The sequence below is a fragment of the Faecalibacterium sp. Marseille-Q4137 genome, assembly GCF_017377535.1.
GTDB lineage: Bacteria > Bacillota > Clostridia > Oscillospirales > Ruminococcaceae > Faecalibacterium > Faecalibacterium duncaniae.
In genome coordinates this window covers 1-87,756 of record NZ_JAFREK010000009.1, presented here as the reverse complement: position 1 = coordinate 87,756, position 87,756 = coordinate 1, and the positions used below count along the sequence as shown (strand labels likewise).

Annotated in this window: 76 protein-coding genes, 3 tRNA genes and 1 pseudogene; 47 read left to right on the top strand and 33 right to left on the bottom strand. The window is 58.9% G+C overall.

Going from position 1 to position 87,756, the window contains the following annotated elements; translation table 11 throughout:
- The 4 genes from J3353_RS05725 to J3353_RS05710 form a co-directional block, all read right to left on the bottom strand.
- Window positions 1-960, bottom strand: a 960-nt coding sequence (locus J3353_RS05725) for an aldose epimerase family protein (protein ID WP_207684375.1), incomplete at its 3' end; no start/stop codon positions are given.
- Window positions 961-1,179: 219 nt separating this feature from the next.
- Window positions 1,180-1,785 (bottom strand): hypothetical protein, encoded by a 606-nt coding sequence (locus tag J3353_RS05720; protein WP_207684374.1) that lies wholly within the window; start codon window positions 1,783-1,785, stop codon window positions 1,180-1,182.
- A 221-nt stretch (window positions 1,786-2,006) separates the two neighbouring features.
- Entirely contained in the window at window positions 2,007-2,822 is an 816-nt protein-coding gene (locus J3353_RS05715) for a PD-(D/E)XK nuclease family transposase (RefSeq protein WP_223384584.1), read from the bottom strand.
- A gap of 131 nt (window positions 2,823-2,953) precedes the next feature.
- A complete protein-coding gene (locus J3353_RS05710; RefSeq protein WP_207684373.1) occupies window positions 2,954-6,880 on the bottom strand; it encodes an efflux RND transporter permease subunit in 3,927 nt (1,308 codons plus the stop codon).
- A 526-nt stretch (window positions 6,881-7,406) separates the two neighbouring features.
- On the opposite strand from J3353_RS05710, the gene J3353_RS05705 reads away from it, so the two are divergent.
- The 6 genes from J3353_RS05705 (at window position 7,407) to J3353_RS05680 (ending at window position 11,948) form a co-directional block, all read left to right on the top strand.
- On the top strand, window positions 7,407-8,345 hold the full coding sequence (locus tag J3353_RS05705) for a stage 0 sporulation family protein (RefSeq protein WP_035393233.1): 939 nt from the start codon (window positions 7,407-7,409) through the stop codon (window positions 8,343-8,345).
- A gap of 290 nt (window positions 8,346-8,635) precedes the next feature.
- Window positions 8,636-8,806, top strand: a complete 171-nt coding sequence (locus J3353_RS05700) for a DUF362 domain-containing protein (protein WP_005929040.1) — start codon at window positions 8,636-8,638, stop codon at window positions 8,804-8,806.
- Window positions 8,807-8,940: 134 nt separating this feature from the next.
- Complete coding sequence (locus tag J3353_RS05695; RefSeq protein WP_207684372.1) at window positions 8,941-9,615, top strand: tRNA1(Val) (adenine(37)-N6)-methyltransferase; 675 nt, start codon at window positions 8,941-8,943, stop codon at window positions 9,613-9,615.
- Between the two features lie 138 nt (window positions 9,616-9,753).
- On the top strand, window positions 9,754-10,593 hold the full coding sequence (rsmI, locus tag J3353_RS05690) for a 16S rRNA (cytidine(1402)-2'-O)-methyltransferase (RefSeq protein WP_207684371.1): 840 nt from the start codon (window positions 9,754-9,756) through the stop codon (window positions 10,591-10,593).
- A 102-nt stretch (window positions 10,594-10,695) separates the two neighbouring features.
- A complete protein-coding gene (locus J3353_RS05685) occupies window positions 10,696-11,184 on the top strand; it encodes a YfcE family phosphodiesterase (protein WP_207684370.1) in 489 nt (162 codons plus the stop codon).
- Window positions 11,181-11,948: a biotin--[acetyl-CoA-carboxylase] ligase gene (locus tag J3353_RS05680; protein WP_207684369.1), complete on the top strand. Its 768-nt coding sequence runs from the start codon at window positions 11,181-11,183 to the stop codon at window positions 11,946-11,948. The genes J3353_RS05685 and J3353_RS05680 overlap by 4 nt, the downstream gene beginning before the upstream one ends.
- Window positions 11,949-12,219: 271 nt before the next feature.
- Here J3353_RS05680 and J3353_RS05675 read toward each other — a convergent pair whose 3' ends face one another.
- Entirely contained in the window at window positions 12,220-12,756 is a 537-nt protein-coding gene (locus tag J3353_RS05675; protein ID WP_207684368.1) for a gamma carbonic anhydrase family protein, read from the bottom strand.
- Window positions 12,757-12,861: 105 nt separating this feature from the next.
- Between J3353_RS05675 and J3353_RS05670 the strand changes: the two genes are divergently transcribed.
- Entirely contained in the window at window positions 12,862-14,151 is a 1,290-nt protein-coding gene (locus tag J3353_RS05670; protein WP_207684367.1) for a D-alanyl-D-alanine carboxypeptidase family protein, read from the top strand.
- Window positions 14,152-14,301: 150 nt separating this feature from the next.
- On the opposite strand, the gene J3353_RS05665 is transcribed toward J3353_RS05670, so the two are convergent.
- The 3 genes from J3353_RS05665 to mgtE form a co-directional block, all read right to left on the bottom strand.
- Window positions 14,302-15,267: a hypothetical protein gene (locus J3353_RS05665; protein ID WP_207684366.1), complete on the bottom strand. Its 966-nt coding sequence runs from the start codon at window positions 15,265-15,267 to the stop codon at window positions 14,302-14,304.
- Window positions 15,264-15,902 carry a rhomboid family intramembrane serine protease gene (locus J3353_RS05660; protein ID WP_097769884.1) on the bottom strand — a complete coding sequence of 213 codons (639 nt, stop codon included), beginning with the start codon at window positions 15,900-15,902 and terminating at the stop codon, window positions 15,264-15,266. Before J3353_RS05660 ends, J3353_RS05665 begins: the two co-directional genes overlap by 4 nt.
- A gap of 596 nt (window positions 15,903-16,498) precedes the next feature.
- Window positions 16,499-18,070, bottom strand: coding sequence for a magnesium transporter (mgtE, locus tag J3353_RS05655; RefSeq protein WP_117476640.1), 1,572 nt, complete (start codon window positions 18,068-18,070; stop codon window positions 16,499-16,501).
- A gap of 555 nt (window positions 18,071-18,625) precedes the next feature.
- Between mgtE and J3353_RS05650 the strand changes: the two are divergent.
- Window positions 18,626-19,042 (top strand): annotated as a pseudogene (locus J3353_RS05650) (type II toxin-antitoxin system RelE/ParE family toxin).
- Window positions 19,039-19,326 (top strand): helix-turn-helix transcriptional regulator, encoded by a 288-nt coding sequence (locus J3353_RS05645; RefSeq protein WP_207684365.1) that lies wholly within the window; start codon window positions 19,039-19,041, stop codon window positions 19,324-19,326. Before J3353_RS05650 ends, J3353_RS05645 begins: the two are co-directional and overlap by 4 nt.
- A 466-nt stretch (window positions 19,327-19,792) precedes the next feature.
- Here the strand turns inward: J3353_RS05645 and nifJ are convergent, their stop codons facing one another.
- Complete coding sequence (gene nifJ / locus J3353_RS05640; RefSeq protein ID WP_207684364.1) at window positions 19,793-23,338, bottom strand: pyruvate:ferredoxin (flavodoxin) oxidoreductase; 3,546 nt, start codon at window positions 23,336-23,338, stop codon at window positions 19,793-19,795.
- Between the two features lie 345 nt (window positions 23,339-23,683).
- Here nifJ and J3353_RS05635 point away from each other — a divergent pair, with 345 nt between their 5' ends.
- The 3 genes from J3353_RS05635 (at window position 23,684) to J3353_RS05625 (ending at window position 25,814) form a co-directional block, all read left to right on the top strand.
- Entirely contained in the window at window positions 23,684-24,235 is a 552-nt protein-coding gene (locus J3353_RS05635) for an NUDIX domain-containing protein (RefSeq protein ID WP_117505979.1), read from the top strand.
- A complete protein-coding gene (locus J3353_RS05630) occupies window positions 24,232-24,936 on the top strand; it encodes an RluA family pseudouridine synthase (protein WP_207684363.1) in 705 nt (234 codons plus the stop codon). Before J3353_RS05635 ends, J3353_RS05630 begins: the two co-directional genes overlap by 4 nt.
- A 197-nt stretch (window positions 24,937-25,133) precedes the next feature.
- Complete coding sequence (locus J3353_RS05625) at window positions 25,134-25,814, top strand: GntR family transcriptional regulator (protein WP_207684362.1); 681 nt, start codon at window positions 25,134-25,136, stop codon at window positions 25,812-25,814.
- A gap of 83 nt (window positions 25,815-25,897) precedes the next feature.
- Here the strand turns inward: J3353_RS05625 and J3353_RS05620 are convergent, their stop codons facing one another.
- The 8 genes from J3353_RS05620 to dnaA all read right to left on the bottom strand — a co-directional run bounded on the left by J3353_RS05620 (window position 25,898) and on the right by dnaA (window position 35,948).
- Entirely contained in the window at window positions 25,898-26,482 is a 585-nt protein-coding gene (locus J3353_RS05620; RefSeq protein WP_156074230.1) for a manganese efflux pump, read from the bottom strand.
- A gap of 317 nt (window positions 26,483-26,799) precedes the next feature.
- A complete protein-coding gene (gene gyrA, locus J3353_RS05615; protein ID WP_005929111.1) occupies window positions 26,800-29,364 on the bottom strand; it encodes a DNA gyrase subunit A in 2,565 nt (854 codons plus the stop codon).
- A gap of 12 nt (window positions 29,365-29,376) precedes the next feature.
- Entirely contained in the window at window positions 29,377-31,371 is a 1,995-nt protein-coding gene (gyrB, locus tag J3353_RS05610; protein ID WP_005929115.1) for a DNA topoisomerase (ATP-hydrolyzing) subunit B, read from the bottom strand.
- Window positions 31,372-31,427: 56 nt separating this feature from the next.
- Window positions 31,428-31,679 carry an extracellular matrix regulator RemB gene (gene remB / locus J3353_RS05605; protein WP_005929118.1) on the bottom strand — a complete coding sequence of 84 codons (252 nt, stop codon included), beginning with the start codon at window positions 31,677-31,679 and terminating at the stop codon, window positions 31,428-31,430.
- Between the two features lie 87 nt (window positions 31,680-31,766).
- Entirely contained in the window at window positions 31,767-32,888 is a 1,122-nt protein-coding gene (locus J3353_RS05600; RefSeq protein WP_097769896.1) for a DNA replication/repair protein RecF, read from the bottom strand.
- Between the two features lie 3 nt (window positions 32,889-32,891).
- Window positions 32,892-33,107 carry an RNA-binding S4 domain-containing protein gene (locus tag J3353_RS05595; RefSeq protein WP_005937022.1) on the bottom strand — a complete coding sequence of 72 codons (216 nt, stop codon included), beginning with the start codon at window positions 33,105-33,107 and terminating at the stop codon, window positions 32,892-32,894.
- An 11-nt stretch (window positions 33,108-33,118) separates the two neighbouring features.
- On the bottom strand, window positions 33,119-34,225 hold the full coding sequence (gene dnaN / locus J3353_RS05590) for a DNA polymerase III subunit beta (protein WP_097773091.1): 1,107 nt from the start codon (window positions 34,223-34,225) through the stop codon (window positions 33,119-33,121).
- Window positions 34,226-34,625: 400 nt separating this feature from the next.
- Window positions 34,626-35,948: a chromosomal replication initiator protein DnaA gene (dnaA, locus tag J3353_RS05585; protein WP_005929139.1), complete on the bottom strand. Its 1,323-nt coding sequence runs from the start codon at window positions 35,946-35,948 to the stop codon at window positions 34,626-34,628.
- A gap of 386 nt (window positions 35,949-36,334) precedes the next feature.
- On the opposite strand from dnaA, the gene rpmH reads away from it, so the two are divergent.
- The 12 genes from rpmH (at window position 36,335) to serS (ending at window position 48,723) form a co-directional block, all read left to right on the top strand.
- Window positions 36,335-36,469, top strand: a complete 135-nt coding sequence (gene rpmH / locus J3353_RS05580) for a 50S ribosomal protein L34 (protein ID WP_005929142.1) — start codon at window positions 36,335-36,337, stop codon at window positions 36,467-36,469.
- A 247-nt stretch (window positions 36,470-36,716) separates the two neighbouring features.
- Window positions 36,717-37,115 carry a ribonuclease P protein component gene (gene rnpA / locus J3353_RS16570; protein ID WP_035393239.1) on the top strand — a complete coding sequence of 133 codons (399 nt, stop codon included), beginning with the start codon at window positions 36,717-36,719 and terminating at the stop codon, window positions 37,113-37,115.
- Entirely contained in the window at window positions 37,112-37,411 is a 300-nt protein-coding gene (gene yidD, locus J3353_RS16465) for a membrane protein insertion efficiency factor YidD (protein ID WP_207684361.1), read from the top strand. Before rnpA ends, yidD begins: the two co-directional genes overlap by 4 nt.
- Before the next feature lie 262 nt (window positions 37,412-37,673).
- Window positions 37,674-38,756 (top strand): YidC/Oxa1 family membrane protein insertase, encoded by a 1,083-nt coding sequence (locus tag J3353_RS05565; protein WP_117505974.1) that lies wholly within the window; start codon window positions 37,674-37,676, stop codon window positions 38,754-38,756.
- A gap of 5 nt (window positions 38,757-38,761) precedes the next feature.
- The gene (jag, locus tag J3353_RS05560) at window positions 38,762-39,883 is read left to right on the top strand and encodes an RNA-binding cell elongation regulator Jag/EloR (RefSeq protein WP_207684360.1); all 1,122 of its coding nucleotides are present in this window, start codon (window positions 38,762-38,764) and stop codon (window positions 39,881-39,883) included.
- Between the two features lie 129 nt (window positions 39,884-40,012).
- The gene (gene mnmE, locus J3353_RS05555; protein ID WP_207684359.1) at window positions 40,013-41,383 is read left to right on the top strand and encodes a tRNA uridine-5-carboxymethylaminomethyl(34) synthesis GTPase MnmE; all 1,371 of its coding nucleotides are present in this window, start codon (window positions 40,013-40,015) and stop codon (window positions 41,381-41,383) included.
- Window positions 41,384-41,557: 174 nt separating this feature from the next.
- Window positions 41,558-43,432 (top strand): tRNA uridine-5-carboxymethylaminomethyl(34) synthesis enzyme MnmG, encoded by a 1,875-nt coding sequence (gene mnmG / locus J3353_RS05550; protein ID WP_207684358.1) that lies wholly within the window; start codon window positions 41,558-41,560, stop codon window positions 43,430-43,432.
- Between the two features lie 138 nt (window positions 43,433-43,570).
- A complete protein-coding gene (rsmG, locus tag J3353_RS05545; RefSeq protein WP_207684357.1) occupies window positions 43,571-44,278 on the top strand; it encodes a 16S rRNA (guanine(527)-N(7))-methyltransferase RsmG in 708 nt (235 codons plus the stop codon).
- Between the two features lie 157 nt (window positions 44,279-44,435).
- Window positions 44,436-45,230 carry a ParB/RepB/Spo0J family partition protein gene (locus J3353_RS05540; protein ID WP_207684356.1) on the top strand — a complete coding sequence of 265 codons (795 nt, stop codon included), beginning with the start codon at window positions 44,436-44,438 and terminating at the stop codon, window positions 45,228-45,230.
- 193 nt (window positions 45,231-45,423) lie between these two features.
- Window positions 45,424-46,275: a ParA family protein gene (locus J3353_RS05535; protein WP_207684355.1), complete on the top strand. Its 852-nt coding sequence runs from the start codon at window positions 45,424-45,426 to the stop codon at window positions 46,273-46,275.
- 3 nt (window positions 46,276-46,278) lie between these two features.
- Complete coding sequence (locus J3353_RS05530) at window positions 46,279-47,148, top strand: ParB/RepB/Spo0J family partition protein (RefSeq protein WP_207684354.1); 870 nt, start codon at window positions 46,279-46,281, stop codon at window positions 47,146-47,148.
- 243 nt (window positions 47,149-47,391) lie between these two features.
- Window positions 47,392-48,723: a serine--tRNA ligase gene (gene serS / locus J3353_RS05525; RefSeq protein WP_156062311.1), complete on the top strand. Its 1,332-nt coding sequence runs from the start codon at window positions 47,392-47,394 to the stop codon at window positions 48,721-48,723.
- Window positions 48,724-48,854: 131 nt separating this feature from the next.
- On the opposite strand, the gene J3353_RS05520 is transcribed toward serS, so the two are convergent.
- The 8 genes from J3353_RS05520 to J3353_RS05485 all read right to left on the bottom strand — a co-directional run bounded on the left by J3353_RS05520 (window position 48,855) and on the right by J3353_RS05485 (window position 53,756).
- Window positions 48,855-48,929 (bottom strand) — tRNA-Glu (locus J3353_RS05520).
- Between the two features lie 91 nt (window positions 48,930-49,020).
- Window positions 49,021-49,097: transfer RNA gene (locus J3353_RS05515), tRNA-Met, on the bottom strand.
- 161 nt (window positions 49,098-49,258) lie between these two features.
- Window positions 49,259-49,927 carry a hydrolase gene (locus tag J3353_RS05510; protein WP_097769909.1) on the bottom strand — a complete coding sequence of 223 codons (669 nt, stop codon included), beginning with the start codon at window positions 49,925-49,927 and terminating at the stop codon, window positions 49,259-49,261.
- A gap of 150 nt (window positions 49,928-50,077) precedes the next feature.
- Window positions 50,078-50,734 (bottom strand): HAD family hydrolase, encoded by a 657-nt coding sequence (locus J3353_RS05505; RefSeq protein WP_207684353.1) that lies wholly within the window; start codon window positions 50,732-50,734, stop codon window positions 50,078-50,080.
- Between the two features lie 94 nt (window positions 50,735-50,828).
- A complete protein-coding gene (locus J3353_RS05500; RefSeq protein WP_207684352.1) occupies window positions 50,829-52,205 on the bottom strand; it encodes a PH domain-containing protein in 1,377 nt (458 codons plus the stop codon).
- Window positions 52,202-52,633 carry a PH domain-containing protein gene (locus tag J3353_RS05495; RefSeq protein WP_207684351.1) on the bottom strand — a complete coding sequence of 144 codons (432 nt, stop codon included), beginning with the start codon at window positions 52,631-52,633 and terminating at the stop codon, window positions 52,202-52,204. The genes J3353_RS05500 and J3353_RS05495 overlap by 4 nt, the downstream gene beginning before the upstream one ends.
- Complete coding sequence (locus J3353_RS05490) at window positions 52,630-53,295, bottom strand: TrkA family potassium uptake protein (protein ID WP_207684350.1); 666 nt, start codon at window positions 53,293-53,295, stop codon at window positions 52,630-52,632. Before J3353_RS05490 ends, J3353_RS05495 begins: the two co-directional genes overlap by 4 nt.
- 47 nt (window positions 53,296-53,342) lie before the next feature.
- Window positions 53,343-53,756: a TrkA family potassium uptake protein gene (locus J3353_RS05485; RefSeq protein ID WP_097769913.1), complete on the bottom strand. Its 414-nt coding sequence runs from the start codon at window positions 53,754-53,756 to the stop codon at window positions 53,343-53,345.
- Between the two features lie 252 nt (window positions 53,757-54,008).
- Between J3353_RS05485 and J3353_RS05480 the strand changes: the two genes are divergently transcribed.
- Together J3353_RS05480 and J3353_RS05475 are read left to right on the top strand one after the other, a co-directional pair.
- Window positions 54,009-54,839, top strand: coding sequence for an undecaprenyl-diphosphate phosphatase (locus J3353_RS05480; protein WP_005929199.1), 831 nt, complete (start codon window positions 54,009-54,011; stop codon window positions 54,837-54,839).
- A 157-nt stretch (window positions 54,840-54,996) separates the two neighbouring features.
- Entirely contained in the window at window positions 54,997-56,121 is a 1,125-nt protein-coding gene (locus tag J3353_RS05475) for a DUF362 domain-containing protein (RefSeq protein WP_097769914.1), read from the top strand.
- Between the two features lie 69 nt (window positions 56,122-56,190).
- Here the strand turns inward: J3353_RS05475 and J3353_RS16300 are convergent, their stop codons facing one another.
- Window positions 56,191-56,778: a hypothetical protein gene (locus J3353_RS16300; protein ID WP_242700865.1), complete on the bottom strand. Its 588-nt coding sequence runs from the start codon at window positions 56,776-56,778 to the stop codon at window positions 56,191-56,193.
- A gap of 259 nt (window positions 56,779-57,037) precedes the next feature.
- Here J3353_RS16300 and J3353_RS05465 point away from each other — a divergent pair, with 259 nt between their 5' ends.
- The 5 genes from J3353_RS05465 (at window position 57,038) to J3353_RS05445 (ending at window position 62,707) form a co-directional block, all read left to right on the top strand.
- Entirely contained in the window at window positions 57,038-58,579 is a 1,542-nt protein-coding gene (locus tag J3353_RS05465) for a PTS transporter subunit EIIC (protein ID WP_207684349.1), read from the top strand.
- Window positions 58,580-58,868: 289 nt separating this feature from the next.
- On the top strand, window positions 58,869-60,185 hold the full coding sequence (locus tag J3353_RS05460) for a M18 family aminopeptidase (protein WP_207684348.1): 1,317 nt from the start codon (window positions 58,869-58,871) through the stop codon (window positions 60,183-60,185).
- Window positions 60,182-61,126 (top strand): tRNA glutamyl-Q(34) synthetase GluQRS, encoded by a 945-nt coding sequence (gluQRS, locus tag J3353_RS05455; protein ID WP_207684347.1) that lies wholly within the window; start codon window positions 60,182-60,184, stop codon window positions 61,124-61,126. The genes J3353_RS05460 and gluQRS overlap by 4 nt, the downstream gene beginning before the upstream one ends.
- Window positions 61,127-61,243: 117 nt before the next feature.
- A complete protein-coding gene (locus J3353_RS05450; RefSeq protein ID WP_156076673.1) occupies window positions 61,244-61,555 on the top strand; it encodes a hypothetical protein in 312 nt (103 codons plus the stop codon).
- A gap of 123 nt (window positions 61,556-61,678) precedes the next feature.
- On the top strand, window positions 61,679-62,707 hold the full coding sequence (locus tag J3353_RS05445; RefSeq protein WP_207684346.1) for a leucine-rich repeat domain-containing protein: 1,029 nt from the start codon (window positions 61,679-61,681) through the stop codon (window positions 62,705-62,707).
- 58 nt (window positions 62,708-62,765) lie between these two features.
- Here the strand turns inward: J3353_RS05445 and J3353_RS05440 are convergent, their stop codons facing one another.
- The 3 genes from J3353_RS05440 to J3353_RS05430 form a co-directional block, all read right to left on the bottom strand.
- Entirely contained in the window at window positions 62,766-63,419 is a 654-nt protein-coding gene (locus J3353_RS05440) for a phosphatase PAP2 family protein (RefSeq protein ID WP_223384550.1), read from the bottom strand.
- 270 nt (window positions 63,420-63,689) lie between these two features.
- Window positions 63,690-65,048 (bottom strand): MATE family efflux transporter, encoded by a 1,359-nt coding sequence (locus J3353_RS05435; protein WP_207684345.1) that lies wholly within the window; start codon window positions 65,046-65,048, stop codon window positions 63,690-63,692.
- 114 nt (window positions 65,049-65,162) lie between these two features.
- Window positions 65,163-65,654 carry a hypothetical protein gene (locus J3353_RS05430; RefSeq protein ID WP_242700864.1) on the bottom strand — a complete coding sequence of 164 codons (492 nt, stop codon included), beginning with the start codon at window positions 65,652-65,654 and terminating at the stop codon, window positions 65,163-65,165.
- Between the two features lie 194 nt (window positions 65,655-65,848).
- On the opposite strand from J3353_RS05430, the gene J3353_RS05425 reads away from it, so the two are divergent.
- The gene (locus J3353_RS05425) at window positions 65,849-67,504 is read left to right on the top strand and encodes a putative manganese-dependent inorganic diphosphatase (protein ID WP_156059271.1); all 1,656 of its coding nucleotides are present in this window, start codon (window positions 65,849-65,851) and stop codon (window positions 67,502-67,504) included.
- 71 nt (window positions 67,505-67,575) lie between these two features.
- Here the strand turns inward: J3353_RS05425 and J3353_RS05420 are convergent, their stop codons facing one another.
- Window positions 67,576-68,244, bottom strand: coding sequence for a hypothetical protein (locus tag J3353_RS05420; RefSeq protein WP_207684344.1), 669 nt, complete (start codon window positions 68,242-68,244; stop codon window positions 67,576-67,578).
- Between the two features lie 314 nt (window positions 68,245-68,558).
- Here J3353_RS05420 and J3353_RS05415 point away from each other — a divergent pair, with 314 nt between their 5' ends.
- The 7 genes from J3353_RS05415 to J3353_RS05385 all read left to right on the top strand — a co-directional run bounded on the left by J3353_RS05415 (window position 68,559) and on the right by J3353_RS05385 (window position 76,878).
- Entirely contained in the window at window positions 68,559-69,032 is a 474-nt protein-coding gene (locus J3353_RS05415) for a hypothetical protein (RefSeq protein ID WP_097786483.1), read from the top strand.
- Between the two features lie 201 nt (window positions 69,033-69,233).
- A complete protein-coding gene (locus J3353_RS05410; protein ID WP_207684343.1) occupies window positions 69,234-69,758 on the top strand; it encodes a hypothetical protein in 525 nt (174 codons plus the stop codon).
- A gap of 152 nt (window positions 69,759-69,910) precedes the next feature.
- The gene (locus tag J3353_RS05405) at window positions 69,911-71,344 is read left to right on the top strand and encodes a Wadjet anti-phage system protein JetA family protein (RefSeq protein WP_117534272.1); all 1,434 of its coding nucleotides are present in this window, start codon (window positions 69,911-69,913) and stop codon (window positions 71,342-71,344) included.
- A complete protein-coding gene (locus tag J3353_RS05400) occupies window positions 71,328-71,933 on the top strand; it encodes a DUF4194 domain-containing protein (protein WP_005929221.1) in 606 nt (201 codons plus the stop codon). Before J3353_RS05405 ends, J3353_RS05400 begins: the two co-directional genes overlap by 17 nt.
- Complete coding sequence (locus tag J3353_RS05395) at window positions 71,930-75,268, top strand: ATP-binding protein (RefSeq protein WP_207684342.1); 3,339 nt, start codon at window positions 71,930-71,932, stop codon at window positions 75,266-75,268. Before J3353_RS05400 ends, J3353_RS05395 begins: the two co-directional genes overlap by 4 nt.
- A complete protein-coding gene (locus J3353_RS05390) occupies window positions 75,261-75,500 on the top strand; it encodes a hypothetical protein (protein ID WP_005929223.1) in 240 nt (79 codons plus the stop codon). Before J3353_RS05395 ends, J3353_RS05390 begins: the two co-directional genes overlap by 8 nt.
- Window positions 75,501-75,525: 25 nt before the next feature.
- Window positions 75,526-76,878 carry an MATE family efflux transporter gene (locus J3353_RS05385; RefSeq protein ID WP_207684341.1) on the top strand — a complete coding sequence of 451 codons (1,353 nt, stop codon included), beginning with the start codon at window positions 75,526-75,528 and terminating at the stop codon, window positions 76,876-76,878.
- A gap of 41 nt (window positions 76,879-76,919) precedes the next feature.
- Here J3353_RS05385 and J3353_RS05380 read toward each other — a convergent pair whose 3' ends face one another.
- A complete protein-coding gene (locus J3353_RS05380; RefSeq protein WP_207684376.1) occupies window positions 76,920-77,468 on the bottom strand; it encodes a histidine phosphatase family protein in 549 nt (182 codons plus the stop codon).
- Window positions 77,469-77,804: 336 nt separating this feature from the next.
- Here J3353_RS05380 and J3353_RS05370 point away from each other — a divergent pair, with 336 nt between their 5' ends.
- The 6 genes from J3353_RS05370 (at window position 77,805) to J3353_RS05345 (ending at window position 84,776) form a co-directional block, all read left to right on the top strand.
- Complete coding sequence (locus tag J3353_RS05370; protein ID WP_207684340.1) at window positions 77,805-78,725, top strand: LysR family transcriptional regulator; 921 nt, start codon at window positions 77,805-77,807, stop codon at window positions 78,723-78,725.
- A gap of 64 nt (window positions 78,726-78,789) precedes the next feature.
- Window positions 78,790-78,954, top strand: coding sequence for a hypothetical protein (locus J3353_RS05365; protein ID WP_207684339.1), 165 nt, complete (start codon window positions 78,790-78,792; stop codon window positions 78,952-78,954).
- Between the two features lie 72 nt (window positions 78,955-79,026).
- Window positions 79,027-80,532: a carbon starvation protein A gene (locus J3353_RS05360; protein WP_207684338.1), complete on the top strand. Its 1,506-nt coding sequence runs from the start codon at window positions 79,027-79,029 to the stop codon at window positions 80,530-80,532.
- Between the two features lie 411 nt (window positions 80,533-80,943).
- Complete coding sequence (locus tag J3353_RS05355; RefSeq protein WP_186851149.1) at window positions 80,944-82,449, top strand: carbon starvation protein A; 1,506 nt, start codon at window positions 80,944-80,946, stop codon at window positions 82,447-82,449.
- 159 nt (window positions 82,450-82,608) lie between these two features.
- A complete protein-coding gene (locus J3353_RS05350; protein ID WP_207684337.1) occupies window positions 82,609-83,625 on the top strand; it encodes an ATPase P in 1,017 nt (338 codons plus the stop codon).
- 125 nt (window positions 83,626-83,750) lie between these two features.
- On the top strand, window positions 83,751-84,776 hold the full coding sequence (locus J3353_RS05345) for an aldo/keto reductase (RefSeq protein ID WP_117477524.1): 1,026 nt from the start codon (window positions 83,751-83,753) through the stop codon (window positions 84,774-84,776).
- A 49-nt stretch (window positions 84,777-84,825) separates the two neighbouring features.
- Here the strand turns inward: J3353_RS05345 and J3353_RS05340 are convergent, their stop codons facing one another.
- Window positions 84,826-86,193 carry an MATE family efflux transporter gene (locus J3353_RS05340; protein WP_207684336.1) on the bottom strand — a complete coding sequence of 456 codons (1,368 nt, stop codon included), beginning with the start codon at window positions 86,191-86,193 and terminating at the stop codon, window positions 84,826-84,828.
- Window positions 86,194-86,427: 234 nt separating this feature from the next.
- Between J3353_RS05340 and J3353_RS05335 the strand changes: the two genes are divergently transcribed.
- A tRNA-Arg gene (locus tag J3353_RS05335) sits at window positions 86,428-86,504 on the top strand.
- 84 nt (window positions 86,505-86,588) lie between these two features.
- Here J3353_RS05335 and J3353_RS05330 read toward each other — a convergent pair.
- Complete coding sequence (locus J3353_RS05330) at window positions 86,589-87,368, bottom strand: type III pantothenate kinase (RefSeq protein WP_207684335.1); 780 nt, start codon at window positions 87,366-87,368, stop codon at window positions 86,589-86,591.
- 93 nt (window positions 87,369-87,461) lie between these two features.
- Between J3353_RS05330 and J3353_RS05325 the strand changes: the two genes are divergently transcribed.
- Window positions 87,462-87,713 (top strand): hypothetical protein, encoded by a 252-nt coding sequence (locus J3353_RS05325; protein WP_207684334.1) that lies wholly within the window; start codon window positions 87,462-87,464, stop codon window positions 87,711-87,713.
- Window positions 87,714-87,756: the final 43 nt, after the last annotated feature.

Here is an 87,756-nt window from a genome sequence, read left to right as displayed (position 1 = left end):
GAAATGCTGGGTCTCCAGCGCAAAGCCGCCGTATTTCTGCATCGGCACGCCTCCCTTGCCGGGGGCAGGGCAGTCCTGCAGGAAATTGCCGGTGTAGAGCTGCACGCCGGGCTGGGTGGTATAGACCTTCATGCTGATGCCGGTCTTATCGCTGGAAGCCCAGGCGCACAGGCTCTGGCTGGCACCGCGGCCCCTGTCGATGACAAAGCAGTGGTCATAGCCGCCGCCCACCATGGTGGTCTGGGAAAAGCCGGTGTCGATGTCCCGGCCAATGGGCTTGCCCGCCCGGAAATCCATCGGCGTGCCTGCCACGGGCAGGATATTGCCGGTGGGGCAGGTCTCGTTGTTGCCCTCCAGATAGCGGGACGCATAGATGCGCAGCTTCTGGCCCAGCACATCGCCGCCGCCATCCAGATTGAAGTAAGTGTGGTTGGTCAGGTTGATGATGGTGTCGGCATCGGAGGAGACACGGTAATCCATCCGCAGGGCGTTATCCTCGGTGAGGATATACCGCACCGAGATCTTCAGATTTCCCGGGAAACCATCCTCTCCATCGGGGCTTTCCGCCTCCAGAAGCAGGGTATCGCCAAAGGTCTTTACCTCATACAGCTTGCGCGGGAAGGTGCCGTGCAGGTGGTTTTTGCCGTTGTTGGCTTCCAGCTGATAGGTCTTGCCGCCCACGTTGAACACGGCATTCTCGATGCGGTTGGCGTACCGGCCCACGAACGCACCGCAGCAGGTACTGCCGGACGATTCAAAGTCCTTGACGTAATCGGCGTAGGTATCGTGGCCCAGCACCACATCCACCGGCCCGCGCTTGGTGGGCACCCAGATATTCTTGATGATACAGCCGTAGTTCAGCACACTGACCGCCAGCCCGCCGGGGTTCGAGATGATGTATTCATTGATCTTTTCGCCGTTTGGAGTCATGCCAAAGGGCTTGGAGAGAAACTGTGCCATAGGGCTCGCCTCCTTTTGTATTTTTTGGGGACAGCACACTCTCTGTTTTATCCTTTATTGTTTTGATTATATCACAATTTTCTCCTTCTGTGTTGGCATTTTTTAAGGGATTCTATCCAATATTTCGAGAGATTTTTTGTAAGTTCTGCCCCATAGGCAGAAAAAAGCCCCGGAGGGCCAGGGGTAGGCGCTCCGGGGCTTGTATGGTCAGATTAGATATTACTGCTGGGTATACTCTTTATAACCCTTCAGGTCAATCTTATTCTGAATTTCTTCAGGAATCTCATTGATCCATTTATTAACTTTCAGGGTTGTAGTCTTACCAGAAACAGTTTCCACAATGTATGCCAGTTTATCGCCGTTGAAGCAATAAACAACCTGCTGTCCATCAACTACAACAGACTCAGCATACATGGTTTCACCAGTTGCTTCAATCTTATATTCAGGAATAACCTTGATGCTCTTTACAATGTCTGCAGAAGGAACTGTGACTTTACCTGCACTCACAACATCTGCCGGCACCTCCATCTTCCGATATTGTCCCTGGCTTAAAATATAGCATGCGTTATCTTTAATAACGATATCATATGCTGTGCCAGTGTTAACGAACATCTTCTCACCATCAACAGCAAACTTCACAGTTGCAGGAGTTGCTCCCGTGTCATATACGACAACTTCGGAATAAACCTTTCCGGACTTCTGATTTGCTTCCACGATCTTCTGCAGACGGTAAGAAGGTGCGCTGTCCTCGCCGCAAGCGGTCAGCATCAGAGTTGCCATTGCCACAGCCATGATAGCTGCTGCGATTTTCTTGAGCATTTTCATTTGTAGAACCTCCAATGTAAAATGATATTTTACCACACAGAAAGCATACCCCTACACCTTCTGTATTGTGAACTCATTTTACATCTCCCCCCCCCCCTGTCAATATTTTTTATTGAATTCCCCAATTTTTGGAGACTGTGCCAAAGCTGCGGCAAATTTTTTAGCAGATTGACAAAAAGCACCCCTCACATGGCTGTGAAGGGTGCTTTGGGGAAGGTTTCTTATGCAGAACACGGTTCGGTAATTGCTTCCCGCACCTGTTCTAACGAAAGTTCTGTGGTCTGGGCGATCTTATCCAGATCATGCTCTCCGTTCTTCCAGAGATTGAGCGCAATGCGCTTTCCCTTTGCCACCTCGGCATCTTCTCGTTCCCGATCAACGATCACCTGCATTGTCTTGCACATAGCTGCCACTCCTTCCGTTTCTTCTTTAAAGTATTTTACTCTTGCCCTTATTTTGGGGTTCCGGATATCCCGATAGTCATCACAGCGGAAATCCTGCATCAGCGCGCCGACCTCATCCGTTCCCCGATATGCGCCGTTCACATATACGATATGTGCACGGTCGTGGAACAGTTTCCCGGTTTCCTGAATCGTCCGTTCAATATTGTAAACCGGCAGACCATCTCCCAAAACATCATTTGCCGTAATAAATATGATATATGTCTCAGGCAGGTCAGAATATTTTTCACCAGAAGTCGTCAGGCGGGAATCAAACATCGCACTGTTCAGCCGCGCCCGTTCCGGAGCGGCTCCCTTATCTTCCTGCTGTACTTCGATATCGTACTGCTTGCCTGCATCATCCGTTGCATAAATGTCCAGCCGCACAGAACGGCCAAACAGATTGCCGATCGTAAGCTGTGTTGCAGACCTTGCGACGGTCAGGTCCTTTCGTTTCAGGATGATGCGAAGCAGCTCCTGTGTGCTCTCTTTATCCCCTGAAAACACCTGTGTCATAAAGGTGTCATCCATCAGGGTGAATTTACGGATAGCATTCATGCGTTCTTCATTCTTCTCATCCAACTGTACGAACCGCATTTCCGCCATCCTTTCGTTTCAGAAAAAGAGTACTTTTCTACGTTTATATTTTATCATCATTTTATCTATACTGCAAGTATCAAAAAAGCACCCCTCACATGGCTGTGAAGGGTGCTTTGGGGAAAGTTTTCTTACTCCGGCTGAGCGGTGTTCTGGGCGATATACTCGGCGGCATCATCGGGGATGTCGTCAAGGTTCTCATCGCCGATATCCACGTTCAGCGGCGGTTTCTTGAAGAGGATGTCATACATCAGGGGCACAACGTACAGGGTCATCAGGGTGGCGTAGGTCAGGCCGAAGATGATGACGATGGCCATGCCGCTCATCAGCTGGCTGGCCATATCGCCGCTGAACACCAGCTGGAGCATGGCCAGAACGGTGGTCAGGGTGGTCATCAGGATGGGGCGCATTCGTGTTTTGCCGGTGGCGATCAGGGCCGCACGGCGCTCCATGCCGCCGATGCGCAGCTGGTTGGCGTAATCCACAAACACGATGCCGTTGTTGACGACCGTGCCCATCAGGACGATGAAGCCCATCAGGGAGATCATAGTCAGCTGCTGGCCGGTGAGCAGCAGGCCCAGCAGGCCGCCGGTAAAGGCCAGCGGAATGGTGAACAGAACGATGAAGGGGGAGAGCAGGCTCTGGAACTGGGCCACCATAACAAGGTAGACGAAGGGCAGAGCCAGGAACATCCACTGACCCATCTGATCCACCACCATGCCGTTGATCTCAGAGCCGCCGCCCATATAGAAGCTGCAGCCCTCGGGCATTTCATCGGACGCGGCAAACTCGTTCAGCTTCTTTTCCAGCGCGCGGGTCTCGGTGGTGGTATTGGTGCCCTCCACTGCGTCCGCCGTCACGCTGATATAGCGGGTCTGGTTCTTGCTGGTGATGGAGTCCGGGGTGGAGCCGGTGACCCAGGTGGCCATATCGCCCAGCGTGCAGGTGCCGGTCTCGGTGGTACCGTCGGCGGCCATAACGGAGGTCGTAAAGGTCATATCCATCATGTTTTCCTTGGTCATGGGGTCCAGATTGTTGCTGATCTGGACGTTCATGGTGGAGCCATCGATGGCAACGGGGGTCTGGGCCGTGGTGGTGGTGGTCAGCTTGGCGGCGATCTGCTGGTAGACCTGCGCCACGGTCAGGCCGTAGGAACGGACCTTATCCCGGTCGATCTGCAGGTTGATGGTGGCATCGCCGCTGCCCAGACCGTTGGTGGCATTGGTAAAGCCGTCCATCTCGTTGACCATATCCACCACCTTCTCGGAGAGGGCAGTCATGGTATCAATGTCGTTGCCGGAGATCTGAACGGTCAGGCCCATATCCAGCTGGCTGGTCAGCTCCTGCATTCCGCTGATCTCAACGGTGGCGGTGCAGTTCTCCACGCCGTTCACAGCTTCCTCCAGCGCCTCACGGGCCTGTTCGATCTGCCGGGAGGAGAGGCTCTCGTCCAGCATCACGTTGATCTGGTAGGTACCGTAGCTGTTGGCGGCTTTCAGCAGGTCGGTGATGGTCTGGGGCAGACCCAGCTGGCCGACATCCATTCCGGCCACGCGGCTGTCGGTGGTAACGCCCACCTCTTCCACGTTGTCCACAGCCAGCAGGGCATCAATGACATTCTCGGCCACAGCATAGGATTCTTCCTTGGTCAGATCCTTCTCGGTGGAGAGGGTGACGATGGCCTCGTTGCTGGTGATGGTGGGCAGCATCTCAACGCCCATGGACATCACGCGCCAGCCGCAGAACACCAGCAGCACCACTGCCGCGCCCAACGGTGCCCAGCGGTGCTGGAAGCACCATTCCAGGCTCTTGACGTACTTTTCCTGCACCTTGTCGAACCACTTGAGCTCTTTGGGCTTGGAGTTTTTCAGCAGGGTAGAGGAGGCCGCCGGGGCAACCGTCAGGGCTACGATGAGGGAAGCAGCCAGACAGTAGCCGATGCACATGGACATGGGCTGCAGCAGGCTCTTGATGACACCGGAGGTGAAGATGACGGGCAGGAACACGCAGACAGAGGTGAGGGTGGAAGCCATGATGGCCATGCCCACCTGCTTGGTGCCCTGGACCGCCGCGCGGGCAGCGGGCACGCCGCGGCTGCGCAGACGGTAGATGTTCTCGATGACGACGATGGAGTTGTCCACCAGCATACCAATGCCGAGAGACAGGCCCGCCAGCGTCATAATATTCATATCCAGGCCGGTGAAGTACATGAGCACCACGGCAAACAGCACCGACAGCGGGATACTGATGCCGACCACCAGCGTGGGCTTGATGTCCTTGAGGAAGATGGCCAGCACGATGATGGCAAGGGCCGCACCGATGAGCATACTGCTCAGGATGCTGCTGACGATGATGCTGATGTAGTTGCCCTGGTTGGACAGCACGACCACATGCAGGCCATCGTATTTCTGTTCCAGCTCCTTGAAGGCAGCCTTGCAGTTGCCGGAAACTTCACCGGCGCTGGAAGAATTGCTCTTGAAGATCTTCAGCACCACAGAGCGCTCGCCGTTCAGGCGGGTAAAGCTGTCCTCCGCGTTGTCGATGATCTGCACATCGGCCACGTCAGACAGGCGGACATCGCCAAAGCCGTCCACATGGAGCAGCAGGGCACCGGAGATATCCTCGATGCTGTCGTACTCCTCGCCGACCTTCAGCAGCCAGGACTTGTTGCTGGAATCCTTGACATAACCGGCGGGCATGGAGAAGTTCTGGGCATAGATCAGCTGTGCCAGCGTGTCGATATCCAGCATCTTGGCCACGTCGGAGTTCTCCATGGCCATCTGCTTGGCATCCTCATACTGCTGCTTGGCATCCTCCAGCTGCTTCTCGTAATCGTTCAGCATCTCGCGGGCCTCGGTGAACTTGATATAGGCCTGTAGCTGCTGCTGGGAATAGGAGCCCACGATCTGGGTAAACTGGTCCATCAGGCCGGGCACGTCGTCCATGGCCTTGATGGTGCTCTCCAGCGTGCTATAGATGTTGTTCAGGCTCTGCTGCACCTGCAGGTCATCGGCCAGCTCCCCGGCCGTTGTGCCGGCGGTGTCGCCCTGCGCGTTCAGGCGCTGCTGCAGCTCCTGCAAAGCGGTGGTCACCTTATCGGTGATATCGCGCAGCTCCGCAACGATCTCGATCAGAGAATCGATATCCTGCATTCCGGTCTCGTTGAACTTGTCCACGACCCGCTGCAGGCCGTCCCGCACATCGATCAGGGCCTGCTGGATCTCCGGCTCGTTGACCACGGCAATGAGCTGGTTGACGCTCTCCAGAAGGGCCTGTGCCTGCTTCTTGACCAGCATGAAGGAATCCTGCAGCTCGCCGGAGTACTGGCTGTTGATGGTATCGCTGACCAGCTTGTCGTAATTGGCCAGCTGGGTCTCGTACTCCTTTCTGCCTGCCTCGATCTGGGCCTCGGCATCATCCAGCTGGGCCTTTGCATCGGCCAGCTGCACGTCAATGACCTCCAGCAGCTTTTCGTTGATGGCATCGATCTTTTCCTGATCGAGCTGCACCTGCACCATCCGGGTGACCAGGCCATTGGCGGAAATATTGGAAACGCCGCCCTGACGCTCGATATAGGGGACCATGGTGTCGTTGACGAAATCGGCCAGCTCATAGGAATCGCTGCCCTCGCGGCTGACGGCCACGGTCATAAAAGCATTCATGTTCAGGGTATATTCAATGATGGAGGGGGTCATACAGGTGCTTGGCAGGCTGGCGGTGGTCTGATCCACCTTGTTGGACACCTTGACTACGGCACTGTTCATGTCCGTATCATCCTCAAACTCCATCAGCAGCAGACTGTAGTTTTCTGCCGAGGTGGCGGTGACGTTTTTCACGCCCGAGATGGTGCCCAGCGCGCTCTCCATCACGTCGGAGACCTCGCTCTCCACACGCTCCGGGCTGGCACCGGGATAGACCGTGACCACCATCAGGTACGGTGTGTTCACGTTTGGCAGCAGGTTGGTCTGCATATTCTGCACGGACACAAGGCCCAGCATGATGACCATGATGACTGCGACCAGAACGGTGAACGGTTTTTTGACGCTGAATTTTTCCATTTCTTCCTACCGTTTCTGTGTTTTCCCACGCATTGCGCGGCTGCTCTTTTTTTCAGAGCGGCTCAAAGTCGATACCCCTATTATACACCCGGTTCCGGGGCTTGCAAGGCTTGCCCGGAGATTCTTTAGCAAATCTTGAAAATCTTTTGTGAAATCCGGATGATACCTCAGTTTTTTGACGTTTTGGAGATCAAATTTCAGACGGAGTTCAAGTGGGATACGAATGAGCGGGGCGGAATGTTGCAGAGGATGAAAATTTTTTATCGGCTCCCCCTTTGGGGGCAATGACGACGACCGCCGCCAGTGGCGGATTGAGGGAGGAGTTGTTGGGGCAGTGGCCAGCAAGGTGCGAGTGCAATTGCACGAAGCAGCTGCTGGGAGCCACAACCTGGGCTGGCGAACGAAGTGAGCCTGAGAGGGCTGTTCAATTTTCAACGTTTATGCTATAATAATCCTCAGAATGGATCTATAGGCCCTTCTGCGGGCCTTTTTACGAGATAGGGGAGTTTCCCCTGTGAGGAACAGTATGAAAAAAGTCATCTCTGTCCGTTTCAAGGAAAACGGCAAAAGCTATTATTTCGATCCTGCCGGGGCCGACATCAAAACCGGCGAATACGTGATCGTGGAGACCGCCCGCGGCATTGAGTGCGGCGAGGTGGTGCAGGGCGTGAAAGAGATCGCCGACAGCGCCGTTTCCAAGGCGCTCAAGCCCATCACCCGGATGGCCGACAGCGTGGATGTGCGCCGGATGCGCCAGAACCGCGAGGATGAGAAGCGCGCCTACCACACCTGCCAGGAGTGCATTGCCCGCCACGGCCTGGAAATGAAGCTGGTGGAGGCCGAGTACACCCTTGACCGCTCCAAGATCATGTTCTACTTCACCGCCGACGGCCGGGTGGACTTCCGCGAACTGGTCAAGGATCTGGCCGGCATCTTCCACACCCGCATCGAGCTGCGCCAGATCGGCGTGCGCGACGAGAGCAAGATGATCGGCGGCCTGGGCATCTGCGGCCAGCCTTTCTGTTGCAGCCGCTTCCTCAAGGATTTCCAGCCCGTTTCCATCAAGATGGCCAAAGAGCAGGGCCTTTCCCTGAATCCCACCAAGATCAGCGGTGCCTGCGGCCGGTTGATGTGCTGCCTTTCCTACGAGGAAAACGCCTACGAATACCTGAACAGCATCATGCCCATGGTGGGCAGCACTGTGCGCACCCCGGATGGTCTGGGCACCGTGCTGGAAGTGAACCCCATCTCCGGCTACCTGCGGGTGCGCTGCGGCACCGAAGCCCTGACCCCGCGCTACTATAAGGTTGGCGTGTGTGAGTATATCAGCGGCGGCAAACGGGCACCCCGCCGCCCCGACCCGGACGACGATTATTCCGGTGTGCGCAACCCCGCCCCGGTGGTGGCAGCCGCCGATGAAAAGGGCAATGTGGGCTGCGGCAAATGCCCCAAAAAAGAGAAATAATTCCCAGAAAAATAGTGGGATATCACGGCAGTTAGTATCATAAAACTAACCTTTCTTCGTGATTTTCGCCAAAAAACTCTCTTAATTTTCCCGCAAAGTTAGGCCTTGCTTTTGTGCAACCCCACAAAAATAAAACTTTGGGCTTTTATGGCACACGGTTAGTCTTGCCTTTTCTTTTCCACTTTGTTAGAATGCAGACAAGGATGAATTCCGGGGAAGCCTGCTGGCACCGTGCGAGGGCAGACTTCTTCTTAAAGCTAGTGCACGGGTGATAAAAGGAGAGTTTTATTATGGCACACAAGGTTTCTGACGCATGTGTTGGCTGCGGCGCTTGCGAGGGCGCTTGCCCCGTTGGTGCTGTCACCATTGAGAATGGTGTTGCAGTTGTGAATGCAGACGCTTGCATCGATTGCGGCGCTTGCGAGGGTGCTTGCCCCACCGGTGCTATCGCTGCTGAATAATTTCACGGCGAACACTGAAAAAACGCATCAAAAGCAGCAGACCTGTCAAAAGCGGGTCTGCTGCTTTTCTTTCATGCACAATTTTCCCCGATTTTTCCGCCCGATATTTTGGCAGTGGATTTTAGGTGCTGTATATGGAACATTCCACCGAGATTTTGTATAATAGAACAAGAGTCTATTGTTCAGCCGTGCACCGCTTTGGCTCAGACGCGTTGCTGCTGGCCCGGTTTTCGGAGCCAAAGCGGGCCTGGCGCGCCGCCGACCTGTGCTCTGGCTGCGGCATCGTGAGCCTGGAATGGCACGACCGGGGCCACCGCGGCCCCTGCCTGGGGCTGGAGCTGCAGCCCGAAGCCAGCGCGCTGCTGGCCGCCGCCTGCACCGAACAGGGCATTGAGCACATCACGCCCGTCTGCGCCGACCTGCGCTCCTTCCGGGAGGGCGAGGGCAGCTACGACCTGTGCGCCTGCAACCCGCCCTATTTCACGGCAGGGGAGCAGGCCGCCGACAGGGCCCGGGCCACCGCCCGCCACGAGACGGACTGCGCGCTGGACGATGTCTGCAAATGCGCGTTCCGGCTGCTGAAGGATGGCGGGCGGCTCTCGCTCTGCCACCGGCCCGAGCGGCTGGCCGAGGTGCTGGCGGTCCTGCGGGTCAACCGGCTGGAGCCCAAGCGGCTGGCCTTTGTGAAGAACCGGCCGGATGCCGCCCCCTGGCTGTTTCTGGTGGAAGCACAGAAGAACCGAAAAACAGGGCTGCGGGTCGAGTCGGATGTACTCATCTCGGCAGGCGCGGCAATGTATGGACGCTGAACCTCTCAAACGCTGCGCGTCAAGTACGGGTTGCGGCTCCTAGTAGGAGAGCCAAATGTGCTTGCCTCTCCTATCAGGAGAGGTGGCATCCCGTAGGGATGACGGAGAGGTTTTGTACAAATCAAATGGGAGGATACTATGGCAGGTACTCTTTATATCGTTGCCACACCCATCGGCAACCTGGATGACATGCCGCCCCGTGTGGCAGCCACCTTTGGCGCGGCAGATTTTATTGCCGCAGAGGATACCCGCGTGACCATGAAGCTGCTCAACTTTCTGGGGCTGAAAAAGCCGATGGTGAGCTACTACGAGCACGCCCTGCAGAGGGGCGAGGGGATCCTGCGCCGCATTGAGGCAGGCGAGAACTGCGCCCTGTGCAGCGATGCCGGAATGCCCTGTGTCTCGGACCCGGGCGAGGTGATCGTGCGGGACGCGCTGGCCCGGGGCATCAAGGTGGTGCCCGTTCCGGCAGCCTCCGCCTGTGTGACGGCGCTGGCCGTCTCCGGTCAGGACACCTCCCGCTGGGTGTTCGAGGGGTTTCTGCCTGTGAACAAAAAGCAGAAGCGGGAGCGGCTGGCCGAGCTGCAGGGGGAAAAGCGGACGGTCATCTTCTACGAAGCGCCCCACAAACTGCGCACCACGCTGGACGACCTGACCGCCGCCTTCGGCCCCGAGCGGAGCATCACCCTCTGCCGGGAGCTGACCAAGCTCCACGAGGAGATCTGGAAAACGACGCTGGGCGAGGCCCAGACCCATTATGCCGAGAATGACCCCCGCGGCGAGTATGTTCTGGTGATGGCCGGTGCGCCCGCCGCCGAAGCCGAAGAAGAACTGACCCTGGAGCAGGCCGCCCAGCGGGCGCTGGAACTGACCCGGAACGGCTATGCGGCCTCTGCCGCCGCCAAGGCCGCCGCGCAGGGCACGCCGTATTCCAAGAGTGAAGTGTACAAGCAGTTGCTTGCTTTGCAGGCAGACTGACCTCTCTGTCCATGCTTCGCATTGCCCCCTCTCCTGACAGGGGAGCTGTCGCCGAAGGCGACTGAGAGGTTTCATACGTATAAATAAGGAGGACGTAGTCCCGTGACGAAACTTTTGATCCTGAGCGACAGCCACAACAGCGCCAGTGCAGTGGAGCGCATCCTGCACGCAGAAAGCGATGCAAATGCCGTTGTCTTTTTGGGAGATGGCCTGCGCGACCTGGAAGAGGCGCTGACCCTGCACCCCAAAATGAAGGTCTACGCCGTGGCCGGCAACTGCGATTTTGGCGCGTTGGAGCCGCTGGACGGGCTGGCCGCCTTCGATCAGGTGGTCGTTTTCTATACTCATGGTCACATGTACGGTGTAAAATACGATCTGGACACGCTGGCGGATGCCGCCGCCGCCCGCGGCGCTGAGGTGGCATTGTTCGGCCACACCCACAAACCCATCGCCCTCCAGAAAAACGGCGTGTTCCTGTTCAACCCGGGTTCCTGCGGCCGCTGCTACACCGGCCCCAACACCTACGGCGTGATGCTGTTGGACAAGGGCAGGATCACCAGCTTTGCACACAAAGAGGTACCGCAGCAATGAGCATCAATGAGGTGCGTTATCTGCCCGAATGCGGCAGCACCAACGCGTATATGAAAGAGCATTTTGAAGAGTTCGGCCCGGTGGGCGCGGTATACACCACCAACCAGACCGCCGGGCGGGGCCGCCTGGGCCGCACCTGGGTCAACGCCGAGGGCAAGGCGCTGTACTACACAGTCGCCATCCGGGAGCCGCTGGCGCAGCCCGCCACCCTGCCCCTGCTGGCCAGCCTTGCCGTGCGCAGACAGCTGGCCCTGCGCTACGGCGTGGACTGCCAGATCAAGTGGCCCAACGACCTGCTGCTGAACGGCAAAAAGATCGTGGGCATCCTGTGCGAAAGTGTCTGCTACGGCTACCAGCAGCAGGGCCGGGGCATCCTGTGCGGCATTGGCATCAACCTGGCCCAGCCGCAGAGTTATTTTGATGCCGCCGACCTGCCCCATGGCACCTCGCTGGCCCTGCAGGGTGCCGCGATCGATCTGGAGCAGGATCCCGGCTGGCTGGCCGAGGCCCTGACGGATTTCGGCTTTGATCGGCCCCTGTACACCTTTGCGCGGGATGGCTTTGCACCTTTCCGGGAGGAGTACAAGGCCGCCTGTGTCAACATCGGGCGGCGGGTGACCTTTGACCTGCCGGACGGCGGGCAGGGAGCAGGCGAGGCCGTGGATGTAGACGAGGAGGGCCGTCTTGTTGTCCGCACCGACAGCGGCGAGGAGCACGTGTTCACCGGCGAGGTCTCCGTGAGCGGCATCTACGGTTCCCTTTGAAACTTGATATAACACAGCGCCCCCGGCAGAGGATCGCTCCGCCGGGGGCGCTGTTTCAGACAAACAAAAGTCCCCTCCGGCGCTTGCGGTACACCGGAGGGGACTTTTGTTTTGGGGTATTGCTTTGGTGTGAGGAGGAATCATGTGCAAGGGAGACGGTTGCGGCCCCACTCCCTTGTGCTCATAGTATACCCGATTTCGGCGCAAAAGTCATTACTTTCTTGTGAAATCTTGTGAAAATTCTGTTAAGCTTCGCACGAAATTATTTCGCTCACTCGTTTTCACCTTTTTCCTCTTTCCGCAGGGCTGCGGCATGACGGCGGCCCTCCCCTACATAGTGGGCGGCATTGGCAAGGTTGGCAGCTGCCTGTTCGGGGCTGACCTGCTTGATGATCTTCCCCGGAACCCCCACCACAAGGGAATCGTCCGGGATGATCTTGCCTTCCGGCACCAGCGCACCGGCCCCGATGATGCAGTTTTTGCCCACAACACAGTGGTTGAGCAGGGTAGCGTGCATCCCGATCAGGGAACCGTCTCCCACGGTGCACCCGTGGACAAGGGCACAGTGGCCCACGGTCACGTTTTTGCCCAGCGTGACCGCCCCGCCCGGGTCACAGTGGAGCACCGCATTATCCTGCACATTGGTGTTCTCGCCCAGGGTCAGGGTACCGTCGTCACCGCGCAGAACCGCACCATACCAGACCGAGGATCCCGGCCCCAGCACCACATCACCCAGCACCGTAGCGTTGGGTGCCACGAACACCGCCCCCTCGTCCCGGGGGACTTTTCCACCAAAAGGCAACAACATTGTGAAAAACCACCTTTCTCTTTTCCGTCATTTATGGTATTCTTTTATATAGTGTTTTAGTTTTTGATTCAGGGAAGCCGGGAGCTTCCGTTGGAGGATACGCTTATGCAGAACTCTACTCTCTTCCGCCGGGCGGCGGCCCTGCTGCTGACGGCAGCGCTGGCCCTGACCCTTGTCCTGCCCGGTCTGGCCGCATACGAAATGCCCATCCAGACCGTGAACGAGGGCGAGTCGGTCTATCTGTTCAATGCGGACATCGACAAGCCCATTCTGGAGCAGAACGCAGACCAGCAGCGCTACATTGCCAGCCTGACCAAGATGATGACAGCCCTGCTGTTTCTGGAAAGCGGCAAGGACATGAATGCGGAGATCACCATCCCCGCCAGCCTGACCCAGGAGTTCAAGGATATTCAGAACGCCAACGGCAGCACCATCAACCTGCGCATCGGTGAAACGGTGCGCCGCATCGACCTGCTGTACGGCCTGCTGGTGGCCAGCGCCAACGACGCGGCCAGCGTGATCGCCAGTGATGTTTCGGACGGCGACCTGACCGCCTTTGTGGCCCGGATGAACCAGCGTGCCAAAGAGCTGGGCTGCACCAGCACCAGCTTTACCTGTGTGCACGGCCTGTATGATTACGGCAACGTCTCCTCGGCCCACGATCTGGCCCTGATCGCCAAGGCCTGCGCCGAGAACGAGACCTATATGCAGGTGGCAAACACCTTGAGCTATACTCTGCCTGCCACCAATCTGCACCAGAACGAGCGCACCATCACCTCCACCAACCTGATGCTCAACCCGGAGTACCCCTACTACCGGGATTACATCCGGGGCATGAAGACCGGTTTTACCACCCTGGCGGGCCGGTGCTATGTGACCTTTGCCCAGAAGGATGGCCACACCTACGGGCTGGTGGTGCTGGGCTCCGACCTTGACAACATTTACAGGGAGGCCTCCGAGATCCTGGACTGGGCCTTTGCAAGCTTTTCTGACCGGGAGCTGGTGGACACCGAGACCCCGCTGACCACCGCCCCCCTGAAGAAGTGCCGCGCCTATGAGGAAGTGGAGCTTTACGCTGCCGCGCCGGTCAGCGGCTACGGCCATGCAGACGACAAGGTGACCTTCACCTACGACCTTCAGGAGAACATCTCCGCCACCGTCAAGGACGGAGCTGTCCTTGGCACGGCCACCGTTTATCTGGACGGCTATGAGGTGGGCACGGTAGACCTTGTGACCCATCAGGAATATGTCTCCGACTTTCGCACCGACCTTCAGTCCACACTTCTCCTGATGGCGGCTCTCATCGTTCTTCTGGCTGTTCTCAGCTTCTTCACCCTTGTTGCCGGGGGCGGCTCGCTGAATCTGGGCCGGCGCAGAAAAGCACGGAGACGCTGATTTTTAGTTCAACCCTCTCCGTCAAAGCCTGACGGCTTTGCCAGCTCCCCCAAAGGGGGAGCCTATTGCGGACCTTGGATAAAGGCAGCATAGCCTCGCCCTTCGGGAGAGGTGGCATTGCGAAGCAATGACGGAGAGGGTTGTTTCTTTTTATAGTGCTCTGAACTTTGCAGCCAGCACGCTCAAGGTGATCTTGGGGTTCACCTGTGCACCCAGCCGCTGGATCGCCGCATCGGCGGCTGCAAGGGCCTTGCGGGCGGCATCGCCCTGCACCGGGGCACGGGGGCTGCCGCGCAGCCCTGCGGCCGCTACGGCCCGGAAATCGGCCAGCAGAGCGGCGGCACCCACCTTATCCTTTTCGTAGGCCGCCAGCAGAACGGCGGCGGCATAGCTGTCCTGCGCGGCCGCTGCTTTGGCAAGGGCAAGCGCCTTGTCCACCTGCGCCCGGCGGGCCGCATCCCGGGCCGCATCCAGCACTGTGCCGATGTGGCCATCGAACAGCTCACTGTACAGGACGGCATCCTTGCTGTCCACCCCCTGTGCGGTGCAGTAGCGGGCGCAATCGGCGGGGGAAACGGGAGCCACTGCAAAGCTGATACAGCGGCTCCGGATGGTGGGCAGAACGCCCGCCAGCGAATCCGCCGTCAACAGAAAAAGCACGCCCTCGGGCGGCTCCTCCATGACCTTCAGCAGGGCGTTGGCCGATTCCTCGTTCATCCGCTCCACATGGTAAAGCAGCACAGCGCGCCCCTCTGCCGAAAGGCTGGTGTTGAAGATCTCGCTGCGCATGGCCGTGACCTGACCGACCAGATACCGCCCGCCGCTGCCCATACCGGTCACGGAGATGGCTTCCCGGACGATGCCGGTCTCGATCTGGCCGCTGTCGCGCTTACCGGCCTTTGCCACGGCACGGCAGCACTCGCCCCGGAGCAGGGCTTCGGCGGGCGCGCCGCCGTTGGGGTAAAGGTAATCCGCCGCCACGCAGCGGGCCGCAAACCCGGTTCCCAGCCCCTCTTCGCCCACCAGCAGAACACTGTGGGTCATGCGGCGGCCCCCCAGCATCAGCCGGACGCTGGTCTTTAATTCCGAATTGCCTTCCAGACGATCAATCATCATCTCCGATTTTTCCTCTTCCACTGCTCCCGGCGCACCCAGGCGCGGATGTTATGCCAGGCCTGCGGCCCGAAGAACAGAAGGAAGCCCAGCATACAGAGCAGATAGTTCAGCTTGCCCAGCATCCCCATACTCAGGAAGCTGAACACCCACAGGGCGGCGGCAAAGATGCCGAAATACTTCACCTTGAGGGGGATGACGAAGAAGAGCAGCACCTGCAGCTCCGGGTAAAGCATGGCAAAGGCCAGCAGAAGGGAGAGGGACAGACAGTAGGTATCGGCAGAACCTGTCAGCAGGCAGGCCAGCCACGCGCCTGCCATCCCCAGCAGGACGTAGAGGTTGAAGCGGAAATCGCCCCACTCCCGTTCCAGCGCACTGCCGACGAACCAGGTAAAATAGATGCCCAGCACCACGCTGAGCGGCCCGCCGCCCGAAAAAGGCACCAGAACAAAGGTGAACAGCCGCCAGATCTGCCCGGCGAACAGGGCACTGCGGCTCAGGGAGAGATAAAAGGAAATATACTGGTTGACGAACAGTTCAATGGCGTAGACCAGGATCTGGCCGCCGATGAGGATGTTGATGAGGTTGGGAATGCAGAACCGGCCGTATTTCCGTTCCAGCTTGGTGATCCAGTTCATAGGCAGAAGCCTCCGTTATTCGTAAAATTTGCGTCCCGTTGGCCGGGAACGCTCTCTTTTTTCATTGTACCATGATTGGCAGGGCCATTCAAGGCGAAGGGTGTGAACAAAGGGCTCTGGCTGTCTGTTCATCCGAGTGCTAAAACAGCAGGTTGTATCCACTTTTGGTGTATTCAGATGGACTTATCCACTCTTTCCACCGGGTTTTCCACCGGAATTGTGAAAAAAGTCCCGGTTTTCCCACGATGTTTTCCACTTTTTCCACTGAGTTTTCCACATTTTCCTGTGAAGCAGTTTATACATGGTGTATTGTACCGCGCGGATCTTTGCGAAAATCAGGGGAATTATGGGCATTTGCACCTTTTTTCTGAAAGAAAGTCAAACCCGAAAATTTACTTTTTACAGCGGGCAAAAATCCGCTCATTGAATTTCTCCCCGTTGGAATGAAAGAGGCGGTAGTTTTCCACACCCGTTTTCTACAAAAATCGACCTGTGGAAAACAGCGGGAAAACTTGAGTTTTCAACAAAAAGAAACAGCCCTCTCAGGCAAAGCCGTCAGGCTTTGACTGAAAGGGTTGCTCCTATAAAATCAAACGTTACATCATATTCCGGAACACGATCTGCGCGATCTGGAAGTACAAGATCAAGCTGCAGGCATCCACGATGGTGGTGATGAAGGGGGTCGCCATGATGGCCGGGTCCGCACCCAGCTTCTTGGCGGCAAGGGGCAGCATACCGCCCACCAGCTTTGCCAGGATAACGCTGAAGAACAGCGACACGCTGACGACGATGGCGTAACCCATCACATTGTCATACTGACCGGCAAAGATGAAGGTGTACATCAGGTAGATGCGCAGACCGTTCACCACGCCCAGCACCGCACCCACGATCGCAGAAACGCGGAGTTCCTTGGCCAGCACCTTGAGGAAATCGGCGGGTTCCACCTCTCCCAGCGCCAGACCGCGCACCATCAGGGTGCTGATCTGGTTGCCGCAGTTGCCGGCGGTATCCATCAGCATGGGCATAAAGGAGACCAGCAGGGGCAGGCTCACAAAGGCTTCCTCGTAATGGGTGGTGACCATACCGGTAAAGGTGGCCGACAGCATCAGGATCAGCAGCCAGGGGATGCGCTGCTTGGCGTGGGTCCAGACACTGGTGCCAAAATAAGTCGTGGCCTCATCTGCAGGCAGAATGGCGGCCATCTTCTGCATATCCTCGGTGCTCTCATCGGTCAGAACATCGATTGCATCGTCAATGGTGATAATGCCCACAAACATACCCTCGTTGTCCACAACGGGCATTGCGGTAAAGTCGTAGCGTTGCATCTCACGGGCCACAAACTCCTGGTCATCCGTGACCTTCACGGTGACCACGTTGTCGTCCATGATATCGACCAGCGGGGTATCGGGGTCTGCCAGCAGCAGGTCACGGGCAGAAACAACACCCTTCAGGCGGTTGCGCTCCACAACATAGTTGATATAGACGGTCTCGGCGTTCTCGCCCTGCCGCCGGATGGCATCCAGCGCCTGCCGGACATTCATCTCTTTTTTCAGCCGGACATATTCAGGGGTCATCAAGCTGCCGGCCGAGCTCTCGGGGTAATTCAGCAGCTTGTTCAGGCTCTCGCGGGTCTGCTTGGAGGATTTCTCCAGCACCCGCTTGACCACGCCTGCGGGCATATCCTCCAGCAGGTCGGCAGCATCGTCCAGGCTCATCTCCTCAATGGCGCTGACCAGCTCCACGTCGGAGAAGGCGTTGACCAGGTCATCCCGGGCTTCATCGGACATATAGGCGAAGGCCTCAGTGGCCACTTCCTTTTTCAGCAGGCGGAACACCACCAGACGGTTGTTCTCGTCCAGCTCCTCCAGCAGCTCTGCCAGGTCGGCGGGCTGCTCCTCCTCGGTGACCTCGCGCAGCTTGACGTACTGCTTTTTTACCAGCATCTTGAGCAGGCGGCTCTTGGTCAGCATCTCGGGGTCAGCCTTGACCTCCTCGTCCCGGGCTTCCTCTTTCTCGGCCTCCCGGATGTCCTGCTTCAGGTCCTCTGTAGCTTCCTCGTTCAGATCTCTGACCAGCTTCTGGCGCACCTCGTCCGGGATATCAGCGGGCAGCTCCTGCACAGGCAGGGCGGCCTCGGTCAGTTCGTTTTTCTTTTCTTCCATTTCCATTTTGCGTACCTCCTACCGTATTCCGGCGGTTGGTACAGGGCAAAACAAAAAGCGCCGCCAACGGCCCGCATCCACCCCTTGCCAGGGCTTCCACGCGCACAAAGCCGCGCCCTTTCTCCCCGCTGAGAAGTGCCCGAACAGCACCTCTTACCGGGCAAAAAAGGCGAACGCAGCCTGCTCCATGTCCCGTCCTATCGCACCAAAACCGCATCTTCGACTATGATCCGGGTCCATTGTCCTGCGTTCACCTCCTAAGGATCTTTTCCACTTTTTATTATAGCGCCGGCCAAAAGGCCGGTCAACCCTAAATGCACCGAATCAGGCGGGAATTTCCACCAAAACACGCAGAAAGCCCCTTCCAGTGCTTGCGGACCACTGAAAGGGGCTTTCTGTTTGGATATTGCCTTGGTGTGAGGAGGAATCATGTACAAGGAATCGGTTGCGGCCCCGGTTCCTTATGTCAGTAGTATAGCACCAAAAGCACGGGTTTGCATGAAAATCCTATGAAGAAATTGTAAAATAGCGAGAAGATATTTTTATCGCACTCTTGACAAAATGGGATATATCATATATTATAGAAATAGGATATATCCCATAGAGGAGGGCTGCCGCTTGGAATGTTACGATGTAGACTTCTACCATAAGGAGAATGGCGACTGTCCGGTAGATGATTTTCTGGAATCCCTTGACACCAAAATGCGTGCAAAGGTATTGGGTGCTGTCGCACTGCTGGAAGCCAACGGACCGCAGCTGCGGGAGCCCTACTCCAAGTTTATTGGGGACGGAATTTTTGAGATCCGTGCCAAGTAGAGCAGCAATATCGCACGTGTTTTGTATTTCTTTTACATTGGAAAGCGTATTGTTCTGACCAACGGCTTTATCAAGAAAACGCAAAAAACACCACCAGAGGAAATTGCCCTGGCCAAAAAATATCGTGCAGACTATCTTGAACGAAAGGAGAAGATATCGTGAGTGACTTTCGGAATTTTCTCAACAAACAACTGAAAGACCCTGAATTCAAAGCGGAGTGGGAGGCACTTCAGCCAGAGCTTTCGCTGGTACAGGCAATGATCGATGCCCGGAAGGTAAGCGGCCTGACCCAGAAGGAGCTCTCGGAGCGTACCGGCATTGCTCAGGCAGACATCAGCAAGCTGGAAAACGGCAACGCAAATCCTTCTCTGCGGACGCTGCAACGCCTTGCCGCCGGTATGGGAATGCAGGTCAAAATTGAATTCATTCCTGCTCCCGCAAAATAGTATATGGATGAGAGAACCGCTGTATGGAACATTCCGTACAGCGGTTTCTGTTTCCTTACACAAAAATACGCCCCGTTCACTATAAAGTGAGCGGGGCGCTAAAAACGGATTCGTTTTTGACTGCGGCAAGATCCCTGCAGGGCAGGTCTTATGCAGCAGGCGGAACAAGGTATCTGTTGCCAGACCTTATGCTCCTGACACACGCGGGGTGTGCTTTCAAGGACCCTCGCGGGCGCTTTGGTATTTCAAACACCCTGCCCGGCGCGGTTCGCGGGCCGCGGCGGGCGAGGGAATGAAATCAGAAGTTTGCACAAATGCTCGTTTGCACGTTCATCATGCTCTGTTCAGGGCGGCGGGGCCGCAGTTTCGCACTGCTGCGTTGCGCAGTAATCGCCAGTGCGGAGCAGCCGCCTTGCGGACTAGGGTGCCGCTGCGGCCATTGCCAGCCATTGTTCAGAAAACAGGATTACTTGTACAGCTCGACCAGACGGGTCAGGTGCTCGTAACGATCGTTTGCAACCTGCTCGTTGCGTGCGAACAGAGCCTTTGCACGCTCGGGGAATGCACGGGTCAGGCGGCTGTAACGGGTCTCGTTTGCCAGCAGTGCCTGATACTTCTCGGCATCCACAGCCTTGGAGGTCAGGGTGAAGGGGTTCTTGCCCTGAGCCTTGTTGGCGGGGTTGAAGGTGAACAGGTTCCAGTAACCAGCCTCAACTGCCTTCTTCATCTCGTTCTGGCAGTTGGTCATGCCGCCCTTCACACCGTGCAGCTCGCAGGGAGCGTAGCCGATGATCAGAGAGGGGCCGGGATAAGCCTCAGCCTCAGCGATTGCCTTGACAGCCTGGTTCATGTTAGCGCCCAGAGCGATCTGAGCAACATAGATGTAACCGTAGGTCATTGCGATCTCGGACAGGCTCTTCTTGCTGATCTCCTTACCAGCAGCAGCGAACTGGCAGACCTCACCAATGTTGGAAGCCTTGGATGCCTGTCCACCGGTGTTGGAGTACATCTCAGTATCGAAGACCATGACGTTGACATCCTCGCCGGAAGCCAGGACGTGATCCAGGCCGCCGAAGCCGATGTCGTATGCCCAGCCGTCACCACCGAAGATCCAGACGGACTTCTTGGCGATGAACTCCTTGCTCTTCAGGATCTCAGCGGACTCGGTGCAGCCAGCGGCAGCAGCCTTCTCCAGCTCAGCGATCAGAGCCTTGGCGGGTTCGTCGTTTGCCTTGGTGTTGTTCTTGGTCTCCATGAACTTGTCGAAGGCAGCCTTCAGCTCAGCGGAAGCCTTGTCAGAACCAGCAACCTCAGCAATGCGCTTGATCAGGTTCTCACGAACGGTCTTCTGGCCGAGGTACAGGCCCAGACCATGCTCAGCGTTATCCTCGAACAGGGAGTTGCACCATGCAGGACCATGGCCGCTGTCCTTGTTGACGGTGTACGGAGAGATGGAAGCGGTACCGCCCCAGATAGAGGAGCAGCCGGTAGCGTTGGAGATGTACATCTTCTCGCCGAACAGCTGAGTGATCAGGCGAGCGTAAGAGGTCTCGGCACAGCCTGCGCAGGAGCCAGAGAACTCCAGCAGGGGCTGGTTGAACTGAGAACCAATAACGGTGTCATCAGCAAACTTGCTGGGCTTCTTGGAGATGTTGGCGACGCAGTAGTCGAAGACTGCCTGCTGATCGGCCTGGCTCTCCTGAGGAACCATAGCAATTGCCTTGGTGGGGCAGACGGTGACGCACTCGCCGCAGCCCATGCAGTCCAGAGGAGAAACAGCCATCACAAACTTGTACTCGTTTGCGGGGCGGTTGTCACGGCTCTTGGTCTGAGCAGGAGCAGCTGCCAGCTCGTCAGCGGTCAGCTGGAAGGGACGGATGGTAGCATGAGAGCAGACGAATGCACACTGGTTGCAGCCGACGCACTTGGAAGCATCCCACTCGGGAACGTTCACAGCGGTGCCGCGCTTCTCGTATGCAGATGCGCCCTGCTCCCACTCGCCGTTTGCATTTGCAACGAAAGCGGAAACGGGCAGGCTGTCGCCGTCCATACGAGCGATGGGCTCCATGACATCACGGATCTGCTTGACCAGCTCCGGACGGCCGGTGAGAGCCTTGGGAGCGGGATCAGCCTCGGGGTTGGACCAGGAAGCGGGAACGTCGACCTTGTGGATCGCGTCAACACCAGCATCGATGGCCTTCCAGTTCATCTCAACAACGTCCTGGCCCTTCTTGCCGTAGCTCTTCTGAGCTGCCTGCTTCATGAAGTTGACAGCGTCCTCGATGGGCATAACGTCAGCCAGCTTGAAGAAAGCGGACTGCAGGATGGTATTGGTGCGCTTGCCCATACCGATCTCGATAGCCTTATCGATGGCGTTGATGGTGTACAGCTGAATGTTGTTGTCAGCAATGTACTTCTTGGCCTCAGCGTTCAGGTGCTGGCCCAGCTCCTCATCGGTCCACTGGCAGTTGATCATGAACACGCCGCCGGGCTTGACATCCTGGACCATCTTCATGCCCATGTGGATGTAAGCGGGGTTGTGGCAAGCCACGAAGTCAGCCTGGTTGATGTAGTAGGGGCTGCGGATGGGCTTGTCGCCGAAACGCAGGTGGCTGATGGTCACGCCGCCGGGCTTCTTGGAGTCATACTGGAAGTATGCCTGAACATACTTATCAGTGTGGTCGCCGATGATCTTGACGGAGTTCTTGTTTGCGCCGACAGTACCGTCGCCGCCCAGACCCCAGAACTTGCACTCCTTGGTGCCAGCAGCTGCGGTGATGGGAGCGGGCTTGACCTCGGGCAGGGACAGACCGGTGACATCATCGGTGATGCCCAGAGTGAAGCGCTCCTTGGGCTGATCCTTCTCCAGCTCCTTGAACAGAGCGAAGATGGAGGACGGGGGAGTGTCCTTGCTGCCCAGGCCGTAACGGCCGCCGGTCAGGACAACATCGTTCATGCCGGCCTCACGCAGGGTAGCAGCAACATCCAGGTACAGGGGCTCGCCCAGGGAGCCGGGCTCCTTGGTACGATCCAGAACTGCAACCTTCTTTGCAGTCTTGGGCAGGACCTTCAGCAGAGCGGAGGACACCCAGGGACGGTACAGGCGGACCTTGACGATACCGACCTTCTCGCCCTTGGCGTTCAGGTAATCGATGACTTCGTCAGCAACGTCGCAGACAGAGCCCATAGCGATCATGACACGGTCAGCATCGGGTGCGCCGTAGTAGTTGAACAGATCATAGTTGGTGCCCAGCTTCTCGTTGATCTTGGCCATGTACTTCTCGACCACTGCGGGCAGTGCGTCGTAAGCGGAGTTGCAGGCCTCACGGTGCTGGAAGAACACGTCGCCGTTCTCGTGGGAACCGCGCATCTTGGGGTGCTCGGGGTTCAGAGCCTTGGCACGGAACTCCTCAACAGCCTTCATGTTGCACATTTCCTTCAGATCAGCGTAGTCCCACTTCTCGATCTTCTGGTACTCGTGAGAAGTACGGAAGCCATCGAAGAAGTTCAGGAAGGGAACCCGGCCCTCGATTGCTGCCAGATGGGCAACAGGGGACAGATCCATAACTTCCTGCACGCTGCTCTCGACCAGCATTGCGAAGCCGGTCTGGCGGCATGCCATAACGTCGCTGTGATCACCGAAGATGTTCAGGGACTGGGTAGCAACGGTACGTGCAGAAACATCGAACACGCAGGGCAGCTGCTCAGCAGCGATCTTGTACATGTTGGGGATCATCAGCAGCAGGCCCTGAGAAGCGGTGAAGGTGGTGGTAACAGCACCTGCACCCAGAGAGCCGTGCACAGCGCCGGCAGCGCCGGCCTCAGACTCCATCTCGACGACCTTGACCTGGTTGCCGAAGATGTTCTTCTGACCAGCTGCGGACCACTGGTCCACAGAGTCAGCCATCGGAGAAGACGGGGTAATGGGGTAGATAGCAGCCACGTCCGTGTAGGCGTATGCTACATGAGCGGCAGCGGTATTGCCATCCATGGTTTGCTTTGCTCTAGGCATTTTTCTTCCTCCATTGTTCAGAATTTGGTACCTTTTGCGCGGGGCAATCGCGCCCCGCTGGGGCCGGAGAACCCCAAAAGGCACTATTGCTCATATATTATATTAGCAAATTCCGCCCTCAAAGTAAATGCAAACCCACTGGCAAAACGCAACAAAATTTCAAGAAATTTTTTGGTGCTTTTTTACGCTTGTGTTTTTTGTTGCATCTAACCTGACAGATTATTAAGAATCCGGCTTTTTTGCTGTATTTTTCTTAATTTATCCTCAATTTTGAATTGACAACCGGCGCTTTGTTGCCGTAAACTTGAACCAGCATCATTATCATCTGGAAAGGACGCAAATACGATGGACGCTGCACATTTTGAAAAGATGCTCACAAGTGAGGTGCTGTTCGAGGGCCGGGTGGTCACCCTGACCAAAGATACCGCCCTTTTGGAAAATGGAAAGACCGCCACCCGCGAGGTGGTCCACCACCACGGCGGGGCCTGCATCGTGCCCTACTTTGAGGACGGCACCATCTGCATGGTGCGCCAGTTCCGCTACGCCATGCAGCAGGAGCTGTGGGAGCTGCCCGCCGGAAAGCTGGAAAAAGGGGAGGACCCCTTTGAAGCCGCCAAGCGGGAGCTGGAGGAGGAGTGCGGCCTGACCGCCGACAAGTACACCTCCCTGGGCGAGTTCTACCCCACTGTGGGCTATGATACCGAGATCATCTACACCTGGGTGGCCACCGGTCTGCACGAGACCCGGATGCATCTGGATGCGGACGAGTTCCTGACCCCTGACCGGGTACCGCTGACCCAGGCCTATGAGATGGTGATGCGCGGCGAGATCAAGGACGGCAAGACCATTGCAGGCGTGCTCAAGCTCAAGGCCCTGCTGGACGAGGGCAAGCTGTGAACATTCTCTACGAAGATACCGCCCTTGTGGTGCTGGACAAGCCCGCCGGGCTGACCAGCGAGGAGGGCGTGCCCGCTGCCCTGCGCCAGCGGTGGGGCAGGCCGGATGCATACGTTGGGGTCATCCACCGGCTGGACACCGGCGTTTCGGGGCTGATGGTCTATGCCAGAACACCCGGAGCCGCAGCTGCCTTGACAAAGCAGGTGACGGAGAGCCAGCAGGCCTATGCCATTCTGGATGGCAGGGCAGAGGCTGGCCCCGGTGCACCGGCACAGCCCTGCTTTCGCAAAACGTACCGGGCCGTGATCGCAGGCGGACCGGACGAAGGGCTGCCGCCCGAGGGCATCCTGCGGGACTACCTGTTCAAGGACAGCCGGAAAGGCCGGGTCTTTCCGGTAAAGCGCCCCCGCAAGGGGGTGCGGGAAGCCGTGCTGGAATACCGCATCGTAGAGACGGCACCGGACGGTTCCCTGAGCCTTGCGGAGATCACGCTCCACACCGGGCGGACACATCAGATCCGGGTGCAGTTTGCCTCCCGGAAGCACCCGCTTTACGGAGACGGCAAATATGGCAGCCGGTTCAAAGGGGACATTGCCCTGCAGAGCGCAGGGCTGCAGTTCGTCCACCCGGAGACCGGCAAGCCCATGGCCTTTTCTCTGCCCCTGCCCGCCGCCGCACCGTGGAAGGAGTTTTTGGAATAAGGCTGTTGCACATGGTCAACATCCTCGCCCTCTCCGTCACCTGCGGTGACACCTCTCCCAAAGGGAGAGGCCTTGGCAAAAAGATGAAGTTTGCGTGGACTGCCAAGGGCTCCCACTTTGGGGGAGCTGGCATCGCGTAGCGATGACTGAGAGGGCGAGCCCGCTAAAGGAATAATCATTTCAACTAGGTGAGTGATATGGAACAGCAATACAAGACCGACGCTGAAATTTACGCGGTACTGGAGCGGGAGATCATCGACCTGACCCTGCGGCCGGGCAGTTCGCTGAGCGAGAACCCCCTCTGCGCACGCTTCGGGGCACCGCGTTCCATGATCCGGGTGGTGCTGCAGCGGCTGCAGGAGAACGGGCTGGTGAAGATCGTGCCCTACAAGGGTACCACTGTGACCCGGCTGAACCGGGAGATCGTGGATGAGCTCATCTACGAGCGCACCGCCGTGGAAGCCCGCGTCCTGCGGGACTTCTCGCCCAAGTGCACACCGGAGCAGCGGGCGCTCATCCGGCGGCGGGCCGATGCCTACGCCGCGCTGGCCCGTGCCGAAGAGATCGACTACAACAAGCTCTATGAGGCAGACCGCCTGCTCCACGAGACATGGTTTGCCGCCATGGGAAAAATGTATCTCTGGCGCACTTTACAGAACGCCCACGCCGATTACAGCCGCTTCCGGATGCTGGACACCATGACCAGCGGCGGGCTGGACGAGGTGATTGCCGACCACCAGAACATCATCGCCGCCATTGAGCGGTGTGATCTTGCCGCCTTTGAGCCGCTGGTGGAGCGCCACCTCTACGGCGGCATCCGGCGGCTTGGCTCCAGGCTCACCGGGGAATATGCCGACTACTTTGAGCCGGAAAAATAATGCTCCCCTTAAAAATGTTCCACGGGGAACAAAACCGGCACAGCGCCTGCCTGACGCTGTGCCGGTTTTCTTTGCCCGTTTTTTCAGAAGAACACCCCGGAGATGAAGATCTCCAGCCCAATGCCGATGAGGATGATACCGCCCAGCACAGAGGCCTTGCCGGAGAGCCTGGTGCCGAACTCTTTGCCGATGTGCAGGCCCGCCATACAGAGGAAGAAGGTGACGACGGCAATGATGCCGGAAGCTGCCAGCGCCATCAGCCAGCCATACTCCGCAATGGTAAAGCCCACCGAGAGGGCATCGATGCTGGTGGCCACGCCCTGCATAAAGAGGGCACCGGCACTCAGCGCGGCGGCTTCCTCGGTTTCCTCGCCCCGGATGCCCTCGATCAGCATCTTGCCGCCGATATAGCCCAGCAGGGCAAGGGCGATCCAGGGAATGAATGTTTCAAAGGAGGAGAACATCTCCACGATGGTATGGACGCAGACCCAGCCTGTCATGGGCATCACGGCCTGAAACACGCCAAAGGTGCCCGCAATGATGCACATCCTCTTTCGGGACATGCCGGGATCATGCAGACCGTTTGCCATTGAGACCGAAAACGCATCCATAGCAAGGCCCACGCCCAGCAGTGCACTGTTGAGAAAAAACAAAAAACTCCATTCCATAACTGAATGCCTCCTGAATCTGACCAAAATTACGGTGCGGCAAAAACAAAACCCGAGATCGGCGCGTGCACGTCCGGTCTCGGGTCATTTTTTACAAATGAACTCCATGTGTTGGGCGTGGTACTCCGCACCATAACACATGAGTCTCGCAAATGAAAGCAAGCCAGACAGCAGTGCTGTCATTGTGTTGACTTGCTGCGCCGTCTGCAAACAGCGCCTGCTACTCCCCCATGGGATTTTGTGATCGTTTCGTTAGTCTATCATATTTTCTGATAGAAGTCCAGGCTAACTCTTTTATTTTATCTGGCAGGAGAGGCTCAATCCTCAGCCGGTGCCTCGGAGGCAGATGCCTCATCGGCAGCTTCCATGGCAGCCAGCTGCTCTGCGGTGGGCTCATCGCCCTCCTCAGCCTCTACCGTCTCAGTCTGGGCTTCATCGTCGTGGTCGGTACGGGCCAGGACCATGACCTTATCATTCTCGCCCAGACGCATGACACGGACACCGGAGCCGTAACGGCTCTGCACCGGGATCTCATTGGCGTGCAGGCGGATGATGATGCCCTCCTGGCTGCTCAGCAGCACGTCATCCACATCGTCCACGATCTTGACCGCGGCGACCTTGTCCTTGGAGGCATCGTAGTTGCGGATGCCCTTGCCGCCGCGGGCGGTGATGCGGTAGGTGTCGATGTCGGACCGGCGGCCCTTGCCGTTCTCAGTCACGGTCAGGATGGTGGCGTTCTCACGGCAGATGCAGACACCCACGACCTCGTCGCCCTCGGCCAGCTTGATGGCGCGCACGCCGTGGCCGCTGCGGCCCATGGGACGGGCATCCTCCTCATTGAAGCGGATGGCCTGACCGTTGCGGGTGGCAACGATGAGCATATCGTGACCGGAGGTCAGTCTTGTCCAGGCCAGTGCATCCCCCTCGTTCAGGGCAATGCCGATCAGGCCGCTCTTGCGGATGTTGGCGTACTGCTCCAGCGGGGTGCGCTTGATGAGGCCCTGCTTTGTGACCATGGTCACGAAACCGCCCTCATTGGCCGTATCCTTGCTCTGGCAGAGCATGTTGGTGACCTTTTCGCCCTCGGCCAGCTGCAGCAGGTTCACGATGTTGGTGCCCTTGCTGGTGCGGCTGCCCTCGGCGATGGTGTAGCCCTTGATGCGGAACAGGCGGCCCTTATCGGTAACGAACAGAACATAATCATGGGTGGAGCCCACGAACATTTCCTGCACGATATCCTCTTCCTTGCGGGTCATACCGGAGATGCCGCGGCCGCCGCGCTTCTGGGCCTGATAAGTGGCCTTGAGCTGGCGCTTGATATAACCGGCCTCGGTCAGGGTATAAACGCACTGCTCCTCAGCGATCAGATCCTCGATATCCACCTCGCCGGTCACGGTCTCGATCTCGGTGCGGCGGTCATCGCCAAAGCGGCGCTTCATTTCCAGCAGCTCACTCTTGACGATCTCGAGCACGCGGGCATCATCGGCCAGGATCTCTTCCCAATCCCGGATCTTGGCGTTCAGGGAGCCCAGCTCTTCCTCGATCTTCAGGATCTCCAGACCAGCCAGACGGCCCAGCTGCAGCTTGACGATGGCATCTGCCTGCGGGTCATCAAAGCCGAACTGCTCCATGATGGCAGCCTTGGCCTCGCTCATGCCGCCCTTGCAGGCACGGATGGTGGCGATCAGCTCATCCACAATGTCGGTGGCCTTCTTCAGGCCTTCCAGAATATGGGCGCGTTCCCGGGCCTTTTTCAGGTCATACTGGGTGCGGCGGCGCACCACCTCGTCCTGGAACTCGACATACTTCTGGATCATCTGCTTCAGGGTCATCACCTTGGGCACCTTGTGGTCGATGGCCAGCATGATGACACCCACGGTATCCTGCAGCTGGGTGTACTGGTACAGCTGATTCAGGACGACCTGGGGGTTGGCATCCTTGCGCACATCGATCACGATGCGCATACCCTTGCGGTTGGTCTCATCGTTCAGGTCACTGATGCCCTCGATCCGCTTTTCCTTGACCAGGTCGGCAATGTTCTCAATGAGGCGTGCCTTGTTGACCATGTAGGGGATCTCGGTCACGATGATCTGGGCGCGGCCATTCTTCTTTTCCTCAATGGTGGCGCGGCCGCGCAGGGTGATCTTGCCGCGGCCGGTGGCATAGGCAGCACGGATGCCGCTGCGGCCCATGATGATGCCGGCGGTGGGGAAATCGGGGCCCTTGATGTGTTCCATCAGGCCGGGCAGGTCGATGTCCGGGTCCTCGATATAGGCCACACAGCCGTCAATGACCTCACTCAGGTTGTGGGGCGGAATGTTGGTGGCCATACCAACGGCGATGCCCTGACTGCCGTTGACCAGCAGGTTCGGGAAACGGCAGGGCAGAACGCTGGGCTCCTTCTTGGTCTCATCAAAGTTGGGGTCCCAGTCGATGGTATCCTTGTCGATATCGGTCAGCATCTCCACGGCCATGCGGCTCATGCGGGCCTCGGTGTAACGGTAAGCAGCCGGGGGGTCGCCATCCACAGAACCAAAGTTACCCTGACCATCCACCAGCGGGTAGCGCAGGGAGAAATCCTGTGCCAGACGGACCATGGCATCGTAAACGGATGCGTCGCCGTGGGGGTGGTAGGAACCCAGCACCGCACCGACGGTGTCGGCGGATTTGCGGTATGCATGGCTGGGGTCGTTGCCGCGCTCGTGCATGGTGTACAGGATGCGGCGGTGGACAGGCTTCAGGCCGTCCCGCACATCGGGCAGGGCACGGGACACGATGACTGACATGGAGTAGTCCAGGAACGCGGTCTCGATCTCCTTCTTGACATCGCGGATGATCTTCTTGGTACCGCTGCCCGGTATCATCACATAATCTTCTTCCATTGTTTCCTCCAATTACACATCCAGCTTCGCGTACTGGGCGTTGGTCTCGATAAAGCGGCGGCGGGGCTCCACCTGGTCGCCCATCAGGATGGTAAAGGCTTCATCGGCCTTCTCGGCATCCTCAATGGTGATCTGAACGATGACGCGGTTGTCGGGGTTCATGGTGGTCTCCCACAGCTGTTCGGGGTTCATCTCACCAAGGCCCTTATAGCGGTTGACCTTTGCGCCGGGCATCTCCTGCGAGAGGATGGCCATTTCAGCATCGTTGTAGGCGTACTTGATGGTGTTGCCCTTCTGCACCTTGAACAGGGGCGGCTGGGCGACATAGACATGGCCCTGCTCGATGAGGGGGCGCATATAGCGGAAGAAGAAGGTCAGCATCAGGGTGCAGATGTGAGAACCATCGACATCGGCATCGGCCATGATGAACACCTTATCATACCGCAGCTTGGAGATATCGAATTCCTCGCCGATGCCGCAGCCCAGAGCCAGCACCACGGGCATCAGCTTATCGTTTCCGTAGATGCGGTCCGCGCGGGCCTTTTCCACGTTCAGCATCTTGCCCCACAGGGGGAGGATGGCCTGAATGGCGGAGTCACGGCCCATCTTGGCAGAGCCGCCTGCAGAGTCACCCTCGACGATGAAGATCTCGGTGCGGGTGGGGTCTTTTTCACGGCAGTCGGCCAGCTTGCCGGGCATCCGGCTGGTCTCCAGCGCGCTCTTGCGGCGCACCAGCTCCCGGGCCTTTTTGGCAGCAGCACGGGCGCGGGCTGCCTGGGTGGCCTTTTCAAAAATGGCCTTTGCCACGCCGGGGTTCTCCTCAAAGAACTCCATCAGCTTGGTGTACACCATGTTGGAAACAAGGGTGCGGATCTCGGTATTGCCCAGCTTTGCCTTGGTCTGGCCCTCAAACTCCGCCTCCTGCAGCTTGACGGAGATGACGCAGATGAGGCCCTCGCGGACATCGGAACCGGAAAGGTTCTCGTCCTTATCCTTCAGCAGGCCGTGGCTGCGGCCGTAATCGTTGAACACACGGGTCAGGCTGGTGCGGAAGCCCTCTTCATGGGTGCCGCCGTCCGGGGTGTTGACGTTGTTGGCAAAGCTCAGCAGCAGCTCGTTGTAGCTGGAGTTATACTGCAGCGCGATCTCGGCCATGCCCCGCTCGGTCTGGCCCTTGAGGTAGATGACATTGGGGTGGAGCACCTCCAGATTGCGCTTTTCGCCCAGATAGGTGACAAAGCTCTTGATGCCGCCCTCATAGCACATGACCTCGGTGCGGTAGCAGGGGTCGCCCTCCTGGCCGTCCTCCAGAACGGGGGTATAGAGTTCCCGCTCATCGGTCAGGGTGATCTTGACACCGGCGTTCAGGAAGCTCTCTTCGCGCAGACGCTTTTCCAGCGTCTCGAAGTTATAGACGGTGGTGTCCTTGAACATCTCGGGGTCGGGCTTGAAGGTAACGCGGGTGCCGGTGACCCCCTCGGCCACCGTGCCCAGACACTTCAGGGGGCCGTCCGGGTCGCCGCGGCGGAAGGTCTGCTCGTATTCATGGCCGTCGCGGCGGACATTGACCGTCAGCCACTCAGAGCAGGCGTTGACCACGGACGCGCCGACACCGTGCAGACCACCGGCCACCTTGTAGCCGGAGTTCTCGCCGCCGAACTTACCGCCTGCGTGCAGGATGGTATAGACGACGGTGACGGCGGGCAGACCGGTATCGGCCTGGATATCCACGGGGATGCCGCGGCCGTTGTCGGTGACCTGAATGATGTTATTCTTTAAGATCTTGACCTCAATGTGGTTGCAGTAGCCAGCCAGCGCTTCATCAATGGCGTTGTCCACGATCTCGTAGACCAGATGATGCAGGCCCCGCTCACCGGTGGAGCCGATATACATGCCGGGACGCTTGCGCACGGCCTCCAGACCCTTCAGGACCTGGATCTCGCTGGCATTATACTCATGGTCGGTCGCGGTTTCCACATTGGTGCTGGTGATGATTTCCTCTGCCATATCCTTTCTCCCTTTACTTGATATTTTTTCAATCGATTGGATCGTTGTTGATTTTTTCAGAACGACATTTCGGTGCGCCGCTTCATGGCCGCGCTGGACAGCTCCGAAAGATAAACGGTGTCCACGGGGGCATCGGCCAGAACATAACACTGGGGAAGGTCATCCGAAAGGCTGACCACGGCCCCGTTCTTCTGGGCATAGTTGAGAAATTCCCGCCCCCGGGGGGAGACGGTGGTGGTCTCCAGATTGAAGATGCCGATGATATCACGGTCATTCAGGACATAGTCCCGGCCCAGATGGATATACATTGCGTATATTCTCCCGCAGGTGCAGGCTGCATATTCTGTCGCATTTTCCGCATTCTATGCAATGCAGTGATGCAACATTTTTCCATTTTAAATCTTGCTCAGGACACCGCCGTTCATGCGGTAGACCTCGCCATCCGTTTTCAGGAAAGCCGTATCGTCACAGCTGGTGACGAAGGTCTGCTTTTCCCGCATCCGGGTCAGCAGATACTGCTTGCGGCCATCATCCAGTTCACTGAGCACGTCGTCCAGCAAGAGGACGGGGTGCTCCCCGGTGATGGCGGCAGCGGCGGCGGCTTCGGCCATTTTCAGGCTGAGCACCACACTGCGCTGCTGCCCCTGGCTGGCAAACACTCTGGCGGGCTGGCCGTCCAGCAGCAGCTCCAGATCTTCCCGGTGGGGGCCGCACAGGCTCTGCCCGGCTCGTACTTCCTCGTTCTGGCGGGCTTTGAGCAGGGCTGCCAGACCACCCGGCTCAAACTGGGCGGCATACCGCAGCTCCATCCGCTCCGCCCCATGGGAAAGCTCCTCGTAATTGGCACAGGCCAGCGGGGCCAGCCGTTCCAGATAGGCCCGCCGCCGCTGCTGGATGGCTTCCCCCTGCGCGGCAAGCTCGGTGTTCAGCACCTCGAGCAGGGCCATTTTTTCGGCGTAGGGACGTTCTTGCCCGGCAGGGGAGCGGCGCAGCAGAGCGTTTTTCTGCTGCAGGGCCCGCAGATAGCGGCGGTACACGGTCAGGTAGCCGGGGTAGAGCTGGCAGAGGGCGGCATCCAGAAATTTGCGCCGCCCCTCGGGCGCTCCCTTGACCAGACTCAGGTGGCCGGGGTCAAACACGACAGCCGGAAAACTGCCGGCAAGCCCTGCTGCCCGCCTGGGGGCTGCCCCGTTCACCGAGGCGTACCGCCCGGGCCGCTGGGAATCCGGGGTGCCCACCGTCAGCCGGACACGGTTCGGCTCGTCAGGCTCCTGTTCCTCCTGCTGTGCCCGGAGCGTGGAGGCTTCCAGCACGGCAAAAGGCTCCCCCCGCCGCACCAGCTCTGCATCCTTGCCGCCCCGGAAGCTCTTGCCGCCGGTCAACAGCCAGATGGCCTCCAGCAGGTTGGTCTTGCCCTGGCCGTTGTTGCCGCAGATCACGGTCAGCTCCCGGCCCGGGGTCAGGCTTGCCGATGCGATATTGCGGTAATTCGTTACTTCTAAGGAAAGCAGGCGCATGGTTTACTGGCCCTGTCCCACTTCCACGGTCTGGCCGTCCAGCTCGATGACATCCCCGGCGCGGCACTTTTTGCCCCGCATGGTGCAGACCTCACCGTTTACCTTGACAGCACCGCCCTGCACCAGCTCCTTGGCTTCGCCGCCGGTCTCACACAGACCCGCATATTTCAGCAGGGCATCCAGCTTGATAAATTCCGTATGGATGAGAATTTTTTGCATTTTTATGCCTCTCAATCATTCTTGAAGCGGACAGGCAGGACCAGATACAAAAAGTCGCTGCCCTCGGTAGGCAGAACCTTGACCGGGCTCAGCGGGCCGCTGATCTCCAGCTTGACCTGCTCGGTGCGGGCGTTGCGCAGGGCATCCAGCAGATAGCGGTTGTTGAAACCGATCTCCACCTCATCGCCCTCGCACTGCGCGTTGAATTCATCCACCACGCGGCCCAGATTGGTCTGGCAGCGGACCACCACTTTACCCTCTGTAAAACTGATGCGGAGGGGATTTTTTAAACGCTCTGTAATGATCAGGGAGGCGCGCTCGATGGTCTCGATAAATTCCTTGGTGTCCAGAACCACGCTGGTGCGGCTGCCATTGGGGATCACGTTGTGGTAGTTGAGGAATTCGCCCTCGATCAGGCGGCTCATAATGGTGTAGCCGGCGGTGGTGAACACCACATAGCGGCGGTTTGCGGAGATGTGCACGGTCTCCTCGTCGTCGTTGGCCAGCAGGTGGGAGACCTCGTTCATGGTCTTGCTGGGCACGATGATACGGATCTCCTTTATGGCTTCCACCGGCCGCTCCACAATGGCCAAACGGTAGCCGTCCAGCGCAACAACGGTCAGCTTATCCGGCGAGATCTCAAATAATTCACCGGTATGTGCAGGTTTTTTCTCATCCTGACTGACGGCGTACAGGGTGCGCTCGATCATATCACGGAGCACGCCGGTCTTGATGTTCAGAGTCTCCTCGGCCCCGGTGTTGGGCAGCTCGGGGAAATCGGTGGGGTTCATAGACTGGATCTCGAACTGTGCCACACCGCTCTGGATGGTGGTTTTCCCATTTTCAGCAGACTGGATGTTGATCTGGCCGGAAGGCATCCGGCTGACCATGCTGCTGAGCAGCTTGGCGTTCAGCACCACCTCGCCGGGCTCTTTGACATTGGCATCAATGGTGGTCACGATGCCCATTTCCAGGTCGTAGCCGGTCAGGGTGAGCTGGAAGCCTTCGGCTTTCAGCAGGATACCCTCCAGTACCGGGATGGTGGAGCGCAGGGTAACAGCTTTGGAAACGCCGTCAATAGCTGCACTCAGCAGGGTCTTATCGCAGATGATGTTCAATTGTGCGTCTCTCCTTATTTTGGATTCAAGTTTTGAGGTTCTTTCTCCCATAAAACAGGGACAAAACCTCCAAATCTATATTGAACTTGTTGTAGTATTCGTAGTAGGGGCTGGGGAAGATGTGGAAAAGTCGGAAAATGTGTGGAATGGTGCGGCTCCGTGGTTTTCCACCGGCTTGTGAATGCAGTGTGAAAGGTTTGTGGAAAGGGCTGGAGCTGCTTTTCTTTCCACGGCGGGTGTGCAAAACAGAAGTTGAATGTTGAAAACTCGGTGGAAAGAGTGGAGAACTTTGTCGTCTGAACACAATATCTTGTTCTGTTTTCCCGGATTCCCCTGCATTTCTCCCCATATTTGGGGTTTTATCCCCTGTGAGAGTATGACTTTTGCCCCTGTTTTCCCGTCAGGCCTTGACGTTCTTGATGATGTCGCTGACGGTTTCGCGCAGGTGCTGGTCGTTCTTCATGTCCCGCTCCATGGTCTTGAGGGAGTAGACGATGGTGGAGTGGTCACGGCCCGAGAACTCCCGGCCGATCTCCTCCATGCTCATGCCGGTGACTTCGCGCAGGATATAGATCGCCACGCGGCGGGCGGATGCAACGTTGGCGTTCCGCTTGGTGCCCCGGATGTCGGCAGGGGAGACGTTGAAGGTGCGGGAGACCTCGCCCACGATCTTCTCGATGGTCACGGGCACGGGCTGGGTCTCGTTGAGGATGTCCTTGATGGCATTCTGTGCCACGCTGATGACAGGCTGGATGCCCTCCAGCATGTAGTAGGCGTTCAGCTTTTTCACTGCGCCCTCCAGCTGGCGGATGTTGTTTTTCAGGTGGTTGGCGATGAATTCCGCCACGTCCTCGGGCAGATCCAGGTGGAGCAGCTCGGCCTTGCGCTTGACGATGGCCACGCGGGTCTCGAAATCAGGCGGCTGGACATCGGCGGTCAGGCCCCATTCAAAGCGGGTGCGCAGGCGCTCTTCCAGGCTCTTGATCTCCTTGGCCGGGCGATCAGAGGCAATCACGATCTGCTTGTGGGCATCGTGCAGGGAGTTGAAGGTGTGGAAAAACTCCTCCTGGGTGGATTCCTTGCCGGCGATGAACTGGATATCGTCCACCAGCAGCAGGTCGGCCACGCGGTACTTCATCCGGAAGTCCTCGGTGCTGCCGGCGCGGATGGCGGCGATCAGCTCGTTGGTGAACTGCTCGCAGGTAACGTACATGATAACAAAATCGGGGTGGGTGCGCTTGATCTCGGTCTGGATGGCCGTGAGCAGATGGGTCTTGCCCAGACCGGAGCCGCCGTAGATGAACAGCGGGTTATAGGCTCCGGAGGGGTTGGCCGCAACCGCCTGCGCCGCAGCAAACGCAAACTGGTTGGAGGGACCCTTGATGAAGTTCTCGAAGGTGAACTCGTAATTGCCCTGGGGCGAGGCGGGGTTTGCCTCGTACTGCTGGGCCAGCACCACCTCATGGGGCGGGGTGCTGGGCACCACCAGCGTGATGTCCACGTCAAAGCCCAGCACGGTCTTAAAGGCCTCTTTCAGCAGGCCGAGGTAGCGGTCGGTGACGATCTTGCAGATGAAATCGTTGCGCACCGACAGGGTGATATGGCTCGAGTCCTCAAAGCTGATGGGCTCAAGTCCGTCGATGTAGAGATTATAGGTCGGCTCGGCCATCTGCGTTTTGCAGTATGCCTGGGCGGCCTCTAAAACGTCCTTGAAAGAATCCATAAAACATCCACTCCATTGAATTGGTCGAAGTTTTCAACAATGCTGCTGATACCCCGTTAGTATACCACAAAAATCTCCCTGCGTCTATATTCTATAATGTAATTTATAATACATAAGAAAAGACGCTCCATCGTGCCCTCGCGGCTCTTGTGTCCAAGGCGGTTTTTGGCCACAAGATATGGTGGAAGAAAAGTTTTCCACGGAGAACCGGTGAAAAAGTTGAAAGCTTTTTCACAAAGAAATTTGAAAAAAGTTTGCTGGAAAGTGAAAAAAATGCTTGACAGAAGGGGATAGTGTGCGATATACTGTTGAATTGCAAGCCTGTCCCCAATTTGGGACCAGAAATACCCCATTACCGGGGACGAGTTTTTACGGAGGATACAACCATGAAGAGAACTTTTCAGCCCAAGAAGCGTCATCGCAAGGAAGTTCATGGCTTTCTGACCCGCATGAGCACCAAGAACGGCCGCAAGGTCATCAATGCTCGCCGTGCTAAGGGCCGCAAGAGCCTGACCGTCTGATCCCGCTTTGCCAGGGATCCGGCGCAGAATTGAACATGCGCACAAAAGACTGCTGATCCAGAATTGGCGGTCTTTTTCTTATTTTGGACGTTCTGCGCGCGGAATGACTAAAAATTTGGCAAAAGATTTGGCACAAAAAACGCCCGGACAGCCTTTTCATGTCGGCGTTTTTTTGCTATACTGAATTTTGAACTTTGCCTTTAGGGAAGTTCTGCGATTTTTTAACCGAAAAGGAGGCGACGGAGCAGTGCGCTATCGTCCCATCCGCCGCAACAGCGAGTTTGGCCGCGTGTATGCCCGCGGCAAGTCCTATGTGAACCCGGCGCTGGTGCTGTATGTGCTCAAGACCCGCGGCAAAAAGACCCGCGTGGGCCTGACAGCCACCAAAAAGATCGGCCATGCCGTCCAACGCAACCGCGCCCGCCGCGTGATGAAGGCTGCCATTGATGAGCATCTGGATCAGAACATCGGCGGCTATGATCTGGTGTTCGTGGCCCGGGGCATGACCCCCCGCCTGAAGAGCTGGCAGCTCAGCGAAGTGGTGGCCAGGCTCTTTGCCCAGGCTGGCCTGCCCGACAAGGCAAAGCAGCCTGGCGCAAAGCCCCCTGCCACGGTCCCGCCCGCAGACCGGGCCGCAAAACAGTGAATCCTGTCTCCCGCGTCTGCCGGAACGCGCTCTGTGCGCCCATCCGGTTCTACCAGCGCTTTGTCAGCCCGGGGCTGGGCCGCAACTGCCGCTTTACCCCCACCTGCAGCCAGTATGGCATAGAAGCCATCCAGACCCATGGCTGCATCAAGGGCTTGCTGCTTACCGCCTGGCGCATCGCCCGGTGCAACCCGCTTGGCCGGTGGGGCTTTGACCCGGTGCCGCCCAAAGGCCGCTGGGTGAGCAAGGAGAGAAAGCTATCTCCGGCAAAGCTGTTCCGGGGGCGGCACGGTTAAGCAGCGTGCTTATGATACACGGCTCCTTTGTACAACCTCTCCGTCATTGCTTCGCAATGCCACCTCCCCTGGTAGGGGAGGCTTTGGCAGCCCGATCCAGTTGACGGTTTTGCCAAGGGCTCCCCTATTAGGGGAGCTGGCAACGCCGCAGGCGTTGACTGAGAGGTTTAATCCGTTCTTTTGCTTCTTGTGACGCTCCGCACTGTGGGCGGGGTGTCCTTCTCATAAAAATCTAAACGTCCCGCACCACAGGCGGGGCAGAATGGACGAAACTATGAATCCTTTGTACATCCTGGGCTGGCCCTTGGGCTATGTAATGGAGTGGATCTACAAGCTGATCCCCAACTACGGCTGGGACATCATCCTGTTCACCCTGCTCATCACCGTGATCAAGATCCCCCTCCAGCTCAACCAGCAGAAGAGTATGGCCCGCATGAGCGCTTTCCAGCCCATGGTGGCCGAGATCCAGAAGAAGTACCGCGACAAGCCCGAAAAGCAGCAGGAAGAGCTGATGAAGCTGCAGGAGCAGGGCTACAAGCCCACCGCAGGCTGTATGCCCATGCTGGTCAACTTCCTGGTCATGTTCGGCGTTATCGAGGTGGTGTACCGCCCGCTGCAGCGCATCTTCCACATTGGTGCCGATGCCCTGACCGCCGCAGGTGAGGCCCTGACTGCCATGGGCATCAGCTTTACCACCGTGACCCGCGACACCAACATCATTGCACAGGTCATTGCAGGCGAGAGTACCGTCTCCTCCTGCTTCACCCCGGATCAGGTGGCTACCATCACCGAGTTCGGCCAGCACATGGATTTCTTTGGCATCGACCTGACCCGTGTGCCCCAGTACAGCCTGGCTGCAGAGAACCTGCCCCTGCTGATCCTCCCGGTCCTGGCGATCGTGACCATGTTCCTGTCCACCCACATCAGCATGAAGGCCAGCGGCCAGGAGATGCAGGGCAGCATGAAGCTGACCATGTATATGATGCCGCTGATGTACGTCTTCTTCTGCTTCACCGTGCCCAGCGCTTTCTCTCTGTACTACGTTGTTTCCAACATTCTGATGACCGTGCAGAGCCTGTTGATGAAGAAGATCTACGACCCTGAGAAGATGAAGGCAGAGGTCGCCGCCGAGATGGCTGCCCGCAAGAAGGAGCAGAAGCGTGGTGTAAAGAGCACCACCATCAAGGTCACGGATGAAAAGACCGGCGAGGTCGTAGAGAAGAATATCTCCGCCAGCGAAATGAACAAGCGCCGCCTGGAGTATGCCCGCAAGCTGGATGAGGAGCGCTATAAGGACGAGCGCACCGTTCCGCTGAGCGAGCTGGAAAACAAAAAGGAGGATTGACGGTTATGATCCGTACTCAGGAAGCGACCGGCAAGACGGTCGATGAAGCACGCGCAAAAGCCTGCGCCCTGCTGGGCGTGCAGGCCGACGACCTGAATGTGAGCTATGAAGTGCTCGAAATGCCCCAGAAAACCGGTTTTCTGGGCCTGAAGACCACCCCTGCCAAGGTGCGTGTGAGCGTGGAAGAGCCCGATGCCCCGGCCGCTCCCGTGGTGGAGGAGAAGGTGGAGCCTGAGGTGAAGCCTGTTGTGGAGGAAGCTCCCGCTGAGGAACCCAAGGCCGAGGAGCCGGCCGCTGCCCCTGTGGCAGAGGAGGCCGCTCCCGTTGAGGAGACTGCAGCCCCCGCCGCCGAAGATGAGGAGCCGGAAGTTCCCATCAACATCGAAGAGAACGCCAAGGTCAAGGCCGCTGTGGACTACCTGAAGGAAGTCATTGCCCTGATGGGCGTGGAGAATGTCACCTTCAGCGCCGTGCAGAAGGGCGAGGCCACCATCATCCGTCTGGATGGCGAGAAGCTGGGTGCCCTGATCGGCCGCCGCGGCGAGACCATGGAGAGCCTGTCCTATCTGGCAAGCCTGGTGGCCAACCGTCTGGAAGGCGATTACATCAAGCTGGGCCTGGATGTGGCCGGCTACCGCGATAAGCGTGAAAATGACCTGACCGTGCTGGCACAGCGCATTGGCAACAAGGTGCGCAAGACCGGCCGCAGCTTTGCCATGGAGCCCATGAACCCCTACGAGCGCCGCATCATCCACTCTGCCATCGGCAAGATGGAGGGTGTGCGCAGCGAGAGCAAGGGGGAAGGCCGTGACCGCCGTGTGGTCATCTACTCCACTGCTCCCGATGCCCAGACCGACAACACCTATGGCGAGCGCCGCCCGCGGGGCAATGGCCGCCGCCCCGGCGGCAACCGCAATGGCGGCTTCCGCGGCGGACGTGGCAGCAGCTCCCGGAATGGCGGTCCCCGCAATGGCCGCCCCGCAGGCAGCCGCGGTCCCCGTCCTTCCAGCGTGCCCGAGCGCACCTATGCTCCCCGTGACGCAGAAACTGCCGCACCCGTGGCACCCAAGCGCACCGAGCGCGTGGATGATTTTGCCGATTTCAGCTTTGGCAAGATCGAGCTGTAAACTCCGCTGAGTTTTGCACAATGCTGCCCCCTTCCGGTGGAAAACTGGAAGGGGGCTTTTTGTCTCTTTCCTTTTTCGTCGCTTCGTGATACAATAATTCTGATTTGAGAGCGGAGGGAGAGCACCAACATGGAACATTCAACGATCGCGGCCATTGCAACCGCGCCCGGCGCAGGCGGCATTGCCGTGGTGCGTCTTTCCGGCCCGGAGAGCTATGCCGTGGCGGCAAAGGTGTTCTGCCCGGCCAACCCGGCAAAGCGGGTAGAAGATGCCAAGGGCTACACCGCTCTGTTTGGGCATTTCATGGAAGGGGAGGAAGCCTTTGACGAGGGCGTGGCCCTCTTCTTCCGGGCACCCCACAGCTACACCGGCGAGGATGTGGTGGAGCTTTCCTGCCACGGCGGCAGTGCGGTGGCCCGGCGGCTGGTGGAAAGCTGCATCGCAGCCGGTGCCGCCCCCGCCGCCCCCGGCGAGTACACCCGCCGTGCCTTCCTCAACGGCAAGCTGGGGTTGACCCAGGCCGAGGCCGTTATGGACCTGATCTCTGCCGATGGCAGACAGGGTGCGGCGCTGGCCAATGCCTCCCTGAACGGCGCGCTGGCGAAGAAGATCGGGGCTGAAAAGGATGCCCTGACCGCCCTGCAGGCCCATCTGACTGCCTGGGTGGATTTCCCCGAGGAGGACGTTCCCGCACTGGAGGATGCCCAGCTGGTATCCACCCTGACTGCCGTGAAGGGAGAGCTGGACACCCTCATCCGGAATTATGATGCCGGTGCTGTCCTGCGGGAGGGTGTGGACTGTGCCATCGTGGGGCGGCCCAATGCGGGCAAGTCCACCCTGCTCAATCTGCTGGCCGGGTTCGACCGGGCCATCGTCACCCCCGTGGCGGGCACCACCCGGGATGTGGTGGAGCAGGCCGTCCGGCTGGGGGACATCCGGCTGAACCTGTTCGACACGGCCGGTCTGCGGGAGACCGAGGATGCGATCGAGGCCGAAGGCATCCGCCGCAGCTGGAAAAAGCTGGAAGAGGCGGGACTGATCCTGGCGGTGTTCGATGGCTCTGAGCCCCTGACCCGGGAGGATCTTGCGCTGGCGCAGCGGTGTGCCGGCCGCCCGGCCATTGCACTGGTCAACAAAGAGGACAAGCCCACTCAGTTTGACGCAGAGATCATTGCAGGCGATTTTGCCATGGTGATCCCGGTCTGCTGCCAGGAAGAGGGGAGCCGCAGGGTGATCGCCGCTGCCGTTGCCCGCCTGCTGGGCACCAACAACATCGACCCCCACGCTGCCAGCCTCTCGGGCCAGCGCCAGCTTGCCGCCGCCACCCGCGCGCGGGATGCAGTGGCCGGTGCGCTGGATGCGGTCAGCGGCGGGTTCGGGCTGGATGCCGTATCGGTCTGTGTGGACGATGCGCTGGATGCTCTCTGTGACCTCACCGGCGAAAATGCGTCGGAGAATGTCATCAATGAAGTGTTTGAGCGGTTCTGCGTGGGGAAGTAACGGAGGGCAGCCCGTCTGGCAGCTTTCTCCTCGGACACGAAACGGGCCATTCCATCGCCCGCCCTATTGCCTGCGGCAACAGGGTCCCACCCCAGCGGACGGTCCTCGGAGAAACTTCCAGCCGCTCTGCCGGGTAACAGCAGATTGAACCATAGAGGAAAGTATAGGAAAAGTATGAATCATCTTGGAGATTACGATGTGATCGTAATAGGCGCGGGCCACGCTGGCATTGAAGCGGCCCACGCTGCTGCCACGCTGGGTGCCAAAACGGCGGTGTTTACCATGAGTCTGGATGCCATTGGCAACATGCCCTGCAATCCCAGCATCGGCGGAACTGCAAAAGGAACGTTGGTACGCGAATTGGATGCGCTGGGCGGTGTGATGGGCCTTGCGGCAGATGCCACCTACCTGCAGAGCCGGATGCTGAACAAGGGCAAAGGCCCTGCCGTTCATGCCCTGCGCGTTCAGACCGACCGCAAGCGCTACCACGAATATATGAAGCACGCCCTTGAACTCACGCCCGGCCTTGCCATCCATCAGGCCGAGGTGGTGGGCATTGAGGTGGAGAACGGCCATGTCAAGGGCGTTGTGACCCAGCTGAATGGGGAGTACAGGGCAAAGTGTGTGGTCATTGCCACGGGCACCAATCTGGGTGGAAAGATTTTTGTCGGTGATGCGTGGTATGCTTCCGGCCCTGACGGGATGCACGCCGCCAATGCCCTGACCGAAAGCCTGAAAGCCGCCGGTCTGCCCCTGCGGCGGTTCAAGACCGGTACCCCTGCCCGCGTCCACCGGAGAAGCATCGACTTCTCCAAGCTGGAGTGCCAGCCCGGCGACCCGGACAGTGAACTTCAGCCCTTCAGCTTTCTGACGGATGCACCCATGCACAACAAAGTCGAGTGCTGGATCGCCTACACCAACCCCGAGACCCACCGGATCATTCTGGACAACATCCAGCGCAGCCCGCTCTATGGCGGCATGATCGAGGGGGTTGGCCCCCGGTACTGCCCCTCCATTGAGGATAAGGTGGTGCGCTTTGCGGGCAAGGACCGGCACCCCATCTTTGTGGAGCCCTGCGGAGAGAACACAGAGGAGATGTATCTGCAGGGGGCGTCCAGCAGCCTGCCTGAGGATGTGCAGAACGCCTTTTACCGGAGCATTCAGGGGTTTGAACACATTGAGATCATGCGCCCAGCCTACGCCATCGAGTATGACTGCGTAGACCCGACCAGCCTGGAAGCCACGCTGGAGAGCAAGGTGGTGCGGGGCCTGTATGGTGCAGGCCAGTTCAACGGCACCTCCGGCTACGAGGAAGCCGCCGCCCAGGGTCTGCTGGCAGGTCTGAACGCCGCCCGCAGTGCAAAAGGGGAGAGCCAGCTGATCCTGGAGCGTCAGACCAGCTATCTGGGCACGCTGGTGGATGACCTTGTCACCAAGGGGGTCATGGACCCTTACCGCATGATGACTAGCCGGAGCGAGTACCGCCTGACCCTGCGGCAGGACAACGCCGATCAGCGGCTGACCCCCATTGGCCGGGAGTATGGTCTGGTGCAAGATGACCGCTGGGCAAAATACCAGCACACCCAGAGCATTCTGGCGGCGGAGCGCCGCCGCCTGCACGAGACCCACCTGCGCACTGCTGACCTGCGCGCTGCCATGGAAGCAGCCGGGCTGCCCCCTGCCGCGGAGGGCGGCATTGCCGAAGAACTGCTCCGCCGCCCCGAGATCAGCTATCCGCTGTTGGCGGGTGTGATCGGCTGGGGCGAGGGCATCACCCCCATGCTGGCCGAGCGGCTGGAGACCGAGATCAAGTACGCAGGCTACATTGCCCGGCAGGATCGGATGATCCGTGACGTGGCCCGCCACGAAAAGACCCTGATCCCCGCAGATTTTGAGTATGCTGACCTGACCGGCCTGACGCTGGAGGCCCGTGAGAAGCTGACCCGCATCCGCCCGAAGAATCTGGGGCAGGCGGGCCGCATCCCCGGCGTTTCGCCCTCCGATGTGGCGCAGCTGAGCATTGCTTTAACAGTCAGAGAGAAAACCTGATGCACTGACGGAGAGGTTGGACGAAGGAGGGCAGAACCTCTGTACAACCTCTCAGTCGCCTGCGGCGACAGCTCCCCTGATAGGGGAGCCATTGATAAAAAGAGAAAAGAATTGCCTCAAACGAAAAGGGACAGATAAATGATCGACAAGAACAGATTAGAGCAAAAATGTTCCATGTGGAACATTGCGCTGACCGGGGACCAGCTGGACCAGCTGGATGCCTTTGCGCAGATCCTGGTGGACTATAACCAGAAGGTCAATCTGACCGCCATCACCGATCCAGAGGGCATTGAGGACAAGCACTTCCTCGACAGCCTGCTGTTTGCCAGCCAGCCCGAGGTGGCAGGGAAGATGGTGGACGTGGGTGCCGGTGCCGGATTCCCGGGCATCGTGACAAAGATCTACAAGCCCGAGCTGGAGCTGACCCTGATGGAGCCCACCGGCAAGCGGGTGGAGTTCTTGAAGTATGCCTGCGCTCAGCTGGGCCTGACCGGGGTGGAGTTTGCCAAGGAGCGCGCCGAGGAAGCCGCCCGCAAAGCATGGCGGGAGCAGTTTGATCTGGCCTCTGCCCGTGCGGTGGCGGCTCTGCCCATGCTGGCCGAGTACTGCTTACCGCTGGTCAAGGTGGGCGGCAGCTTTCTTGCCATGAAAGGCGCTTCCGGCGAGGAGGAGCTGGCTGCGGCCCGCGGTGCCATCCGGAAGCTGGGCGGCGAGTACAAGGAGACCCGTACCCTGCATCTTCCGGGCGGCGATACCCGCACCCTCATCCTCTGCAAAAAGATTTCGCAAACTCCGACAGCCTACCCCAGAAACGGTGGAAAGATCGCAAAATCTCCGCTGAAATAACGCAAAACCGCAAGATAAATGCCAAGCCCTGCCGAACGATTCTTCTGGCAGGGCTTTTTGATTTCTGGTACACTGGAACTGCAATGAGTGAGTTTTCCACTGTTTCCCGGGAAACGGTGGAAAACTGTGTCACATTTCAGCGAAAGGGGAAAGAATCATGTTTGAATGGAAGAAATCTGCCGGAAAGATCTACACCCTGCCTGTGGAAAGCATCCATCCCTCGCCGTTTCAGGCCCGGACTGTTTTTGATGAAAAGGAGCTGGCGGGGCTGGCCCAGAGCATCCGGGAAAACGGCCTGCTTCAGCCCATCTCGGTGCGGAAGGTCGAGGGTGGTTACGAGCTGGTGGCAGGGGAGCGGCGGCTCCGCGCCTGCAAGCTGGCCAAGATGGAGACCATCCCGGCCATCCTCTGCGACTGCGGCGACCAGCGGACGGCGGCTCTGGGTCTGCTGGAAAACATCCAGCGGGAAGACCTGAACCCCTTTGAGCAGGCGCAGGGCCTGCGGGATGTGATCGCCCTTTGGGACTGCACCCAGGCCGAGGCGGCCAAGCGGCTGGGCATGGCACAGCCCACCCTTGCCAACAAGCTGCGGCTGCTGCAGCTGACCACCGACCAAAGGCAGTTCGTGTTGGACAATGGCCTGACCGAGCGCCACGCCCGGGCTGTCCTGCGCCTGCCCGAGAACCGGCGGAGCGAAGCTCTTATCACCATTGCCAAGCGGCGGATGAATGCCCGGCAGACCGACCTGTACATTGAACAGCTGCTCAATGCCGCCGCCCCGGGCAGGCACCGCATCTCCATGGTCAAGGATGTGCGCATCTTTGTCAACACCATCGACCATGCCATCCGGCTGATGACGGACAACGGTGTGCCTGCTACGGCCCACAGGGAAGAGCGGGACGGCTATATCGAATACACGGTGCGCATTCCAACCGCAGCCGCGCAAAGATAAAACGCATCGCAATTTTCACAAAAAATGCAATTCCACAGGGTTTTTACGCAAAATAATCAGGAAACAGGTTCAAAAAGCCGCGCTGATGTGCTATACTAGTCTTTAAAGGGGCCTTGCTGGTGGGAAAACAGCGGGGCCCGGCCTCGAATGTTCCACGTGGAACAAATAATTTTCCCGGGAGGAAACAAAGAGCGTGGCTAAAATCGTTGCAATTGCAAACCAAAAAGGCGGCGTGGGCAAGACCACCACGGCCGTGAACCTTTCGTCCTGCGTTGCGGCTCTGGGCAAAAAGACGCTCATCGTCGATCTGGACCCGCAGGGCAATACCACCACCGGTTACGGCATTCCCAAGCGGAGTGTCGATGTGGGTACTTATGAGCTGCTGATCGGTGAGGCGGAGGCAAAGGATGCCATCCGCAAGACCGAGTTCCGCACCGATGTCATCGGTTCCAACACCCGGCTTGCGGGTGCGGGTCTGGAAATGATCGATCTGCCGGGCCGCGAAAGCCGCCTGCGCAAGGCGCTGGCCTCAGTGCAGAAGGATTACGACTTCATCTTTGTGGACTGCCCGCCCAGCCTGGATCTGCTCACCCTGAACGGTCTGTGCGCCTGTGACAGCGTGCTTATCCCTATCCAGTGTGAGTATTACGCACTGGAGGGCCTGTCGGAGCTCATCAGCACCCTCAAGACCATCCGCAAGAAGTACAACCCCTATCTGGACATCGAGGGCGTGGTGTTCACCATGTTCTCCGGGCGGTTCAACCTGACGCTGCAGGTGGTGGATCAGGTCAAAAAGTATTTTGGCACCAAGGTCTACAAGACCACCATCCCGCGCACCATCCGCATCTCGGAAGCGCCCAGCTACGGTCAGCCCATCAATTTCTATGAGCCCAAGGGCAAGGGCAGCGAGGCCTATATGGATCTCGCCATTGAGTTCGTAAAGAACAACCGCCCGCATGAACCGGCACGCCGCCGCACAAAAGGGAACAGTGCCCCCGCCGAGCAGAAAAGCGCACTGGAACAAGTGAAGCGGGGGGAAGCGTAACCTATGGCAAAAAAAAGAGGAGGACTGGGCCGGGGCCTGGAAAGTCTGTTTGAGGACACAGCCCCCAGCTTTGAGTCCGATAACCGGATCGAGACGCTGCCCCTGCGGGAGATCGAGCCGGACCCGGCTCAGCCCCGCAAGACCTTTGATGAGGAAACGCTGGCAGAGCTGGCGGCCAGCATCTCAGAGCACGGTTTGCTGCAGCCCATCGCGGTGCGGCCCCACGGGGTAGACCGCTATCTCATCGTGGCCGGTGAGCGCCGCTGGCGTGCCTGCCGGATGGCGGGCCTGACCGAGGCTCCTGTCGTCGTGAAGGATGTCACGGATGAGCAGGCCATGGAGCTGGCGCTGGTGGAAAACCTTCAGCGCGAGGATCTGGACCCGGTGGAAGAAGCACTGGGCATCCGGGAGCTGATGACCCACTGTGACCTGACCCAGGAGCAGGCCGCCCGCAAACTGGGCAAGAGCCGCAGTGCGCTGGCCAACAGCCTGCGTCTGCTCAACCTGCCCGAAACGGTGCTGGAGCTGCTGAAGAGCGGTTTCCTCACCACGGGCCACGCAAAGGTGGTGTTAGGCCTGCCCACCCCGGAGCTGCAGGAGCAGGCGGCACAGATCATTGCCGACCATGAGCTGAATGTCCGGCAGGCAGAGGCCCTGTGCAAGAAGCTGGCCAAGCCCCCCAAAGAGCCTGTGGAGCCTGTCCCGCGCGGCACCCTGCCTGTGGAGGTGGAGGAGAGCCTGAAGCAGGCGCTGGGCAGTGAGGTCAATGTGGCCTACCACGATGGCAAGGGCAAGCTGACCGTCCATTTCTACTCGGATGAGCAGCTGAAGGCTTTTGCAAACTTATTAGGGCAATATCAGGTTGAGGATTAAACCTCTCCGCCATTGTTGTTGCCCAGTAGGAGAGGCCTTGGCAGCCGATGGAAGCTTTTCGTATACGCCAGAAGCTCCCCTGCTAGGGGAGCTGGCGGGCGCAAGCCCGACTGAGAGGTTGTACGAAGGCAAGCCTGCCCGAGAAGAAAAACATAGCGATCTAAGGCGCACGCCGCCTTTGAACGGCATGGGAAAGGGCCCACCCGCCCCATGCGAACCGAAATAGAGTAAGGAGAGTAAATCATGCTTGATATCAAATTTGTCCGTGACAACCCGGATGCTGTCAAGGAAAACATCAAGAAGAAGTTCCAGGATGCCAAGCTCCCTCTGGTGGATGAAGTCATCGAGAAGGACGCAAAGTACCGCGAGTGCCTGAAGGAAGTTGAGAGCCTGAAGGCTGCCCGCAACAAGCTGAGCAAGGCCAACGGCCCCCTGTTCGGTCAGCTGAAGAAGTGCACCGATGAGGCCCAGAAGGCCCAGCTGCAGGCACAGATCGATGCCAACAACGCCGCCGTCAAGGCCGATGCGGACAAGATGGCAGAGCTGGAAGCCGAGGAAGCCAAGCTGGCTGACCGCATCCAGGAGATCATGTACACCATCCCCCAGATGATCGACCCCAGTGTGCCCATCGGCCCCGATGACACCTACAACGTGGAGGCTCAGCGCTTTGGCGAGCCTGTGGTGCCCGATTTCCCCATCCCGTACCACACCGAGATCATGGAGAGCTTTGACGGCATCGATATGGATGCTGCTGGCCGCGTTGCCGGCAATGGCTTCTACTACCTGCTGGGCAACATTGCCCGCCTGCATGAGGCTGTGCTGGCTTATGCCCGCGACTTTATGATCGACAAGGGCTTCACCTATGTCATTCCTCCCTTTATGATGCACGGCAACGTGGTGCAGGGCGTGATGTCCTTCCCCGAAATGGATGCCATGATGTACAAGATCGAGGGCGAGGATCTGTACCTGATCGGCACCAGTGAGCACACCATGATCGGCCGCTTCATCGACCAGACCCTGGACGAGGCCACTCTGCCCCTGACCCTGACCTCCTACAGCCCCTGCTTCCGCAAGGAGAAGGGCGCACACGGCATCGAGGAGCGCGGCATCTACCGCATCCATCAGTTCGAGAAGCAGGAGATGATCGTGGTCTGCCGCCCCGAGGAGAGCGCCGACTGGTACGAGAAGCTCTGGAAGAACTCCGTGGAGCTGTTCCGCAGCATGGAGATCCCCGTGCGCCAGCTGAACTGCTGCTCCGGCGATCTGGCTGACCTGAAGGTCAAGAGCTGCGATATCGAGGCCTGGAGCCCCCGCCAGCAGAAGTACTTCGAGGTCTGCTCCTGCTCCAACCTGGGCGATGCACAGGCACGCCGCCTGCACATCCGCGTCAAGGGCAAGGACGGCAAGAGCTATCTGGCCCACACCCTGAACAACACCTGCGTGGCTCCTCCGCGTATGCTGATCGCCTTCCTGGAGAATCATCTGCAGGCCGATGGCTCCGTGACCATCCCCAAGGTGCTGCAGCCCTACATGGGCGGCCTGGAAGTTATGGTTCCCACCCACAAGAAGGGCTGAGCCTGAGCTTTTCCACAAAGCACTCATAAAATGTTGAAAACCCCGCCGTCCGCGTGATGCAGACGGCGGGGTTTTGTTGTGTAGAAAAACAAAAAGAAAAAAGCTCCTGATTTTTTCAATCAGAAGCTTTTTGGTGACCCGTACGGGAATCGAACCCATGTTACAGCCGTGAAAGGGCCGTGTCTTAACCGCTTGACCAACGGGCCTCAAAAACACAGAGCTTCGCTAAAACCTCCGACATCCATCATCCACTACTGCGGACGACCGTCCCCCTTATCTTAGCGAAACTCTGTAACGTGGTAGCGGTAACTGGATTTGAACCGGTGACACTTCGGGTATGAACCGAATGCTCTAGCCAACTGAGCTATACCGCCATATTTATTTTGTGCACTTGAACAGTGCTTTATTATTATAGCCAATCGGCCGCGATTTGTCAACAATTATTTCGCAAAAATTCAAAGATTTCTGAAATATCTCCTTCCGTGGCATAAAAAAGACGCTGTAACAGAAAAAACGTTACAGCGTCTTGCGTAAATCATTCCCGATATTTCTCCATCATTTCCTTGAACAGCACTGCCGGAGAGGGCGGCGTGTAGGTAATGGCGTTGGCACCCGCCGCAATGGTGGCGGAAATGCTCTCGCCGGTCTTGCCGCCGCTGGCGATGATGGGCACATCCGGGAACTGCTCCCGGATCTTTGCCACCACCCGGGGCGTGTCGGTGCTGCAGGCCACATTCAGGATGGATGCCCCGGAATCAATGCGGCTCTGGATGTTGGTGTCCTCTTTTGTCACTGTGATGATGACCGGGATGTCCACCACCCGCGAAACCGCCAGCAGGTTCAGGTCAGAGATGGGGGAATTGAGCACCACGCCCATGGCACCCTGGCTCTCCACGTCGCGGGCAAGGTTCAGGGTGCGCACGCCGTGGGTGGTGCCGCCGCCCACACCGCAGAACACCGGGATGTAGGATGCCTTGATGATGGCATCGCTGATGGCCTGCTGGGGCGTGAAAGGATAGACCGCGAACACCGCGTCCGCGTCGCAGTTGCGGATGATGGCAAGGTCGGTGGTGAATACAAAGCTTTTCAGCCGCCGCCCGTTGATGACGATGCCGCTGGCGGCATACACCTCCTGGGGCATTTTCAGGATGTTGTGGCGCAGGCGGCTCTCTACGTTGGGGGAAGTTTTCTTTTCAGCTGCCATGGGCAAGTCCTCCGTTTCTCAATTGTTTCAAATAGGAACTATATTATAGGAAAACAGGGGAGTTTATGCAAGAAACATCCTGTGAACAGTCTGCAAATAAAAATCGACCCTCTCCGTCCGTGCTTCACAGCACCGGAGAGGGTCGTTCCTTTAATGTGTTCTAACGTATTCTAAAATATCCTCAGGCACGCCGGCCAGTGCATCGGCTCCGGCAGCAGTCAGCTCTGCGCGGCCCCGGAAGCCCCACAGCGCCCCCATGGCAGGCAGACCGGCATTGTGCCCGGTCAGGATATCTACATCGCTGTCGCCCACAAACAGGGTGCTGGCAGGGTCTGCGTGCAGGTCCTGCATCAGGCTGTAAACACCGGTGGGGTCGGGCTTGGTGGGCACGCCCGGGCGGCTGCCCCGCACCAGAACAAACCGACCTGCCCCGAAATAATGCTCGATGATCTTGCCGCACAGCGGGTCAGCCTTGTTGGAGAACACCGCGCACTGCACGCCTGCGGTGTTCAGCGCGTCAATGAGGGCAGCAATGCCCGGGTAAGGCGCGGTCTTGTCCTCCTTGTGGGCATCGTACCGGGCGGTAAACTCCGCCAGCGTAGCGGCCAGCTGCTCCGGTGTGCGGGCACCGGCGGGCGAAAACCGCTCCACGAGCTTCGGGATGCCGTTGCCCACCATGTGCTTGAACTGCTCCACCGTAAACTCCGGCCACCCATGCTGTGCACACACCCAGTTGCCTGCATCAGCCAGGTCGTCGATGGTGTTCAGCAAAGTGCCGTCTAAATCAAATAATACCGTATGAATCATAACAATTTTACTTCTCCTAAGAACAAATAGCTTTATCTTTATGCCAAGGGCTCCCCCTATTGGGGGAGCTGTCGCCAATCGGCGGCTGAGAGGTTTAATTCGTTTCCATAAATCTGAAAAATTTCTCCGCATCCCGCAGCGGCACGCTCCTCACCTTGAGTTTTACCCAGCCGGGAAAGGTCAGGGTCAGGTTGGTGCGGCCAACGCTGGCAGCCCAGGGGCTTTGTGCTGCGGTCAGGCAGACATCCGGGTGAAACACACAGATGCAGTGCAGGTAGAGCCCCTGCTGCCGCCGCAGTGTCATGCGGCCCTCCCGCAGCCAGAGGCCCTCCCGCCGGTAGCCGACCGCGGCTCCGGCCAGCAGTGCCCCAAAGAAGAGCGTGGGGATGAGCAGGGTCACGGTCAGCTGGGGCAGCACTGTGGCCGAGACCAGCGTCAGCAGGAGGCAGAGGGCAAAGGGAATGCCTGCCGGTGCAAAAAAGATGAGACTGCGCTGCTCGGTGCGGGCCAGCAGGTCGGGCGGCATCCGGAACTCCGGCAGCAGCTCCCGGAACAATGCCTCCTCGCCGCTGCGGTAGACGAACAGCGGCAGCTCGGGGGAGCAGCCGCCCGCCGTTACAAAGACCGGCCAGCGTTTCATCAGCCGGGCGGCGGGGGAGATACGGACATCTGCAAAGCTGATCTCGCTTGTCCGCACCCGGCACTCGAAGTGCTCCAGCCAGCCGCCCCGGCTGCCGATCTGGTCGGCCGTGTGCCAGACAGTGTAGTGCACGGTCTGGGCAAAGCTGCGCATCAGGCTGGCCCCCAGCAGAAAGCCTGCAGCCGCCAGCAGCCATGCCGCGCCTGCAGGGAACCACCGCGCCGCGAATCGGGCCAGAAAGCTCACCTGGATCTGGGCAAAAACGGCAGGGTTCCAGTCAGGAACATCCCGGGTCTGGCGCACGGCCAGCACGAACAGGGCCAGCGTGGAGAGGCCGTTGGCCCCCAGAAAGCCCAGCGCCGCCCGTTCTCCTCCGGCGGGCCGGTGCAGGGTAGGATTTACCAGAGGCATCAGCTGGTCTGCCACCGCCTCGGCATCGGCTTTGGGCAGGCAGACCGAAAGGGTGTGCTTTTGCGCCGCGCCCACCGGGTAAAGGGTCAGGCGGCTTGCCCCGGCCATCCGGTAGAGCAGGGGCCGGTCGATGGTCAATGCCGCCAGCATCTCGCCCCGCAGGGCACGATCCAGCCGGATGCCCAGCCGCCAGTGCAGATGAAAGACTCCGGTGTTGTCCAGGCTCCAGCTGCTCACATGCAGGATGCCCCAGCTCACGGCGCAGAGTAAAAGGAACAGCAGCGCATCCTGCCGCAGCGCCGTGTGCAGAGCTGTCCAGTTCCGCTCAAACAGCACCTGAACCAGCGGCAGCAGATAGACCACCAGCGTCTTGCGCAGAAACCGCAGAACGGTAAAGGGGTGCAGGCGGCGTTCATTCATCGGATCTCCTCCGCAAGGGCATGGGTGAGGGCAGCGGCCTGCTCTGCCGGGACCGCCGGTAAAATAAGCCGCGTGCCCGGTGCCGTGATGACGACCACCGATACCCCTGCCAGCCGGAGCAGCGGCGTGCGCAGCCGGAACAGCCCTGTTACGGCCCTGCGCCGGATTGCCCGCCGCAGCGGGAAGACGATGCCGGAGTACACCGTCAGGGTCTCCGCGCCCAGCGTGGCGGCATAGCTGCAGGCGCGCTGGTACACCACCGCCACCAGTGCGGCCCAGAGCAGGCAGAACACCATCCCGGCGGGCAGGCTCTGCCAGAACACAAAGGGGGCCGCCAACAGGCCCGGGATGGCGGCCCAGCAGCAAAGCACAGCCCGGCCCCGGGGCGGGATGATGAGCGCCGTGCGGCGCAGCTCCCGCTCCGTCACTTGCTGTTCAGCTCCCAGGCATCGGTCAGCAGGTGCAGGGTATCGTCCTGCGTCAGCACCAGGATGCGGTCCCAGGGCAGCAGAACGGTGTTGCCGTGGGGGATGATGAACTCGGTGTCGCGGGTGATGCTGACCAGAATGGCATCACCGGGAATGGGCACATCCATGATGGCCTTGCCCGCAAACTTGAAGTTCTCGGGCAGCAGGATCTCGTTCAGGCTGGCCGTGCCGCCGCCCAGGCTGAGCAGCTGGCGGATGGTATCCGTCTCGATCTCCCGCTCCAGAATGTGGCTCAGGTTGTCGGTGCCGCAGACCACGGTGTCCACGCCTAAGGTGTGCAGCAGCTCCCGGTTCTTGGGGTTGGAGGCCCGGGCCACGGTGCGGTCCACGCCGAACTCCCGCTTGGCGATCTGGCAGGCCACGAGGTTGTCCTCGTCCGAGCCGGTCACGGCCACAAAGGCGTTGCAGCTGCTAACATCGGCGGTGCGCAGGGTGTCCACGCTGATGGAATCGCCGCAGATCACGGGGATGTCCAGCGAATCTGCCAGCATCCGGCACTGGGCCTCGATGGGTTCAATGATGACCACCGAATGGTGGTTCGTCAGCAGGCTTTGGGCTAGATACCGCCCAACACGCCCGCCGCCTGCAATACAAACTTTCATATTGATACCTCACATTACTTTGGGTAAAACTAATTTGGGATAAAACCTCACTTCGCCAGCGCACGGAACACGGCCTGTTCTGTCAGGATGGTGGGGCAGATCGTGTCCAGCTCGTAGGTCTTGTGGTAGAGCACCTGCAAATGCGGGTCAGAGACGCGGCAGATGACCTTTTCGCGCCGGAAGATGTTCTTTGCGATCTGTGCAGCCATCAGGTTCACGGAGTCATCCTCGCACACAGCGGCCACCGCGTCGCAGTTCTCCACGCCGCCCTGCTTGAGGATGTCGGGGTCGGTGGGGTCGCCCACAAGGGCTGTGCCGCCAAAGGAGTAATCATCAAAGCTGTCCAGCCGCTTGAGCTGCTCGGGGTCCTTTTCGATCAGGGAAATATCATGGCCGATGCGTTCAAGATCCCGCACCAGTGCCGCGCCCACCTGGTCGCAGCCGATCACCAGAATATTCATGGATGTCACCTCATTGTTCAAAATCTGTTGTTGTCTGGCCCGGCATTCCGCGTCAGAAGGAAACACAGGGAAAAACGTTGTGTCCAGTATAGCATATTTCCCGCGGCAGATAAATACAGAAAAAGCAGACAGCGCTCCTATATAAAATTTGTGATTTTTCGTGCGCAGGCTCTCAGAATATGATATACTGGAAAGCGAACCCAATCTGAATGTGTGCAGAGCGCCTGTGCCGCTTTGCAGGGAGGAGAACCCATGTTTCTTGAAATACTGAAAGCCATCCTGATGGGCATTGTGGAGGGCATCACCGAGTGGCTGCCCATCTCGTCCACCGGCCACATGATCCTGGTGGAGCAGGTGGTCAAGTTCAACGCCAGCGAGGAGTTTATGTCCATGTTCCGCGTAGTCATCCAGCTGGGTGCCATTCTGGCTGTGGTGGTGCTGTTCTGGAATAAGCTCTGGCCCTTCGGCCTGCGCCATGGCCGCGTCTGCTCCAAGCCTGCCGTCTGGCAGCTCTGGTTCAAGGTAGTGGCCGCCACCATCCCGGTGCTCATCATCAGCCCGCTGGACGACTGGTTTGAGACCCGCTTCTACAATTACATTACAGTCGCCGCCATGCTGATCCTGTATGGTGTCCTCTTCATCCTTGTGGAGAACCGCCGCACCGCCCCGCATGTCACCCGGCTGGAACAGATCACCTACCGCGAAGCCTTCATCGTTGGCGTGTGGCAGATGCTGGCCATCATCCCCGGCACCTCCCGCTCCGGTGCCACCATCGTGGGCGGCCTGCTGCTGGGTCTGTCCCGTGCCTGCGTGGCCGAGTTCACCTTCTTCCTCGCCATCCCGGTTATGGCGGGCGCGTCCCTGCTCAAGGTGGTCAAGTTCGTCCTCTCCGGCGCTGCGATGACCGGCACCGAGATCGCTGTCCTCGTGGTGGGCTGCGTGGTCGCCTTTGTGGTCAGCCTTGCCGCTATCCGCTTCCTGATGGATTACGTCAAGCGCCATAACTTCAAGTTCTTCGGCCTCTACCGCATCGTGCTGGGCCTAATCGTCCTGGCTGTGGCCGCTATCACCGCCATTGCGTAAATCCCTCCCAACCCCCCAGCCGCCCGCACGGGCGGCTTTTTTGCGTTACGGGGCAATTGCACCGGCCCCGGCCTTGTGTTATACTGGAGCCATAAAGAGAGAACCCGGCGGCGGGAGAGTGCCGCGCCTGAAATTGTCAAAAACGGAGGAGATCCCTATGGAAGCATCGACTGTATATTACACCGACTTCCGGTGTCCTGTGGGCACCAGCCTGACCGAAAAGCTGCGCCGCCTGTGCATTGCGGCAGGCATCAAGAGCATTGATATGGATGGCAAGTTCGTGGCCATCAAGATGCACTTTGGCGAGCTGGGCAACCTGGCTTTCCTGCGCCCGAACTACGCCAAGGTGGTGGCAGACCTGTGCAAGGAGCAGGGGGGCCAGCCCTTCCTGACCGACTGCAACACGCTGTACCCGGGTAGCCGTAAGAACGCGCTGGAGCACCTGAGCTGCGCGCAGGAAAACGGCTTCTGGCCCATGACCACTGGCTGCCAGATCATCATTGGCGACGGCCTGCGCGGCACCGATGAGCTTGAGGTGCCCGTGCCCAACGGCGAATACTGCAAGACCGCCAAGATCGGCCGCGCCATTATGGATGCCGACATCTTCATCAGTCTGACCCACTTCAAGGGCCACGAAGCGACCGGCTTCGGCGGAGCCATCAAGAACATCGGCATGGGCTGCGGTTCCCGTGCGGGCAAGATGGAGCAGCACTCCTCCGGTAAGCCCGCCGTGCAGGAGGAGCTCTGCCGCGGCTGCCACCGCTGCGCCAAGGAGTGCGGCTCCGACGCCATCCGCTACAATGAGAACAATAAGGCGGTCATTGATTACGAAAAGTGCAAGGGTTGCGGCCGCTGCATCGGTGCCTGCAACTTCGATGCCATCTATTCCATCGACAGCAGCGCCAACGAGGAGCTGGACCGCAAGATGGCAGAGTATGCCGCTGCCGTCTGTGCAGACCGCCCCTGCTTCCACATCAGCCTGGTGCAGGACATCAGCCCCAACTGTGACTGCCACGGCGAGAACGATGCCCCCATCCTGCCGGATATCGGCATGTTCGCCTCCTTTGACCCCGTGGCGCTGGATCAGGCCTGTGCCGATGCCTGCCTGAACGCACAGCCCCTGCCCAACAGTCAGCTGGGCCAGAACCTTGCAAAGCCCGGCTGGAACTGCCACCACGACAACTTCAAGGATTCCAACCCCAATGTCGAGTGGAAGGCAACGCTGGAGCAGGCCGAAAAGATCGGCATGGGCACCCGCCAGTACACCCTGAAGAAGATCTGAACATAAAAATAAGCCCGACAACGTCGGGCTTATTTTTATGTCTCTTGCATTCAGGGGCAGACGGAACGATCAATACTCGCTGGAAGCCGGGACCAGTACGTCAATGACATCGGCCAGGGCTTTCCAGTTTTCCTCGGAACAGCCGGGCAGCTCTTTGACATCCAGACCGGCATCCTCAATGCGGCCGGTCATGCTGTCCTTGTCGGTCAGCAGGGCCTCAGCATCGGCCTTGATGAGCGGCCAGGCATCGGCAAAGCTCTGCTGGTCATCGGCGCTCAGGCTGTCGAACCACTGGGTATAGGCATCTTTGATGTCGCTGACCGGCTGGATGCTCATGTTGCAGCCATCGGCCCATTTCAGCAGGGAAGCCGCCGCGATGACGGATTTCAGCGAGCAGCCGGACACGCCGGGGCCCCAGCCGAGGCAGGGGGCAAAGGCATCGTCCGGGTCAGAGAGGGAGAACAGGGAGTTCTCGCCTGCGTCCAGCGGGCCCACCTTGCCAGTGTCGGCGGTCACGGTGGAAGAGGGGATGCTCTCGCTTGCAGAAGCGGAAGAGCCGGAAGCGGCAGTACTGCCGGAAGAGGTGCTGCAGCCTGCCAGCACGCCGCACAGCAGGGCGGCGCAGACCAGCAGGGAAAGAATACGCTTGCGAATCATAGGAAAGCCTCCTTTTATCGTGTTCCGGCCCATCTGCCGGAGAAACTGCTCTGGTACATTTCTAGTATACTGTTCTGCCGGGCTGTTGTCAATCGGCGTGCGCAGGACGATTTTTCACCCCGGCTGTGCAAACTATACAAACTTTTGTCCTTTTTTTCTCAGTCGGGCGGGATTGACATTTTTTGCGCTGGCGCGTATAATTCTGCCATGGTCAAACTGGGAGAAACGGGTGAAGAACCGGGAAAAGGGGGAGAAACGGATGCAGAAATTTCTGCGGCGGCTGGAACGCTTTTCACAGTCGCTGCTGTCGCCGCTGTCTTATCTTTCGGCGGCGGGCCTGCTGCTGGTGCTGGGGGCGCTGCTCACCAGCAAGCCCTTGTGTCAGGCGCTGCCGGTGCTGCAGTGGGCTCCGCTGCAGCTGATGGGGCAGCTGCTTTACAACGGGATGATGGTGCTCATCAACAACCTCAGCGTCATTCTCTGCGTGGGGGTGGCAGCCGTGCGCGCCAAAACCGAAAAGCAGGATGCCGCCCTGCTGGCGCTGATGGCCTACCTGGTGTTCCTCACAGCCAACCACACCGCGCTGGAAGCGCTGGGACTGCTTGCCCAGCCGAACGGGATGACCGGCCTTGCGGGCACGGGCCAGACCACCATTCTGGGCATTCAGGTGGTGGACACCGGCGTGGCAAGCGGCATCGTGCTGGGCTTTGCGGCGGCGTGGCTCTTCAACCGCACCTGCGAAAAGCAGTTTTATGGCATGATCACCCAGCTCTATTCGGGCCTGCGGTGGTCGTTTTTGTGGCTGTCGGCGCTGGCGGTGGCACTGGGGCTGGGGTTCTGCTTCGTCTGCCCGCCGCTGCAGCGGGCGGTCAGCGCCCTCACGGGCTGGATCGCGGCTTCAGGGAACGCGGGTGTGTTCCTTTACGGCTTTCTGGAACGGCTGCTCATCCCCACCGGCCTGCATCACCTCATCTATATGCCCTTCCAGTTCTCCTCGCTGGGCGGCAGCCTGACCGTAGGCTCTGTGACCTACACGGGCGCTTACGCCGTCTGCATGACCGAGTACACCATGGGCCTGCCCCTCTCAGACGGCATCGTCTGGATGTACACCGGCTTCACCAAGACCTTTGGCTATCTGGGCATTGCAGCGGCTTTCATCTTCACGGCCCGCAGGGAGAACCGTGCCCGTACCGCCGCCGCTATGATTCCGCTGGCGGTCACGGCCTCGGTGGCCTCCATCACCGAACCCATTGATTTTCTGTTCTGCTTCGTTTCGCCCCTGCTCTGGGTGGCCCATGCGGTCATTACGGGCGGCTTTATGGTGCTGCTCCATGTCCTGCACGTCCGGGCCTTTACCTCCAACCTGCTGGGGTCGCTGGTGTTCAACCTGAGCGCCGGGGAGCAGCTGCAGAACATGCCGCTGCTCTATCTGCTGGGCTTTGCGGAGATCCTGACCTACTTTGCCGTGTTCAGCATCCTCATCAAAGTAAAGAATCTGCCCACCCCGGGCCGGGAAGCAGCCCTTTCCACAGACCAGTCCCCGTACGCCGACCCGCAGGAGGTGTGCCGGTTCATCGCCGCGCTGGGTGGGCCGGAGAACATCGCCCAGCTGGGAAACTGCTTCACCCGCCTCCGGCTTACGGTGCGGGATGCCTCGCTGCTGGATATGGGGGCTCTGCTCTCCCTGCCCCATAAGGGCCTTGTGGGGCAGGGCACCCGGGTTCAGCTGGTCTGCGGCCTGCACGCCGCCCAGCTCCGCCACGCGCTTGAACAGCAGCTTGCCGAGATGGCCCCGGTGTGATTGCTTTTTGATAAGAGAAACGGTATAATTGTGGCGAAACCTCTCAGTCGTCTGCGGCGACAGCTCCTCTAACAGGGGAGCCAAGAAAGGCCCCTGCCTCTCCTATTAGGCAACAACCGCCGCCAGTGGCGGATGAAGGGAGTTGTTGTTGGGGCAGCGGCCAACAAGGCACAAGTGCAATACTTTGCACGAAGTGAATGTTGGGAGCCGCAACCCGGACAAGTGGCATTGCGAAGCAATGACGGAGAGGTTTAGCAGCGGATAACCTGAAAATAAAGGAGAACATAAAATGCAGAATAACACCTTTTCCGTCGAAGGTCTCTTCGATTTTCTGAACGCCGGTGTCAGCGCCTTCCACTCCACGGCTGCGGCTGTGAAGCTCCTGGAGGAAAACGGCTACCAGAACTGCCCCGAGAGCGCAGCCTGGGAGCTGGTGCCCGGCGGCAGATATTACACCACCCGCAACGGCTCTGCCGTGCTGGCATGGCGGATGCCCAAGGGTGAGCTGACCGGCTGGCATGTCACCGCCAGCCACAGCGATTCTCCCACCTGGCGCATCAAGCAGCTGGATGGCGGCAAGGACACGGTCTTTGCCAAGGCGGAGACCGAGGGCTACGGCGGCATGATCATGCCCACTTGGCTGGACCGTCCCCTGAGCGTGGCGGGCCGCATTCTGGTCCGCACGGAGAACGGCATCCGGAGCCTGCTGGTCCACCCCGACCGGGCGCTGGCTGTCATCCCCAACCTCTGCATCCACTTCAGCCATGACCTGAACAACGGCATGAAGTACAACCCTCAGGTGGATCTGCAGCCCATCTTTGGTGAGGCAGGCTCCACCCTGCGGGACGCTCTGGCTGAGGAAGCCGGGGTCAAGGCTGAGGACATCGTGGACGCTGACCTGGTGCTCTGCACCCGTGAAAAGGCCGAGCGCGTGGGCCTGAAGGGCGAATACTTCATGTCCGGCCGCATCGATGATCTGGAATGCGCCTACACCACCCTGTGGGGCTTCCTGCAGGGCCGCGGCGAGGAGGAAGGCCGGGGCGATATGTGGGTCATGTTCGACAACGAGGAGGTGGGCTCCTCCAGCCGGCAGGGCGCACAGGGCACCCTGATGGCCAACGTGCTGGCCCGCATTGAGGAAAAGCTGGGGGTCACCCGGGAGCAGAGCATTCGTGCCTGCACCAACAGCCTGCTGCTGAGCGCCGACAATGGCCACGCCACCCACCCCACCCCCCCCAAAAAGAGCGATCCCGCCAATGTGGCGGTCATGGGCGGCGGTGTGCTGCTGAAGTACAATGCCCGCCAGACCTACACCACCAGCGGCTTTACCGGCGCTGCCTTTGCTGAGATCTGCAAAAAGGCCGGTGTGCCGGTGCAGGTGGCCGCAAACCGCGCGGATGTTCCCGGCGGCTCCACGCTGGGCAACCTGCTGGGCCACCAGATCCTGATCCCCATGGTGGATATCGGTCTGGCACAGCTGGCCATGCATTCCGCAATGGAGACCGCCAGCTGCAAGGATGCCGAGTACATGGCAAAGGCTGTGGCCGAGTTCTATAACACGCCCGTCTCCCAGCCTGTGGACGGCGAGTGGAAGCTGGGCCTGTGAGCGCTGTGACCGGGCGCTTTGCCCCCAGCCCCAGCGGGCGGCTGCATCTGGGCAATCTGGCCTGCAGCCTGCTGGCCTGGCTCAGCGCCAGAAGTCAGGGCGGGCGCATCGTTCTGCGCATTGAGGATCTGGATGCCGAGCGCTGCCCCCGCAAATATGCCGACGCACTGGAAGAGGACCTGCGCTGGCTGGGCCTTGTCTGGGACGAGGGCGGCAGCAGCGGCGGCCCCAACGGCCCCTATTACCAGAGCGAGTGCGCCGCCATCTACACCGAGAGCTATAACAAACTGGAAGCACAGGGCCTTGTGTACCCCTGTTTCTGCTCCCGTGCCCAGCTTCATGCCGCCAGCGCACCCCACACCTCCGACGGCAATGTGATCTATCCCGGCACCTGCCGGGGCCTGACGGCGGAGCAGATCGCCGAAAAGCGCAAAAAGAAAGCCCCGGCCTATCGTCTCATGGTGCCCGACGAGGACATCACCTTCACCGATGGCTGTATGGGCCCCCACACCGAGAACCTGCTCCACGACTGTGGCGATTTCTACCTCCGCCGTGCCGATGGCGTGTTTGCCTACCAGCTGGCCGTGGTGGTGGACGATGCCCGGATGGGGGTCACGGAGGTGGTGCGGGGCGCGGACCTGCTCTCTTCCACCGCCCGGCAGCTTTATCTTTACCGTCTGCTGGGCCTGCCCGCCCCAAAGTTTGCCCATTGCCCGCTCCTGCTGGCTCCCGATGGCCGCCGCCTGTCCAAACGGGACGGGGACCAGAGCCTGGAAAATCTGCGGGCAAAGTATACGGCGCAGGAGATCGTAGGCAGGCTTGCCTTTGCCTATGGTCTCCAACCTGAACCGGCTCCCCGCACCCCGGAAAGTCTCATTGCAGACTTTTCCTGGGACAAGGTGCCAAAGCAGGATATCTGCCTGCCGGAAGGTCTGTTTTAAGCAAAACCACAATCTTTCACTGGAAACGGTAAAGATTGTGGTTTGTTATTTACAAAATAATACTCTTATGGTAGACTATAAATAGTGAAAATCACAACAAAGATTGGAGGAAGTAAAATGAAAAAGATGTTAGCTGGTCTATTGGTGGTATTGACACTTGTGTGTGCGATGCCGCTTGGTGCATTTGCTGCTGAGCCAGAAGATGAAGGAGTGCAGCCGCTTTTTTTCCCTGAGTGTCCGAAATGTGGTGGCGTACTTAATATTGAAAGAACATGGACGGAATACACATATTATTACACAACTATATGGGTATATGTGGTATGCGAAAATGGCGACTATTCGAGTAATGAAGTAATGTCTCAAATTCCCAATCAGACAACTCGTAAAAAGAATGATAATGAGAACGAGAGTGTTACGCAAATAGACTAAAACAGAAAGGAGCCTGTTATGCGTAAAATGTTAAAAGCGTCGAGTTTGTTGATCTGTGCAATGCTTTTGTTCAGCGCATGTGCAGGTTCTTTGAATCTGAGACCGGGACCTTTCCGTTCGGAAATGCAGGATGTATTCGTTCAGCAGACGACACTTACGGTTCCGGCCAGTCACGCCGAGCATGGGGAGGACTATGTCATTGAGTGGCAGGACCCCGTGATGGAAAAACACGTCCGGAAGTGGCTCGACCGTCCGGAGGGGGATATCTATCACAGCGATGTCTGGGACTATCAGCGGGTCACAATAAAATCCGGAACCGGCGTGGAGGATCTCCTCATCAAAGATGCACCGGACGGGGAAGACATTGGGGGAACCGTTAATGGCAATGATCAGCTGGAAGCCTGTGCGGTCAGAATAGAAGGAACGTATGATCCGGTGACCTCTCTGGCAGACCTGCGGCATTTTGACAGCTTGCAGGTATTGTCGGTCAATAATAAAAATGGTGCCCCACCCATTACCGACCTGACCGGTCTGGAAGAATGCAAAAATCTGATGCTTTTGAGTGTGCCCAGTGTGGAGAGCAGTGCATTCCCGACCTTTGCAAAGCTGGATTCCGTGGTAGAGCTGAAGTATGGCAGTGACGGGATCCGGGCGGATTCCAATGTCTCCGACCTTTCGGCGCTGGCGCAGATGAAGTCGCTGAAGATGCTGTGGATCACCGGCAGTGAGGTCGATCTGACCCAGCTGGCCGGAGCTGACTTGCGGGTCCTGAGACTGGACGTGACCCGGATCGGTTCGCTGGAACCGCTGAAGCAGATGGAAAATCTGAGCTTTCTGCAGCTGTGCCAAGGGCCGGAGATCGACAGCTTTGCCCCGCTGGCGGAGAGCAGTGTGCAGTATCTGAGTATGTCTCTCTCTCAGGGTGCACAGGAAGCCTACAAGGACATGGATTATACTCCCCTGACCCAGATGCCGCAGCTGATCTGGCTGGATCTGACCAACAACATCACGTTTGATACGGAAACCTGCAAAAAACTGCTGGCAAACGATACGGCCCTGAAATATCTGAAAATTTCCTATACATCAGCGGCCAAAGATGCCGAAGAGCTGGATACAGCGCACCTGAAAGAGTTCACTGCTCCGGCTCCGTAATGCCCCAAAATGCAAAAACGCCTCTGTCGGCCGACAGAGGCGTTTTTTCTATGTGGATTCACAGCCGCTGCAAGGCTCTTGCGTCGCTGCGTTCCAGTGCGGTCATGCCGGTATCCAGCGCCATGGCCAGCAGGATGCCCAGCAATACATCAATGCAGCTGTGCTGCTTGAGCAGGACCGTGGACGCAATGATGGAGACGCAGAGCACGGCGGAAGCGGGCCGCATCCAGCGGCGGCCCGGCGTTTCAAAGATGCGGCTGCGGTAATAGGCCATCATCAGGGTGACGGAGTTGAACACATGGATGGAGGGGCAGACATTGAGGGGCGTGTCGGTGGCATAGAGCATCCGCACGGCCTGAGCAAAGAGGTCGCTGCCGTACACCCGGTAGGGCCGCAGGTCCAGCCCGGTGGGCAGGATGACATAGCAGGCCAGCGCAATGGTCATGCCCGCAAACAGAGGCAGGCAGAGCCGCCAGAAGTCGGCCCGGGGCGCTTTCCACAGCAGGTAGAACAGGGTGAACGGGATCCACAAAAACCACGCAAAGTAGGGCACGATGGCATATTTGCAAAAGGGGATCAGGTCGTCCAGATGGCAGTGCACCAGAACATCGGGCACGGCAATATGGACTTCGAGCCAATGGAACGCCGAAAGGTAAAACAGGAGATAAAACGCCATGAACGAAACGGGATGGCGGGAAAACCAGTTGCGCATGGAACACACTTCCTTTTCTGGAATGGGGGCCGCAGCCCCGCCTAAAGTTCTTTGCAGCGTATGATTATACCGCGCAAAGACGAAGAAAACAAGACAAAAAGCTGACAAAATCGTGAACACATCCGCGCGGAATTTGGTATGCTTTGGGGAAGCGGATGCAGGGGAGAGAAGCTTCTGCCTATTGATACGAGACAGGATGCGGGTTTCCTGCACAAAAAAGGCCCTCCCCGCCAAAACTGCAATGGCGGAGAGGGCCGGATATACGGAAACTTAGATCACCTTTTGTTCCATCCACCTGCCGCGGACAAAGCGGACGCAGAAGAACAGCGAGCGCATGGCCCAATCCAGGAACATGCCCATCCAGATGAACAGCAGGCCGCAGTGGAACTTGAGCACCATCAGGTAGCAGAAGGCCACCCGGAACACCCACATGGAGATGACGCTGACCGTCATGGTAAAGGCGGCATCTCCGGCGGCGCGCAGGATGTTGGGCAGGGTGAAGCTGGAGGGCCACAGGATCAGCGATACAGCGTTGAACCAGACCATCAGCTCCAGTGCCATGCCGTAGGCCTCCGGCGAGAGGTTGAACCAGGAGAGCGCCAGCTTGTTCAGGAAGAACAGGCCGGAAAGGTTCATCACCCAGTCCCCGGCGTAGGCGGTCAGGAGCAGCAGGCGGGAATAGCGCTTGGCCTGCACCTTTTCCCCGGCACCCAGACACTGGCCCACAACGGTCAGCGCGCCGATGCCCACAGCGGAGGCGGGCACGTTCAGGAAGCTGGAGATGTTGCCTGCCACGGCGTTTGCGGCAATGGCGGCGGTGCCCAGCGTGCTGGTCAGGCTGGAGACCGACAGCTTGCCGATCTGGAACATGCCGTTCTCGATGCCGGCGGGAATGCCGACTTTCAGGATGCGCTTGATGAGGTCGAGGTCGGGCTTCAGGTCGGTGAGGTGGTCGATGCGCAGCGCACAGTCCGGCTTCTGCAGCAGGAACATCACGGTGAAGCAGGCGATCATCCGGCTCACGAGGCTGGCGGTGGCCGCACCCATCACGCCCATGCCGAACCCGTAGATCAGGATGGCGTTGCCGCCAATGTTCACCACGTTCATCACCAGGCTGGAAAGCATACTGATCTTGCTGTTGCCCTGGGCGCGGAACAGGGCCGCACCGGCGTTGTACACGCCGATAAAGGGATAGCTCAGGGCTGAGAGCAGGAAATAGGTCTCAGCGTAGCGCATCACATCCGCGTCAATGGAGCCGAAGATGCCCCGCAGGATGGCATGCCGCCCCACCGCCACGATGACGGCGGTGACCACGCTGAGCGAGATCATAATGAACATGATCTGTGCGGCGCTGGCCTTGGCCCGTTTGGGCTCCCGGTGGCCGATGTACTGGCTGGCGACAACCGCGCCGCCGGTGGCCAGTGCGCTGAGCAGCTGGATCATCAGCACGTTGAAGGAGTCCACCAGGCTCACGCCCGAAACGGCGGCTTCGCCCACCGAGGAGACCATCAGGGTGTCCGCCAGACCGATGGAGATGCTGAGGGCCTGCTCTGCCACCAGCGGCAGGAAAAGTGAAATGAGCTGTTGACGGTTGAACAGCGGTCTTGATGTGGTCGGTGCGTCTGTCATGGTGTCCTCCCTTGGCGCGTGGATTCAAACACACCCATGATAGCGCGGAATGACGTGAAAATCAAGATGTTGTATCCAACAAACCTGAAAATCAGGCAAACTCTTTGCTGGGGGTCAGGCTGGTGCCGTAATAAACGATATAGTCGTAGGGGACCTGGGGGTTGTATGCGGCCAGATCGCCGTACTTGGCCAGAATGTCATCTCGGTGTCGGGCGCGATCCGCAGGCCGCCCACCTCGATGTCGTGGTCCGAAACGTTCCGCACCGAGAGGAAGGAGTGGCCGCTGGAATTGATGGAGGCATCGCCCCGATCCTCGGCCCGGGCGTAGATGCGCAGCAGGGCCACGGCACCCTCGGCGGGTTCTGCACCGTAGGCCTGCACGGCAGATCTATGGTCGGCCTGTTCAAAATCGTAGGGGCCGCCGGTGCTGGTGGTGAAACCGACGATGTTGCGGATCTGATCCTCAAGGGGGCTTACATCGGTGATGACACGTTCGTCCTGGGGGGCGGGCGTGGCGGCGGGAGCCTCGGCCAGCGCGGCGGTGCTGCCGGACACGCACAGGGCCAGTGTCAGGCAGAGGGAAAGGGCGCGGAACAGCTTTTTCATGGGGTGACCTCCAAAGAGAAAAAAATTCAGGTCAAGAATAGACGATTTTTGGGGCGCTGTCAAGAAAAAGATGTCTGCCGCCTTTACCCCCGGGGCCGGTTGTGTTAAAATGTAGCTGGCAGCCGTGCCCGGTGGTTTGGGGTATGGGGCCGATCGGAAGGTAAATGAATCTGACCCAGAGAGGGGAACAACCTATGCCAAAAGAAGCACACAAGGTCGTGGTCATCGGGCACCGCAACCCCGATACCGATTCCATCTGCTCCGCCATTGCCTATGCGGAGCTCAAAAACCGCACCAGCACGCTGGTCTGTGAGCCGCGCCGTGCCGGTAAAATGAATCAGGAGACCGAGTTCGTCCTGAAAAAGTTCGGTGTCACGCCGCCCCGGATGTGCACCGACGTGAACCCCAAGATCCGGGACGTGGATTACCGCGAGATGCCGGGCATCCCGGGCTCCACCAGCCTGCGCCGCGCATGGAAGATCATGCGCGACCAGCAGATCGACACCCTGTCCATCACCAGCGCGGACAACGAGCTGGAGGGCATCATCACCGTGAAGGATCTTGCCACCGCCAACATGGACGTGTTCGATACCGCAGTGCTGGCCAAGAGCCGTACCTCTTATAAGAACATCCTTGAAACGCTGAACGGCACCATGGTGGTGGGCAATGCCGACGCGGTCTGCACCACCGGCCACATCAAGATCGGCACCGCCACCCCCGAGATGCTGGAAAGCAGCGTGGAAAAGGGGGATATCGTCATTCTGAGCAACCGGTACGAAAGCCAGCTCTGCGCCATTGAAAAGGAAGCCTCCCTGCTCATCATCTGCAATGGGGCCAAGGTGGGCCGCACCATCCAGCGCATTGCCGATGAGACCGGCGTTGCCATTATGACCACCCCCGTGGATACCTACGCGGCGGGCAAGCTCATCAGCCAGTGCGCCCCCATCTCCTATTATATGACCCGGGACAACATCCTCAAATTCACCCTCGTCACCCCCGTGGCCGATGTGCTGCGGGTGATGGCAAAGGTGCGCCACCGCTATTTCCCCATCCTCGATGAGGAAGGCAAATACTGCGGTATGGTCAGCCGCCGCAACGTCATTGCCCTGCGCAAGCGGCGCATCATTCTGGTGGACCACAACGAGGCCACCCAGGCCGTGGAGGGCTTTGATCAGGCCGAGATCCTGGAGATCATCGACCACCACCGCATCGGCAGTCTGGAGACCAGCGGCCCGGTCTACTTCCGCAACCAGCCCGTGGGCTGCACCGCCACCATCATCACCCAGATGTACGATGAAAACGGTGTGGACATCCCGCCCCAGATCGCGGGCCTGCTGCTGGCGGCTATCCTTTCGGATACGCTGGCCTTCCGCAGCCCCACCTGCACCCCCGTGGATGAAAACACTGCCAAACGTCTGGCCAAGATCGCAGGCGTGGACATTGAGGAGTTTTCCACCGAAATGTTCGAGGCCGGTGAAAAACTGGACGGCAAGACCCCAGAAGAGGTCTTTTTGCAGGACTTCAAGGTGTTCATGTGCGGCGATATCCGCTTTGGCGTGGCGCAGGGCAGCTACATGACCCGCAAAAACCTGCAGGCCGCCCAGGCGCTGCTCCAGCCCTATCTGGAGGAGGCCCGCAACAAGCAGAACGTGGAGGACCTCTATATGCTGCTGACCGATGTGCCCAAGGAGGAGAGCGTGGTCATCTGCACCGGGCGCTACGCCGCCGAGGTGCTGAGCAATGGCTTTGAGAGCCGGCCCGCCGCCGACGGCAGCTGGACGCTGCCCGGCGTGGTCAGCCGCAAAAAGCAGTTCATCCCCGCCATGATGAGCGCCTATCAGGAGCTGTAACCCCCGATACAAAACACGAAGCCCCCGGAACCCTGCATGTTCCGGGGGCTGTTGTGTTTTGTAAGGGAGCGTCAGGCTGCGACTTTTAAGGGAGAGTTATCAGTCCAGATGGTGCCATCCAAAAGCTTTGTTACGGCCAGTGTGCCGTTCACGCTGACCCGCGCGGGGTCCAGCGCATAGAAATCGCTCTCCCGCAGGTTTTCGGGGTCTGCCGTGGGGGAGATGCCCACCACGCACACCCAGTGTCCGTAGGTGCTGCTGGTGGCGATGTGGGGGTAATTGACCTCTTTCCAGCCGGAGCCGGAGAGGTGGTATTCATAGCTCGTCACGCGGTTGGTGTGCTTGGACACGCCGCTGACAGCGGTGTTTTTCAGATGTACGATGACGGGCCGCCCGGCCTGCAGCTCTTCATACAGGCGGGAAAGGCAGCCGGAAAGGGAGCTGCTGTAAGCGTAGTACCCGGCGGCAGACCATACCGCGCCGTTTGACCACATCCCGCTGCCTGAGCAGGGCTTGCCATCCAGAATGGTGCGGGCGTAGCGCAGGGCGTACCAGCTGCACCGGCCCGAGGTCTGGTTGCCGATGGAGACGATCTGCTGGCTGTCGAAGGACAGCAGCGTGATGCCGTTCACATTCTGCAATTGTGCCGCCGCAGCCTTTGGCGCGGCCAGAAAGCTCAGGCACAGCAGAACTGCTGCCATGAAAACGCGCACCGGAGCGCGCAGGGAACCATGCTGCATGGGGCAAACTCCTTTTCCTTGTTCAGGAACGGCACCCGGCGGTTCCCATTGCTTTAAGTTTAGCACCAAATCGTGGTAGAATTGTGTAAACGCCGGAAATATTTTCCGGTTTTTGCCCCGGGCATGGCAAAGGATCTTTGCGAAGATTCGTTCTGGAAAAAATAACAAAAGCAGGAGAAAATGTTTGGTGAAGCTGGCAATTGACAAAAGCAACATTCGTTGGATAAAATAAAGCCAGAAGGGGGCCCTGCTTCAAAATGGAAAGGCACCCTGCATATTATGAAAAACACAACAAAACGACTGGAGGTCCCGACATGAAAATGCTGAAAAAACTGGCCGCTTTGATTCTGGCGGCGACCATGGTACTTGTTCTGTTCACCGCCTGCGGCGGTGATACCACGCCGACCCCTGAGGCTCAGGCGGAAGCTCAGATGATGAGCACGATCAATGCAAATCTTGGTTCGAAAGTACAGCTGTGCAATGACACCGAGCTCAAACAGGAAGCTGAAAAGTTCCTGGATTCGAAAGTGAACATCGATACTGGTTTTTGGAATGTAGGCTCTAGAATAGAGGTCAATCGTGATAATGGTATTTATACGGCCAAGGTCGTGGTCAAGAATGAGTATAACGGTAAACTGTTGGAAGAGTTCTTTAAACGGATAAACAATGATAATAAAGATGTGAACATCAACGCAGCTGGCAAGTGGACTAAGGTTGGTGTAGCCGCAAAGACAATCAAGGGCAATATGTACATTTCTATCGTTGTTCAGGTTAACCCCAACGCATAAGGATACAGTAATACACTCCCCGGAGCGTGGCTGAAAGGCCGCCCTCCGGGGCTTTTTTATTTGCACAAAAAGGAAATGAAAATTTTGGCTAGTCTGCGAATTGACATAGGGGGGGGGGGTAAGAGCTAAAATGAACCTAGACACACTGTATGATTTGGGGTTATACAGGGGTTTGAATTTTATTATGGAGGAAATTGTTTTATGAAAAAAATGAAACGTCTTGTTGCAATCCTGCTGGCCAGCGTGCTGGCTCTGGCGATGCTGACCGCTTGCGGCGAGGAGGCACCGCAGTCTTTGGGCCAGCGTGCAGAAAACCTGATGATCGAAAGCTTCAATAAGGCTTACGATACTACCTATCAGAATGACGCAGACCTGAAGAATAAAGTTGGTGCAATGCTGAACCAGATTGATGAGAACGGTGAAATCGATATCGCTTCTCTGAACAAGTCTAAGATTTATGGCCTGCCTTGCGATGTTGTTGATAACAAGGATGGCACTGGTACCTTCACTGTGTATGTCATTGCTCAGGGTATCAATGCTGACAAGACCAAGTATAAGGCCATCGAAGTGACTGAGGAACTGTTGAGCCAGGCAAATGCAAACAACGTGAATAAGCTTTCCTCTCAGAAACCGGAAGCTGTCGGCGCTGCAAGCATCGTGAAGAATGGCAAGACCTATGTTGGCGTTGCATACAGAATGACTGTAAAGGCAAACTTTAACGCCTGATTGTAACGATTAGAACACAAGCAAAATTTTCTTGAGCATACCCCGGAGCGCGGAACCCCTGCCGCCCTCCGGGGCTTTTTGTATTTGTGGCAAAATCCTTCTGAATGTGGTACAATAAAAGATAGATTTTGTCGAAAGAAAGGAACCTTTGGATGCAGCTGTTTGAACTGGTCAGCCCGCGGCTGTTCCGCCCGCTGGCGGGGCCCAACCGGGCGTTTTATGCGGAGCTGCTGCTCCTGCTGTGGGAGGAGTGCCGCCACACGGCGGATTACTCCATCTCCCGGGCAGAAGCGGTGAGCCGGGCCGAGGATTACTTTGCGGCGCTGGCAAAGCCGCTGGCACTGGATGCCGATGACGCGGGCGATGAAGCCGAACAGCCCACCCGGGATCCCCATACCCTTGCGCTGGGCTTTCTGCTCCGCCTGCGCCGCACCGGCTGGCTGGAAGAGCAGCCCGGCAGCTATGAGGAAGAGCCTGCCCTTGCCTTTGTGCCCGAGGTGGCTCCTCTGCTGGAAGCGCTGGAAGAGATCCTGAACCCGCGTGTTGTCACCTACACCGGCAAGCTGTACAAGGCCTGGCAGCTGCTGCAGAACATCGGGGAGGAAAAGAGCCCCTATGAAAATGTTCTGCGGGAGGTGGCCTCCGATCTGGAAGCACTGAACAAGTCCCTGCGGGCGCTGAACGCGTCCATCGGGCATTATATCGACCGGCTCACCCGCAACCGCACTCCGCAGGAGGTGCTGGAGCTCTTCGACCAGTACGAGGAAAAGGTGGTGGCCGCCGCTTACCACCGCTTCAAGACCAGCGATAACCTGTTCAATTACCGCGCTTATCTGGAAGAGGAGCTGGACGACTGCGAGGCAGAGCACCTGCCCCGGCTGGCGCTGGATTACGCCCGGGTGGAGCGCTGCGCCCCCGGCGAGGCAGCCCCTGCCGTGCGTGCCCTCATCCAGAAACTGCGGGATTCGCTGGAAGAGATGAGCACCCTGATGCGCCAGATCGACCAGAGCCACATCCGCTACCGCAAGCGGGCCGTGCAGCGGGCCCAGTTCCTGCTGCTGAGCGACCGCTCCTCGCAGGGCAGTGTCACCGCCCTGCTCCGCCGCTACGCCGAGGAGATCAAAACGCCCGACCAGCTGTTCGCGCCGGATGACGGCCCGGTGGCAAAGCGCCTGCACCTCTACCCGGCGGCGGTGTTCGGGGCAAAGCCCCTCTACCCGCCCGCCGCGCCCCGCAGTGAAACGCCGCTGGCCCCGGTGCGGCAGGCCGGGCTGGACGCGGAGCAGCTGCGCAAAGAACAGCAGCTGCTGCTGGACTACGCCCGGATGGCCGTGACTGAGGAAAACGTGGGCCTGCTGGCAAAACAGGCCCTTGCCGCCCGCAGTGCGGTGGCCGCTTCCACGCTGGCGGAGGAATACCCCCGCGATTTTGCCCGCATCATCGGCCTGCACACCTACTCGCAGTCGCCGCGCCGGGCTTACGATATCACCCTTACCGGAAACTGGGTCGAACGGGGCGGCTTCCGGTTTGAAGAGTTTATTCTGACACCCCGCAGGGAGGATGCTGACCATGGCCGAACCGAATAAAATGCTGGAAGAGACCGCAAACTATCTGCTCAACCACTGCTTTGTGCTGGGCGGCGTGGAGGATCAGCGGGCAAAATACCTCTATGTGCAGGATCATCTGCCCGAGGTGCGGGCGGTGTTCGCGCCGCTGGGCTATGCGGTAACGCTTTACCCGGCTCCGCTGCAGGCGGCGGCGCTGGTCAACGAGCATGAGGGCAGTCAGGCCCGGCTGCTGAAATACGAGAGCATCCTGCTGCTGGTGCTCCGCCTGCTCTATCTGCAAAAGCGGGAGAGCCTTGCCGCCAGCGCCGATCAGGTGCTGGTCACGGTGGAAGAGGTGCAGACGGAGCTGCAGAAGATGAACCTGCCCCGGCGGCTGGACCAGCGCACGCTGGAGGAGCTGATGCGCACCCTGCGCAGGTACAATCTGGCCCGCCCGGTGGGGCGGCTGACCGGTCTGGACAGCCGTATCGAGGTGTTCCCCACTGTGCTGCTGGCCCTGCCGGACGCAGACCTTGCCGATGCCGCCGCCGAGAGCAGCCGCACCCGGGAGGAACTGGCCCTCTACGAGCGGCCTGACGGAGATGCCAGCGGGGAGGAAGAAGAATGATCGAATTAAAGCGCCTGAAGCTCATCAACTGGCACAACTTTGAAAATGTCACCTTCGATTGTGCCCGTCTGACTTATATGATCGGTGTCAACGCGGTGGGCAAGACCACCATTCTGGATGCCATCCGCTACTGCCTGACCACCAACCGCAATTTCAATGCCCTGGGCAATAAAAAGAGCGGCCGCACCCTGCAGGGCTCTGTCCACGCCAAGCAGCGCGGCGAGAACGCCTACCGCCGCCCGGGCCGCACGGTGGCATACATCGGTGCAGAGTTCTGGGATACCGTCAAGCGGACAAACTTTGTCATCGCTGTCCGGGTGGAGTCCGAGGGCCCCATGCAGGAGCTCCACCCCGGCGACCAGACCTGGTACATCTCCGAGGACGGCATCACGCTGGAAAAGCTGCCCTTCCTTGATCCGCGCACCGGTGCCCCCAGCGCCAAGGAGGACTTCAAGCCCGCCGTGGGCCGCCTGTCCTACACCCGCAGCCCCAGCGAGGCCCGGGACCGCATCTGCCGTGCCCTGGGCATTGGCCGCGCCTCCAGCCCGCTGGGCAAAAAGTTCAACGAAGTGTTCCAGATGGGCACCAGCATGGATGAAATCCCCAACTTCCGGGAGTTCCTGTACCAGTACATCCTGCCCCAGCCTGAGCTGGATCTGGAAGCGCTGCAGGGCGACCGGGTGGAGCTGGAAAACCTCCACGCCGTTCTGGCCGAGGCCCAGACCCGTGCCGCCGCGCTGGAACAGATCGTGGCGTATGGCCGGGAAGCTGCTGCCAAAGAAACGGATGCCCTTGTCAACCAGGGCGCGGCCCTGCTGGCCCGCGCCGAAGCGGATGCCGGTGAGGATGCCTCCTGGCAGAGCCATCTGGATGCAGGCCGCCGCCAGCTGTCTGACCTGAACGCAAAATACGAGACCGCCAAGAACGCCGAAGCCGAAGCCCGCCGGGCCTATTTGGCGGCCCACGGTGCGGCCGGTGACAGCGGCGCGGGCCGGGCACTGGATGCCCTGACCGAGGAGCTGGCCCGGAAAAAGAGCGCGCTGGATGCAGCAACCCGGACAAGGAATGGTCTGGAAGCAACTGCGGATACCATCACCGGCCTGCTGACCCAGCTGAACCGCAGCGGCTTTGCGGTGGAGAAGGAGCTCTGGCCCCAGCGCCTGACGGCGGAACATCTCCCCGCCCTGACCGAGGCACTGGCCCGCATCGAAAAGCCGCTGGAGGAGCAGTATTTCGCCGCCCGGCAGGCTTCGGCGGATCTGGCAAAAGAGCAGGAGGCCCTGCGGGCCGAGCTGAACGCCGTGTCCGGCGGCAAGTGGGTCTACCCCCACGGCGATGCCGCCACCAAAGTGCGGGATGCCGTGAATGCCGAGCTGAAAAGCCGCGGCATGACAGCGGATGCAAAGATCTTCTGTGAGCTGCTGACCGTGGCCGACGAGAGCTGGCAGGATTGTGTGGAAGCCTGCCTGGGTGACCGCCGGTTCGATATCCTTGTGCCGCCTGCCCACTACGCCGCCGCCAAGAGCGCCTTTGTGGCGCTGGGCGACCGGGTGGGGCCCATCAGCCTGCTGGATACCCCGGGCATCCGCAAGGCGGACCGCCATGCGGAGACGGCCCCCGCCGACAGCCTTGCCGCCCAGGTCACCAGCGAGAACCCGCTGGCCGCCCAGTATGCGGACACCATCCTGCGCCGCATCGTCTGCTGCGACACCCCCGATACGCTGGAGCATTTCCCCGACAGCGCCACCAGGGACCTGCTGCGCCACCATCCCTTCCGGCTGGAACACCTGCGCAGGCCCCAGCGCTATATCGGCCTGGATGCCCGCAGGGAGCGTGCCGACGCGCTGGAAGCACAGCTTGCCGCCCAGGCCGACCGCTGCCGCGAAGCCGCCCAGACCGAAAAGACCCTGAAATCTGCCTACGACCAGTACCAGAACGTCCTGCGGGGCCATGCGCTGGAACAGCTGGCCGAACTCTGGGCCAGCCGGGCCGCGCTGGATGCCGCCCGTGCCGACTACGCCGCGCAGGAGCAGAAGCTGGCGGACTGCCGCGAGAACCCCATGCTGCAGCAGCTCTACCGCGAGGAAGAAGCCCGGGAAGCCGCATGGGAGACTGCCCGCAAGGCCGTGGAGCAGGTGGGCGGCGATATCCGCGTCTGCGAAAAGCAGATCGCATCCTGCGAGGCGGAACAGAGCAAAGCGGTGGAGACCGCCGCACAGAGCCGGGAGGCGGCAGAGGCATTCTTTGCACAGCACCCGCTGCTGGAGCCTCTGGCACAGGAACGCAAAAAGGGCCTGATGACGGGCGGGCGCACGGCCCGTGCCGCCGCACAGACTGCCGAAAAGGCACAGACCAGGCTGGACGATACCCTGCGAGCGTATCTCACTTCCACGCTGGAACCCGCCCAGAGGGATTACAACGAGCACTACGTCTGCGATTATCCGCTGGGTCTGGCCGGGGTGGAGCAGTACCGCGCCCAGCACGACAGCCTTGTCCGCATTGATCTGGAACGCTACGCCGCCCGGCTGGAGCAGGCACAGCGGGACTGCAAGGATCGCTTCCGCAAGGATATCCTCTTCCGGATGAAGGATGATATTTTCAACGCCCGCCGCCAGTTCCGGGAACTGAACAAGGTGATGGAGCAGCTGACCTACGGCGAGGAAGTCTACTGCTTTGAGCTGGAGCCCAGCCGTGACCCCCAGCTGGCTGCCTTCTATCAGGTCATTGTGGACAAGGGCAACCAGCAGATGACTGATGGCGATTCGCTGGACAACCTTGCCGCCACCGCCGACCCCGTCTACGAGCGGCAGGTGGACGCGCTGATGGAAAAGATCATGGCCGATGTGGACGAGAACACCCGGGCCCGGCAGGAGGGCCGCACCACCTCCGGTGCCACCCTCTCGGATTATGTGGACTATCGCACCTATCTGGACTATGACATCAAGGTGACCAACACCGTCTCGGGTCAGCAGGCCTATCTTTCCCGCGTCAGCCGCGATTCCTCCGGCGGCGAGAACCAGGCTCCCTTCTATGTGGCCATCTGCGCCAGCCTGCTGCAGATCTATCAGAAGAGCGAGAACAGCATCCGCCTTGTCCTGCTGGACGAGGCCTTCAGCAAGATGACCAGTGACCGCATCCGCCCCATGATGGAGCTGTTCCGCCGCCTGCAGCTGCAGGTGCTGCTCATCTCCACCGTGGAAAAGAGCACGGCCATCCAGCCCTACTGCGACATTACCTATTCCATCGTGCGCCACGGCGATGCCAACGCCATTGCGCCGTTCTACCGGGCCGGCATCCTTGCCGATGCCCCGGAAAAGGAGACTGAATATGAATAACACCCTTGCAAACATCTGGCTCTTTGCCACCCACTGGACCAAGCTGGATGCCTTTGATACCGAGGAAGAGCTCAACGATGAACTGGAGCTGCTCCAGCGCCAGAGCCTGCCCACCAAAGTCCGTCAGGTCACGGACAAGGAAGGCAGGGAACAGTTCCTCCTTTACGTCAAACAGGCCGACCGCGATTACGCCCGCTATTGCACCGGCTGGCGGCCCGGCGGGATGATGTGATCCACCCCTGCAAAAAGGAGAATCCATGTCAAAACAGAAAATTCAACTTTCGGATCACTTTGATTATTTACGGCTGATCCGTTTTGTGCTGCCCTGCATCGGCACCATGCTGTTTACTTCCATTTACGGCATTGTGGACGGCCTGTGTGTCTCGAATTTTGTGGGCAAAACGGCCTTTGCGGCAGTCAACCTCATCATGCCCGTGCCCATGCTGGTGGGCACAGTTGGCTTTATGCTGGGCACCGGCGGCAGCGCCATTGTGGGCATCACGCTGGGTGAGGGCGATAAAGCCCGTGCCGACCGCTATTTCAGCCTGTTTATGTCAACGGCGCTGATCGCCGGCATCGTGCTGTCCGTGCTGGGGATGCTGCTGCTCCGGCCGGTGGCTCTGATGCTGGGTGCAGAAGGCGAGATGCTGGACTACGCCCTGCGCTATGGCCGGGTGTTGATGCTCAGCCTGCCCACCTTTATCCTGCAGAATATGTTCCAGAGCTTTTTTGTCACCGCCGAAAAGCCGCATCTGGGCTTTTACTTCACGGTGGGCGCGGGCTGCACCAACATGGTGCTGGACGTGCTGCTGGTGGGCATCCTGCACTGGAGCGTGGAGGGTGCCGCCATTGCCACCATGCTCAGCCAGGTAGTGGGTGGCCTGCTGCCGGTGTTCTACTTCCTCAACCGGAAAAACACCAGCCTGCTCCACCTCTGCCGCCCGCAGTTTGATGGCGGTGTGCTGCTGAAAGCCTGTGTGAACGGCTCCTCTGAGCTGATGACCAACCTTTCCATGTCGCTGGTGAACATCCTGTACAACTATCAGCTGCTCCGTTTTGCGGGCGAGGATGGCGTGGCCGCCTATGGTGTGATCATGTACGCGTCCTTCCTGTTCGTGGCAGTGTTTGTGGGCTACGCCGTGGGCAGCGCGCCCATCGTCAGCTACCACTATGGTGCCAATAACCGCAAAGAGGTCAACAACCTCTACCGCAAGAGCCTGAAGCTCATCGGCGTGGTTGCGGTGGTAATGACCATCGGCTCCATGTTCATCATCCCCCATGTGGCCCGCTTCTTTGTGGGCTATGATGAAAACCTGCTCATTCTGACCACCCGGGCCTTCCGGCTCTATGGCCTGAGCTTCCTCATCATGGGGTTCAACGTCTATGCGTCCTCCTTCTTCACGGCCCTGGGCGACGGTGTGACCAGTGCGCTCATCTCGTTCCTGCGCACCCTGCTGTTCCAGGTGGCGGCGGTTCTGCTGCTGCCGCTCCTGCTGGGCATTGACGGCATCTGGCTGGCCGTGACAGCCGCCGAGCTGGCCGCTCTGCTGGTCAGCATCGGCCTGTTCATCACCAGAGACCAGCAGTTCCATTACCGCAAGGCAGAATAACCGCAAACAAAGAAAGGACCCTCGGCGGGTCCTTTCTTTGTTCAGAATGTAAACTCCACGAACTCGCAGTTTTTGATGCCTGCCGCCGCGTACTCCTCGTTGGTCATATCGTAAAAATAGGACTGCACCACCCGGGCAATGCCGTTGTGGGCCACCAGCAGGTAGGTCTTGTCGGTGTCGGCCCGGAGCTCGTCCAGCAGGTTGTAGATGCGCTGGGCCAGCTGCATCATGCTCTCGCCGCCGGAGTAGCGGTCGGCAAAGTGGGTCTTGGAGATGCGGAACTCCTCGCCGTCCCGGGGCGTGCCCTCGTAGCGGCCAAAGCACTGCTCCCGGAGCCGGGGCTCACACCGGGCAGGAATGCCGGTGGCCTCCGCAATGGCCCGGGCGGTGTCGGCGGCGCGGGACAGGGGAGAGTACAGGATCTCATCGATGCGGAGGCCGCTGGCCCGGAGTTTTTCGCCCAGCTCCCGGGCCTGGGCGCGGCCTTTTTCGGTCAGGGGGCTGTCGGTCATGCCGCAGATCTTGTTTTCCACGTTCCACACGGTCTCGCCGTGGCGGGTGAAATAGACCTTGTGCGCCGCCTTGGCCAGCCTGTGATCCCGCAGGGTGACGGTGCTGCCCTCGTTGATGTCCAGCCGGGTCAGCTCGGCATCCGGGTAGGGGAGAACCCGCTGCGTGCCGTCGGCAGCCTCCAGCAGGACATCACAGAGCACGGGCTGGCCCTCGGGCAGCTCCTCGCAGCCATAAAGCTGCTCCTCAATGCGCAGAACGCGGTAGTTTTTTTCTTCCATCCTCTTCGACCTCTTTCGGGCAGATTGTTTCTTACATTATAAAACGGCAGCGGGGCCCCGTCAACGCTTGACAGCCCCGTGTGCCGCCTGATAAACTAGGCGCAAGGGATAAAAACGCCAAAAGGAGAGAAAAAGTTGAACATTACAGAACTGCGGTATCTCGTTGCCATCATGGAATGCGGATCTGTGAGTGCGGCGGCAAAGCGGCTGTATGCCGCTCAGCCCAACGTGAGCAAGGCGCTGAAAAATCTGGAAGAAGAATACCATCTCCGCATTTTTGAGCGGTCATCCACCGGCATGATCCCCACGGAGCAGGGGCGGCATTTCATCGAGCAGGCCGAGCGGGTGCTGCGGGAGGTGGACCGGCTGGACCGGAGCGTGCAGGAGGAGCAGGAGCGCTGCGCCGAACTGCGGGTAATGATCCCCCACGCCACCTATGCCTCCTATGCGGCGGTGGATTATCTGGAGCAGGCGGCCTCCATTGAGCGGCTCCACATCCACATCCGGGAGGGCGGCTCCATGGAGGCACTGGATCATGTCCTGCGGCAGGGGTATCATCTGGCTCTGCTGCGGTACGCCGTGGAGGATGACGAGCACTATACCCATTACTGCGCCCGGCGGGGCCTGAAAATGGAACCCATTATGGATTTTGAATACAGTCTGCTGACCAACCGGGACGGCCCGCTGGCCCGGAAGGCGATCCGCGACCTGTCTGAGCTGGACAAGTATATGGAGATCCTCCACGATGATTTCCAGCTGCCCGGCGAGGAGGGCGGCGACGGTGTGCGCTGGCATGTCAACCCGGAGCGTCGCATCCATGTGTATGAGCGGTGCAGCCAGTTCTCGATCCTGCAGCGGCTGCCCACGGCCTACATGTGGGCATCGCCCATGCCCCGCAGGGCACTGGAGCAGTACCATCTGGTGCTGAAGAAGTGCCCGGCCCAGCGCCAGCAGATGCGGGATGTGCTGGTCTACCCGGACAAGGGCCGCCTGCGCCCCGAGGAGCAGGCCTTTGTGAATCTGCTCCACAAGGAAGCGGCTTCCACCGTAAAATAAAGGGGCTTTCCGGCTAAGGCACGGCAAAGGTTACTTCCTTTGAAATTGACAGAAAAACCAATAAATGGATGCAAAACCGGGCGAAAATAAGCGCCCGGTTTTATTTTTGCTGATAAATGGTCAAAAAATAAACGGAAAAGCGGCAAAAATTCTTTGCAGCTATATCAGAAACCATATGGCCCCATGCCGGAAAGATATTTCTCCACTGGAAAAAAGTGTGCTACCATGAGGCCAGAAAAGAGCCCCGGGTGTGCGGCAGAATGGGGCCGCGGCCGGCAGGGGCAAAAAGGAGGTTTCTGGTATGATTAGTTTCCTGCTCTGTCTTGCGATCCTGGTGGGCGGATACTTCGTCTATGGCAAGATCGTGGACAATACCTTCGGCCCGGACGACCGTGAAACGCCTGCTGTGCGCATTAACGACGGCGTGGACTATGTCGTGATGCCCCAGTGGAAGCTGTTCCTCGTCCAGCTGCTGAACATTGCGGGCCTTGGCCCCATCTTTGGTGCCATGCAGGGCGCTTTGTGGGGCCCCGTGGTGTTCCTGTGGATCACCTTCGGCACCATCTTTGCCGGTGGCGTGCATGACTACTTCTCCGGTATGATGAGTGAGCGCAACGACGGTGCTTCCATCGCGGAGATCACCGGCAAATACTTAGGCCCCGTGATGCAGAACGTGATGCGTGTGTTCTCTGTTGTGCTGCTGATCATGGTGGGCACCGTGTTTGCCGTCGGCCCTGCCGGTCTGATCGTTGAGCTGTGCAGCCAGAGCGGCGCATCCGGCGTGATGACTTCGCTGCTGTTCTGGCTGGTCATCATTCTGACCTACTACTTCATCGCGACCTTTATCTCCATCGATGCGGTCATCGGCAAGATCTACCCCGTGTTCGGCATCTGCCTCATCATCATGGCCATCGGTGTCATCTTTGGCATCTTCACCAACCCTGCCTATACCATCCCCGAGATCTGGGATCACTTCGGCAGCATGCACCCGTCGGGCACGCCCATCTGGAGCTTTATGTTCATCACGGTTGCCTGCGGCGCGATCTCCGGCTTCCACTCCACCCAGTCGCCTCTGATGGCCCGCTGCATGAAGAGTGAGAAGCAGGGCCACTTCGTGTTCTATGGTGCCATGGTCTGCGAGGGTGTCATTGCCCTGATCTGGGCCGCTGCAGGCTGCTCTCTGTACGAGGTCACCGATGGCCTGAACACCGGTCTGGCCCAGGCACTGGCAATGGGTCAATCCAAGGCCATCTATGATGTCTGCTCCAAGACCATGGGCGGCGTGGGCATCGCACTGGCCATGATCGGCGTGGTCGTCTGCCCCATCACCTCCGGCGATACCGCCTTCCGTTCCGCCCGCCTGACCCTGGCCGACTGGTTCAAGATCGATCAGGACAGCTACGGCAACCGCCTGAAGCTCTGCATCCCCGTGCTGGGCGTGGGCGCATTCCTGGGCATTGGCAACGCGCTGGGCTTCATCAACTACACCGTGATCTGGCGCTACTTCAGCTGGACCAACCAGACGCTGGCCATGATCGTTCTGTGGGCTGCTTCCATGTACCTGTTCAAGGAGAAAAAGAACTACTGGATCACCGCAGTGCCCGCCACCTTTATGAGTGCCGTGTCCGCTACTTACTTCGTGCTGGCTCCCGAGTGCCTGGGCGGCCTGCTGAACCATAAGACTGCTGAGGGCGCTATCGTCTATAACACCGCAGTTGCTTACCCGGTGGGCATCCTCTTTGCGATCGCCATGCTGGCGCTGTTCATCTATGCGACCAAAAAGCAGACAGTGAAAAAGACTGCATAATTGACATTTCCCCCTCTTTAACCCTCTCGATACCCATTCACAACCACAAAAGCCGCCTGCCGGGCCGTCCGGCAGACGGTTTTTTCTTGTGCAGAAAAACAACGAATTGCGGCAAAAAGAACAGGAATGCAGACAAGATGCACAAAAATATGCCAAAAAGTTTGGCAGGGTGTACTAAAAACGGAAAAACACCCGCTGAAACGATTTCGGCAAAGAAGTTTTGACGAGGATACGTTAAAAAATATTTGCCGGGATTCCCGGGAACGGCTGACTTATATAGTTTTTGATATAAGGGCCATTCTGGAAGGATATTACCAGATTTATGAAGATTGTGTTAACATAGGGCCAAGGAATGGCCGTGACGGGGCAGAATGGGGCTCCGGGCACGGACGATAAAAGGAGGTTTCTGGTATGATTAGTTTCTTACTCTGTCTGGCGCTCCTGATCATCGGCTACTTTGTCTATGGCAAGATCGTTGACAATACGTTCGGACCGGACGACCGCGAAACTCCTGCTGTGCGCATCAACGATGGCGTTGACTACGTTGTGATGCCCCAGTGGAAGCTGTTCCTCGTCCAGCTGCTGAACATCGCAGGTCTGGGACCCATCTTTGGTGCACTGCAGGGTGCTCTGTGGGGCCCCGTGGTGTTCCTGTGGATCACCTTCGGCACCATCTTTGCCGGCGGCGTGCATGACTACTTCTCCGGCATGATGAGCGAGCGCAACGACGGCGCTTCCATCGCAGAGGTCACCGGCAAGTACCTTGGCCCCGTGATGCAGAACATTATGCGTGTGTTCTCTGTTGTGCTGCTGATCATGGTCGGTACCGTGTTCGCAGTTGGCCCCGCAGGCCTGATCGTGACCCTGTGCAAGAACGGCGGTATGTCCGGTCTGCTGACCACCACCCTGTTCTGGCTGATCATCATTCTGGCCTACTACTTCATCGCAACCTTTATTTCCATCGATGCCATCATCGGTAAGATCTACCCCCTGTTCGGCATCTGCCTGATCATCATGGCTGTGGGCGTTATCTTTGGTATCTTCACCAACCCCGCCTACACCATCCCCGAGATCTGGGCAAACTTCAGCAATATGCACCCCTCCAACACCCCCATCTGGAGCTTCATGTTCATCACCGTTGCCTGTGGTGCTATCTCCGGCTTCCACTCCACCCAGTCGCCTCTGATGGCTCGCTGCATGAAGAGTGAGAAGCAGGGCCACTTCGTATTCTACGGTGCAATGGTCAGCGAGGGCGTTATCGCTCTGATCTGGGCCGCTGCCGGCTGCGCACTGTACACCATCACCGACGGCAAGATGGTCGGTCTGGCCGAGGCTCTGGCTGCCGGTCAGTCTGCCGCTATCTACGACGTCTGCCTCAAGACCATGGGTAAGGTTGGCGTGGCACTGGCTATGATCGGTGTCGTTATCTGCCCCATCACCTCTGGTGATACCGCCTTCCGTTCCGCTCGTCTGACCTTGTCCGACTGGCTCAAGATCGATCAGGACAGCTATGCAAACCGCCTGAAGCTCTGCGTTCCCGTTCTGGGCGTGGGCGCATTCCTGGGCATCGGCAATGCACTGGGCTTCATCAACTACACCGTCATCTGGCGTTACTTCAGCTGGACCAACCAGACGCTGGCTATGATCGTCCTGTGGGCTGCTTCCATGTACCTGTTCAAGGAGAAGAAGAACTTCTGGATCACCGCAGTGCCCGCTACCTTTATGAGCGCTGTGTCCTGCACCTACTTCGTGCTGGCTCCTGAGTGCCTGGGCAAGATGATCAACACCTATGCAGACGGCAAGCTGGTGGCTTACAACACCGCAGTTGCATATCCCATCGGCATCGTCTTCGCAATTGCCATGCTGGCGCTGTTCATCTATGCAACCAAGAAGAACACCGAGAAGAAAGCCGCATAACCCATTCATAGCGGCAATTTCTCAGTAAAACAAACCGGCCGCTGTCAGCTCAGCGGCCGGTTTCCTGTTTTTGGCTAAGAGTGCGGGTTGGGCCTTGCATTTTCTTTGCCGGAGTGGGAAAATGGGTACAAACAAAAACGCAAAAGAGGGATGAACGTTATGCTCTTCAAACCTGCACAATTGGGCCTTGCCAGGCTCGACCCCGCCGAGCTGGCGGCTGACCGGAAAGCCTGCAAAAAGATCGGCCCCTGCGGCGTGGGCAAAAAGGCCCTGTATCTGAACAGCTTTTACATCGACCGCCGCTACTACCTGCCCTACACCAGCATCACCCGCGTGTTCAAGCGGGTGGCCATGAGCTCCGGCGGCTTTACCGGCAAGGGAATGTTTGCCTCCATGGCTTACCTTGTGGTGGAGTACGACGGCGGCAAACAGAAGCAGTGCAACTTCAAGGACGAGCGGGACGTGGATGCCCTGCTGGAGCTGCTGGCAAAGCAGCAGCCCCAGATCCGGCTGCTGAGTGCCGCCGGGGAGCAGGCGTTGCAGAAAAAGGCCGAGGAAAAGGCCGCCCGCAAGCTGCCGGAGCTGTCTGACGATGCCAAACACACCGTGACGGTCCTGCGCAGGGCAAAGGAGTATCTGGACGCAAAACCCGAGCTTTCCAATGAGCTCAGTGCTGCCCAGCGCCGCAAGCGCGCCCAGCTCAAGAGCAAGCCGGTCTACCGCTACGTGGCCCTTGCCATCTTCCTGTTCGGCACTGCCGCCGCAGCCTACGGCCTGTACGCGGTGTTCACCCACACCGGCAGCTACGGCGTGTACTTTGCACTGTTCGGCTTTGCAGCCATCTTCCTCTTTTCCAGCTACAACATGCTGCCCACGGCGCACAATAACAACAGCGCCATTATGAAGCGGGCCGATCAGGCCGATGCCGCCATGGCGGAGTATGTGAAGCACTACCCCAACGGCAGCTTCCCGGTGCCCAGCTGTTACGCCCATCCGATCGTCCTCAAGCGGATGATCGATGCCGTGGAGGAAGGTCAGGCTGTGACCACCGCCGAGGCACTGGATGCCGTCAAGGCCCGCCTGCAGGCTGTCAATGCGGATGTGCAGGTGGAGCAGGAGGAGTACGACGAGATCGTCGCCATCAAAGCGCTGTTCCTGAACCACGACTATCAATAAAACTGACCCTCTCTGTCATCGCTGTGCACTGCCACGCTTTGATGGAGAGGGTTTTTCTTGCGTTGTGGGGCGCTTCGTCCTATAATGAACACAGAGAGTATTTTGGAAAAAACAGGAGGTTCCCTATGGATATGGTCACATTGGGGCGCACCGGCATCACCGTGAACAAAAACGGCTTTGGTGCCCTGCCCATCCAGCGCATTTCCCAGGAGGACGCGGTCTTTCTGGCCCGCAAGGCTTACAAGGCGGGCATCCGCTTCTTTGATACCGCCCGCGCCTACACCGACAGCGAGGTGAAGCTGGGCGAAGCCTTTGACGGCATCCGCTCCGAGGTCTACATCGCCACCAAGACCGCCGCCCAGAACGCAGAGGAGTTCTGGAAGGACCTGCACACCTCCCTGAACAATCTGCGCACCGACTATGTGGACATCTACCAGTTCCACAACCCGTCCTTCTGCCCCAAGCCCGGTGACGGCTCCGGCCTGTACGAAGCCGCGCTGGAGGCCAGGGAAAAGGGGATGATCCGACACATCGGCATCACCAATCACCGCCTGTCCGTGGCCAAGGAAGCCATTGAGAGCGGCCTGTACGAGACCCTGCAGTTTCCGTTCAGCTATATTTCCGGTGAGCAGGAGCTGGAGCTGGTGCAGCTGTGCAAAGAGCACGAGATGGGCTTTATCGCCATGAAGGGCCTGTCCGGCGGCCTCATTACCAACAGCGCCGCCGCCTATGCCTTTGAAGCGCAGTTCGAGGGCGTTCTGCCCATCTGGGGCGTTCAGCGGGAAAAGGAGCTGGACGAGTTCCTCTCCTATATTGATAACCCGCCCCGGATGGACGCAGAGCTGTCTGCGGTCATCGCCCACGACCGGGAGGAGCTGTGCGGTGAGTTCTGCCGTGGCTGTGGTTACTGTATGCCCTGCCCGGCTGGCATCGAGATCAACAACTGCGCCCGCATGAGCCTGCTGCTCCGGCGCTCGCCTTCGGCAGAGCATCTGAGCCCTGCCGGTCAGGCCAAAATGAAGAAGATCGAGGGCTGCCTGCACTGCAACCAGTGCAAGGCCAAGTGCCCCTACGGGCTGGATACGCCCGCCCTGCTGGCCCGCAACTATGAGGACTACAAGCGGGTCCTGGCCGGGGAAGTCAAGGTGTAATAGAAAAAACAAAAAAGATGGATGCCGCACGACATCCATCTTTTTTGTTTTACAGCGAAGAGGGGATCGGCTCCCGGAAGATCTTCATGGCCTGCCTGTAGCAGCGGATGAAATAGAGGATCTCCGCAATGGCGGTCAGAGCCCAGGAGCAGGGGTAGAGCAGGTAGAGCGAGGGGATGGTGTGGAAGTGGGCGAAGATGGTGTATACCCAGATCACCCGGAACACACAGGAACCCATGATGACGATGACAGTGGGCACCACGGTCTTGCCCAGACCGCGGGAAGCGGCAATGGTGCAGTCCATAAAGGCCGAAGTGCAGTAGGCCAGCGCCATAACACCCACACGCTTCATACCGGCATCAATAACGGCGCTCTCGGTGGTGAAAAGGGCAAGGAACTGCCGCCCGAACAGGAACAGGCCGCCGCCCAGCGCCAGACCCACGCCAAAGGAATAGGCCAGCGAGATGAAGTAGCTCTTCTTGACACGGTCAGGCTTGCCTGCGCCGTAGTTCTGGCTCATAAAGCTGGCACAGGCCATGTAGAAGGCGGCCATGCAGTCGTAGATGAGCGGGTCAGCGTTTGCGGCGGCGCTGTTGCCCTTGACCATGAGGGAATCAAAGGAGTTGACACCGGCCTGGATGAACAGGTTGGCGATGGCGAAAATGGCGTTCTGGAATCCGGCAGGCAGGCCCAGCGCCAGAATGCTTTTGGTCATGGCGGGATCGAGCTTTGCTTCCTTGAAATGGAGGGCGTAGCAGTCCTGTACCCTGGTCAGGGCGTGGAGGATGAGCCCGGCAGAAACACACTGGGAAATGGCACTAGCCAGCGCCACGCCTGCCACATCCATGTTGCAGACGATGACAAAGAACAGATTCAGAAGGATATTCAGCACACCGGCAAAGCTCAGGATGTACAGCGGCTTTTTGGTCTCACCGATGGCGCTGAACACGGCGTTGCCGAAATTGTACAGAGCCAGCGCCGGCATACCCAGAAAATACACCCGCAGGTAGAGGATCGCACCCGGCAGCAGGTCCTCCTTGGTGTTCAGCAGCCGCAGCATGGCAGGGGAGCCCAGCAGGCCCACAACCAGCAGGATCACGCCTGCGATCAGGCTGACGATCAGGGCCGAGTGGACGGTGTCGTGGACATCGTTCGGGTGTCTGGCTCCGTAGAAGCGGGCCACCAGCACGTTGATGCCGTTGCCCAGGCCGATGAGAAAGCCGGTGAACAGCGTGACAAAGATGCTGGTGGAGCCCACCGCGCCCAGCGCTGTGGAGCCCGCAAACCGCCCCACCACGGCCACGTCCGACATGTTGAATAAGACCTGCAGCAGGTTGGATAATGCCAGCGGCAGGCTGACCAGAAGGATCTGCTTTGCCAGAGGGCCTTCTGTCAGGGATCTTGTGCTAGATTTCATGTTCTCTTTTTCCTTTTCCAGTCCTAAACCGTGCCCGCGCACACCGGGGCACAACACCTATTATAAGAGATGCGCACACTTTTGCAAGATGAATCCTTCAAAAAGGAAGAACAGAATGCATCAGCGTCTTGCTGGCGCGGGATCGGGCACGGAATCCGGATACAGAGCCGCCAGACGGCTTGATTTTTGCCTCCGGCTGTGCTATACTACATTACACTGGTTTGCCAGTAATGTGCGATCGTAGCTCAGCTGGATAGAGCGTTCGGCTCCGACCCGGAAGGCCAGAGGTTCGAATCCTCCCGGTCGCACCAAACAAAGAAAATCCGAACCTTTTCTCGATGGGAGGAAAGGTTCGGATTTTTTGTTTTCCCTGGAAATGGGAGTGCCGCAGCCGCTCAGCTGCCCTTCCGGTTTCGCTGCCAGATGCGGTAAAGTCCGTCCGTGATCAGATACTCGCGGTATTCGATCGGTGTGCGGCAGGCCTCCCGGATGGTGCGGGGCAGGTTGCCGGTGGCATAAAAGCGGATATCCGGGCCAAGCTCTGCCTGAAAGCGCTCGGCCAGCCCATCCAGCAGCCCGGCGGTGCCCAGCACGAAACCGTTTTGTAAGCAGGCGGAGGTGTTCTTGCCCAAGATCGATGAGGAAGCTGGAGCGGAGAGATCGATCTGAGGCAGCTGGGCAGTCCTTTGCACCAGCGCGGAGAGGGAAAGCTGCGGTCCGGGCAGGATGACACCTCCCACCAGCTCCTGTTTGGCGTTGACTGCCATAATGGAGATGGCGGTATCTGCCGAGATGACCGCCAGCGGTCCGGGTCCCTCTTCCAGTGCGGCCACAGCACCGCATAACAGCTCTGCGCCCAGCTGGGCCGGGTTGTCCAGCCGCAGTTTGATGCCGCTTTTCAGGCCGGGGCCAACGGTCAGGAAGCGGGCAGAGCAGAGCATCTGCAGCGCGCCCAGTACCCGGCCTGTCAGCGCGGGCACCACACTGCCCAGAATGCCGCCCTCGATCCGTTCGGGGGCAACCTGATATAAGGAGAGCAGATTCAGCAGGTTCATGGCGTATTCGTCCACCGTTGCGGATGGGCTGGAATGCAGCCGTCCGCTGAACTGCAGGCTGTCGTGTTCGTAGCCGGCAATCGTGATGTGTGTGTTGCCGATGTTGACCGTAAGGATCATGGTCGGGGCCTCCTCCGCTCTATAATGTAATTATATAATATAACACCGCCCCGGAAACTGCAAGAGCTCTCCCCTTGGCAAAGGGGAGACGAAATGGCCGTGGCCATTTCGGAGGGGTTCAAAACCTGCCCGGAAGCACTCCTTTTGCGAAATATAGAAAAAACTCAAAAAAGATGCAAAAAAGTGTTGACAGAAGGGCGGGGATGTGGTATTATACTTGAGCGCCAAGGGCCGCCGGAAAGAATGACTTCTGAAAGCGGCAGAAGCAAAAGAACCAATATGGATACGTTGAAAAACGAGCCACAAGTTCGAAAAGATCGAAAAGCTTCCGAAAAAAGTGCTTGACAAAAAATCACTTCTGTGGTAAAATAATCAAGTCGTCAGCCGC

Coding starts and splice junctions, on each gene's coding strand:
- J3353_RS05720 (WP_207684374.1), bottom strand. CDS start 1,785: ATGAAAATGCTCAAGAAAATCGCAGCAGCTATCATGGCTGTGGCAATG.
- J3353_RS05715 (WP_223384584.1), bottom strand. CDS start 2,822: ATGCGGTTCGTACAGTTGGATGAGAAGAATGAAGAACGCATGAATGCT.
- J3353_RS05710 (WP_207684373.1), bottom strand. CDS start 6,880: ATGGAAAAATTCAGCGTCAAAAAACCGTTCACCGTTCTGGTCGCAGTC.
- J3353_RS05705 (WP_035393233.1), top strand. CDS start 7,407: ATGAAAAAAGTCATCTCTGTCCGTTTCAAGGAAAACGGCAAAAGCTAT.
- J3353_RS05700 (WP_005929040.1), top strand. CDS start 8,636: ATGGCACACAAGGTTTCTGACGCATGTGTTGGCTGCGGCGCTTGCGAG.
- J3353_RS05695 (WP_207684372.1), top strand. CDS start 8,941: ATGGAACATTCCACCGAGATTTTGTATAATAGAACAAGAGTCTATTGT.
- rsmI (WP_207684371.1), top strand. CDS start 9,754: ATGGCAGGTACTCTTTATATCGTTGCCACACCCATCGGCAACCTGGAT.
- J3353_RS05680 (WP_207684369.1), top strand. CDS start 11,181: ATGAGCATCAATGAGGTGCGTTATCTGCCCGAATGCGGCAGCACCAAC.
- J3353_RS05675 (WP_207684368.1), bottom strand. CDS start 12,756: ATGTTGTTGCCTTTTGGTGGAAAAGTCCCCCGGGACGAGGGGGCGGTG.
- J3353_RS05670 (WP_207684367.1), top strand. CDS start 12,862: ATGCAGAACTCTACTCTCTTCCGCCGGGCGGCGGCCCTGCTGCTGACG.
- J3353_RS05665 (WP_207684366.1), bottom strand. CDS start 15,267: ATGATGATTGATCGTCTGGAAGGCAATTCGGAATTAAAGACCAGCGTC.
- J3353_RS05660 (WP_097769884.1), bottom strand. CDS start 15,902: ATGAACTGGATCACCAAGCTGGAACGGAAATACGGCCGGTTCTGCATT.
- mgtE (WP_117476640.1), bottom strand. CDS start 18,070: ATGGAAATGGAAGAAAAGAAAAACGAACTGACCGAGGCCGCCCTGCCT.
- nifJ (WP_207684364.1), bottom strand. CDS start 23,338: ATGCCTAGAGCAAAGCAAACCATGGATGGCAATACCGCTGCCGCTCAT.
- J3353_RS05635 (WP_117505979.1), top strand. CDS start 23,684: ATGGACGCTGCACATTTTGAAAAGATGCTCACAAGTGAGGTGCTGTTC.
- J3353_RS05625 (WP_207684362.1), top strand. CDS start 25,134: ATGGAACAGCAATACAAGACCGACGCTGAAATTTACGCGGTACTGGAG.
- J3353_RS05620 (WP_156074230.1), bottom strand. CDS start 26,482: ATGGAATGGAGTTTTTTGTTTTTTCTCAACAGTGCACTGCTGGGCGTG.
- gyrA (WP_005929111.1), bottom strand. CDS start 29,364: ATGGAAGAAGATTATGTGATGATACCGGGCAGCGGTACCAAGAAGATC.
- gyrB (WP_005929115.1), bottom strand. CDS start 31,371: ATGGCAGAGGAAATCATCACCAGCACCAATGTGGAAACCGCGACCGAC.
- remB (WP_005929118.1), bottom strand. CDS start 31,679: ATGTATATCCATCTGGGCCGGGACTATGTCCTGAATGACCGTGATATC.
- J3353_RS05600 (WP_097769896.1), bottom strand. CDS start 32,888: ATGCGCCTGCTTTCCTTAGAAGTAACGAATTACCGCAATATCGCATCG.
- J3353_RS05595 (WP_005937022.1), bottom strand. CDS start 33,107: ATGCAAAAAATTCTCATCCATACGGAATTTATCAAGCTGGATGCCCTG.
- dnaA (WP_005929139.1), bottom strand. CDS start 35,948: ATGGATTCTTTCAAGGACGTTTTAGAGGCCGCCCAGGCATACTGCAAA.
- rpmH (WP_005929142.1), top strand. CDS start 36,335: ATGAAGAGAACTTTTCAGCCCAAGAAGCGTCATCGCAAGGAAGTTCAT.
- J3353_RS05565 (WP_117505974.1), top strand. CDS start 37,674: ATGGACGAAACTATGAATCCTTTGTACATCCTGGGCTGGCCCTTGGGC.
- jag (WP_207684360.1), top strand. CDS start 38,762: ATGATCCGTACTCAGGAAGCGACCGGCAAGACGGTCGATGAAGCACGC.
- mnmE (WP_207684359.1), top strand. CDS start 40,013: ATGGAACATTCAACGATCGCGGCCATTGCAACCGCGCCCGGCGCAGGC.
- mnmG (WP_207684358.1), top strand. CDS start 41,558: ATGAATCATCTTGGAGATTACGATGTGATCGTAATAGGCGCGGGCCAC.
- rsmG (WP_207684357.1), top strand. CDS start 43,571: ATGATCGACAAGAACAGATTAGAGCAAAAATGTTCCATGTGGAACATT.
- J3353_RS05540 (WP_207684356.1), top strand. CDS start 44,436: ATGTTTGAATGGAAGAAATCTGCCGGAAAGATCTACACCCTGCCTGTG.
- J3353_RS05530 (WP_207684354.1), top strand. CDS start 46,279: ATGGCAAAAAAAAGAGGAGGACTGGGCCGGGGCCTGGAAAGTCTGTTT.
- serS (WP_156062311.1), top strand. CDS start 47,392: ATGCTTGATATCAAATTTGTCCGTGACAACCCGGATGCTGTCAAGGAA.
- J3353_RS05510 (WP_097769909.1), bottom strand. CDS start 49,927: ATGGCAGCTGAAAAGAAAACTTCCCCCAACGTAGAGAGCCGCCTGCGC.
- J3353_RS05505 (WP_207684353.1), bottom strand. CDS start 50,734: ATGATTCATACGGTATTATTTGATTTAGACGGCACTTTGCTGAACACC.
- J3353_RS05500 (WP_207684352.1), bottom strand. CDS start 52,205: ATGAATGAACGCCGCCTGCACCCCTTTACCGTTCTGCGGTTTCTGCGC.
- J3353_RS05490 (WP_207684350.1), bottom strand. CDS start 53,295: ATGAAAGTTTGTATTGCAGGCGGCGGGCGTGTTGGGCGGTATCTAGCC.
- J3353_RS05485 (WP_097769913.1), bottom strand. CDS start 53,756: ATGAATATTCTGGTGATCGGCTGCGACCAGGTGGGCGCGGCACTGGTG.
- J3353_RS05480 (WP_005929199.1), top strand. CDS start 54,009: ATGTTTCTTGAAATACTGAAAGCCATCCTGATGGGCATTGTGGAGGGC.
- J3353_RS05475 (WP_097769914.1), top strand. CDS start 54,997: ATGGAAGCATCGACTGTATATTACACCGACTTCCGGTGTCCTGTGGGC.
- J3353_RS16300 (WP_242700865.1), bottom strand. CDS start 56,778: ATGATTCGCAAGCGTATTCTTTCCCTGCTGGTCTGCGCCGCCCTGCTG.
- J3353_RS05465 (WP_207684349.1), top strand. CDS start 57,038: ATGCAGAAATTTCTGCGGCGGCTGGAACGCTTTTCACAGTCGCTGCTG.
- J3353_RS05460 (WP_207684348.1), top strand. CDS start 58,869: ATGCAGAATAACACCTTTTCCGTCGAAGGTCTCTTCGATTTTCTGAAC.
- J3353_RS05450 (WP_156076673.1), top strand. CDS start 61,244: ATGAAAAAGATGTTAGCTGGTCTATTGGTGGTATTGACACTTGTGTGT.
- J3353_RS05445 (WP_207684346.1), top strand. CDS start 61,679: ATGCAGGATGTATTCGTTCAGCAGACGACACTTACGGTTCCGGCCAGT.
- J3353_RS05440 (WP_223384550.1), bottom strand. CDS start 63,419: ATGCGCAACTGGTTTTCCCGCCATCCCGTTTCGTTCATGGCGTTTTAT.
- J3353_RS05435 (WP_207684345.1), bottom strand. CDS start 65,048: ATGACAGACGCACCGACCACATCAAGACCGCTGTTCAACCGTCAACAG.
- J3353_RS05430 (WP_242700864.1), bottom strand. CDS start 65,654: ATGAAAAAGCTGTTCCGCGCCCTTTCCCTCTGCCTGACACTGGCCCTG.
- J3353_RS05425 (WP_156059271.1), top strand. CDS start 65,849: ATGCCAAAAGAAGCACACAAGGTCGTGGTCATCGGGCACCGCAACCCC.
- J3353_RS05420 (WP_207684344.1), bottom strand. CDS start 68,244: ATGCAGCATGGTTCCCTGCGCGCTCCGGTGCGCGTTTTCATGGCAGCA.
- J3353_RS05415 (WP_097786483.1), top strand. CDS start 68,559: ATGAAAATGCTGAAAAAACTGGCCGCTTTGATTCTGGCGGCGACCATG.
- J3353_RS05410 (WP_207684343.1), top strand. CDS start 69,234: ATGAAAAAAATGAAACGTCTTGTTGCAATCCTGCTGGCCAGCGTGCTG.
- J3353_RS05405 (WP_117534272.1), top strand. CDS start 69,911: ATGCAGCTGTTTGAACTGGTCAGCCCGCGGCTGTTCCGCCCGCTGGCG.
- J3353_RS05400 (WP_005929221.1), top strand. CDS start 71,328: ATGGCCGAACCGAATAAAATGCTGGAAGAGACCGCAAACTATCTGCTC.
- J3353_RS05395 (WP_207684342.1), top strand. CDS start 71,930: ATGATCGAATTAAAGCGCCTGAAGCTCATCAACTGGCACAACTTTGAA.
- J3353_RS05390 (WP_005929223.1), top strand. CDS start 75,261: ATGAATAACACCCTTGCAAACATCTGGCTCTTTGCCACCCACTGGACC.
- J3353_RS05385 (WP_207684341.1), top strand. CDS start 75,526: ATGTCAAAACAGAAAATTCAACTTTCGGATCACTTTGATTATTTACGG.
- J3353_RS05365 (WP_207684339.1), top strand. CDS start 78,790: ATGGATGCAAAACCGGGCGAAAATAAGCGCCCGGTTTTATTTTTGCTG.
- J3353_RS05360 (WP_207684338.1), top strand. CDS start 79,027: ATGATTAGTTTCCTGCTCTGTCTTGCGATCCTGGTGGGCGGATACTTC.
- J3353_RS05355 (WP_186851149.1), top strand. CDS start 80,944: ATGATTAGTTTCTTACTCTGTCTGGCGCTCCTGATCATCGGCTACTTT.
- J3353_RS05350 (WP_207684337.1), top strand. CDS start 82,609: ATGCTCTTCAAACCTGCACAATTGGGCCTTGCCAGGCTCGACCCCGCC.
- J3353_RS05345 (WP_117477524.1), top strand. CDS start 83,751: ATGGATATGGTCACATTGGGGCGCACCGGCATCACCGTGAACAAAAAC.
- J3353_RS05340 (WP_207684336.1), bottom strand. CDS start 86,193: ATGAAATCTAGCACAAGATCCCTGACAGAAGGCCCTCTGGCAAAGCAG.
- J3353_RS05330 (WP_207684335.1), bottom strand. CDS start 87,368: ATGATCCTTACGGTCAACATCGGCAACACACACATCACGATTGCCGGC.
- J3353_RS05325 (WP_207684334.1), top strand. CDS start 87,462: ATGGCCGTGGCCATTTCGGAGGGGTTCAAAACCTGCCCGGAAGCACTC.